The sequence below is a fragment of the Betaproteobacteria bacterium genome (assembly GCA_016713305.1).
Classification (GTDB): domain Bacteria; phylum Pseudomonadota; class Gammaproteobacteria; order Burkholderiales.
The window spans coordinates 287,481-402,823 of sequence record JADJPK010000008.1 but is presented as its reverse complement, the minus strand read 5'-3'; the positions used below and the strand labels follow the sequence as shown (position 1 = coordinate 402,823).

At 67.4% G+C, this 115,343-nt stretch carries 75 protein-coding genes and 14 pseudogenes (2 of these 89 cut by a window edge); 52 read left to right on the top strand and 37 right to left on the bottom strand.

Translation table 11 applies throughout. The annotated features are described in order from the left end of the window. Positions 1-2,015 carry the 5' portion of a PAS domain S-box protein gene (locus tag IPK20_11830; GenBank protein ID MBK8017327.1) on the bottom strand. Its footprint begins 982 nt before the window's first position, so the window shows 2,015 of its 2,997 coding nt (coding positions 1-2,015); it begins with the start codon at positions 2,013-2,015; its stop codon lies beyond the left edge, outside the window. Between the two features lie 139 nt (positions 2,016-2,154). Here IPK20_11830 and IPK20_11825 point away from each other — a divergent pair, with 139 nt between their 5' ends. Both IPK20_11825 and IPK20_11820 read left to right on the top strand, forming a co-directional pair. Continuing rightward, entirely contained in the window at positions 2,155-2,571 is a 417-nt protein-coding gene (locus IPK20_11825; protein MBK8017326.1) for a hypothetical protein, read from the top strand. Further along, entirely contained in the window at positions 2,568-3,029 is a 462-nt protein-coding gene (locus tag IPK20_11820) for a cupin domain-containing protein (protein MBK8017325.1), read from the top strand. The genes IPK20_11825 and IPK20_11820 overlap by 4 nt, the downstream gene beginning before the upstream one ends. 69 nt (positions 3,030-3,098) lie before the next feature. On the opposite strand, the gene IPK20_11815 is transcribed toward IPK20_11820, so the two are convergent. The 3 genes and pseudogenes from IPK20_11815 to IPK20_11805 all read right to left on the bottom strand — a co-directional run bounded on the left by IPK20_11815 (position 3,099) and on the right by IPK20_11805 (position 4,756). Continuing rightward, complete coding sequence (locus tag IPK20_11815; GenBank protein MBK8017324.1) at positions 3,099-3,677, bottom strand: NnrU family protein; 579 nt, start codon at positions 3,675-3,677, stop codon at positions 3,099-3,101. Positions 3,678-3,684: 7 nt separating this feature from the next. Beyond that, entirely contained in the window at positions 3,685-4,152 is a 468-nt protein-coding gene (locus IPK20_11810; GenBank protein MBK8017323.1) for a nuclear transport factor 2 family protein, read from the bottom strand. 484 nt (positions 4,153-4,636) lie between these two features. Beyond that, a pseudogene (locus tag IPK20_11805) lies at positions 4,637-4,756 on the bottom strand (DUF2934 domain-containing protein). A 389-nt stretch (positions 4,757-5,145) separates the two neighbouring features. Between IPK20_11805 and IPK20_11800 the strand changes: the two are divergent. The 12 genes and pseudogenes from IPK20_11800 (at position 5,146) to IPK20_11745 (ending at position 17,373) form a co-directional block, all read left to right on the top strand. After that, positions 5,146-6,969, top strand: a complete 1,824-nt coding sequence (locus tag IPK20_11800) for a DUF2341 domain-containing protein (GenBank protein MBK8017322.1) — start codon at positions 5,146-5,148, stop codon at positions 6,967-6,969. A 9-nt stretch (positions 6,970-6,978) separates the two neighbouring features. Beyond that, positions 6,979-7,383: a biopolymer transporter ExbD gene (locus IPK20_11795; protein MBK8017321.1), complete on the top strand. Its 405-nt coding sequence runs from the start codon at positions 6,979-6,981 to the stop codon at positions 7,381-7,383. A 27-nt stretch (positions 7,384-7,410) separates the two neighbouring features. Beyond that, positions 7,411-8,112, top strand: coding sequence for a TonB C-terminal domain-containing protein (locus tag IPK20_11790; GenBank protein ID MBK8017320.1), 702 nt, complete (start codon positions 7,411-7,413; stop codon positions 8,110-8,112). An 88-nt stretch (positions 8,113-8,200) separates the two neighbouring features. After that, positions 8,201-9,640 (top strand): annotated as a pseudogene (locus IPK20_11785) (V-type ATP synthase subunit B). Positions 9,641-10,654: 1,014 nt separating this feature from the next. After that, positions 10,655-11,791: a hypothetical protein gene (locus IPK20_11780; GenBank protein ID MBK8017319.1), complete on the top strand. Its 1,137-nt coding sequence runs from the start codon at positions 10,655-10,657 to the stop codon at positions 11,789-11,791. Next, a complete protein-coding gene (locus tag IPK20_11775; protein ID MBK8017318.1) occupies positions 11,776-12,228 on the top strand; it encodes an ATP synthase subunit C in 453 nt (150 codons plus the stop codon). The genes IPK20_11780 and IPK20_11775 overlap by 16 nt, the downstream gene beginning before the upstream one ends. Next, entirely contained in the window at positions 12,221-12,877 is a 657-nt protein-coding gene (locus tag IPK20_11770; protein MBK8017317.1) for a hypothetical protein, read from the top strand. The genes IPK20_11775 and IPK20_11770 overlap by 8 nt, the downstream gene beginning before the upstream one ends. Beyond that, on the top strand, positions 12,874-13,326 hold the full coding sequence (locus IPK20_11765) for a hypothetical protein (protein MBK8017316.1): 453 nt from the start codon (positions 12,874-12,876) through the stop codon (positions 13,324-13,326). Before IPK20_11770 ends, IPK20_11765 begins: the two co-directional genes overlap by 4 nt. Beyond that, positions 13,259-15,331: pseudogene (locus IPK20_11760) on the top strand (V-type ATP synthase subunit A). The gene IPK20_11765 and the pseudogene IPK20_11760 overlap by 68 nt, the downstream one beginning before the upstream one ends. 196 nt (positions 15,332-15,527) lie before the next feature. After that, positions 15,528-16,511, top strand: coding sequence for an NAD(P)H-quinone oxidoreductase (locus tag IPK20_11755; protein MBK8017315.1), 984 nt, complete (start codon positions 15,528-15,530; stop codon positions 16,509-16,511). A gap of 6 nt (positions 16,512-16,517) precedes the next feature. After that, the gene (locus tag IPK20_11750) at positions 16,518-16,892 is read left to right on the top strand and encodes a ribonuclease (GenBank protein MBK8017314.1); all 375 of its coding nucleotides are present in this window, start codon (positions 16,518-16,520) and stop codon (positions 16,890-16,892) included. Positions 16,893-16,947: 55 nt separating this feature from the next. Beyond that, on the top strand, positions 16,948-17,373 hold the full coding sequence (locus IPK20_11745; protein MBK8017313.1) for a barstar family protein: 426 nt from the start codon (positions 16,948-16,950) through the stop codon (positions 17,371-17,373). A gap of 92 nt (positions 17,374-17,465) precedes the next feature. On the opposite strand, the gene IPK20_11740 is transcribed toward IPK20_11745, so the two are convergent. Next, complete coding sequence (locus IPK20_11740) at positions 17,466-17,993, bottom strand: RNA pyrophosphohydrolase (protein MBK8017312.1); 528 nt, start codon at positions 17,991-17,993, stop codon at positions 17,466-17,468. 113 nt (positions 17,994-18,106) lie between these two features. After that, positions 18,107-18,895 carry a polyamine aminopropyltransferase gene (locus tag IPK20_11735; protein ID MBK8017311.1) on the bottom strand — a complete coding sequence of 263 codons (789 nt, stop codon included), beginning with the start codon at positions 18,893-18,895 and terminating at the stop codon, positions 18,107-18,109. Positions 18,896-19,088: 193 nt separating this feature from the next. On the opposite strand from IPK20_11735, the gene IPK20_11730 reads away from it, so the two are divergent. The 5 genes from IPK20_11730 to eutC all read left to right on the top strand — a co-directional run bounded on the left by IPK20_11730 (position 19,089) and on the right by eutC (position 25,551). Further along, positions 19,089-20,798: a proline--tRNA ligase gene (locus IPK20_11730; GenBank protein MBK8017310.1), complete on the top strand. Its 1,710-nt coding sequence runs from the start codon at positions 19,089-19,091 to the stop codon at positions 20,796-20,798. Then, positions 20,774-21,499, top strand: coding sequence for a transglycosylase SLT domain-containing protein (locus tag IPK20_11725; protein ID MBK8017309.1), 726 nt, complete (start codon positions 20,774-20,776; stop codon positions 21,497-21,499). Before IPK20_11730 ends, IPK20_11725 begins: the two co-directional genes overlap by 25 nt. 252 nt (positions 21,500-21,751) lie before the next feature. After that, complete coding sequence (locus IPK20_11720) at positions 21,752-23,194, top strand: glycerol kinase (protein MBK8017308.1); 1,443 nt, start codon at positions 21,752-21,754, stop codon at positions 23,192-23,194. Positions 23,195-23,318: 124 nt separating this feature from the next. Continuing rightward, positions 23,319-24,704, top strand: coding sequence for an ethanolamine ammonia-lyase subunit EutB (locus IPK20_11715; protein ID MBK8017307.1), 1,386 nt, complete (start codon positions 23,319-23,321; stop codon positions 24,702-24,704). Between the two features lie 22 nt (positions 24,705-24,726). After that, complete coding sequence (gene eutC, locus IPK20_11710; GenBank protein ID MBK8017306.1) at positions 24,727-25,551, top strand: ethanolamine ammonia-lyase subunit EutC; 825 nt, start codon at positions 24,727-24,729, stop codon at positions 25,549-25,551. An 82-nt stretch (positions 25,552-25,633) separates the two neighbouring features. Here the strand turns inward: eutC and IPK20_11705 are convergent, their stop codons facing one another. The 4 genes from IPK20_11705 to IPK20_11690 form a co-directional block, all read right to left on the bottom strand. Then, on the bottom strand, positions 25,634-26,509 hold the full coding sequence (locus IPK20_11705) for a TauD/TfdA family dioxygenase (GenBank protein ID MBK8017305.1): 876 nt from the start codon (positions 26,507-26,509) through the stop codon (positions 25,634-25,636). A gap of 276 nt (positions 26,510-26,785) precedes the next feature. Further along, positions 26,786-28,270, bottom strand: a complete 1,485-nt coding sequence (locus IPK20_11700) for a SpoVR family protein (protein MBK8017304.1) — start codon at positions 28,268-28,270, stop codon at positions 26,786-26,788. Positions 28,271-28,328: 58 nt separating this feature from the next. Further along, positions 28,329-29,603, bottom strand: a complete 1,275-nt coding sequence (locus IPK20_11695; protein MBK8017303.1) for a YeaH/YhbH family protein — start codon at positions 29,601-29,603, stop codon at positions 28,329-28,331. Between the two features lie 52 nt (positions 29,604-29,655). Then, the gene (locus IPK20_11690) at positions 29,656-31,578 is read right to left on the bottom strand and encodes a PrkA family serine protein kinase (protein MBK8017302.1); all 1,923 of its coding nucleotides are present in this window, start codon (positions 31,576-31,578) and stop codon (positions 29,656-29,658) included. 712 nt (positions 31,579-32,290) lie between these two features. Here IPK20_11690 and IPK20_11685 point away from each other — a divergent pair. Further along, complete coding sequence (locus IPK20_11685) at positions 32,291-32,587, top strand: YciI family protein (protein ID MBK8017301.1); 297 nt, start codon at positions 32,291-32,293, stop codon at positions 32,585-32,587. A gap of 45 nt (positions 32,588-32,632) precedes the next feature. Here IPK20_11685 and IPK20_11680 read toward each other — a convergent pair whose 3' ends face one another. The 3 genes and pseudogenes from IPK20_11680 to IPK20_11670 form a co-directional block, all read right to left on the bottom strand. Then, complete coding sequence (locus tag IPK20_11680) at positions 32,633-33,403, bottom strand: class I SAM-dependent methyltransferase (protein MBK8017300.1); 771 nt, start codon at positions 33,401-33,403, stop codon at positions 32,633-32,635. Between the two features lie 97 nt (positions 33,404-33,500). Further along, positions 33,501-34,403, bottom strand: a pseudogene (locus IPK20_11675) (threonine/serine dehydratase). A 43-nt stretch (positions 34,404-34,446) separates the two neighbouring features. Beyond that, positions 34,447-35,106 (bottom strand): DsbA family oxidoreductase, encoded by a 660-nt coding sequence (locus IPK20_11670; protein ID MBK8017299.1) that lies wholly within the window; start codon positions 35,104-35,106, stop codon positions 34,447-34,449. Between the two features lie 183 nt (positions 35,107-35,289). On the opposite strand from IPK20_11670, the gene IPK20_11665 reads away from it, so the two are divergent. The 11 genes and pseudogenes from IPK20_11665 to IPK20_11615 all read left to right on the top strand — a co-directional run bounded on the left by IPK20_11665 (position 35,290) and on the right by IPK20_11615 (position 49,351). Continuing rightward, a complete protein-coding gene (locus tag IPK20_11665; protein ID MBK8017298.1) occupies positions 35,290-35,940 on the top strand; it encodes a hypothetical protein in 651 nt (216 codons plus the stop codon). A gap of 370 nt (positions 35,941-36,310) precedes the next feature. Next, the gene (locus tag IPK20_11660) at positions 36,311-37,153 is read left to right on the top strand and encodes a xanthine dehydrogenase family protein subunit M (protein MBK8017297.1); all 843 of its coding nucleotides are present in this window, start codon (positions 36,311-36,313) and stop codon (positions 37,151-37,153) included. 62 nt (positions 37,154-37,215) lie between these two features. Further along, positions 37,216-39,903 (top strand): annotated as a pseudogene (locus tag IPK20_11655) (molybdopterin-dependent oxidoreductase). Positions 39,904-39,925: 22 nt separating this feature from the next. Then, positions 39,926-41,434, top strand: coding sequence for a 6-hydroxynicotinate reductase (locus IPK20_11650; protein ID MBK8017296.1), 1,509 nt, complete (start codon positions 39,926-39,928; stop codon positions 41,432-41,434). Further along, on the top strand, positions 41,431-42,291 hold the full coding sequence (locus IPK20_11645) for a UPF0280 family protein (GenBank protein ID MBK8017295.1): 861 nt from the start codon (positions 41,431-41,433) through the stop codon (positions 42,289-42,291). The genes IPK20_11650 and IPK20_11645 overlap by 4 nt, the downstream gene beginning before the upstream one ends. Positions 42,292-43,202: 911 nt before the next feature. Beyond that, complete coding sequence (locus tag IPK20_11640; GenBank protein MBK8017294.1) at positions 43,203-43,799, top strand: amino acid synthesis family protein; 597 nt, start codon at positions 43,203-43,205, stop codon at positions 43,797-43,799. Further along, the gene (locus IPK20_11635; GenBank protein ID MBK8017293.1) at positions 43,796-44,983 is read left to right on the top strand and encodes an ABC transporter substrate-binding protein; all 1,188 of its coding nucleotides are present in this window, start codon (positions 43,796-43,798) and stop codon (positions 44,981-44,983) included. The genes IPK20_11640 and IPK20_11635 overlap by 4 nt, the downstream gene beginning before the upstream one ends. Positions 44,984-45,058: 75 nt before the next feature. Then, positions 45,059-46,924 carry an ABC transporter permease gene (locus IPK20_11630; GenBank protein ID MBK8017292.1) on the top strand — a complete coding sequence of 622 codons (1,866 nt, stop codon included), beginning with the start codon at positions 45,059-45,061 and terminating at the stop codon, positions 46,922-46,924. After that, positions 46,921-47,667: an ABC transporter ATP-binding protein gene (locus IPK20_11625; GenBank protein MBK8017291.1), complete on the top strand. Its 747-nt coding sequence runs from the start codon at positions 46,921-46,923 to the stop codon at positions 47,665-47,667. The genes IPK20_11630 and IPK20_11625 overlap by 4 nt, the downstream gene beginning before the upstream one ends. 41 nt (positions 47,668-47,708) lie before the next feature. Then, a complete protein-coding gene (locus IPK20_11620) occupies positions 47,709-48,410 on the top strand; it encodes an ABC transporter ATP-binding protein (protein ID MBK8017290.1) in 702 nt (233 codons plus the stop codon). A gap of 332 nt (positions 48,411-48,742) precedes the next feature. Then, complete coding sequence (locus tag IPK20_11615; GenBank protein ID MBK8017289.1) at positions 48,743-49,351, top strand: protocatechuate 3,4-dioxygenase; 609 nt, start codon at positions 48,743-48,745, stop codon at positions 49,349-49,351. A 167-nt stretch (positions 49,352-49,518) separates the two neighbouring features. Here the strand turns inward: IPK20_11615 and IPK20_11610 are convergent, their stop codons facing one another. Together IPK20_11610 and IPK20_11605 are read right to left on the bottom strand one after the other, a co-directional pair. Further along, complete coding sequence (locus IPK20_11610; protein ID MBK8017288.1) at positions 49,519-50,496, bottom strand: aldo/keto reductase; 978 nt, start codon at positions 50,494-50,496, stop codon at positions 49,519-49,521. 290 nt (positions 50,497-50,786) lie between these two features. Continuing rightward, positions 50,787-52,166 (bottom strand): acetamidase/formamidase family protein, encoded by a 1,380-nt coding sequence (locus IPK20_11605; protein MBK8017287.1) that lies wholly within the window; start codon positions 52,164-52,166, stop codon positions 50,787-50,789. A 1,110-nt stretch (positions 52,167-53,276) separates the two neighbouring features. Here IPK20_11605 and IPK20_11600 point away from each other — a divergent pair. Beyond that, on the top strand, positions 53,277-56,063 hold the full coding sequence (locus tag IPK20_11600) for a PAS domain S-box protein (GenBank protein ID MBK8017286.1): 2,787 nt from the start codon (positions 53,277-53,279) through the stop codon (positions 56,061-56,063). 51 nt (positions 56,064-56,114) lie between these two features. Here the strand turns inward: IPK20_11600 and IPK20_11595 are convergent, their stop codons facing one another. From IPK20_11595 to IPK20_11585, 3 genes are all read right to left on the bottom strand, one after another. Beyond that, positions 56,115-56,366 (bottom strand): hypothetical protein, encoded by a 252-nt coding sequence (locus IPK20_11595; protein MBK8017285.1) that lies wholly within the window; start codon positions 56,364-56,366, stop codon positions 56,115-56,117. Positions 56,367-56,532: 166 nt separating this feature from the next. Further along, positions 56,533-57,168: a protein-L-isoaspartate(D-aspartate) O-methyltransferase gene (locus IPK20_11590; GenBank protein MBK8017284.1), complete on the bottom strand. Its 636-nt coding sequence runs from the start codon at positions 57,166-57,168 to the stop codon at positions 56,533-56,535. A gap of 62 nt (positions 57,169-57,230) precedes the next feature. Further along, complete coding sequence (locus IPK20_11585) at positions 57,231-58,091, bottom strand: helix-turn-helix domain-containing protein (protein ID MBK8017283.1); 861 nt, start codon at positions 58,089-58,091, stop codon at positions 57,231-57,233. A 409-nt stretch (positions 58,092-58,500) separates the two neighbouring features. Here IPK20_11585 and IPK20_11580 point away from each other — a divergent pair, with 409 nt between their 5' ends. Then, entirely contained in the window at positions 58,501-59,985 is a 1,485-nt protein-coding gene (locus IPK20_11580) for a PAS domain S-box protein (protein MBK8017282.1), read from the top strand. Continuing rightward, on the top strand, positions 59,982-60,584 hold the full coding sequence (locus tag IPK20_11575) for a response regulator transcription factor (GenBank protein MBK8017281.1): 603 nt from the start codon (positions 59,982-59,984) through the stop codon (positions 60,582-60,584). The genes IPK20_11580 and IPK20_11575 overlap by 4 nt, the downstream gene beginning before the upstream one ends. A gap of 2,067 nt (positions 60,585-62,651) precedes the next feature. On the opposite strand, the gene IPK20_11570 is transcribed toward IPK20_11575, so the two are convergent. Then, on the bottom strand, positions 62,652-70,205 hold the full coding sequence (locus IPK20_11570; GenBank protein ID MBK8017280.1) for a tandem-95 repeat protein: 7,554 nt from the start codon (positions 70,203-70,205) through the stop codon (positions 62,652-62,654). Between IPK20_11570 and IPK20_11565 the strand changes: the two are divergent. Beyond that, positions 70,192-70,731: pseudogene (locus IPK20_11565) on the top strand (hypothetical protein). The gene IPK20_11570 and the pseudogene IPK20_11565 sit on opposite strands and share 14 nt — an antisense overlap. Before the next feature lie 422 nt (positions 70,732-71,153). On the opposite strand, the gene IPK20_11560 reads toward IPK20_11565, so the two are convergent. From IPK20_11560 to IPK20_11520, 9 genes and pseudogenes are all read right to left on the bottom strand, one after another. Further along, positions 71,154-76,238: a hypothetical protein gene (locus IPK20_11560; GenBank protein ID MBK8017279.1), complete on the bottom strand. Its 5,085-nt coding sequence runs from the start codon at positions 76,236-76,238 to the stop codon at positions 71,154-71,156. Between the two features lie 1,754 nt (positions 76,239-77,992). Beyond that, positions 77,993-78,478, bottom strand: a pseudogene (locus IPK20_11555) (hypothetical protein). Positions 78,479-78,595: 117 nt separating this feature from the next. Beyond that, positions 78,596-78,883, bottom strand: a pseudogene (locus IPK20_11550) (hypothetical protein). A gap of 99 nt (positions 78,884-78,982) precedes the next feature. Next, a pseudogene (locus IPK20_11545) lies at positions 78,983-79,267 on the bottom strand (hypothetical protein). Positions 79,268-79,363: 96 nt separating this feature from the next. Then, positions 79,364-79,807 (bottom strand): annotated as a pseudogene (locus IPK20_11540) (hypothetical protein). Between the two features lie 135 nt (positions 79,808-79,942). After that, positions 79,943-80,266 (bottom strand): annotated as a pseudogene (locus IPK20_11535) (hypothetical protein). Between the two features lie 69 nt (positions 80,267-80,335). After that, positions 80,336-80,620, bottom strand: a pseudogene (locus IPK20_11530) (hypothetical protein). Then, on the bottom strand, positions 80,620-85,218 hold the full coding sequence (locus IPK20_11525; GenBank protein ID MBK8017278.1) for an LEPR-XLL domain-containing protein: 4,599 nt from the start codon (positions 85,216-85,218) through the stop codon (positions 80,620-80,622). Before IPK20_11525 ends, IPK20_11530 begins: the two are co-directional and overlap by 1 nt. 493 nt (positions 85,219-85,711) lie before the next feature. Beyond that, positions 85,712-86,350 (bottom strand): PEP-CTERM sorting domain-containing protein, encoded by a 639-nt coding sequence (locus IPK20_11520; GenBank protein MBK8017277.1) that lies wholly within the window; start codon positions 86,348-86,350, stop codon positions 85,712-85,714. A 159-nt stretch (positions 86,351-86,509) separates the two neighbouring features. Here IPK20_11520 and IPK20_11515 point away from each other — a divergent pair. Together IPK20_11515 and IPK20_11510 are read left to right on the top strand one after the other, a co-directional pair. Beyond that, positions 86,510-88,569: pseudogene (locus IPK20_11515) on the top strand (hydantoinase/oxoprolinase family protein). An 83-nt stretch (positions 88,570-88,652) separates the two neighbouring features. After that, positions 88,653-89,318 (top strand): ceramidase domain-containing protein, encoded by a 666-nt coding sequence (locus IPK20_11510; protein ID MBK8017276.1) that lies wholly within the window; start codon positions 88,653-88,655, stop codon positions 89,316-89,318. Here the strand turns inward: IPK20_11510 and IPK20_11505 are convergent. Together IPK20_11505 and IPK20_11500 are read right to left on the bottom strand one after the other, a co-directional pair. Further along, the gene (locus IPK20_11505) at positions 89,273-90,004 is read right to left on the bottom strand and encodes a class I SAM-dependent methyltransferase (GenBank protein MBK8017275.1); all 732 of its coding nucleotides are present in this window, start codon (positions 90,002-90,004) and stop codon (positions 89,273-89,275) included. The two genes, IPK20_11510 and IPK20_11505, sit on opposite strands and share 46 nt — an antisense overlap. Positions 90,005-90,023: 19 nt before the next feature. Beyond that, positions 90,024-91,298, bottom strand: coding sequence for a BtaA family protein (locus IPK20_11500; protein MBK8017274.1), 1,275 nt, complete (start codon positions 91,296-91,298; stop codon positions 90,024-90,026). 207 nt (positions 91,299-91,505) lie between these two features. Between IPK20_11500 and IPK20_11495 the strand changes: the two genes are divergently transcribed. Together IPK20_11495 and pncA are read left to right on the top strand one after the other, a co-directional pair. Next, positions 91,506-93,296, top strand: coding sequence for a hydantoinase B/oxoprolinase family protein (locus tag IPK20_11495; protein MBK8017273.1), 1,791 nt, complete (start codon positions 91,506-91,508; stop codon positions 93,294-93,296). Between the two features lie 43 nt (positions 93,297-93,339). Continuing rightward, positions 93,340-94,071: a bifunctional nicotinamidase/pyrazinamidase gene (gene pncA / locus IPK20_11490; protein ID MBK8017272.1), complete on the top strand. Its 732-nt coding sequence runs from the start codon at positions 93,340-93,342 to the stop codon at positions 94,069-94,071. Between the two features lie 91 nt (positions 94,072-94,162). Here the strand turns inward: pncA and IPK20_11485 are convergent, their stop codons facing one another. The 4 genes from IPK20_11485 to IPK20_11470 all read right to left on the bottom strand — a co-directional run bounded on the left by IPK20_11485 (position 94,163) and on the right by IPK20_11470 (position 99,211). Next, entirely contained in the window at positions 94,163-95,365 is a 1,203-nt protein-coding gene (locus IPK20_11485; GenBank protein MBK8017271.1) for a glycosyltransferase family 4 protein, read from the bottom strand. A gap of 64 nt (positions 95,366-95,429) precedes the next feature. Beyond that, entirely contained in the window at positions 95,430-97,604 is a 2,175-nt protein-coding gene (locus tag IPK20_11480; protein MBK8017270.1) for a PEP-CTERM sorting domain-containing protein, read from the bottom strand. A gap of 156 nt (positions 97,605-97,760) precedes the next feature. After that, complete coding sequence (locus tag IPK20_11475; protein ID MBK8017269.1) at positions 97,761-98,027, bottom strand: YkgJ family cysteine cluster protein; 267 nt, start codon at positions 98,025-98,027, stop codon at positions 97,761-97,763. Continuing rightward, positions 98,027-99,211: an amidase gene (locus IPK20_11470; GenBank protein ID MBK8017268.1), complete on the bottom strand. Its 1,185-nt coding sequence runs from the start codon at positions 99,209-99,211 to the stop codon at positions 98,027-98,029. Before IPK20_11470 ends, IPK20_11475 begins: the two co-directional genes overlap by 1 nt. A gap of 134 nt (positions 99,212-99,345) precedes the next feature. Between IPK20_11470 and IPK20_11465 the strand changes: the two genes are divergently transcribed. Continuing rightward, positions 99,346-99,837 (top strand): hypothetical protein, encoded by a 492-nt coding sequence (locus IPK20_11465; GenBank protein ID MBK8017267.1) that lies wholly within the window; start codon positions 99,346-99,348, stop codon positions 99,835-99,837. Between the two features lie 153 nt (positions 99,838-99,990). Here the strand turns inward: IPK20_11465 and IPK20_11460 are convergent, their stop codons facing one another. After that, entirely contained in the window at positions 99,991-100,275 is a 285-nt protein-coding gene (locus tag IPK20_11460; GenBank protein MBK8017266.1) for a hypothetical protein, read from the bottom strand. A 240-nt stretch (positions 100,276-100,515) separates the two neighbouring features. On the opposite strand from IPK20_11460, the gene IPK20_11455 reads away from it, so the two are divergent. Continuing rightward, positions 100,516-100,980: a hypothetical protein gene (locus IPK20_11455; GenBank protein MBK8017265.1), complete on the top strand. Its 465-nt coding sequence runs from the start codon at positions 100,516-100,518 to the stop codon at positions 100,978-100,980. A 329-nt stretch (positions 100,981-101,309) separates the two neighbouring features. Here IPK20_11455 and glpK read toward each other — a convergent pair whose 3' ends face one another. Next, the gene (gene glpK, locus IPK20_11450) at positions 101,310-102,788 is read right to left on the bottom strand and encodes a glycerol kinase GlpK (protein ID MBK8017264.1); all 1,479 of its coding nucleotides are present in this window, start codon (positions 102,786-102,788) and stop codon (positions 101,310-101,312) included. A gap of 70 nt (positions 102,789-102,858) precedes the next feature. Here glpK and IPK20_11445 point away from each other — a divergent pair, with 70 nt between their 5' ends. The 4 genes from IPK20_11445 (at position 102,859) to IPK20_11430 (ending at position 106,951) form a co-directional block, all read left to right on the top strand. Then, positions 102,859-103,884: a phosphotransferase gene (locus IPK20_11445; GenBank protein ID MBK8017263.1), complete on the top strand. Its 1,026-nt coding sequence runs from the start codon at positions 102,859-102,861 to the stop codon at positions 103,882-103,884. 67 nt (positions 103,885-103,951) lie between these two features. Continuing rightward, positions 103,952-105,253: a phosphopyruvate hydratase gene (gene eno / locus IPK20_11440; GenBank protein ID MBK8017262.1), complete on the top strand. Its 1,302-nt coding sequence runs from the start codon at positions 103,952-103,954 to the stop codon at positions 105,251-105,253. Positions 105,254-105,282: 29 nt separating this feature from the next. After that, positions 105,283-106,155 carry a DMT family transporter gene (locus IPK20_11435; GenBank protein MBK8017261.1) on the top strand — a complete coding sequence of 291 codons (873 nt, stop codon included), beginning with the start codon at positions 105,283-105,285 and terminating at the stop codon, positions 106,153-106,155. A 361-nt stretch (positions 106,156-106,516) separates the two neighbouring features. Beyond that, positions 106,517-106,951, top strand: a complete 435-nt coding sequence (locus IPK20_11430) for an acyl-CoA thioesterase (GenBank protein ID MBK8017260.1) — start codon at positions 106,517-106,519, stop codon at positions 106,949-106,951. Positions 106,952-106,968: 17 nt separating this feature from the next. Here the strand turns inward: IPK20_11430 and IPK20_11425 are convergent, their stop codons facing one another. Continuing rightward, the gene (locus IPK20_11425) at positions 106,969-107,340 is read right to left on the bottom strand and encodes a CbiX/SirB N-terminal domain-containing protein (GenBank protein ID MBK8017259.1); all 372 of its coding nucleotides are present in this window, start codon (positions 107,338-107,340) and stop codon (positions 106,969-106,971) included. Positions 107,341-107,602: 262 nt separating this feature from the next. Here IPK20_11425 and gorA point away from each other — a divergent pair, with 262 nt between their 5' ends. The 7 genes and pseudogenes from gorA to IPK20_11390 form a co-directional block, all read left to right on the top strand. Next, positions 107,603-108,973: a glutathione-disulfide reductase gene (gorA, locus tag IPK20_11420; GenBank protein ID MBK8017258.1), complete on the top strand. Its 1,371-nt coding sequence runs from the start codon at positions 107,603-107,605 to the stop codon at positions 108,971-108,973. A gap of 31 nt (positions 108,974-109,004) precedes the next feature. Next, on the top strand, positions 109,005-110,393 hold the full coding sequence (locus IPK20_11415) for an Nramp family divalent metal transporter (protein ID MBK8017257.1): 1,389 nt from the start codon (positions 109,005-109,007) through the stop codon (positions 110,391-110,393). 166 nt (positions 110,394-110,559) lie between these two features. Next, entirely contained in the window at positions 110,560-110,943 is a 384-nt protein-coding gene (locus tag IPK20_11410) for a RidA family protein (protein ID MBK8017256.1), read from the top strand. A gap of 149 nt (positions 110,944-111,092) precedes the next feature. After that, on the top strand, positions 111,093-112,907 hold the full coding sequence (locus IPK20_11405; protein MBK8017255.1) for a cation:proton antiporter: 1,815 nt from the start codon (positions 111,093-111,095) through the stop codon (positions 112,905-112,907). Between the two features lie 51 nt (positions 112,908-112,958). Further along, the gene (locus IPK20_11400) at positions 112,959-113,447 is read left to right on the top strand and encodes a hypothetical protein (GenBank protein ID MBK8017254.1); all 489 of its coding nucleotides are present in this window, start codon (positions 112,959-112,961) and stop codon (positions 113,445-113,447) included. A 310-nt stretch (positions 113,448-113,757) separates the two neighbouring features. Beyond that, positions 113,758-114,564 (top strand): annotated as a pseudogene (locus IPK20_11395) (PQQ-binding-like beta-propeller repeat protein). Then, positions 114,500-115,343, top strand: partial view of a PQQ-binding-like beta-propeller repeat protein gene (locus tag IPK20_11390; protein ID MBK8017253.1) — the 5' portion only. 227 nt of this gene lie beyond the right edge of the window; only the first 844 of its 1,071 coding nucleotides appear in the window; the start codon lies at positions 114,500-114,502; its stop codon lies off the right edge, out of view. The pseudogene IPK20_11395 and the gene IPK20_11390 overlap by 65 nt, the downstream one beginning before the upstream one ends.

Genomic DNA, 115,343 nt, shown 5'->3' with positions numbered 1-115,343 from the left:
CGCTTGTTCACGCGCAGGATGCACTCGTCGATCGACGACTCCGACACGCCGACGGCGGACTGTTCGAAGGTGGCGGCGAGCCGGGCGCGCTCCTCGAGAAGCGCCGCCTCGGCCGCCTTGCGCTCCGTGATGTCCACCAGCACGCGCAATTCGAACTTGTCCCGGCCGGCGCCCGGTTGGACCATGGTGCTGCTGATCTTCGCCCATGCCACGCTGCCGTCGGGCCGCAGCATGCGTTTCTCGTACGCGATGGAAGGCACGCGGCCTGCGTGGAGATCGGCGCAGAGCGCCTTCTCGAGTCCGGCATCGTCAGGGTGCGTCACGTCCCACACCGGCGAGCCGACCAGTTGCTCCGCAGGACGCCCTGCCAGCTCGCACATGCGAGGATTGACGCGCGAGCGCAGCCCGTTGCCGTCCACGATCACGAAGCCCACGGTCGCCTGATCGAACGCCGCGGCCCAGCGTTCCTGCTCCATCTCGATGTGGGCGACGTTGCGCTTCAGCTCGGAGATGTCCTCGAGGAAGATGGCGATCCCGCCGTCCGCGGTGGGATGAATATGGTTGCGATACCAGGTCTGGGTGACGGCGAAATACTGGTCGATGCGCTCCTCCCGGCCGGAATCCCGCACCCGATGACAGGCCGCGTGAAAGGGCAGGCTGCGGGCTTGAGGGAACACATCCCAGAGAACACGGCCCTGCAGTTCGTTGCGGCTGCGCTGGAGGAGCTCGCAGGCGCGGTCGTTGACATACGCATAACGCCACTGCGCGTCGAGCACGATGAAGCCATCGCGGATGCCGGCGAGGACGTCCTGCAGGCGACGTTCCGTGCGCAACCGCTCCGTCTGCTCGCTGCGTTCGGAGGTGAAGTCGCGCACGAGGCCGAAGAGGGACGGTCGATCGACCTGACCCGCCAGGACACGCGCTCGCGCCGCGAACCACCGGTAACTGCCGTCGCGGTGAAGGATGCGGTATTCCACGTCGGCGCGCTCGCCGTCCGGAAGTGCCAGGAGACGCGCCTCGGTCTGCAGGATCCCGGCGCGATCCTCCGGATGGACGCGCTCCAACCATTGGTCGAAGTGGTCGAGCGGCTCATCCGGATCCCCCAGCAGTCTGCGGTATTCCGGGGAGAGCTGGCCGTGCCTCGTCTCCACGTTGAACGACCAGTAACCGAACTCGCCAACCTCGAGGGCGAGCTGGAGCCTCGTATCCAGTTCCTGCATGGCGGTGGTGGCGCTGTCTTTCTCGGCCTCGATCCGCTTGCGTTCGGTCACGTCGCGAAAATAGACGTGAAGGCTGTCCGCAGACGGCAGGATCCGGTTCTCGAACCACACGCCCATGCCCGGATAGAAATTCTCGACGGTGGCCGGCTGGCCGGTCTCCATGGCTTCCCGGCAGGCCCGGCCGAAGGGAAGATCGTACGCATCGGGATACAGATCCCACATGCAGCGGCCGACCAGTTCGTCGACGGGACGGCGCAGAATCTGCGCACAGCGCGGATTCACGTAGCGGTAGCGCCATTGCCGGTCGAGGATCATGAAACCATCGGACATGGCGTCCAGGGTTCGCAGCAGGAGATCCTGCATGGCCTCGCACGCCTCGTCGCCTCGATGGCGGACGGTGATCTCGCGCACGACCCGCGCTTCCGCGGCTCCAGGTTCGAATGCAGAGGCGTGTCCGGCCGCCCGGTCGGAAACCTGGTCGAAGGTGCCGTCCGGCCTGCGCACACGATAGTCGACAGCCGGGGCATCCGGCCCTGATCCGAGGAGATCGAAGTGCAACTTGACCCGCAACCGGTCGGCCTCGTGGACGAGGTCCAGCCAGCCGCTCACGGCAGACGGCAGGGTCTCCGCCGGATGTCCGCACAGATCATCCGGTCCGCAGGCCCACCGCAGTTCGCCAGTCAGCGGACGATGGCTGTAGCTGCAGGCGCCCAGCGTCCGCAGCACGGCGAGCGCATCCGCGGGAGCCGATCCCGGGACGCCGTCGCGCCCCGCATTCTCGTTCTTGTGTGTCACGTCACCGCCACTCCGTGCTGCCCGTTTCCCCACCCCGGGGAAACACCGCTGGACGATTCCTGGGCCAATTATCTCCCCATCTCTGTCAAGACTGCCGGAAGGTCTCATGCGTTATGCTGATCGGGTCAAGGAGGAAGGCATGACCGATCGACGCTCGACCCACCGGGACGGCTGGCCACCGGGGCACGATGCAATTGCCCGTCCGGCAAGACTCTCCTTCGCAGCGCGATGTCCCGAGCAGCCGGCAGGGGGCTCACGCCGGATGCGATACGCCGCCTTCGCATCGGCCCTCGTGGCCTTCCAGGCCTGCGCGGCCGACTATGCGTCCCTCGTTCCTTCGCGCTGCATCCACGAGATGGGCGAATGGGGCGAGCAGGCCGTGCACGAATGCATCCGCCGCGATCTTCCTGCCGCGCAGGCGTTGGAGAAGTATCCCCGCCGCGCCGAACCGCTGATCGACCGCTGCATCCAAGAAATCGGGCGCAACGGCTGGAGCGCCGTGAAGGAATGCGTGGACAAGGCGCTGCCTTCCTCGAACCCGCCCGCGGCGCAGTGAACGAATCCGGCCCGGCACCGTCGAGCGTTCACGTGCGCGATGTCCTGCCGGAACGTGCGCCGGACGGTTCACGCGTGCATCCGCTCGGACGCACGCCACACGGATCGATGGCGAGATTCGAGCTCCCGGCAGGCGCCCTCTCCCGCGCGGTCGTGCACGCGTCGGCGGACGAGATCTGGGTCGTGGTGAGCGGCCGCGGACGAATGTGGCGCGACGATGGCCGGATCGAACTCTGGACGGACCTGGAGCCGGAACTGTGCGTGACCATTCCCCGCGGCACCCGATTCCAGTTTCGCTGTGAGGGCGACGAACCGCTCGTCGCCTACGGCATCACGATGCCGCCCTGGTCGGGCGACGGCGATGCCGAGGTGGTGATGGGTCCGTGGGACCCGCAATTCCAGGGGAACGATCGGCAAGAGGCGCAGTCAGGCCCCGCGACCCCTGGCCCGAGCCCCTGACGAAACCAGTCCCCGGACTTTCCCACCGCCGTGCCGCGCGTCCGCGCGGCGGGCCTCACGCCCGGACGGTCAACCGAACGGACGCACGCCGATGAGCGGTCCGTGCAGCAGGAACGCGAAGACCGCCCACACGGCGACGCCAGCGACGACGGCCGCGACATCCTTGCCCGCGCGGCCCTCCGGATAGCGCCTGCCGGCCGCACGATCGCGTCGCCGCGCGGAGGCGAAGTCCACGATCGCCCAGACGAGAATGGCCCCGAACAGCACCACATCGCCCAACCGCCCGTTCGACAGCAGATGCGCGAACGCCCAGAGCTTCACTCCCGCGACCATGGGATGACCGAGCACCTGCTTGAAGTGGTTGCCGGGAACATTCGCCGCGGCGATCAGGACGAACGCCAGGAGGGTGAGCAGCGCCGTCGCGTGCGCCGTCCAGCGAGGCGGCTGCCACAGTTCCACGGGATCGATGCGCGTCTGGCCGTAGCCCCAGACGATGAGCACGAAACCCGCCAGGGAAACCACCGAGAACAGCCCCTTCCAGGGCCCTTCTCCCATCGCCGCGATGCGCCGTGAACGCCAGCCGTCCGCGACGATCCGGACGGAATGCGCGCCCAGAAAGACGACCAGCCCCGCGATCAGCCAGGCCATGGCGGTCTCACGCCCTGGCGGGAAGACGGGTCGCCTGCCAGGACACGAACTGCAGGCCGGCGGGACGCTGGGCCCAGATGCTGTGAAACATGAGAGAGAGCGACAGTTCCTGCCCGTTGGCCGTCACATCGAAGTTCGCGGCACCCGAGACGATCGCCACACCGCCATAGATTCGCACCGTGACGTCGCCCAGTGTCATGCGGCGATAGCGAACAGCGCCCGAGCGCATGGATTCGATGAAGCTCGCCTTGGTGTCCACGTTCGTGCTCGAGTGGACATACACGAGGTCGTCTCCGAACAGGCGCTCCATGGCGGCGAAATCGTTGGCGGTCTGGGCGTCGTATCGCGCGGCTTCCGCCGCGAGCGCCTCCTCCACCGTGACCGTGCCGAAGCACACCTGCACACCGGTGCCTGGCTGCACGGCCGGGAGAATCGGTGGGCGGAAGACATCTTTCAGAGTGGTCAGCAGCGTCATGGAACATCTCCGCGAGGACGAGTGGCCGGCCCGTACTCCAGGGCCGGTCCGGGGAATGTACACGGATCGCGTGGCAGCCGGAATGGCGCGATGACAAGACGGACCACAAGGGTGGGATGCAAATTTCGCCGAGCCGGCCCACGCCGGCGGCGCCCCGTTCTCGGAGCGGCGGCGCTGCGGTGAGGACCGGTGAAGCCCTGTCGGCGGGACGCCCGAGCGAGTATTCACAGGGGCCGACGTCCGGCACCGGACCTCCTGGACGAAAGGCAGCGGCAGACCTCCCGCATGCGGACACGCAGGGGGAGATCCGCGCCTCTGCGAGGTCAGTTCGTCGCGGGGACGAACCGGATGCGCGCTTACGCGCAGTGGTCTTCGGACCGGGGCGCGCCAACGCCACCCTCGTCCGCTCCTCCGCCGCTTCTTCCGCGCCAATGAGGACTTCCGTCACCGACGTCGACGTCGCGTAGGGCGATTCGGAGCCGATGCTGTCCACGGCGTACTGGGCGCGCAGCCAATGGTCCATGTCGCGTCCGTGAGGGCAGCCCTCGTCCATCCAGATCCGATAGGCCATCTCGCGAATGCGATGAAATTTTTCGTCAGTCATTTGTCGCCTCCAGGTTGCATTTGATCGGTGCGCAGGATCGAGCGCGGGCGCAAGTTTCACGGCTCGCAACGATCCTGGAATTGACCAAAGTCAACGGATTTCCGTTCCCTGACGCACTCATCGTTGCGGTCCTCAGGCGCTTGCGACCCTTCATCTCCGACCGGTCCGCACACGTGTGACAGTCCCGTGCGCCCCACTTGATCCGTACAGACCATTCTCATGGGAGCGCGGTGTCACCCTATCGACATTTCCCATACGCCGCTTGGCCAAGCGTGCAGTTGTCTTGACGCAGCGCAAATCCGGATGTCATTCCATCCACAGAATTGATCTGCAATCGACGCACCGGACCCATCCCTGAACGAACGTTCGCCCCGCCCGAGGACGACTCCATGAGTCTCGCACGAACCCCGACGAATTCACGCTGGACGTCTGTACTGGTGGCAATTCTCGCGTTGGTCGCCACGGTCTCGATGCTGGCGCCGGTCTCCGCCTTCGCATGGTGGAATGCGGACTGGTCGTATCGCAAGAAGATCACGCTTCACACCGCGCGTGACGGCGCGGCGCTCTCCGGGCCCGTGGACGAGGCGCCTGTGCTCGTGCGTCTGCACACAGGCAACTTTCCGTTCGTCGACGCCAAGGAGAACGGCGAGGATCTCCGTTTTGTCGCCGGCGACGACAAGACACCTCTCAAGTTCCATGTGGAGCGCTTCGACGGACTGAACGGCATTGCGCTCGTCTGGGTGCGTGTGCCCAGGCTGCACCAGAAGACGGACAACGACGTCGTGTGGCTCTACTACGGAAATCCGAACGCGCCCGCCGGGGCGGACGCGGCGGGCACTTTCGACGACGCGCAGACTGCCGCGTACCACTTCGCGCAGAACGAGTCCGCACCGGTCGATTCCACCGCCTACCAGAACGGCGCGCAGAACTCTTCCGCAGCCTCGATCGCGGAGGGCGCCATCGATCATGCGCTGCGCTTTGCCGCCACCTCCTCGTTCACGGTCCCGGCAAAGCCTGCCTTGAAGGTTGCGGCAGGCGGCGCGCTTTCCATCACCGCGTGGATCAAGACTTCCACGCTGGATGGCGGCGGGCGTCTTCTCACTCTCGCGGGAAACGACGGCGAATTCGTGATCGACGTCAAGGGCGCGTCCCTTCAGGCCCGCATCCGTGCTCCGGGTTCGCAGATCGAAACGCCGTCGATCGACCGCCTCTCGCCGGGAACCTGGCACCACGTGGCGGTGACCGCATCGGACCGGCTCACGGTTTACGTCGATGGAGAGGAAGTGGCAGCCGTGGCGGCAAAGCTCCCCGAGCTGGCGGGACCCGTTACCGTGGGCGCCATTGCGGAGATACCGGGCTTCTCCGGCGATCTCGACGAACTGCAATTTTCCAGGACTGCCCGCAGCAAGGATTGGATCCGGCTCGCGGCGCTCGGCCACGGGCCGGACGCGCGGATCGTGGAATACGGTCAGGACGAGGCACAGGCAGACGGAGGGCAGTATCTGGCGTTGCTGCGCGTCCTGGCCGGCGCGGTGAGCCGTGACGCTTGGGTGATCATCGGCCTCATCGTGATTCTGGGCTTCCTCAGCACGGAGGCGATCATCGTCAAGGCTCGACTGCTGCGGCGCATGGAGAACGCCAATGCCGGATTTCTCGGCAGGTTTCGCGATCTGCAGGGCGATCTGGCCGCGCTGGCGGGCAGCGATCCCTCCTCCGCGGATTCGACGCCGAAAGCAGGCGGCGTTCTCCGGGACTCGAGCCTGTTCCGCATGTATGCCGCAGCCATCGGTGAAGTCCGCAAGTCGCTGGCGGCCGAGTCACCTGCTCACGCCGGCATGGACGCTTCCGACATGGATGTGGTGAAGGCGGCCATCGACTCCGCCATGGTCGAGGAGGCGAACCGGATGAACAAGAACATGGTGATGCTCACGCTCTCCGTCAGCGGCGCTCCGTTCCTGGGGCTGCTCGGAACCGTGGTGGGCATCATGGTCACCTTCGCGACCATCGCCATGCAGGGCGACGTGAACGTCAACACCATCGCACCCGGAGTCGCTGCGGCGATCACGACGACGGTGGCGGGTCTCGTCGTGGCGATCCCCGTGATGTTCGCGTACAACTTTCTGGCACTGCGGATCCGCGCCCTCACGACGGCGATGGAACTGTTCAGCAACGAGCTGCTCAGCCGCATTGCGCGCAGCTACCGGAAGGCATAAGGAGGCGCCATGCGTTTCGGCCACGACAACAAGATCTACGACGAGCTGAATCTGACCCCGCTCATGGATCTCGCCTGGAACCTGCTCATCATCTTCATCGTGATGGCTACGGCGACCGTTCAGGGCATATCCGTGACGCTGCCCAAGGCCAGTGCGGCGCCCTCCATCGCAAAGCCCCGCACCAAGGCCGTGACCATCACGGCCGACGGACGGATATACCTCGACACGGCCGTGGTCACGGTGGCCGAACTGGAGGACAAGCTTCGCCAGTTTCGTGCCGCCGATCCGACGCTGCCCGTCGTGGTGAAGGGCGATGCGCAGATCCAGTATCAGCGCGTGATCGAAGTCCTGGACGTGATGAAACGGTTGCAGATCACCCAGCTCGGCCTGGTCACGCAGGCGCTCGTGAAATGAAGCGGCCCGCCGCGACGGAGCGGTCCCGTGGATGAGGCTCATCCGCTCGGGCGGCCCTGGCGGCTCGCGCTTCGCGCCGGGGTCGTCGCGGCGGTAGCCCTGGCGGCGGTCTACGGACGGGACCTCCTGCTGGGCGATCAGACGCAGAAGCGGTCCTCCGCGCAGCGCGTGGCCTTGCTGAACCCGGAGCGGACTCCGCCCAAGCCGAAGGAGCCGGAGCCGGAAAAGCCGGCCGAGGTGGAAGAGGAGGACGTCGAGAAGATCGTCCAGAGTCCCAGCGACGCACCCCAGGAAGCGCCCGCGCCCGGCGACCAGCTCGGCGTGAACGAGGAAGGCGGCGCGGTCGGTGATTCGTTCGGCCTGGCGGCCCGGCGCGGTGGGAGAGACATCACCACCATCGGCGAGAACCTGGACGACAAGAGCCGATCGGGTCGCCTCAATCCCCTGCTGGAATATGCCTCGTACACGTCGCAGCTCGAGCGCTTCCTGACGGATGAGCTGATGTCGCTGCCCGATCTACGGAAGGAGGAGTTCCGTGCGGTGGTCAGCGTCTGGATCGCGAAGGACGGCCGGCTTTCGCGGCTTCGTTTCCGCCAGAACACCGGCGACGCCGATCTGGACCGACGAATCGAGCGCGCGCTCGAATCGCTGCCGCCGATGCAGGACGTCCCTCCCGAAAGCATGCCTCAGCCGGTCGTTCTGCGGCTGCAGTCACGCAGGACCGGGTGAATCGCATGTCGGCGTCCAGCCCCCTCGTCTTCCGCGGCCTGCGCGACATCGTGGGAGACATCGTGCGCGTGCGGGCGCCCGGCGGGCCATCGACGAACTGGCGATCATCGAGAATCCCGACGGGGCGAGCTCGCTCGCCCGTGCGATCGAACTGGACGGCGACATCGTCACGCTGCAGGTGTTCGAGGGCACCCGCGGTCTATCCACCGCGGCGGGCGTGCGATTCACCGGCTCGCCGCTGAAGGCACGCTTCTCGGAGCACATCCTCGGACGCGTGTTCGGAGGAACGGGCGTCCCCAGGGACGGCGGCCCCGGTCTGGGCGACCAGCCGGAGATCGCCATCGACGGCCCGTCGGTGAACCCGGTCATGCGGCGCGTGCCTCAGAGGATGATCCGCACCGACATTCCGATGATCGACGTGTTCAACAGCCTCGTCGAGAGCCAGAAGATCTCCATCTTCCGTGCCGGGCGAGCCGTACAACGCGCTGCTGGCCCGTGTCGGCTTCCAGGCGGACGCCGACGTCGTCGTCTTCGGGGGGATGGGGCTTTCCTTCGACGATTTCCACGTGTTCCGAATGGCGTTCGATGACCGCGGTGTGCTCTCGCGCACCGTGATGTTCGTCAATCTCGCGTCCGACCCCATCGTCGAACGCCTGCTGGTCCCCGACATGGCGCTGGCCGTGGCCGAGAACTTCGCCATCCGGGGCCGCCGGGTCCTGGTGCTGCTCACCGACATGACGGCCTACGCGGACGCGATGAAGGAGATTGCCATCACCATGGAGCGCGTGCCGTCCAACCGAGGCTACCTCGGCGATCTGTATTCGCGTCTGGCGCGGCGATACGAGAAAGCCTGCCAGTTCCGCGATGCGGGTTCGGTGACGATCCTTTCCGTGACCACCATGCCGGGCCACGATGTCACCCACCCGGTGCCGGATAACACCGGCTACATCACCGAGGGCAGTACTACCTGCATGGCGGCGTCCTCGATCCGTTCGGCTCGCTGTCGCGGCCTGAAGCACGTCGTGACAAGGTGACGCGCGACGATCATGGTCAGGTGGCAAACGCGATGATCCGTCTCTACGCCGCGGCCGAGGACGCGGAGCGCAAGCGCGCCATGGCATTCGAGCTGTCGGCGTTCGACCGGCAGCTGCTGGCGTTCGGGCGCATGTTCCGCGACCGCTTCATGCGCATCGATGCCGCGATGGGGCTGGAAGCGGCACTCGATCGCTGCTGGCAGACGCTGGCAGAGTGCTTCGAACCGCAGCAGATCGGCATCCGGCAGTCGCTCATCGACAAGTCCTCGGCCCGATCTGCCGCCGCGAGGGAGCGCCGGGGGATGCGTGATCTGGCGCTCAAGAAGGGCTCGCTCCGGCGCCGGCGCGACTTGCTCTACCGCCCGCGTTGCCTTCCCTGGATCTCAAGCGGCGGCAGCTCGCCACGGAGCTGGCCTCGGAGCGCAGGGCGCTCGGGGCGCTCCTGGATCGGCGCCGAGCCCTCGCAGCAGTGGCGGCCTCCGCGGTGCCGATGATGGCCAACGAAGAGATCACGCTGGACAACCTGGTCCGGGTCAGCGCGTGGGGCACGGAGTGGACCTGCTCGGCACGCTGCTGCCCCGGCTGCCGCCGACCGGTGCACACGCGGGTCTGGACTATGGCATGCTGGCCCGGCCGCACTGGGTGGATAACACATCGGACAGAGCTCAGCGATTGATGGACCGGAGGTCGCGGCCGTCCGGACGGAGCGCGTCGCGACTCACCGCAGCCCTCGGCCGCGCATCCAGAGGGCGAACCTGCTCAAGGGGGTGCTGATCCTCGCAGGCGCGCGGACATCCGGCGGATCAAGATTGCGCTTGGCGACGCGGAGCGCGTCGCGATGGTGCGGGCCAAGATCGCCAAGGCGCGGAGTCGTCCCGGCGAGAAGGCCAGCTGGCCATGAGCATCGTTCCGCTGAAGGTCGCAGTACGACGCAGGCTGTTGCGCGACAAGCCCGATCCCCTGACGGAGCTGCAGGACGTCTGGGCTGCCTTCATCTGAGTCAGCTCGGCGCGGCCGAGGTCGTGCAGCGGGTGGACAACAGAGGGCGCGTCCGAGGCCCTGCGTTCCTCCGCGCGAGCCTGGTCACCGCCGGCCAGAGATTTCGCCGCCGACGTCAGTGGCCCGGGCGCTGGAGATCAGGCGCGGCTGCAGAGGCTCGCTGACGAGCGTCAAGGCCTGCGCTGCCGGATCCGGGACCTGGCGCCTGGGGAGACTTCAGCGCCCGACCGCGCAGCGCATCCGGCGACTTGCGCCTGTGGTTCTACATCGTCCCCGCACATGCTCGACGGCCTGGAATCCGCAGCGAGCCGTGGCGGTGGTCTATCGAGACCATTGACTTCGTGAGCGTCGTCGTTCGGCCGAGGAGCCGCGGGGCATTCCCGGCGAGCGTACGCACGCTGGCGCCAGGTCCCTGCCCGGCTCGAAGAGGAACTGGAGCGCCGGAGGATGAGATCGAGGATCTCGATCGAGCGCGCCGCGCTGCGCGGTGGCTGGAGGAACTCAACCGGTTGAACGTAATACGCCTGGAGGACCGCGCGGCCTTGAACGATGCCGGCAGGGTGACCCCGGCCGTGTTCGCCCTGCGCGGATGGGCGCCGCGGACCGCTGCTGGGGCTCTGCATGATTGCGCGCAGCGCCATGGATTCGCCCTCACGACCGCTCCGGCAACTGCGGAAGACGATCCGCCGACACTGCTCGATTCCCGGGGTGTTCTGGCGGCAGGCCGCGATCTCACCGGTTTCTATCTGGTTCCCGGCTATGGCGGCTGGGACCCGAGCGCATTCGTAGCCGGCGCCTTCGCGCTGTTCTTCGCCATGATCCTGTCGGATGCAGGCTATGGGCTGTTACTCGCCGGACTGCTGGCGGTGCTGTGGCGCCGGATCGGACGCACGGAATCGGGACGGCGGCTGCGCTCACTGGCAGCGCTCGCGACAGGGGTTTCGTTCGTCTGGGGTGTGGCCGTAGGCAGCTGGTTCGGAAGCTCGCCGGCGCCCGGAACCTGGACGGCGAGGCTCGTCGCCGTGGACGCGGGCGACGCCGGCACGTTGCTGGTCATCTCGCTTTGCCTGGGCATCGTGCACCTCGTGACCGCCAACGTCATGGTGGCCTGGCACCGCCGGGGCCAACCCGCAGGTCGAACCGCCATCGGCTGGGTGCTCGTCTTTCTGGGTGCGGCCGTCATGTGGGCCGGCCGTGGCATGTCCGTCGATGCATTGAAGCCAGCCGGGACGCTGACCATCGTCTTCGGACTCGCCACCGTGCTTCTCACGGCCGGCGACTCGGCCGACTGGCGCCATCGGCTCGTGGACGGTCTGCTGGGCGTCACGCGTGTGGTGGGTGCGCTCGGAGACACGTTGAGCTACCTCCGCCTCTTCGCGCTCGGGTTCGCCGGTGCATCGCTGGGCGCAGCCTTCAACGATCTCGCAGCGGGCGTGTCCGGCACCGCAGGAGCGGCAGGGCCGATTCTCGCCGGGATCATCGCGATCGTCGGGCACGGACTCAACCTGGTTCTCGGCGTCGCGGGCGGCATCGTCCACGGCCTGAGACTCAACTTCATCGAATTCTTCAACTGGGCCGTCTGGAGCGAAGGTCGACCGTTCCGGGCATTCGCGAGAACGGAGAGTGAGCCATGGCGGACATCCTGACACTGACGATGGGCTGGACCGGAATCTACGGCGCGATGGTGCTGGCTGCCATCGGCAGCATCCTCGGTTGTGCGCGAGCCGGGCAGGCAGCCTGTGGGGCGCTCCTCGAGACGGAATCCGGCCATGGCCGGTTCATCGGCATCGCTGCGATGCCCGCGTCGCAGGCGATCTACGGCATCGTGGTGATGCTCGCGCTACAGCGGCCGGTCACCGCCGGGAACGGGACGGCGTTGTTCGTCATCGGCGTGCTGTCGGGCCTGGCCCAGATGGTCAGCGCCGTCCAGCAGGGCAACTGCTGTGCGTCGGCCATCCAGGTGTCGAAGAGCAAACCCGAAGTCTTCGGTCTGTCAGTGGCCCCTGCCGCCTTCGTCGAGGGATTCGCCGTGTTCGCCCTGGCCTTCGCGCTGGTGCTCATCCAGGGCATCGGCCGTGGCTGACGCGCGCGCACGGCAAAGTGGCGTCGAGGAACTGATCCGGCGCCTGCACGAGGAAGGCGTCGAGCGCGGCGAGAAGGAGCAGGCCCGCATCGTTTCGCGGGCCCAGAGCGAGGCCGCGATGCTGCTGGACTCGGCTCGTGCGCAAGCCGCGGAGATCGTCGCGGCAGCACGCGTCCAGGCGGATGCTGACCGCCGCTCGGCCCGCGAAGCCGTTCGCCTTGCGCATCGGGATGCGCTGCTGCAACTCCGCCAGGATCTGGAGGCGCTGTTCGGGCAATTGGTCCGCAGACTCGTGAAGGAACGCCTCGAGCAGCGGGATGCCCTCGCAGGCATCGTCGACGAAGTCGCGCGGAGCGCGATCGCCTGCGGCCTTCGGGGCGCGGTGGGCATCGAGCTCGCCGGACCGCACAGCGATCCCGAGCCGTCGGCACCGGACGTTCTCGACGCCCACGTAAGCGCGCTGGTCGTGGAACTCCTGACCTGCGGCATCGAGATGCAGGTGGCGCGCAGCAACTCCGCCGGAGTGCGCGTGCGCCTCGAGGCGGGAACTGTGGAGGTGGACATCTCGCCCGACTCGGTCGCGGCGATGCTCCTCGACCGGCTGCTGCCCCGATACCGTTCGCTCCTGCAGGAGGACGCCCGCCCATGACCACCGCGCAGCGCCAGTACTACTTGCTGGTGGCCAGCCTGCCTCACCTCGCCCGGTTCGACACGCTGGTTCGCCTGCCGATTTCCGCAGATCGACTGCGCGACCGGCTGACGCTGCTGCATCCCGACGATCGGGCCGTGACCGAGTCCGCACTGGATTTTCTGGCATGGCAGCGGCAGCCCGCGGACAACACGGACGAAGCAGTGCTGTCGCATTTCCGTGAGTTGCGTGCACGGCATCCCTCGGGCCTGCTCTGTTCGTTCGCCGAATTCCGGCTCGCCATCCGCACGGTGATGGCCGCGCTCAGGCGGCAGTGCTCTGGACAGGCAATGCCGGGCCCGGAGTGGGGCGTGCCTGCATGGACGGCCTACGCGGCAAGGCATGCGACCGAACGCAACCACAGGCTCGAAGCGTGGTTTCCCTGGGTTCCACACGCGCGCCCTGCTTGAAGCGAACGACACCGCGGCGCTGGAAAGGGCTGCTGATGGGGCTGGTCTGGGACCACCTGGGTTCCCTGCCCATGGATCATGCCTTCGCATTCGACGCAGTTCTCGTCTACCTGTTCAAGTGGGACATCGCCGACCGGTGGCTTCGCCAGGACGAAGGACGAGCGGCTGCACGTCTGGAGCGGGAGATCGCACGCACGATCGCCGGACACCTGGGGCCGTACGCGTGATCGGGGCACAGGCAGTGGTGACGGGCGTGAAGGAGGCGCTCGTCCGGATCCGGGCCGGCGAGGGGCGCGTGATCAAGAACGAAGTGGCCTACATTCACGTGGGCGGCCGCCGGCTGCAGGCCGAAGTGCTGCGAGTGCGCGGCGCGACGGCCGATCTGCAGGTCTTCGAGGACACACGCGGTATTCGCGTCGGCATGGCGGTCGACCTGACCGGTGAACTGCTGTCGGCCACGCTCGGTCCAGGCCTGCTGGGCCAGGTCTACGACGGCCTGCAGAATCCGCTCGACGTCCTGAGCGCGCACCACGGCAACTTCCTGGAGCGCGGTGCCCGGGCCGACGCACTGGACGCGGACCGCCTGTGGCATTTCGAGCCGGCCGTAGCGGCGGGCGCGACCATCCGGGCAGGAGAGACGATCGGCCACGTGCAGGAAGGTCATGTGCGCCACCACATCTTTGCACCGACCGATCTCGCCAGACCGATGCGTGTCGCAACGCTTGGCGGCGGACGCGTGCGCGTCGCGGACATCGTCGCGGTGCTGGAAGCGGATGGAGAACAGCGCCGGGAAATCTCCTGGCCAAGCGCTGGCCGATCCGCCGTCCTTCGGGCGCCCATGCTTCCGGCCGGAACCGCCGAAAGAATCTCCCGGAGCGGCCCCTGGTCACGACGATGCGTCTCATCGACAGTTCTTTCCCATCGCGCCGGGGCACCGCCTGCATTCCGGGGCCGTTCGGCGCGGGCAAGACCGTGCTGCAGAATCTGATCGCGCTACGCGGCGGCCGACGTGGTCGTGATCGTCGCCTGCGGCGAGCGCGCCGGGGAAGTCGTGGAGACGATCACGGAGCTTCCGCGGTTGCCGGATCCCAGGACCGGCGGCACGCTCATGGAAAGGACGGTGCTCATCTGCAATACCTCCTCCATGCCTGTCGCGGCGCGCGAATCGTCGCTGTATCTCGGTGTCACGATCGCCGAGTACTACCGGCACATGGGCCTGAACGCACTGGTGATCGCTGATTCCACCTCCCGCTGGGCGCAGGCGCTGCGGGAGATCTCCGGACTGCTGGAAGAGATCCCGGGGGATGAAGCGTTTCCTGCCTACCTCGATTCGGCCGTTCGCGCGCTGTACGAGCGTGCAGGCATCGTTCGCCGGCAGGATGGAACCGAGGGGAGCGTGACGATGATCGGAACGGTCTCGCCGGCCGGTGGAAATTTCGACGAACCGGTGACGCAAGCCACGCTCGCCACGGTGAAGACGTTCCTGGGTCTTTCCGCCGAGCGCGCCTACCGCCGCTTCTACCCTGCGGTGGATCCGCTGCTGTCGTGGTCCCGGACAACCGAACAGCTCGAGCGGTGGCGGCGCGAGCAGATGGGGCCCGACTGGATCGCCGCCGTCGCGGTGATGCTCGATCTGCTGCGCCAGGGACACGACATCGAACAGATGATGCACGTCACCGGTGAGGAAGGCGTGAGCCTCGACGATTTCGTGGCGCACCTCAAGGCTCGTCTGGTGGATGCCGTATTCCTGCAGCAGAACGCCTACGACCCCGTGGATGTCTCCACGGCGCTCGAACGGCAGAAGGACGCGCTGCTGCTGCTGCGGGATGTCGTCGCACCACGCTACGCGGTGTCCGGCAAGGCCGAGGCGCAGACATTGTTCGACCGCTTCACCCATCTTCTTCTCAATCTCAACTACAGCCACGCCGGATCCGAGGAGCACCAGCGACGACGCAGCGAGCTCATGGCGCTGGTCGAAGAGGCGCAGGGGAGGCTGCCGGCCTGAGCGCCGGCACCTCCCTCCTCCGCAAGGAACCGGCAGTCCGCGCGCGCGCAAACCGCCGGTCACGAGAGGCACCGGACGGGCGGGTCGCGCCGATACAATGGGCCCTCGACCGTCCGGTCCGGAACGTGTGCAGGCGCACGCGTCGGCTCCGCGCGGATCACGAAGGAGTCGATTCATGGCGGCACTACCCAGTGACATGGGGGCGGTGGAGATCGCCCAGCCCGGCGGTCCCGAGGTGCTTCGATACGTGCGGCGGCCGCTCCCCGTCCCGCGTCCAGGCGAGGTGCTCATCGACGTCGCGGCCGCGGGCGTGAACCGGCCCGATGTCCTGCAGCGGATGGGACTCTACCCCCTGCCCCCCGGGGTGTCGGATCTGCCCGGGCTCGAGGTCGCCGGAACGGTGGTCGGTCTGGGCGAAGGCGTCACGCAATGGCAAGTGGGGGATGCCGTGTGCGCGCTCACGCCCGGCGGAGGCTATGCCCGGTACTGCACGACTCCCGCCGGCCAGTGTCTGCCGGTGCCTGCCGGACTTACCATGATCGAGGCAGCCTCGCTGCCGGAGACGTTCTTCACGGTGTGGATCAACGTGTTCGACCGAGGCCGGCTGGCACCGGGCGAGACCCTGCTCGTGCAGGGCGGTTCCAGCGGCATCGGAGTCACGGCCATCCAGATGGCGCGCGCCTTCGGCCACCGTGTGTTCGTGACCGCCGGCAGCGCGCAGAAGTGCCGGGCCTGCGAAGCGCTCGGCGCGGAACGCGGCATCAACTACCGCGAGGAGGACTTCGTGGCGGTGGTCAAGGAACTGACCGCAGGCAAGGGTGTCGACGTGATTCTGGACATGGTCGCGGGCGATTACGTGGGGCGCGAGCTGAAATGCCTGGCCGCCGACGGCCGCCTGTCCATCATCGCGTTCCTGGGCGGGAGCAAGGCAGCCTTCGACATGGGCGACATCCTCTACCGGCGCCTCACCATCACCGGTTCCACGCTGCGGCCGCGCTCGGTGGAGTACAAGACCGAGGTCGGCCGTGCCCTGCGCGAGAAGGTGTGGCCACTCATCGAGGCGAAAACCATCAAGCCGGTCATTCACCAGGTGTTTCCCCTGGCCGATGCGGTGCGCGCGCACGCGCTCATGGAGTCGAGCACGCACATCGGCAAGATCGTGCTGGACACCGCCCGGTAATCCGCCGTGCTGCGACTCTTCCGTCTGGGGTGGATCGTCCTCGCCGCGATCCTGACGTTCGCGGGGGCCGAGCCCGCGCTGGCCCGCCCGTTGCCGCTGCTGCAGATCTCGGAGGCAGAGCTGCCGCCGGAAGGCCGCGCGACGCTCGCCCTCATCCGCCGAGGCGGACCGTATCCCTACGCCAAGGACGGCAGCGTATTCTCGAACCGCGAACGGCTGTTGCCGCCCCGGCCGCGCGGCCACTACCGGGAATACACCGTGCCGACGCCGGGGAGCCGGGACAGGGGCGCGCGGCGCATCGTGACCGGCGGCGGAGTCGACGCCTACTGGACACCCGACCACTACTCGACGTTCTTCCGCATCGTGGAGCGGCAGCCGTGACGGTCGCGGCAGGCGCGGTTCCGGCCCGGAAGTCCCGCAGCGCAAGGAGGTCAGCATGAGAACTCTCGGTGACATCATCGCGACGCGTTCCGGCGGCGTCTACCGGCATGTGGGGCATGACGTGACGATCCCCCCCACCTCTTCAGAACCACCCCGGCTGATCCAGCTGTCCGGCCCGGCCGACAAGTCCGAGCTTCTGCAGGCGTTCGCCCGCATCTTCGAATTCCCCAACTGGTTCGGCCACAACTGGGACGCGCTGGAGGAATGCCTGCTGGAGAACCCGCCCGGTCCCGGCGGCGTGATCCTCCGGCTCTCGTCCGTGCACCCCCTGGCGGATCGGGACCCTGATGCGCTTCACACGGTGGTCGAGATCCTCCGGGACGTCGCCGCGGCCTGGAAGCTTCGCGGCGAGCTGTTCATCGTGCTGCTGGAGGACGGCGGCAAACTGACGGCGGATCTGGAGGAAGTGAAAGCCGCCTGATGGGCGCGGTGGTCGGCCGCCTGCACGGGTGAAGGCGGCTGCCCTCACGCGGCACGGGTTTCACCAGGCCCCGGCGGCGCGCACTGCGTCGGTCAGCTCTGCAGGGCTGCGGGGGCTGTGGCGCTCTCGAGCCAGTGAGGATCCGGGTGAAGGGACAGGTAGGTGGACAGTTCGGACAGCGCCCGCGTGTAGACGTCGCGCTTGAAGTCGATCACCGCATCCAGCGGGATCCAGTAGCCGGTCCAGCGCCAGGCATCGAACTCCGGCTTCTCGGTACGGCGCAGGCAGACGTCGGTGTCGCGCCCGGTCAGGCGCAGCAGGAACCAGATCTGTTTCTGGCCGCGGTAGTGCGGACGGGGCTCGCGGCGGATCCAGTGCCGCGGAACGTCGTAGCGCAGCCAGTCCCGCGTACGTCCCAGCATCTCCACGTGCCCAGGCTCGAGTCCCACTTCCTCGTGCAGTTCGCGGTACATGGCGACTTCGGGCGTTTCACCATGCTTGATGCCGCCCTGCGGGAACTGCCAAGCGTGTTCCTTGAGCCGCTTGGCCCAGAACACCTCGTTCCTCGCATTCACCAGAACGATGCCGACGTTGGGCCGGTAGCCGTCGCGATCGATCATGACCCGGTTGTATTGTTTGAACCCACTGTCGGATTCTTTCACAAAAGACCGCGGCGGGAAACGCTCGCACCATGTTGCACTGCGTCGCGATCGTCCGCACGAAAGCGCTGCCATCACAGAAGCAGCCGGTGCTCGCTGTGCGGATTGAGATCGCCCAGGCGGCCCACGAACTTGAGCATTTCGAGTCCCGTGGCGGCTTCGAGCGTCCGCGCCCTTTCCTTCAATTGGTCCCAGCGGGTGACGGGAACCCTGCGGTCGAATGCGAACACCGCGACGTTGCCTTTCCTCTCCGCGGGCAGGCACACCACCTGGGCGTCGAACACCCGTTCGATGCGCTGGAGGAAGGTGTCGAAGCGCGGATCGGTACTCCACAGGTTGACCACCAGCACGCCGCCGGGTTCGAGCGCCTTGCGGCACTCGGAGTAGAAGTCCTCCGTGGCCAGCGCCTCGACCTGGGCCTTCGCGTCGTAGGCGTCCACCATCAGCACGTCGCAGAAGGCCGGATGGGCGCGGATGAACTCGGCACCGTCGCCGTGCTCGACGTGCAGGCGCTCGTCGTTGCCGGGCAGCGCGAACTGGCTGCGGGCGGCTGCCATGATGCGCTCGTTGTTCTCGATCACCGTCGTCCGCGCCTCCGGCAGACGGTGCCACACGTACTTGGCGAGCGAGCCGCCGCCCAGGCCGATCATCAGGAACTGTCGCGGCTCGGGATGGAACAGGAGGAATCCCATCATCGCCCGTGTGTACGAGAGCACCAGCTCGAACGGCGCGGCGATGCGCATGGAGCTCTGGACGGTGTCGCTGCCCAGGTGCAGGGAACGGATGCCGCCCTTCTCGCTCACGTGCACTTCGTCGGCGGACTTGCGCGATCTGCCCGCGCGCAGCGAGGAAAACAAGCTCATGGGATTGAATGGCCGCTAGAATTGGGAATTCACCGGTGCCGTGCACGTGGACGACCCGCCCGTCGGACGGGAACCACGACACAGAGGACGCGCGGTAACCGGGCAGGCAACCGGCGCCTCGCACGAGTCGATCCGATCCGGTCCGCGGCACGCCAGGCACCGGGATCCCCATTTTCCAAGCAAACGAAGCCCAATGCGAGTCTCCCAGTTCTTTCTGTCCACCCTCAAGGAAGCCCCCGCCGAAGCCGAACTCGTCAGCCACCGGCTGATGCTCCGGGCCGGCCTCATCCGCAAGCTCGGCAGCGGCCTGTACACCTGGATGCCGCTCGGGCTGCGCGTGCTGCGCAAGGTGGAAGCGATCGTGCGGGAGGAGATGAATCGCGCCGGCGCCGTGGAGCTGTTCATGCCCGCGGTGCAGCCGGCGGAACTGTGGCAGGAGACGGGCCGCTGGCAGGTGTTCGGACCCCAGATGCTCAAGATCCGCGACCGCCACGAGCGCGACTTCTGCTTCGGCCCGACGCACGAGGAAGTGATCACCGACATCGCGCGCCGCGAGATCCGCAGCTACCGCCAGTTGCCCGTCAACTTCTACCAGATCCAGACCAAGTTCCGCGACGAGATCCGCCCCCGTTTCGGCGTGATGCGCGCGCGGGAGTTCGTGATGAAGGACGCCTACTCCTTCCACACGTCGTTCGAGGACCTGCAGCGCGAATACCGCAACATGTACGACGCCTATTCGCGCATCTTCACGCGGCTCGGCCTGAAGTTCCGGGCCGTGGCCGCGGACACCGGCGCGATCGGCGGGACCGGCTCGCACGAATTCCACGTGCTGGCCGACTCGGGCGAGGACGCCATCGCGTTCTGCCCCTCCTCGGACTACGCGGCAAACGTGGAACTGGCCGAAGCGGTGGCCCCCGCGAATGACCGCGCAGCACCGGCGCACCCCATGACGAAGGTGGAAACGCCCGGGAAGAAGACGATCGAGGACGTCGGCGCCTTCCTCGGGATGGGGCCGCAGCGCATTCTCAAGGCCATCGCGGTGATGCACGACGACCGCCTCGTGGTCGCGCTGCTGCGCGGCGATCATCAGTTGAACGAGGTCAAGCTGGGCAAGGTGCCCGGACTGGGCGAGTTCCGCTTCGCCACCGAGGAAGAGATCGCCCGTCACACCGGTTCGCGCGCGGGCTATCTGGGTCCCATCGGCCTGCCGGAAACGGTGCGGATCGTCGCCGACCGGTCGGTGCCGGCGATGAGCAATTTCGCCTGCGGCGCCAACGAGGCGGGTTATCACCTGACCGGCGTGAACTTCGGACGCGATCTGCCCGCTCCGGCGGACGTCTTCGACATCCGCAACGTCGTGGACGGCGATGCGAGCCCCGACGGCCAGGGCACGCTGGAGCTGTGCCGCGGCATCGAAGTGGGCCACGTGTTCCAGCTCCGCACCAAGTATTCGCAGGCGATGTCCTGCACCTTCCTGGACGAAGCCGGGCAGACACACCCCATGGAGATGGGCTGCTACGGCATCGGCGTCTCACGCATCGTGGCCGCGGCCATCGAGCAGAACCACGACGAGCGCGGCATCCTCTTCCCGTCCGCCATGGCGCCGTTCCACGTGGCGATCGTCGCCATCGGCTACCGCAAGAGCGAGGCCGTGAAGGCCGCGGCGGACCAGCTCCACGGCGACCTGGAATCGCGGGGGATCGAGGTGCTGCTGGACGACCGCGACGAGCGGCCGGGCGTGATGTTCGCCGACATGGAACTCACCGGCATTCCGTTGCGGATCACCGTGGGAGACCGGGGGCTCAAGAACGGCGAAGTGGAAGTCCAGCATCGCGGGGAACCGAAGGCTGGTCCCTGCCCCCTGGCCGAAGCGGCCGCATGGGTCGAACGCTCGCTCGCCTGACCGCGCTCGCGGCGGCGCTGCTGTTCGCTGCCGCGGATCCGCCCCGCGCGCTCGCCGGTGCCCAGCGGTACGAGCCGCTGTCGGCAGCGGTCCAGGCGCGTCTGCAGCGCAGTGTCTCGGACGAAGCGACCGCCAACGTCGCCTTTGCCGATCCCATCGAGGGCGAGGTGTGGCTCAAGACCCTGTCGCCCCGCCTGGCGAAGCGCATCCCCGATCCGCAGGCCCGCCACGAGTTCCTGCTCACCGTGCACTACGAGGCGAGCCGGGCGGGGCTCGATCCTCATCTCGTCCTGGGCCTCATCCAGGTGGAGAGCAATTTCCGCAAGTACGCGGTCTCCAGTGCCGGCGCCCGCGGCTACATGCAGGTCATGCCGTTCTGCGTGACCAGCATCGGCCATCCGGATCACAACCTGGTCCATCTGCGCACCCGTCTGCGCTACGGCTGCACCATCCTGCGGCACTACCTGGACGTCGAAAAGGGCGATCTCGGCCGCGCGCTCGCGCGCTACAACGGCAGCCTGGGCCGCGGCACCGGCTACGCGGACAAGGTGCTGCAGGCCTGGCGTAGCCGCTGGATGCTGGAACCGGAAAGCCCGCCGGGCCGCGCCGGTCCCGTGGCCGCGTCGGCCGTGCCGGCACGCCTCGCGGACCGCCCTGCCTCCAAGCCAAGACCCATGGTCTTCATGGGGTCTCCCCACTGACAGGGGGACGCGTCGACTGGCGCCAGCGCAGGACGGTTTCGCGGATGCCACCTCTCTTTCCATGCCGATCCCGCGCATCGCAATTGCGCCGGATCAAATCGGGGGCCTCCTGCGTGACGTAGTCTCCCCTCCAGCCGGTGACACGACGGGAACTGGCGGCGAGGCATCGCGGCCGCCCCCATAGCCACCGGAAGGCGCGGGCGGACAGACCGTCCCGCACGTCCAGTGCTTGAGCGTCGTCAGGTCCGTCCCATGGCAAGTACGTCCGCCTTCGTCGTCGCCGTCGACCAGGGCATCGCGTCCACCAAAGCGTTCCGCTTGACCCGCCAGGGCGAATTCACTGCCCTGTGCTCCCTCGAGCACCGCCAGTTCTACCCGCAGGCCGGGTGGTTCGAGCACGATCCCCTGGAATTGCTGCGAGCGGTGGAGCACTGCCTCGAACACGCCACCGGCGCCGAGGGCGTGGGTCTCGACAACCAGGGCGAAACGGTCGTCGCATGGAGCGCGGAGACCGGCGAACCGCTCTACAACGCGATCGTGTGGCAGGACTCGCGCACGACGCCCATGGTCAACGCGCTGCGGGCCGACGGCGCCGAGTCCGTCACGCTCGCCAAGGCGGGGCTCCCGCTCGATCCGTACTTCGCGGCGACGAAATTGCGCTGGATCCTCGAACACGTGCCCGAGGCACGGGCGCTCGCCCGGCGCGGAAAACTGCGCATGGGCACGAGCGACAGCTTCTTTCTCGACCGCCTGTGCGGCGTCTACGCCACGGATGCGACGGCGGCTTCGCGCACGAGTCTCATGAACCTGGACACGGGCCAGTGGGACCCGGAACTGTGCCGGCTGTTCGGTGTGCCGATCGCCGCGCTGCCTCCGATCCGTGCGACCGTCGGCGAATACGGCGTGCTGCGGAAATGCGGCGTGCCGCTCGTCGCCAGCGCGGTCGATCAGCAGGCGGCCCTGTTCGGACACGGCTGCAGACGGCCAGGCGAACTGAAGATCACCTTCGGGTCCGGCGCGTTCGCCCTGGCCGTCACGGATTCTCCGGGCGATGCGATGCGCCGCGGCGGAATGGTCCCCACCATCGCCTGGCGCATCGACGGGCGCGACACCTATGCGCTGGATGCCGGGGTCTACAACGCGGTGTCCGCCATGAACTGGGTGCGAAGCCTGGGGCTCTTCTCGCAGCAGCGCGAGCTCGACGCATTCGATGGACCGTCCGCCCTTGAACGCGGCCTCGCGTTCGTCCCGGCGCTGTCGGGATTGGCCAGCCCCTACTGGGACCGCAGCGCGGCCGGCATGTGGCTGGGCCTTGACCTCGAAACCGACCGCAGGCTCATGGTCCGCTCGGCCCTGGAGGGCGTCGTGCTGCGCACGGCGCAAGCCGTGAGCGCCATGAACGAGCGGGTGCCCCTGGCCTCCAGCGTGAGCGTCGACGGGGTGCTGACGAACAGCCGCTACTTCTGTGATTTTCTGGCCCGCGCCCTGAACCGCACCGTGGTGGTGCCGTCCAACGTGGATCTGACCGGCTTGGGGTGCGCCCTGCTCGCGTACATGGGCGCCGGCCTGGGCACGATGGAACAACTGCCGCCCCAGGCGCCGCCCATGCGCGTCATCCATCCGGATCAGCCGCTCGATCCGTCGCTGCACGCGCGTTACGCCGACGCGACGAGCCGCGTCCGCCGCTGGCGATAGCGCCGCGCCGGTTCATCCGGCCCTTCCCGGGCCCGGACGATTCGTGTGAGCATGCGGGGCGGACCGTCCGTGTCCGGCGAACGATCTTCGCGTCCGCCGGCCTCGCGCGCTCCGGGAGATGCTCATGCCCACCTACAGCCACGTCGTCGGTGCCAGGACGTACCGGTTCGCCAACCTCGGAACACTGCTCGCGAAAGCCACGCCGGGGCGCGCGGGCGATCGTCTCGCGGGTATCGCCGCGGTGTCTGCCGAGGAGCGCGTGGCGGCGCAGATGACCCTGGCCGATCTGCCGCTCCAGACGTTCCTCAACGAGACCGTCGTCGACTACGAGTCCGACGAGATCACGCGGCTCATCATCGACGAGCACGACCCGGCTGCTTTTTCCACCGTGGGCCACCTCACGGTCGGCGGCTTCCGCGACTGGCTGCTTTCGTATGGCGCGGGCCCCCAGGAACTGGAAGCGCTCGCGCCGGGGCTGACACCCGAGATGGTGGCGGCGGTATCCAAGATCATGCGTCTCCAGGATCTCGTCCTGGCCGCTTCCAAGATTCGTGTGGTGACCCGCTTCCGCAACACGCTCGGACTGCCCGGCAGGCTCTCCAATCGCCTGCAGCCCAACCACCCCACGGACGACCCGAAGGGCATCGCGGCCAGCATCGTCGATGGCCTGCTGTACGCCTGTGGCGATGCGGTGATCGGCATCAACCCCGCGACCGACAATCTCGCGCAGGTATCGATGCTCAACCGCATGCTCGCGCAGATCATCGAGGCCCATGGCATCCCGACCCAGTCCTGCATCCTCACGCACGTCACCACCACCATGGACGCCATGCGCCAGGGCGTTCCGGTGGATCTCGTCTTCCAGTCGATCGGCGGAACGGAGGCGACGAACCGCAGCTTCGGTATCAGCGCCTCGCTGCTGGACGAAGCGAACGACATGGCCCGCTCGCTCGGCCGCGGAACCGTGGGCAGCAACGTGATGTATTTCGAGACCGGCCAGGGCAGCGCGCTTTCCGCCAACGCCCACCACGGTGTCGATCAGCAGACGTTGGAAGCGCGGGCCTACGGACTGGCGCGGCGCTACCGTCCTCTGCTCGTGAACAGCGTGGTCGGGTTCATCGGCCCCGAGTACCTGAACGGCCGGGAGATCGTCCGCGCGGGGCTGGAGGATCACTTCTGCGGCAAGCTGCTGGGCCTGCCCATGGGCATGGACGTCTGTTACACGAATCACGCCGATGCCGACCAGGACGACATGGACGCACTGCTCACTCTGCTGGGCACCGCCGGCGTGAACTACATCATGGGCGTGCCCGGAGCCGACGACATCATGCTCAATTACCAGAGCACGTCGTTCCACGACGCCCTTTACCTGCGCCAGACGCTGGGGCTGCGTCCCGCGCCGGAGTTCGAAACGTGGCTGGAAGACATGGGCATCCTGGAAGGCGGGACGAGGTTGAGACCCGCCGAGGTCCGGCACCGGCTGCTGGAGCTGGTGAAGGAGGACGCATGAAGGTACCCGGAGCGGGCGTTCCATGAAGAAGTCGACCGGCGTCGGCCGTCCCGATCCCTGGAACGAATTGAGCCGCCTCACGAGCGCGCGCGTCGGACTGGGGCGGGCCGGCGGCAGCCTTCCCACCGCGGCCCTGTTGCGTTTTCAGCTTGCGCACGCGCAGGCGCGCGACGCGGTGCAGCTGGGACTCGATGCAGAGGCCCTGGCCAAGCGGCTCGGAGCCTCGGGGCACGAAGTGCTCCGGCTGCACAGTGCAGCGGCCGACCGTGCCGCGTACATCGCCCGGCCGGATCTGGGCCGCATTCTGTCGGAGCCGTCGCGGACCGCGCTCGAAGACCGGCCGCGCCCGGACACTCCCTTCGACTGCGTGTTCGTGATCGCGGACGGCCTTTCGGCACGGGCCGCGGAAGCGCACGCCGCCGCTCTGCTGGACAGTGTCGCCCCCCGTCTGCGGGAGGACGGATGGTCGCTGGCCCCTGTTTGCATCGTGGAACAGGGCCGGGTGGCGGTGGCCGACGAAGTGGGCGCCCTGCTGGGCGCCCGCATGAGCGTCATCCTGATCGGGGAACGCCCGGGACTGTCCTCGCCGGACAGCCTGGGAATCTATCTCACCTACGATCCCATCCCCGGACGCAGCAACGCCGAGCGCAACTGCATCTCCAACGTCCGGCCGCCCGAGGGACTGTCGTACGCGCTGGCCGCGCACAAGCTCTCGTTCCTTATGAACGAGGCGAGGACGCGCAAGCTGTCGGGCGTGGAATTGAAGGAATCGGCTCCCGCGATCGGGGACGCCGCCGCGGCAAGTCTTGCCTCGTCCGGCGAAGCGGCGAGCAGGGAAGCTCCCTGACTCGACCTTTCCACGCCACGGGGTGCCTTGCCATCAGGAGGTCGGGACTCGCCGCGCCGGACGAGAGTGCGCGCGCTCTGCGCTATGCCGCCGCGTTCCCGGGCAGATCCAGCGTCGTCACGCGTCGCATCTCCCGCCGGTGCGCTCCATCGGCGAATCGCGTGGCGCGGTGCAACGTGGCGAGGTTGTCCCACATCACCAGATCGCCCGGCCGCCAGGCGTGGCGGTAGACGAAGGGTGCGCGGGTCGCATGTTCGATCAGTTCGCCGAGCAGCAGGCGCCCCTCCGGCACCGGCCGGTCCAGCACGCGCGAGGCATGGGACGCGAGGTACAGCGCACGACGCCCCGTGCGGGGATTGATGCGCACGAGCGGATGAGCCGCCCCCTGCAGCAGGCCGAGCTCCGCCTCGTTGAATTCGAAACCCAGCGTCTGGCGCGAATGCGCGATGGAATGGTGGGCGCGCAGCGGCTCGATCTCCGCCTTGAGATCGGGGTCGAGTGCATCGTAGGCCGCCCGCATGTCGGCGAATTCGGTGTCGCCGCCGCGGGGCGGCACGACACGCGCGGACAGCATCGACAGCCGGCCGGGCGGATCCTGGAACGACGCGTCGGTGTGCCACAGGCGGTTGCCCAGGGCGTACATCCGCCGGCGATCGTCGGAATCGAGGAGGTCGCCTTTCTCGTCGACGTTCGAGATGTCGGCAATGGCTTCGGTCCCGAGACGGCTCCTGCCGATGGCCGCGGCGCCGGTCTTCGCGTGCAGTTCCCCGTCGAGCCTGCGTGCGAACGCCATCTGCTCCTCGTCCGTGAACGGCTGGTCGCGGAACACCAGAACCGCGTATTCGTCCATGGCGGCCCGTATGGCGTCGAGCGTGGGTCGGTCGTGAATGCGCCGCAGCTCGACCGGGCCCACTTCCGCCGCGAAGAGCGGATGCAGCCTGCGGAACGTGAGCGTCATCGTTGTTCTCCCCTCCGGCAAGGAGCACAAGGATAGAACGGACGGACATCCGGGCGATAGACGAGGCTCTCAACCAGGCCCGAGTCCCGCCGGGACCCTCGACCCCAGGGTGGTTCGGCCGCCTGCGGCGGCGATGCACGAGGGACCCGCGGCCGATTTCCTCGGGCCCGGGGCCCGGTCCAGGGTCCGGGGCCAGGGTCCAGGGTCCAGGGTCTAGGGTCTAGGGTCCAGGGCCTGGGGTCTAGGGCTAGGGTCCAGGGTCTGGGGTCTGGGAATCTAGGGCCTCCATTCCCTGAACCGCTCGATCCGCCCGTCTGCGTCCACGGATTCCAGACGAACCGTGAAACCCCAGAGACGGCCCAGGTGGCGGAGGACCTGGTTCGTTTCGTCGTCCGCGAGCGGTCTGCCGCGCAAGATCTGGTTGCGGAGCGTGAGCGAGCGATCGCCGTCGCGGTCGAACCGGGTCACCTGCACGTCGGGCAGGCGGTTGTCGCGGCGGTGCTGATCGGCCAGCATGCGGCGCACGCGCCGGTAGCCCTGCTCGTCGTGGATGCTGTCCACGAGCAGATCGGTTTCCTCTGCATGGTCCGCGATCACGAACAGCCGGAAATCGCGGATCAGCTTGGGCGACAGGTACTGCGCGATGAAGGATTCGTCCTTGAAATTGCGCATGGCAAAGTCCAGCGACTTCACCCAGTCGGTGCCGGCCAGATCGGGGAACCACTCGCGATCCTCGGCCGTGGGGTGCTCGCACATCCGGCGGATGTCGGACATCATGGCAAAGCCCAGCGCGTAGGGATTCATGCCGTGATAGCCGCGCTCGTCGAACCCGCGCTGCGCGACGACGTTCGTGTGGTCGTGCAGGAATTCGATCATGAACGCATCGTCCACCACGCGCTTCTCGTAGAGGCGGTTGAGCAGCGTGTAATGCCAGAACGTCGCCCAGCCCTCGTTCATCACCTTGGTCTGGGTCTGCGGATAGAAGTACTGGCCCAGCTTGCGGACGATGCGCACCAGTTCGCGCTGCCAGGGCGCGAGCCGTGGCGAATACTTCTCCACGAAATAGAGGATGTTCTCTTCCGGCTCCGGCGGGAACGACTGCGCGGCGGATCGCAGGGGCGCGGCTTCCGTGGCAGGCAGGGTTCGCCAGAGATCGTTGAACTGCTGCCGCTCGTACTCCTGCTGCTCGGAGCGGCGCGCCTCGCGTTCGCGTGCGGAGATCGGCTGGGGCCTGCGATAGCGGTCCACCCCGTAGTCCATCAGCGCGTGGCAGGAATCGATGACCTCCTCCACCTCCGCCGCCCCGTGGCGCTCCTCGCACTCCATGACATAGCGGCGCGCGAACACCAGGTAGTCGAGGATCGCGTCGGCCTGGGTGAACTGCCGGAACAGGTAGTTGCCCTTGAAGAACGAGTTGTGCCCGTAGCACGCGTGCGCGATCACCAGCGCCTGCATCGTGAGGGAATTCTCCTCCATCAGATACGAGATGCAGGGGTTGGAGTTGATCACGATCTCGTAGGCGAGACCCTGGTAGCCCTTGCGGTAGGCCTGCTCGTGCCGGATGAAGGCCTTGCCGAACGACCAGTGCGGATAGCCGAGCGGCAGGCCGCTGGAGGCGTAGGCATTGAGTATCTGCTCAAAATTGATAATCTCGATCTGATTCAAATACGTGTCCAAACCGTACTCCACGGCCGTGCGCGCAATGACCCGGTCGTACTGTTCCAACGCCTCGAAGTCCCATTCGGGACCGTGCGGCAACATGAGATCGGCGATGGCGTTCACGGGCGCCCCTCCCCGCGATGTGTTCGGTCACGTGCTGTCATGTCACACGCTCCTTGCGGAAGAGATCCCGGAACACGGGGTAGATCTCCGAGGGATGGTAGACCCGCCGCATGGCGAAGTTGAGATCCGGCCTCTGCAGCTCCTGGTACTCCACCCACAGGCTGCTCTGCCCGGTCTGATGCTCCGCCGGACATTCGATATAAGCGAAATACCGCGTCAGGGGCAGCAGCGTCTCGCGCAGGAACCGGGCGCTCTTGGCCGGATCCGCGCCGAAGGCATCGCCGTCGGAGGCCTGCGCCGCATAGATGTTCCAGTCGTCCGGCGGATAGCGTGCGGTGACGATCTGTGCCATCAGCTCCAGCGCCGAGAACACCACAGTGCCGCCGCTGCGCGTATCGTGGAAGAACGTGTCCTCGTCCACCTCCTGCGCCTCGTCCGTGTGACGGATGAAGACCAGATCGACCCGCTCGTAACGCCGCATCAGGAAGAGATACAGCAGCGTATAGAAGCGCTTGGCGAGATCCTTCTTGCGCTCGTCCATGGACGCGGACACGTCCATGAGGCAGAACATCACGGCCCGCGCCGCCGGCCGCGGAACGGCCACCCTGTGCCGGTAGCGCAGATCGACATCGTCGAGAAAGGGCAGGCGCGCGAGCTGGGCCTCCAGTTCCGCGATCTTCGTGTCGAGCGCCTCGATGTCCGCTTGCGGACGGCTGTCGCGAAGCGCCGTCTCGCGTTCTTCGGCAAGGCATCGCAGTTCCTTCCTGATCGGTCCGCCCAGCGCAATCCGCCGCGCGAGTGCCGTCTTCATGGTGCGGACCACGCTGAGATTCGACGGAGTGCCGTCCTTCACGTAGCCCGCCCGGACGAGCTTGGTGTCCTCGCTCTCGGCCACAGCCGTGCGCATGAGGTTGGGAAGCTCGAGATCCTCGAAGAAGATGTTCAGGAATTCGTCGCGGGAAAGCGTGAACACGAACTCGTCCACCACCTCCCCCGAACCGGAATCGCCCTCGCCCCGACCTCCGCCGGCGCCTCCGTCGGGACGCTTGATGCGATCCCCGGCCGTGAACTCGCGGTTGCCCGGATGGACGTGCTCCCAGTCCCCGCCCTGACCATAGCCGAACCCCGGTTCCGAGAGGTCCTTGACCGGGACCTTCACCTCGCCGCCCTTGGCCATGTCGCCGATGGAACGCTCGGCGATCATGCCCTTCACCGAGCGGCGGATGTGATCCTTGTAACGGCGGAGAAAACGCTCCCGGTTGACCGCGCTCCGGTTGCGTCCGTTCAACCGGCGATCGACCAGTCGGTTCATGGTCGTCCGGTTCCCGCCCGCGTTCGAGACACAAGATTCATGGAAGGCCGCCTCACGAGGACTTCTGGACCCGGAGGTACCACTCCGAGAGCAGACGGACCTGCTTCTCGGTGTACCCCTTGGCCACCATGCGGTCCACGAAGTTCTGGTGCTTCTTCTGATCCTCCGTGGACGCCTTGGCGTTGAAGGAGATCACCGGCAGCAGATCTTCGGTGCTGGAGAACATCTTCTTCTCGATGACCTCGCGCAGTTTCTCGTAGCTGCTCCACACGGGATTCTTGCCGCCGTTGTTCGCACGCGCCCGCAGCACGAAGTTCACGATCTCGTTGCGGAAGTCCTTCGGATTGGCGATGCCGGCCGGCTTCTCGATCTTCTCGAGCTCGGTATTGAGCGCCGAACGGTCGAAGAACTCGCCGGTGTCGGGGTCGCGGAACTCCTCGTCCTGGATCCAGCAATCGGCGTACGTGACGTAACGGTCGAAGATGTTCTGGCCGTACTCGGAATAGGACTCGAGGTACGCGGTCTGGATCTCCTTGCCGATGAACTCCGCGTAACGCGGCGCGAGGTAGCCCTTGATGAACTCCAGGTACCTGCGCTTGGTTTCGTCCGGGAAGTCCTCGCGGCCGATCCGCTGCTCCAGCACGTACATGAGGTGAACCTGGTTGGCGGCCACCTCCACCTGGTCATGGTTGAACACCGTCGACAGGATCTTGTAGGCGAAGCGTGTGGAGATCCCCGTCATGCCCTCGTCCGGTCCGGCGTACTCGCGGTATTCCTGATAGGACTTGGCGCGCGGATCGGTGTCCTTCAGGCTCTCGCCGTCGTACACCCGCATCTTGGAGTACAGGCTGGAGTTCTCCGGGTCCTTCAGGCGAGACAGGACGGAGAACTGCGCCATCATCTCCAGGGTGTGGGGAGCGCACGGCGCATGGGCGAGCGCGCTGTTCCTCACGAGCTTTTCGTAGATCCGCATCTCGTCCGACACCTGCAGGCAGTAGGGCACCTTGACGATGTAGATACGGTCGAGGAAAGCCTCGTTGTGCCGGTTGTTGCGGAAAGATTGCCATTCCGATTCGTTGCTGTGCGCCAGGATCACGCCGCTGAACGGAATGGCCGAGAAGCCCTCGGTGCCCTTGAAGTTGCCCTCCTGGGTGGCCGTCAGCAGGGGGTGCAGCATCTTGATCGGCGCCTTGAACATCTCCACGAACTCGAGCAGCCCCTGGTTCGCCAGGCACAGCCCGCCGGAGTAGCTGTAGGCGTCGGGGTCGTCCTGGGCGTAGCGGTCGAGCTTGCGGATATCCACTTTGCCGACCAGAGAGGAGATGTCCTGATTGTTTTCGTCGCCGGGTTCGGTCTTGGCGATGGCGACCTGCCGCAGCACCGAAGGCTGGATGCGCACGACGCGGAACTGCGAGATGTCGCCGTCGAATTCCTGCAGGCGCTTGATGGCCCAGGGCGACATGATGCCGCTGAGGTACCGGCGGGGAATGCCGTAATCGGCAAGAAGCGTGTCGCCGAACTCCTCGGGCGCGAAGAGCCCCAGGGGGGATTCGTTGACGGGAGAGCCCTTGAGCGCATAGATGGGACGCTTTTCCATCAGCTGCTTGAGGCGCTCGGCGATGGAGGACTTCCCGCCGCCCACCGGACCCAGAAGATAGAGGATCTGCTTCTTCTCCTCGAGACCCTGGGCGGCGTGCTTGAAGAAGGCGACGATCTGCGCCACCACGTCCTCCATGCCGTAGAACTCGGCAAAGGCGGGATAGCGCTTGATGACCCGGTTGGAGAAGAGCCGCGACAGCCTTGGGTCGAGCCGGGTGTCGACGACTTCAGGTTCGCCGATTGCCGCGAGCATCCGTTCCGCGGCACTTGCATACACCGCCGGGTCCTTCCTGCAAAGCTCCAGATATTCCTCCACCGACATCTCATCGGCCTGGCTGGACGAATATCTGGCCTTGTACCCTTCAGCGATCTTCATCATCGATCCTTCTCCATTCACCTGCGTTTTACGGCATGTCGACTCGTCTCTCCGCCTCTTCGCTTGTTGTTGTTCCCTGAAACGACCAATACCCGATCTTTCTGAAGCCGTTGCGACCGTTTCCCGGCTGCGCGACACCTTCAACGCGCACGAATGACTGCCGGAGGACCCGGCGTGCCGCCATTCCGCCTCTCGGGCACGCGCTGCCCGGATCGGGCAGACCGGACCGTCACCGCCAGGCACATCGGTGCGCGAAACGCCTTCCTGAGGGAAGACAGAGCGAATTGGGTGCCAGCACCCTGCGAAGGGGCAGGTCTCCGGGAATGAACTGCGGGACCGTCGGGGTCCTCGATTTGATGGGTGGCATCTCATCGTGCGATGCCCCTTGGATCGGGGACGTCGCGCTTAAGTTTCATCGTCGAGCGCATCGCGGGCGGAAAGACGTGCGAACGAGACGCGCGTGCAGCACCATCGCGGCGTTAAGATGCTTCCCCGGGGTCAGTCATCGACGTTCAAGCGCAACCCGGGCGCATCAATGGAGCACGCGTGCGTCGATGGCGCTCCACCGTTGTGCGGCCGTGCGGCGATCAGCGTTGCCGTCCGTGCAGCGATGCGGCCGGCGGTGCAGGCCCGCTGGCAGTCGGCAATGCGGACTGCTGACGGCAAACACGTCGGCAACTTCGACCTGAATTCCTTGCGGAGAAGATCTTTCATGCCCTACGCCATCCAGACCGTCGACAAGCCCGGGAGCGCCGAAGTGCGGGCCGCTGCCCGCCCCGCGCACCTCGAGTACCTCACCGCCAATCAGCACCTGCTCCTCGCGGCCGGTGCGCTCATCGATGACGACGGAACGGGCGGCCACGGCGGCGTGCTTCTCGTGGACACGGAGGATCGCGCGGCCGCGGAACGCTTCATTGCCGAGGATCCGTTCACGAAGGCCGGGCTGTTCGAGAAGGTGACGGTCACGCGCTGGCGCAAGGCGTTCTTCGACAAGAAGAAGCTCGTCTGAGCGCGAGGTTCCCGCCGATTGCGCGGCAGCGCGCCACCGGCGGACTCAGCTTGCGGATGCCGGCTTGAAGAGGTGGACGGCGTAACCGTCGCGCAACGTCGGAAGAAGCCAGCGCACGGCCCAGGTCGCGACCGGAATCGACTTCCACTCGGCGGCGCGCAGCACGATGGACGAACCGCCCACGCGTTCGTAGCCGATGCGGCGGAAAGCCTTGACCGGATCGTCCGGCGTCCAGGTGAGTTCGGCCCCCAGTTGCGACAGCGCATTGCGCAGCGGCCCCGCGTAACGGCGGGCGAACCGGCGCGAGAGGAGGTCACAGATCAGGGTGTGGTTCGGAAACAGTTTCGACAGGGCCCTTGCCATGTTCGCGGCGACGGATTCGTCGAGGTACATGAAGACCCCCTCCACGATCACGCTCACCTTCTTGGAGGTGGCGTAGGGCGACAGCGTGTCCTCGAGCGAACCGCGCGAGAGGTCCAGACCGATCCGCGTGAGCGGCACGGGACAGCTCGCCGCCGGCAGCAGCCGTTCCTTGTAGTCGAGCGTGCCCGGCATGTCGATCTCGACCCACCGGCCGGTACGGAAGCGGAACGCACGGGTGTCCAGCCCGGCACCCAGGACCACCGCCAGGCGTTCCGGACGGCCCTTGAACCGTTCGCGCAACGCGTCATCGATGATCTTGTGCCGCGCGACCACCGAGCCGTTGGGATGCCGCAACCCGCGGAACGCTTCGAAGATCTGCATGCCCTGCTCTCCCATCAACCGTTCGGCCAGACGGTCGTCCACGAGGGGTGAGGCGGCGCGCGCGTCGAGCATGCGGGCACCTGCGCAGTAGAAGGCGGTCTTGGCGATGGCGTCGGTCATGGTGTGCCGGTGATCGTGGCGGGATCGCAGTTCGCGCCGCACACGACCACCCCACCCGTTCGCCCCGCCGGGGCACGTAGAGGCGCGAGCGCAATGCCGCGAACGCCGTGGCCCCACCCGGTTCCGCGACGATCCGGAAATCCCGCCAAAGCGCTTGCTGCGCTGCACGAATCTGCGCATCGTCCACAAGCACGACGCGATCCACGTGCTGTCGCGCCACGGGAAACATGTGCTCTCCGACCCGCCTCGCACCGAGGGAATCCGCGGCAATGCCGCTCACGTCGACATCCACCGGAGCACCGGCTGCCAGCGCCGCATGCAGGGCGCAGGACGTCTGTGGTTCGACCGCCACCACCCGCGCCCGCCCGCCGAACCAGCCGGCGATTCCGCCCACGAGCCCTCCGCCTCCCACGGCCACCATCACCGTGTCGATATCCGGGAACTGCTCCTCGAACTCCGCGGCCACCGTGCCCTGCCCCGCCAGCACTTCGGGCTGGTCGTACGCATGGACCAGCAGCGCCTTCGACACCGCCTGCCGCGCCGCACAGGCATTCCATGCTTCGGCGTAGTGGCGTCCGACCACGTGGACCGTGGCGGAAAGTTCCCTCAGCCGGGCGATCTTCACGGGCGCTGCGATCTCCGGAACGAAGATCTCGGCCGGAACGCCCAGCACGCCTGCGGCGTACGCGACGGCCAGCCCGTGATTGCCGCCGGAGGCCGCGATGACGCCCGCCGGCGGAATCTCGGCCGACAGCATCCGGTTGAAAGCACCCCTCGGCTTGAACGAGCCGACGTGCTGCAAGTACTCCAGCTTCAGGAAGACCGTGAAATCGCCGCCGCTTTCTCCGGCAGTGAGCGGCAGCACGGGCGTGCGCCGGACATGGGGCCGGATGCGGCGGGCCGCCGCCTCGATCTCGGAACGCAGGTCCATCACGTGCGGCGCGCCGGCCATGCCGGAACCCGCGGACTCCCGGGGAACATGGCTCGAGGATGCCTCATGTGGCAGCGGCCGGCGCTCGAGATGCTTCTTCCATGGCCTGGATCAGCACCTCGGGCGGCTGCGCACCGGACACCGCCAGCCGCCGGTTGAAGATGAAGAACGGAACGCCCTGCACGCCGATGCTTCGCGCCATGCGTTCGTCGGCGGCGACCTCCCCGCGCAGTTCGTCGCCCGCCAGAAACCCCGTGGCCTCATCCTTGTCCAGACCTGCCTGTTCGGCGAGCAGCGCGAGCTGGCCGTCGTCGGTCAGGTTGGAAGCGGTCAGAAAGTAGCCCCGGAACAGGGTCTCCACCATGGCGTCCTGCCGGCCCTTCGCCCCGGCCCACGCGATGAGGCGGTGCGCCTGGGAGGTGTTGGGCTGGATCTGCATGCGGCCGAAGTCGAACTCGATGCCCGCCGTGCGGCCCGCCGCGGCGACCCGGGCGTAGATGTCGCGCGCTCGGTCGGGACCGCCGAATTTCGCCGCGACGTAGTCCTGCCGGTCCATGCCTTCGACAGGCATGTCCGGGTTCAGCTGGAAGGCGTGCCAGCGCACGTCCGGCCGCTCGCCGGGATGGAGAGACTGCCACCGGGCCAGCGCCGCATCCAGGTGGCGTTTGCCGATGAAACACCAGGGACATACGACATCCGAAATCACATCCACGCCATCGAGCATTGCGTCCACGTTCTCCTCCCTTCGACCCGGCCGATGATATCGCAGGGACACTCCCGGACCTTCGCATCGGAAGCCGGTCACGGGGCAATCGGCGCGCTCGGATCCGGTCCTCCGCACGGCAACCCTCAAACCGCGCCTGCGCACGCCGAAAACACCGGAACTGCCCATTTTCCTGGAACCCCCATGCGACTGCTTGCATGCACTTTCGCCCTGTTGACGGCCGTGTTTTCGGGCGGCGCACACGCCGCCAAGGTATACCGCTGTCCGGACGGCACCTACGCCGACAAGCCCTGTGGCGAAGGCGCTCGCGTGGTCACGACCACCCGGCGGTCTTCCGGAGGCACGGACACCCAGCGAGCCTGTGCAGCCGTGGGCGAGGACGCCGAGCGCATCTCGCGCAAGAAGACGGGCGGGGTCAGTGCGACGCAGGCACTGGCCGCCGTCGACAACGAATACCTGGGTGTGCAGGAGAAATCCGCACGCCGCCGGTTCGTGACCTCCGTCTATCAGACGCCGGGGTCGCCGGGCGAAGTGCGGGCGATCGTCGAGGCCGACTGCCTGGCGAAAGCCGACGCCGCCGAAAAGGAAAGGGAAAAGGAGCGCGCGGCCAAGGCAGCAGCGGAAGCGGCGGCGGCCAAGGCGGCCGCGCAACCGGCGCCGGCAGCGGCAGAACCCGCGAAGACCGCCGGGTTGTCCAAGGAGCAGTGCGACAAGCTCAAGAAGGACCTCGCCGCGGTCCGGAAGCAGCAAGCCGCCCTCGCCGAACTGGACGATGCCGCGCCCGCAAGCGGTGCCGGCTCCATGGACGCCTCCCTCGGCGGTCTTTGCAACTGAAGACGTTCCGATCGGTGGAAGGATCCGCGACGCAGGCCCTCCCCCAGTCCAACGAAGTTCTGCTCGCGGCACACGCTCGTGAGACGCGTCGCTCCGACCTTTCCGGGCATCCCGCTTCGCCGTCGCCCGTTCCGGAAGGCCGCGCGATTCCTCCGCGGGTGATCCGGGCCTTCCTCGACACCTGTTCCATATAGAAGGGCAGGACCGGCTGCCGCAGTTCCTCTCTCCTTTGCTGCCACCTCCGGCCGGTCTTCCTGCAACGGCCGCTCGAGCGCGGCACTCCTCGTGGTGCCGCGCCCATTGCCTATCGCCGTGATGGCAAAACGGCTATCCTCGAACGACCTCCGACCGTCCCGGCCACTGTGCTCGCATGAACACCTATGTGCGTCCCCAGACGCTCGACCACGCGCTCGAGGCGCTGGCGAAGCGCCCGCACGTGATCCTGGCCGGCGGTACCGATTTCTACCCTGCTCGTGCGGGCCGGACGCTCGAATCGGATGTTCTCGACATCACCGGCATCCCCGAACTCGCGGGAATCCGCGAGGATGAACACGGCTGGCGCATCGGCGCAGCCGTCACCTGGCGCGAACTGCAGGACACCCCGCTCCCCGCTGCGTTCGACGCGCTGAAGCTCGCGGCACGGGAGATCGGCGGACCGCAGATCCAGAATGCGGGCACCATCGCCGGCAACGTCTGCAATGCCTCTCCGGCCGCCGACGGCATTCCGGCCCTGGCCGCATTGGACGCAAGCGTGGAGATTGCCGGCCCGTCCGGGCGCAGACGCGTGGCCCTTGCCGATTTTCTTCGTGGCCCCCGCCGGGTGGACCGATCCATCGACGAGCTGGTGACAGCTCTGCATGTTCCGTGTCCCGCGGCGCGCAGCGCCGGCCACTTCCTCAAGCTGGGCGCCCGGCGCTATCTCGTCATCTCCATCGTGATGGCGGCGGCCGTGCTGGAAGCGGACGAGACAGGCGTCATCACCCGTGCCCGCATCGCCGTCGGCGCGTGTTCGCCCGTGGCCTGCCGGTTGACTGCCCTCGAGGACGTGCTCACGGGCAAACCGGTCGCGAGCGCGCTGGGCCACCTGGTCCAGCCGGAGCATCTGGCGGCGCTCGCGCCCATCGACGACGTCCGCGCTTCGCGCGTCTATCGCGTTGATGCCGCGCAGACACTCGTGTCGCGCCTGCTTCAGCACGCGGGAGAGAAACTTTGAACGACCGTGCGCGGACCCACGCGGTCGAGTTCTCGGTGAACGGCCGCGAAGTCACCTGTGCGTCGCCCGGTCTGACCCGCCTTGCCGACATGCTGCGCGACGAACTCGGGCTCACGGGCACCAAGATCGGCTGCAACGCGGGGGACTGCGGCGCCTGCACCGTGCTGCTGGATGGGCGCCAGACCTGCGCCTGTCTCGTCCCCGTCGGGCGGCTGCAGGGGCGCTCCATCACGACGGTGGAGGGTCTGTCCGCAGACGCGCGTTTCGCGCGGCTGCAGACGGCGTTCCACAGGCATCTCGCGGCGCAGTGCGGCATCTGCACCCCCGGCATGCTGATGGCGGCGGCGGATCTGCTCGGGCGGACGCAACGGCCCACGCAGCGCGACGTGGAAGACGCGCTGGGTGGCGTGCTGTGCCGGTGCACGGGATACCAGAAGATCGTCGAGGCCGTGCTGGCCTGCATCGGCGAAGTGGTGCTGCCCGCGGTGCCGGAGCCGGGACACGCGCTCGGCGCCCGGCTGGCCAAGGTCGATGGCGAGGCGAAGGTCAAGGGAACCGATCGCTTCGGTGCCGACGGCATTCCGGTAGACGCGCTGTGGGTGAAGGCGATCCGTTCTCCGCATCCCCGCGCGCGATTCACGCTGGGAGACATGGACGCCTTTGCTCGGCGGCACCCGGGATTGGCACTCGTCCTCACGGCACAGGACGTTCCGTCGAACGGCTATGGCATCTATCCGGACGTGAAGGACCAGCCGGTGCTGGCGAACGGCCTCGCCCGCTACCGCGGCGAGCCGATCGTGGCGCTGGTGGGTCCTCGCGCCGTGGTGGAGGCGATTGCGGACGATGCCGTCCCCATTCGCTATCGCATCGAGCCGCCGGTGATCGGCCTGGACGCCGCCATGGCGCAGGACGCGGCGCAGGTGCACGAGTCCCGCGCGGACAATCTGCTGCTGGAAGGGCGCGTCGTCTCGGGCGACGCGGCGGCCGCTCTGGAGCAGTGCGCGGTCGTGGCCATCGGCCGATTCGAGACGAGCTTCGTCGAACATGCCTACATCGAGCCGGAAGCCGGGTGGGCGCAACGCGTGGGCGAGCGCATCGAACTCCACGTGACGACGCAGACGCCCTACATGGATCGCGACGAGGTCGCCCTGGTCATGCGGCTGCGGCCCGAGCAGATCCGCATCGTGCCGACCGCGTGCGGAGGCGGCTTCGGCGGCAAGCTGGATCTTTCGGTGCAGCCGCTCATCGCGCTCGCCGCGTGGCTGACGGGACGGCCGGTGGCGATGGTGTATACCCGGCAGGAAAGCATGATGGCGACGACCAAGCGGCACCCCGCGCGAATCGACGCGCGGTTCGGTGCCGACGGCGAAGGACGTCTCGTCGCTGCCGAGGTCGACGCCGTCTTCAACACGGGGGCCTATGCGAGCTGGGGACCGACGGTCGCCAATCGTGTTCCGGTGCACGCCAGCGGCCCGTACCGCGTTCCCCATGTGCGTGCGCGCGGACGGGCCTATCACACGAACGAACCGGTGGCAGGCGCGTTCCGCGGGTTCGGCATCCCGCAGGCGGCGATCGCACACGAGACGCTGCTCGACGACATCGCGGAGCGGCTGGGCCTGGACCGCCTGGAGATCCGCCGGCGCAACGCATTGCGCGCCGGGGACTGCACGCCGACGGGTCAGGTGCTGCAGGCGAGCTGCGGACTTCCCGCCTGTCTGGACGCCCTGCGGCCGCGCTGGCAGTCGTCGCTGGAGACCGCGGCCGGATTCAATGCGTCGAACGCGGTGCTGAAGCGCGGTGTGGGCATCGGCTGCATGTGGTATGGCATCGGCAATACCGCGCTTTCCAATCCCTCTTCCATGCGCATCGGACTCGCGCGAAACGGCACCGTGACGTTCTACAACGGCTGCGCGGACATCGGCCAGGGCACGAACACCACGATGCTGCAGGTGGTCGCCGACGCCGTGGGCCTGCCTGTGGACCGAATCCGGTACGTGGCGGGCGACACCGATCTCACGCTCGACGCAGGCAAGTCGTCGGCGTCGCGTCAGGCCTTCGTGTCCGGCAAGGCGTCGGAGCTGGCCGGCATGGATCTGCGCGCCCGGCTGCTGTCGCTGGTGAGCGCGAAGGAACCGGCCCGCATCTACATCGAGGGCTGGCGATTGCACGTCGAGGATGCCTCGGGACACCAGAGCGTCGACCTCACGACGCTTCCGCCGAACGAGCGGGGCAACGTGGTGGAAGGGGTCGGTTATTTCGATCCGCCCACGACGAAGCTCGATGCGAATGGCCAGGGAATGCCCTACGCCACCTACGCGTTCGCGGCGCAGATGGCCGAGGTGGAAGTGGATCTGGAGCTGGGCACGACGCGCGTGCGGCGCGTCGTCGCCGCCCACGACGTGGGCCGTGCGCTGAATCCGCAGCAGGTGGAAGGCCAGATCCACGGCGGCATCGCGCAGGGATTGGGGCTCGCGCTCATGGAGGAGTACATCGCCGGGCGCACCGAGAACCTGCACGACTACCTCATCCCCACCGTGGGCGACGTGCCGGTGATCGAGACGATTCTCGTGGAAGAGCGCGAGCCGGTCGGCCCCGGCGGGGCCAAGGGCGTGGGCGAGCCCGCGCTGATTCCCACGCCGCCGGCCATTCTCGGCGCCATCCGCCATGCCACCGGCGTGCGCTGCACGTTCGTTCCCGTGCTTCCCCACCGGCTGCGCGCCGCGCTGCTGGAGCGCGCTTCCCGCCCCTGACCCTACCGTCCATCTCCGTTCCATGCGAAGCGACACCAGCTCAGAATCCGCCGACGTCCTCGACCAGCCGGTCGCCTCGGGCAACGTGCGCTGCGATGCCTGTCCGGTGCTGTGCATCATCCGGCCCGGCAAGACCGGCGCGTGCGACCGGTACGCCAACGTGGAAGGCGCGCTCTCGCGACTCGATCCGCTGGTCATCACGGAGCGGGTACACCGTGAAGGTGGCGAAGTCGTGCCATTCCTGGAGCGATCGCGGGAGTGGCAGGGCGAACTGCTGTCGGATGCGCCCGTGTTCGTCACCGGCGTCGGATCCGGCACCACCTATCCGGACTACAGGCCGGCCCCGTTCATCGTGTCGAGCAGGCACGCGGACGTCGACATGGTCACGGTGGTGACGGAAGGCATCTTCAGCTACTGCGGCGTGAAGGTGAAGATCGACACCGACCGGTTCCTGGGACCCGAGCAGGCGGCGATCCGCATGGACGACGAGCAGGTCGGCCACGTCACCACGGCCGAGTACGGTTCGCAGATGTTGGCCTTGGGCGGCGTGCGCCATCTGACCGGCGGCACCAAGCGCGAGGGCCGCGTCGCCTGCAGCGTCCTGGAACGGCTGTGCAACCGCGAGGCGGTGGAACTCGCCATCGACGGCGGGTCGCGTGTCGTCGTCCAGGCCGGCATGCCGCCTGTCGTGGATGGCGAACAGGAGGTCCGCATGCGGGTCGGCTGCGGTTCCGCCACCATCGGCATGTTCGCCAAGCAGTGGCTGGGGCACGCGGACGAGGTGATCGTCGTGGACGACCACATCACCGGCGTGCTGTCGGAACACCAGGCCGGGCGGTTCCTGTCCATGCAGCCCGCGGGCATCCAGGTGCGCGGGCGCAAGTCCACCCCGGGCCGCTATTTCCGTGTGGCGGAGCCCGGTTCCGGATGGGGCGGCACGAACATCCAGGACCCGCTGGACATCGTCGAATCCGTCGACCCGGAACGCGCCTGGCCGGGTCTGCGCATGCTGATGGTGTCGACGACCGGCGAGCAGTCCGCATGGTATGTGCTGGACGATCGACTCGTGCCCCAGCCCGCGCCGATGCCCGACGTCATCGCCAAGGCGGTGGCGCGCATCAAGGAAAACTGCGAACCGGCGCTGTGCACCGTGCTGTTCATGGGCGGGGCGGGAGGCAGCCTGCGCGCCGGCGTGACGGAGAATCCGGTACGGCTCACGCGCTCGGTGAAGGCGTCGCTCACTCGCGTGACGTGCGGCGGCGCTCCGGTTTACGTGTGGCCCGGTGGCGGCATCACGCTGATGGCGGACGTCTCGAAGATGCCGGCGCGGTCCTTCGGCTCGGTGCCCACACCCGCGCTCGTCGTGCCCATCGAGTTCACGCTGCCTCTGGATCACTATCGCGAACTGGGCGGACACATGGACAGCGTGATCCCGCTGGAGACCGTGCTTGCGCAGGCACGCCGCACCGCCGCGGAGTGGCTGCCCGAGAATCCCTGGCCGTTTCGCATCGACCCGGCGTTTCCCGCGTGAACGCCGCCCTCGCGCACCGGACGGAAACTCCAGCGTGGCGGCCGGATCGCGTACGGCTTGCCGACGGGCGCCTGCACCTGCACCAGGGGCCCATCGATCTCGTCATCGAGGCGGAGGGATCTGCGGGCGAGGTGGCGCGTGCCTACGAGCAGGCGGCAGAGCGATTCGAGAACGTGCTCCCGACTCTGGTTTCGGAACTGCCCGAACTGCGGCTTCCCGTGCCCGCGACATCCCGCGGATTCGCCGGGCCCGTCGCTCGCAGGATGGAGGCCGCCTGCTGGCCGCATCGGAAGACGTTCATCACCCCCATGGCGGCTGTGGCGGGCGCGGTCGCCGATGAGATCCTGGAAGCGATGACGCGGTCGCGCCGGCTGCGCCGCGCCTACGTGAACAACGGCGGCGACATCGCGGTGCATCTGGAGGACGACGCGTCGTTCCGCATCGGGGTCGCCGGAATCGAGGATGCACATCTGCACGGTCACGCCTTGATCCGTGCCATCGATCCCTGGCGCGGCATCGCCACATCGGGCTGGCGTGGCCGGTCGCATTCGCTGGGCATCGCGGACTCCGTGACCGTCATTGCGCGCACGGCCGCAGCCGCCGACGCCGCCGCGACGCTGGTGGCGAACGCCGTCGATGTCGATCACCCGTCCGTTCATCGGCGCCCCGCCAACGAAGTCCGCGACGACACGGACCTCGGGACGCGTCTCGTGACCGTCGGGGTGGACCGTCTGCCCGCCGATGCCGCGAGTCTCGCGCTGGACAACGGAACGGCCTGCGCACGGCGGATGCTGGACGCGGGGCTCATCGGCGCCGCGTACCTGCGGCTGCAGGGAATGGCGCGGGTGTGCGAATGAAAGGGAGTCGCGGGTTTCTCGTCTTGCGGTCGGAGGCGCGCTTGAAACGTGGTTGGGGGGTGATGGCAAACCCATCCTCACCCCCTCTCCTGGCCTGCCGCGCGCCTCGCGCCTCCTCACCCCCGCCCCTCTGTTCCACCCCAGAAAGTCTTGCGACTTTCCGGGGGCCCCAAGGAGGCCCGCCCGCCGCCCCCCCCGGACTGCCCTCCCCCCCCCCCCCTGTCCGACCCCAGAAAGTCTGCGACTTTCCGGAGGCCCCGGATCTCCACCCCGGAAAGCATTGCGACGTTCCGGAGGCCCCGGATCTCCACCCCGGAAAGCATTGCGACGTTCCGGAGGCCCCGGATCTCCACCCCGGAAAGCATTGCGACGTTCCGGGGGCCCCGGATCTCCACCCCGGATAGCATTGCGACTTTCCGGAGGCCCCGGATCTCCACCCCGGATAGCATTGCGACTTTCCGGAGCCCCGGATCTCCACCCCGGAAAGCATTGCGACGTTCCGGAGGCCCCGGATCTCCACCGCGGAAAGTGTTGCGACTTTCCGGGGGTCCCGGACGGACGAAAACGGGCGTGAGCAGCGCCTCGAATCCCTCGGGTCCTGCCACGCGGATCCGCGCAGCGACAAACGCAGCAGGTCCCTTCCCCTTCAGGGGGAAGGACAGGATGGGGGTGGGTCTTTTCGGCATACGGAATCAGACATCCGCGTCCCGGCGGTCGATGAGCCGGCGCCGCGCAGACAGGTCTCCGCCCCTATCCGCAGCAGGTCCCCTCTCCTTCAAGGAGAGGGACAGGGTGAGGATGGGTTGCACGGGGCCATCGCCCCGCACCCCGGCCCTTGTGCCCGCACCATCGCCCATCGTCTGATTGCCTGACTCGACATGACCTCCACCCACTCCCTCGACCCGCTCGACATGCCGACCCATCTTCCCCCCATCGAACTGCGCAAGGTATGCACGATCATCGAAGAAACGCATCACGACGGCGGACCGCCTGCCGCGGTGCCGCACGTCAAGGCCGCGGTGATCGCGCTCATCCGCAATCCCTACGCTGGCCGCTACTTCGATGTGATCGAACCCTTCATGGACGCGTTGAAGCCCTTGGGCCTGGAAATGGCGAAGAAGCTGGTGGCGACCTTGGGCGGTGACGTCAGGCGCATCGATGCCTACGGCAAGGGCACCATCGTCGGCAGCGGCGGCGAGATCGAGCACGGCGCGTTCTGGCACGTGCCCGGCGGATACGCAATGCGTGAGGTTCTGGGCGGCGCCAGGGCGATCGTGCCTTCCACCACGAAAGTTGGCACACTCGGCACTCGCCTCGACATCCCGATCCACCACAAGGACGCGGCCTACGTCCGGTCCCACTTCGATGCGATGGAGGTGGGCGTGCCCGACGGGCCCCGGGCCGACGAACTGGCCCTGGTGCTGGTGATGGCGAGCGGCGGGAGGGTGCATGCCCGCATGGGTGGATTGCAGGTCAAGGACATCAGCGTGGGAGACGGTCAGCGATGAAGCGCTTGTGGTGGGGATGGATCGCACTGGTCTGGCTCGGATCGGCATCGGCCCAGCCGCCGATCCGCATCGGCGAACTGAATTCGTACAAGGCATTCCCGGCTTTTCTCGAACCGTACAGGAAAGGCTGGCAGCTCGCGCTCGAAGAGATCAACGCGGCGGGCGGCGTCGGCGGCCGGGCGGTGGAGGTTGTCTCCCGGGACGACAACGGCAATCCCGGCGATGCAGTGCGCGTGGCCGAAGAGCTGGCGAGCCGCGAGCAGGTGGTGGCGCTCATGGGCGGCTTCGCTTCGCATGTGGGCCTCGCGGTGAGCGATCTCGCGCGGCAGAAGAAGCTGCCCTTCCTCGCGGCCGAACCCCTGTCCGACAAGCTCGTGTGGGAGAACGGCAACCGCTACACGTTCCGCCTGCGCGCCTCCACGTACATGCAGACGGCCATGCTGATCCCCGAAGCGGCACGTCTCAAGAAGAAGCGCTGGGCGCTCGTGTATCCCAACTACGAATACGGGCAGGCGGCGGCCAATGCGTTCAAGAAGCTGCTGAAGGCGCGCCAGCCGGAGGTGGAGTTCGTCGCGGAGCAGGCGCCCCCGCTGGGCAAGATCGACGCCGGCGCGACGGTGCAGGCGCTCGCGAGCGCCAAGCCCGACGCGATCTTCAGCGCGCTGTTCGGCGCGGATCTCGCGAAGTTCGTCCGCGAGGGCAACACGCGGGGGCTGTTCCGCGGGCGCGACGTGTTCGATCTGCTGGGCGGTGAACCCGAGTACCTGGACCCGCTGAAGGATGAGACCCCCGAAGGCTGGTTCGTGACCGGCTATCCGTGGAACGACATCGCCACGCCGGAGCACCGGAAGTTCCTCGAGGCCTATCGCAAGCGGTGGAACGACTATCCGCGGCTGGGTTCTGTGGTCGGTTACGTGGCCATGCACTCCATGGCGGCGGCGCTCGTCAAGGCCGGGGGGACGGACCCCGAGAAGATCGTCACCGCCTTCAAGGGTCTGGCGGTGCCGACCCCGTTCGGCAGGATCACCTATCGCGCTCTCGATCACCAGTCCACCATGGGCGCGTACGTGGGCCGGCTGACTCAGCGCGAGGGCAAGGGCGTGATGGTGGACTGGGTCTATCGCGACGGGCTTTCCTACCTGCCGCCGGACGAGGAAGTGAAGAAGCTGCGCCCCGCAGAATGAGGGGCGCGTGATCGCACGCGGGAAAGCATGCCGGCCGCCTGCCGGTGTTGAACGATCGGACACGCGCCGCTGACGATGCTGGCCGATCTGCTCGTTCAACTCGTCAACGGACTGGCTAGCGCCTCGACGCTGTTCCTGCTGGCTTCCGGGCTCTCGCTCATCTTCGGCGTGACGCGGGTGGTGAATTTCGCCCACGGCTCGTTCTACATGGTGGGCACGTACGCGGGCATCGCGGTGGCGGAGCGCATCGGCGGCCCCGGCGGTTTCTGGATCGCGCTGCCGGCGGCGGCGGCGGCCGTGGCGATTCTCGGGGTGATCGTCGAGACCTCCGTTCTCAAGCGCATCTACGCAGCGCCGGAGCTCTTCCAGCTGCTCGCGACCTTTGCCGTGGTATTGGTGATCAAGGATCTCGCGCTCATGCAGTGGGGCGCCGAGGACATCCTCGGTCCCCGGGCGCCCGGTCTCAAGGGGGCGGTGGAGATCGGCGGCGGCTTCGTCCCCGAGTACGACCTGCTGCTGATCGCATTGGGGCCGGTCGTCCTCGTCCTTCTGGAACAACTCTTCAAGCGCACGCGGTGGGGGGTGCTCGTGCGCGCCGCCACGCAGGACCGCGAGATGGTGGGCGCGCTGGGCGTGAATCAGGCGTGGCTCTTCACCGGCGTCTTCGCGCTGGGCAGCGCGCTCGCGGGACTGGCCGGGGCGCTGCAGATTCCGCGGGAACCCGCGAGTCTCAATCTGGATCTCGTGGCCATCACCGACGCGTTCGTGGTGGTCGTCATCGGCGGCCTGGGAAGTTTGCGCGGCGCGTTTCTGGCGGCCCTCCTGATCGGCATCGTGAAGGCACTGTGCGTGGCCGCCGGCACGGTGGAACTGGCGGGCATCCCGTTCAACTTCAGCAAGCTCACGATCGTGGTCGAGTTCGCGCTCATGGCGATCACCCTGGCGTTGCGGCCATGGGGACTGCTCGGGCGTCCGCAACGCGAATCGCACGCGGCACGCTCCCAGCACCTCGTCGTCACGCCGGGCCGCCGGTTCTGGACCAGCACCGGCGCATTGCTTCTCGCGGCGGCGGCCGCGCCGCTGGTCGTGGACGAATACATGCTGGTCCTCGCGACGGACGTGCTGATCTTCGCGCTCTTCGCCGTGAGCCTGCACTTCCTCATGGGGCCGGGAGGCATGGCGTCCTTCGGTCACGCCGCCTACTTCGGCGTGGGCGCCTACGCGGCGGCACTGCTGGTGAAGTCCGCGGGATGGCCGATGCTGCCGTCCATTGCCGCGGCGCCATTGCTGGCAGGTGCAGCAGGCGTCTTCGTCGGCTGGTTCTGCGTGCGGCTGTCCGGCGTGTATCTCGCCATGCTCACGCTCGCGGTCGCACAGATCGCGTGGTCCATCGCCTTCCAGTGGGACGACGTCACCGGCGGCAGCAACGGGCTGGTGGGGGTCTGGCCAGCCGAGTGGGCCGCCACGAAGAGCCGCTACTACTGGTTCACGCTCGCCTGCGCCGCGGGCGGCATCGGGGTGATCTGGCTCGTGATCCATGCACCCTTCGGGTTCGCGCTGCGCGCCGCGAGAGATGCGCCGGCGCGCGCGGAAGCCATCGGCATCGACGTGCATCGTGTGCAGTGGCTGGCCTTTCCGGTCGCGGGTGCGGTGGCAGGGCTCGCGGGTGCGCTGTTCGTGTTCTCCAAGGGCAGCCTGTCACCGGAGACGATGGCGATCTCGCGCTCGGTCGACGGTCTCGTCATGGTCCTGATGGGTGGCGTGCAAACGCTCGCCGGCCCCGTCGTCGGTGCAGCCGTGTTCACCTGGATGCAGGACGAGATTCTTCGCCACACCGAGTACTGGCGCCTCGTGCTGGGCGGCGCCGTGCTGCTGGTGGTCCTCGCGTTTCCGCGCGGGATCGTGGGCAGCGTCGGACATCTGTGGCGCCAGCGGGCATGAGCGTACTGGCGGTGACCGGTCTGGAGAAGCGCTATGGCGGCGTCTGCGCCGTCGACGGCGTGTCCTTCTCCGTCGATGCCGGCGAACGCGTGGCACTCATCGGTCCCAACGGCGCGGGCAAGAGCACGTGCTTCAACATGATAGGCGGGCAGGTCCGCCCGGATCGCGGCCAGGTGCTGCTGGACGGAGCCGACGTCACCGGCGCGGGACCACGCCGGCTCTTCCGCGCGAGCGTGGGAAGGACATTCCAGATCACCACCGTGTTCGGATCCATGTCGGTGATCGAGAATGTGCAGACGGCCTTCGCGTCGCACGCCAGACGGACTCGACGGCTGCTGGGTCTCGCACGAAACGAATGCGTGAAGGCTGCGGGCGAGATGCTGGAACGTACGGGCCTGGGCGCGATGGCCCATGAGCCCTGTGCCCAGCTGGCCTACGGCGATCTCAAGCGCCTGGAACTCGCACTGGCGCTGGCGAACGAGCCGCGGCTGCTGCTCATGGACGAACCCACGGCGGGAATGGCCCCTGGCGAACGCCACGATCTGATGGCGTTGGTGACGGCGCTTGCGCGCGAACGCAACGTCGCGGTGCTGTTCACGGAGCACGACATGGACATCGTCTTTGGTCACGCTGACCGTCTTCTCGTGCTGGACCGCGGACGCCTCGTGGCGCAGGGCGAGCCCGAGGCGGTGCGCAACGATCCGGAGGTGCGGCGGATCTATCTCGGGGAGGATCCGCATTGAGTGGCGCGGGCCCAGTGCCGGAGACGGCTGGCGCCGCGCTCATTCTGGAAGCACGCGGCGTCGATACGTTCTACGGCCGTGCGCAGATCCTCTTCGGGGTGGATCTGGACCTGCGGCGCGGCGAGGTCGTCGCACTGCTTGGACGCAACGGCGCAGGAAAGTCCACGACACTCAAGACGCTCATGGGACTCGTCAGGCCGCGGACCGGCGCGGTGCAGTTCACCGGCCGGCGCATCGACGGCCAGGCCCCGTATCAGGTGTGCCGGTCAGGCCTGGGCTACGTGCCCGAGGAACGCCGCATCTTCACCGAGCTCACCGTGGAAGAGAACCTGGAAGTGGGCCGCCGGCCGCGCAGGGACGGCGCGCCGTACTGGACGCCCGGCAAGCTCTTCGAGGTGTTCCCCAACCTGGGCCGCATGCGCGAGCGGCGCGGAGGGGAAATGTCTGGTGGCGAGCAGCAGATGCTCACCATCGCCCGCACTCTCATGGGCAATCCGCTGGCGGTGCTCCTGGACGAGCCTTCGGAAGGTCTGGCGCCGGTCATCGTCGAGCAGATGGCCGCCGTGATCCGCGAACTCAAGCGCGAAGGTCTCACGCTGCTCATCTCCGAACAGAACCTGCGCTTTGCTGCCGCCATCACCGACCGCGCGTACGTGCTGGAGAAGGGCACGGTCCGATTCCAGGGCAGCATGCATGCGCTCATGCACGACGACGCCGTCCGCTCGAAGTATCTCGCCGTATAGCAGGCAAAAGGCAAGACCTGACCCCGATTTGGGGTCAGGTCTTGCCTTTTGCCTTTTGCCTTTTGCCTTTTGCCTCTTGTCTCTTGCCTTTCGTCTACGGAATCATTCCCTGCCGCTCATCGCGTATTCTCCGGATGGATCCTGCCGCCGGTCGCCGGGGCACGGTCACACTACTACACAAGGGAGGAAACACGCCATGGATCGTACTGGTTCACGCATTCTCGTTCCCACCTCTGCCGCAGGTGCCCTGCCCACGGCTCCCGAGCACTTCATGGACCGGCGTCGCCTCCTGGGCGCGACGCTCGCGCTGGGCCGCGGCGATCGCAAGTCCCATGGCGGCACTGGCAGCGGAGGAAGCGCCTGGCTTCGACCCCGCAGGGCCCATGCCCACGCCGGACCAGATCCTCGGGCCGTTCTATCCCGTCCGCAAACCCACCGATGGACACGCGGATCTCACCCGCCTTGCCGGACGTCCGGGCATGGCGCTGGGGCCGGTGATTCACGTGATGGGTCGCGTGCTCAGCGTGCGCGGAGAGCCTGCACCCGGCGTGCGTCTGGAGATCTGGCAAGCCAACGCTGCCGGCAAGTACACCCATCCCCACGACCGGAACACCGCGCCGATCGATCCGAACTTCGACGGCTATGCGACCGTAGTAACAGACAACGAGGGTCGCTTCCGATTCAAGACCGTGAAACCCGGCGCGTACCCGGTGGTCCCCGGATATTCCCGCCCCCCGCACATCCACTTCGACGTGACCGGCCGTTACAACCGTCTCGTCACCCAGATGTATTTCCCCGGAGAACCGCTGAACGAACGCGATCCGCTCCTGCAGCAGTCGTGGGCCAAGGAGAGCCTCATCGCCAGAGTGCTTCCGCCGACGAAGGAAGATGAGCCCGATTCGCAGCTGGTGGTCTGGAACATCGTGCTCATCCAGGGTTGAAGTCGACGGGGAGTGCCCGACCACTCGGCGCGTCCGGACGTGTCGTCGATTCCCTCACCCGCAGTTCGTCGGGCGGCGGACCGGACCGACAGGTGCGCCGCCACTCGACCCCTTTGATCCGCGTCTGGCGCGCCGGGCTACCCCACACCGGCGCGCCAGACGCCGACTCACTTGCCCGCCGGCTTGATCTCCTCCGACCTGTCGGTGGCCGGAGGCGGGGTGCGTGAGAGCGCGGCGATCTCTGCGTGAAGCTCCGGCGTCATGGCGATCTTCACCGAATCCAGGGACGCCTGAAGCTGGCCCACATTGCGCGCGCCGATGATCGGCGCGGTCACGGCGGGATGCGCGCCGACCCAGGCCACCGCTAGACTCACCGGATCGTATCCGCGCTCCTTGCAGAACGCGGCGAATTGCGCCGCCACATCGTGCATCCAGGGTTCCGCGTACCGTTGCGTGTACATCTTGTTCGTCGCAATGCGGCCCTGCGCGTTCCCCGCCGCGTACTTGCCCGACAGCAGTCCGCCTCCTACGGGGCTGTAGGGGATGACGGCCAGCCCGTTCGCCTGCGCCATGGGCAGGATCTCGACCTCCGCCTGGCGCTTGACCAGGTTGTACATCGGCTCGATCACCTGCAGGCGGGACCAGCCCCACCGCTCCTGCACGTCCAGCGCGCGCTGCGTCATCCACGCCGAATGGTTGCTGAGCGCGGGATAGAGCACCTTGCCCGCGCGCACCAGATCCTCCATCGCACGCAGGGACTCCTCGATGGGCGTGTCCGGATCCGTCAGGTGAAGGAACAGGATCTCGACGCGGTCCGTGCCCAGGCGCTTCAAGCTTGCCTCCACGGCCCTGCTGATGTGGCGGCGGGATCCTCCGCGCGCGTTCCGGTCCTCGCCGGTCGGGTTGAAGCACTTGGTCGCGACAACGAGATCGTCGCGATGCCCCTTCATCAGCGCGCCGAGAATTTCCTCGGAGCGTCCCTTGCTGTACTGGTCGGCCGTGTCGTAGAAGTTGATGCCTGCGTCCCGGCACGCACGGTACATTTCCGCCGACGCCGCCTCGTCGGCATCGCCCCCGAACGACATGGTGCCGAAGCACAATTGCGACACGCGCACGCCCGTGCGGCCCAGCAGCCTGTAATCCATCTTTCACTCCTCCGTAGATGTCGAATGCGCACGACCCCTCGCGTGCGTTCTGCGGGGCATTCTAGGGAAGATCCGGCGAGCGTGCGCACGCCGGGCCGCAGGATTCGGATGCAAGCGACGCGCTTTCTCATCCCGCCGGCTCCCGGCTTGGGGTGACTCGATCGCTGCCCGACACCATCCGCACTGGCAAATCCGGCAAGCGCCCGGGCGCGCCAGCGGCGCAGTGCGACTTGGGACACGGCAGCGGTGCCTTGCCGGAACGGCCGCCCCGCGGGCGGCCGTTCCTCCGGTCACTCGCCCGCGCTGAACAGGCTCTTCTTCACGATGGCATGCATGCCCCAGTTCCCATCCACGACCTGGGTCACGCCGAAGTCCACCGCGATCGACATCAGCGACACGGCCTCGTCCTCGGACAACCCCTGCGTCGTCATCAGGAAGTGACGCATCTTGCGGAACGCGTCGCGCAGCGCGAGGTCCGTGGACGATTTCGAGTAGATCTCCGACTGCGCCTTCTCTCCCAGATCGGCCAGATAGTTGGGATAGCTGAAGCCGTGCACGACGAACTCTTCCTGCGTCTCCAGCAGCGGGTAGTTCAGATTCTCCAGGGGCGTGCCTGCCAGGGAATCCTTCTTGTGCAGAATCACCTGGAACGTGCCCGTCAGCGAGCACTCGATCGCGGTGCCGCACAGTTCGGAATCGCCCTGCGACGCGTGCGGATCGCCCACCGAGAGCAGTGCACCGGCCACGGCCACGGGGTAGTACAGCGTGGCGCCCTTGCCCACCCGCCAGTCGTCCATGTTGCCGCCGGTGTAGCTGGGCGGAATGGAATCGACGATGTCGGCTTCGGCCGGGGCGAGTCCCATCACGCCGAAGTGCGGACGTACCGGCACCCGCACGTTCTTGAGGATCCCCCAGTTCTCCTTGACGGTCGCGTGATCCACCGGAACCCCGGGGTAGTCGATGATCTTGTGGACGACACCGAAGGGATCCGTCTGCGGCGTCCACTGGAAGTTGTAGAGCGCCTTGGCCCAGTTGCGCTCGCCCGTGGCATCCACCTCGTAGATGGTGATGACCTCCCTGCCCTTGGGTTCCTCGATCTGGTCCTTGTAGTGAAAGCCCCACCAGGCAGCGGCGTTGCTGCCGAACGTCTTGCCCCGGTAGAGCGGATTCGCGCTGGGCCGCGGCGACACGTCGAGGATCCTGACCTCGAGGATGTCGCCCGGTTCCGCCCCCTTCACGGCCACGGGACCGGTGCAGATGTGCACGCCCAGACCTTCGCCCGCCCCCCGGCCGAACAGGGAAGCGTCCTCCGGCCCGGCCCCACGGCGATTCACCCCTTTGCGCTGCTTGTCCCAGTAGTAGACGCTTTCTGCGCCGGAATCTCCCTTGATCATCCGCTCGAAATCGTCGTTGGCGTGGTGGGTCAGGGTCTCGATGGTCACGAAGTCCCCCGATTCCACTTCCACCAGGGGCTTCAGGTGCTTGCTGAAATAGCCCCAGTGCACCGTCTCGGCCGACGCGGGCACGTGGTAATGATTGATGGTGCTGCGCTTCATGCCGGTATCGGCACGGGCGAGTGACGGCGCGCCCAGACCGCCCAGCGCCGCAGTCGCGCCAGCCAGCAGTCCTCCGCGCAGGAACCCGCGCCTTGCCGGTTCCGGGCGCGGCATCTCCGCCGCCAGCGTCTTCGCGGCTTCCGGCGGGAGCGCCGCATCCTGCGGATGGCAACCGCAACCCGGGCCGTGCGGGTGCGAAGCACCTTGGGCTTCGTTCTCGTTCATCGTCTGCTCTCCTTTCGTCGTTTTCTTGCGGGATCGCGCCCGGATGGGCACTAGCGCCGGCAGACCGCAATGGCGGTGCCAGAATCCCCGAGAGCGGCGTGAATCTCTTTTGGCTTTCATTTCCTCGATTTCCGCGCGCAGGTGCGACAAATCGCGCTGAACCCCTGCACAGGACGGTGGCATGAAGTGCAGAATCCGCTCTGTAACGGTGCTTTCCGCAAGGTCCACAAGGATGTCCGCGCACTCAAGCGGACATTCCGGATGCCGATATCCACGAGATCCGGCAGGACGCCTGCCACACCGGCAACGGCGGCCGCGACAACTGACACGAGGGCCCATGAGCTCGCGGTACCAGGGAATACGCAGTGTCCTGCGCATGGCGTGGCTGCCCGCGTTCGTGCTTGCGACGACCGTATCCGTCGGCATGGCCTTCTGGCTGAAGCTCCAGTCGGACCACGACGCCACCGCGCTCGCAGCCCTCGAACACCGGGCGGATGCCTTCGTGCTGAAAGTGTCGGAGCGCCTCCGGGCACACGAGCATCTGCTGCGGGGCGGCATCGGCCTGTTCACGGTGAGCGGCAAGGTCGACCGGCAGCAGTGGCACCGGTACGTGGAGAAGCTCGACCTTCCCCACCAGCATCCCGGCCTTCTGGCGCTCGGGTTCGCGCTGAGCGTTCCCCTGAGCGAATTGCCGCAGCACGAGGCACAGATCCGCCGCGAGGGCTTTCCGCACTACCATGTTCGCAGCTTCACCCGGCAGACGGCGCATCCCGAGGCGACCCCCATCGTCTTCGTCGAGCCCTACCAAGGGCTCAATGTCCGGGTACTGGGGTTCGACATGGCCTCCGAAGCCGCGCGCAAGGAAGCGCTGTACCGGGCCCGGGACACGGGCGTCACGACGCTCACGGGCCGCGTGACGCTTCTTCAGGACGAAGCCGGCGAGCAGCCCGGATTCATCCTCACGGCGCCGATCTATCGGGGCGAGGCGCCCCGGCCACGGTGGAGGAACGGCGCTCCCGGATCTTCGGTTACGTCTACACGGCCTACTTCGCGTCCGAGCTCTTCTCGCAACTGGCGGACCCGAACCTCGACCGGTTCGATGTGGCGGTCTTCGACGGCAAGGACCGGTTGTCCGCGAACTTCCTGTTTTCGACCGCCGCGAACGGAGCCGGCGCACATGGATCGAAGCCGGACGCTCGCACGATCACGCGGAGGGTGGTGGTAGGCGGCCGCCAGCTCCTGTTCGACTTCATCGCCCGCCCCGACGCCTCGAGCCTGACCAGCGCGCCCTGGCTGGTGCCGGCCCTCGGGACAGGAGCGAGCCTCCTGCTTGCGGGGCTGGTGCTGATGGCCACCCGCACGCGTCAGCACGCAGAAGCGCTGGCGCAGGAAATGACTGCCGAGCTGGAAAAGCGGAGTGCGGAACTGGAAGCGAGCCGTAAACTCCTCGACACGGTGATCCAGGCCGTGCCGGTTCTCGTGACGCTGAAGGACTCCGACGGCCGCATCGTCCTGGTCAATGCGGAAGTCGAGCACCTGCACGGCAAGCCGCCCTCGTACTTCCTGGGCAAGACCGACGCCGAGATCTTCTCCGGGGAGCAGGTCGCGCTGTGGCAGCAGCAGGACGAGGACTCGGCGGCAGCGTCCGGCGTCACGTCGTACGAAGAACCCTTCGTCACGGCCGCGGGACGCCAGCGATGGGTCATCAAGCGCAAGGTTTCGGTGCCGCTGCCGGACGGACGTCGCGGCATTCTCGTGTGCACTCACGACATCACGGATCGCCGGGCAGCGGAGATGGAGGCCACCCGTGCCAAGACATTCCTGTCCTCGATCGTCGAGGCCGTCTACCACGGCGTGTTCGTCAAGGACGAGCATCACCGCTGGATCCTGGTGAACGGCGCCTTCAGCCGGCAGATGGGCTCATCGCCCGGCGAACTGGTCGGCCGGTCCGACCCCGACTTCATGGGCACGGCCGAGGCCCGCACGGCATGGAAGGAGGACGACTCCATTCTCGCCACGGGGGATCCGGTGGTCGCAGAGCAGTTCATCACCCTGCGCGACGGACGGTCGGGCTGGTTCGAGAAGACCAAGAGCCTCCTCGTGGCGCCGGACGGTTCGCGCTACGTCGTGGGCGTGGTGCGCGACATCACCGAGGTGAAGGCCGCGGACGCACGGCTGAAGGAGAGCGAGGCCCGGTGGTCCGCCGTCGTGTCGTCGGCGAGCGAAGGCATCGTGGTCGTGAACGAGGCGGGACGCATTCAATCCGCCAATGCCGCCCTGCACAACATGTTCGGCCACGATCCCGGCACGCTCGTCGGCCAGAACCTGAGCGTTCTCCTGCCCGCCGCGCTTCGGGAAACCCACGAGAAGCACATTCTCCACGGCACGCCGGCGGAGATCGACCGCGTCCTGGGCGTGAGCCGGAATGTCGAAGGCGTGCGGCGCGACGGCGGACCGCTCTCCATCGAGATCTCCGTCAGCCGCTTCTCCCTCGGCCAGAGCACCATGTACGCGGCCATCCTCCACGATCAGACGGAAACCGTGCGTCAGCGCGACATCTCCCGCCAGACCGAATCCATGGCACATGTGGGCGGCTGGGAGGTGGAACTTCCCAGCAAACGAGTGTATTGGACCGCAGAGGTCTACCGCATTCACGAGGTCGACCCCTCGACCTGCGCACCTGACCTGGTCGCAGCCATCGATTTCTTCGCGCCAGAGTACCGCGAGCTTGTCCGCCAGAACGTGGAACGGGGCATCGAATCCGGGGCGCCCTATGACTTCGTCGCGCAGCTCATCACTGCCCACGGAAAACGCGTCTGGGTGCGTGTGGTCGGTCAGGCGGACGTGCGAAACGGTCGGCCTGTGAGAATCTACGGTGCCGTACAGGACATCTCGGCGCAGAAGGCCGTGGAGGGCGAACTGCGGCGCCATCACGAGCAGCTCCAGGAACTCGTTGCCGAACGGACCCAGGAACTGCTGCGTTCCAAGGAGGCTGCCGAACGGGCCAACCAGGCAAAGTCGGAATTCCTTGCCAACATGTCGCACGAGCTTCGCACGCCGATGCACGCGATGCTGTCCTTCTCCAACCTGGGTCTTTCGCGCGCGAAGGACCCGCGGACGCCCGTGGACAAGCTCGCCACCTACTTCTCCAAGATCGAACAGAGCGGAAGACGCCTGCTGCATCTCGTCAATGACCTGCTCGATCTCTCGAAGATGGAAGCCGGGCGCATGCACTACGAGATGAGCCGGTTCGACCTTGCGTCGGCCGTGCGGGCGGGGGTGAGCGAGCTGGACGCCATGGCGGTGCAACGCGGTATCCGGTTCGATGTGCAGGTGCCGCCGGAGACTGCCGCCGTCTGCATGGACCGGTTACGCATCGAACAGGTAATCCGCAATCTGCTGTCCAATGCACTCAAGTTCTCGCCGGACAACGAGCCGATTGCCGTGCGGCTGAGCCGCATCCGCATGCCGCATCGAAGCTGCTGCCCCGACGGCAGTGCCACGGACGGCCTGCAGCTTCAGGTGGTGGATCGCGGCGTGGGAATACCGGACAGCGAGCTCGAACTGATCTTCGACAAGTTCGTCCAGAGCAGCAAGACACGCAGCGGCGCCGGGGGCACCGGCCTGGGACTCGCCATCTCGCGGGAGATCGTGCAGGCGCATGGTGGACACATCGAGGCGAACCACGCGCCCCAGCGGGGAGCGATGTTCACCGTGACGCTGCCCCTGGAACCGTGCGACATTCATGCGCCACAGGAAATGCTTCCGGCGCGGCGCCTCGCCTGAATCGCGACAGCCCCTTTCCGTAACGCGGTATCCGGGTTCAGCGGTCCGACGTCACCGCCAACCGTCTTCGGGCATCTCGCCGGAGTTCACCGGTTCCCACCAGCTCGAGCAGCCATAGTCGTCCTCGCAGGCCAGCGGCGGAAACTCAGGGGCATCGTCCAGACGATAGGCTCCCAGCAACGACGCGCAGTTGCCGCAGGCACCGCCCGAAGTGAGGATGCGCACACCGACGATGTCCTGATCTTTCTTCCAGTCTCCGATATCGGCGGCGAAATGGGATCGGACGGCGTCGCGGCGGGACATGAGGCACTTTCAGCAGCGTGAGAAAACTGCCGGATGCTACGCGATCGGCTGCCGGCCGCCAAGGGCCGCAGGCGGCTGTACAACGGGACGGCAACGCCACAGGAGAGCGTGGACGGATCGGTCCCCGGGCTCGCCGAACGATTCGGGGATCAGTGCAGCCGCGAAGTCACTCGCGTTCCACCAGCGGCACGAACCGCACCGGCAAGACCGTCTGGAACGTCGCGGTTCCGTCGGCGCGCTTGATGACGACGACCAGTTCCTGGGCACCGTCGGGCTCGCCCCGGGGAAAGACGAGTCTCCCGCCGGGGCGGAGCTGATCCAGCAGCGCCGGCGGCAGTTCCTCCGCCGCGGCCGTCACCAGGATCGCATCGTACGGCCCGTGTTCCGGCCAGCCTTCGCGCCCATCGCCTTCACGCACGGAGACATTGCCGAACCCCTGGCGCATCAGCGCCGTCCGGGCCTTGCTCGCCAGTTCAGGTACCACTTCGACCGAGTACACGTGCCGGACGAGCCGGGAAAGGACCGCTGCCTGGTATCCCGAACCCGTGCCGATCTCGAGGACCGTATCACCAGGTTCGCACTCGCACAGGTCGGTCATGAGCGCCACGATGAACGGCTGGGAGATCGTCTGCCCGTGGCCGATGGGAAGGGGTGCGTTGACATGGGCGACGTCCCGGTCGTTCTCCAGCACGAACGACTCCCTCGGCACGGTGGCCATGGCCTCCATCACCTTTTCCCGCAACCACGGACGTCCCGTGGAACGTCCGCATGCCCGCGCATCCGCGGCAATCTCTTCCAGCATCTGACCACATGAAGCGTAAGGCATTCACTCTCCTGCGCGAGGGCCACCGGAACGGCTGCGCATCAGCGGACCGCGAGATTTCTCGGCCGGACATCGCTTTCCGGCTGGAGCGCCGGCACACGGGACTCCCAATTGCGGCCGGTCCTGCCACAACGCTCGCGAAGCGAATGCAGAACGGACGGGTCGGCGACCATGCGGCGCAGGGTCGTCTCGTCGACGATCTCCACTTCCCGATGCCGCACCGCGATGAGGCCCATCTGGGAGAGGTGCGACATCACCCGGCTCACGGTCTCGATGTTGAGTCCAAGATAGTGTCCCAGGTCCTGCCGGGTCATCCTCAGATTGAACACGCGCCCCGAATAGCCCAGCTTGGTGAACCGCTCGGACAGATCCACGAGAAAGGCCGCCACCCGCGCTTCCGCCGCGAGCGAGCCCAGCATGAACATCAGTGCCTGATCCCGCACGATTTCCCGGCCCATGAGGCGGTGCAGAAGATTGGCGAACGCAGGATGCGCCAGCGCGAGCGAAGTCAGCTTGCGCGCCGGCAGCACGACCACGTCGCTTCTCTCCAGCGCCGTGGTCACGCAGTTGTGCCGGCCGTTCGCCAGCCCGTCCACACCGATGGTGTCGCCGCGCATGGGAAAGGCAGTCCCCTGGGTGGTCCCGGTCGCATCGGCGACGCACGTCTTGAAGGAACCGAACCGCACCACGTAGAGATTGCGGCACTCGTCCCCCGACCGGATGAGAACTTCACCCTCCTGCAGGGCCCGGGTGGAAAACGTGATGGCCGCCAGATCGCCTTCGAACGGCAGGGGCAGTTCCAGAAGGGAGCCCAGGGTTTCCATGTCCACGGTCCCATGGACAGGCTGCCCGAGGGCGGCAGGTTCGTGGTCCGGACCGCCGGATCGTGCTTCGGATTTCATTGCGGCTCCTCGTCGCGCACTCATGTGCGGTGCATGATTGAGTTGTATAGGCGGACAGGAGCGCTCTCAACTCGTGCGTCCACGGGTTGTGCCCCGGTGGCGCTGGTGTTTCCACGGATGGCGTCTGCAGGCCGGTGGGCCTAGGATGGTCACGGGTTCCGGGTTGGGAAGTCGCGGGTTCCGGGTCGGGAACCGACAACCCGGCACGATGCAAAGGTGCAGAACGTGGCGGGAGGCGATGAACTCGTGCAGCCGCTTGCGCCGGACGCCGGCGCCTGCAATGCTCCCCGGCGTTGAAGATTCGGCGCATCCATTGCCGGGAGGGGACTCGACGTCCCGTCCGGGGTGGCGCTGCCCCGCTGGCGGAAGGACGCCTGCAAACGGTTCCCCGCCGGGCACAGGGACCCTTGTGAACCAGGACACTCACGACATCGATTACCGGCTGCTGTTCCGGCTCGCGGTCGATCCGCTTCTTCTGGTGGACGATCGGGGGAAGATCGTCAGCTTCAACGCAGCGGCGGCGGAGCATTTCGGGTACTCGGAAGAAGAATTCTCCCGGCTGGACGTGGAAGCCCTCGTTCCCGAGGCGGCGCGGGAATCCCACCGCCAGCGGCGCGAGCTGTACGGACGTGCGCCGGTGCCTCGTCCCATGGGGACCTTGCCGAACCTGCGTGGACATCGCCGGGATGGCAGCCTGTTCTGGGCCGACGTGAGCCTCACCCCCGTGCCGGGCGGCCGTATCCTCGTCGGCGTGCACGACGTGACGCGGCGCTACGTTGCAGAACAGGCATTGCGCGACAGCGAGGAGCAGTTCCGGAGCACGTTCGAGCAGGCGCCGATCGGAATCGCTCGCATCGGGCGGGACGGAACGTGGCTCCGGGTGAACGAGACGCTGCGCCGGATCCTGGGCCGCCCTGCCCATGAGCTGGTACAGAGCAGCCTGCCAGACCTGGCCCACCCGGACGATCGTGCCGAGACGCGGCAACTGATGGAGTTCGTCGCAAGCGGCGCGATCGACAACGCGCACCGCGAACTGCGCGTCGCGCGTCCGGATGGGACCCATGTGTGGGTGGGCGTCACGCTGTCCCTCCAACGCGAGCGCGACGGCACTTCGACTGGCTTCCAGATCGTCGTCGAGGACATCCACGGGCGGAAGGAAGCCGAAGCGGCACTGGGGCAGCTGCGAGCCGAAATGGCCGAGATGGTCAAGTTGAGCGTGGCGAAGCACACTGCCATGGCCATCGCCCATGAACTCAATCAGCCTCTCATCGCCGTCACCTCGTACGCGGAAGCGGCCGTACGCATGCTGAGGATGGACGTGCCCGATCCGGCCAAGCTGAAACGCGCGCTGGAAGGCAGCGCAGAGCAGGCTCAGCGCGCGTCGAAAGTCGTGCGGGAACTGCTCGAGTTTCTGCAGAAGGGCGAGGCCGCCACCGAACCGGTGGACCTCAACACGGTCGTGAAGAACGCGCTGGCGCTGGTGGAATCCAACGGATGGAACGGCTTCCGCACGTTGCTGGATCTGGGGCCGGATCTGCGGCCGGTACAGGCGAACCGGCTGCAGGTCGAGAAGGTGCTGGTCAACCTGATTGCCAACGGCGTGGAAGCCATGCGCGACCTGGGCCTCGAGCAGCAGACGATCCGCGTCACCATCCGGACCATGGCGGAAACCAACATGGCCAAGGTATCGGTTTCGGATACGGGTCCGGGATTGGACCCCCAACTCGTCCAGCGCGCCTTCCACCCGTTCTTCACCACCAAACCCAACGGCCTGGGGCTGGGGCTCGCCATCAGCCGTGCGCTCATCGAGGCTCAGGGCGGCCAGCTGTGGCTGGACACCGCGCGGGACACGCCCGGCGCGACGTTCCATTTCACGTTGCCCTTCGCGCCATGACCGCGCCCACGGTGTTCCTGGTGGACGACGATGCGGCCGTGCGGGACAGTGTTTCGATGCTTCTCGACACGGCGGGGTATCGCGTCGAAACCTTCGAGAGCGGCGAGGCTTTCCTCGGCTCGGGCCGCCTGGACGACCCCGGCTGCGTGATTCTGGATCTGCGCATGGACGGGATGAGCGGCCTGGACGTGCAGGCCGCACTGGGTGCGGAAGGCTCGAAGTTGCCCGTGATCTTTCTGACCGGTCACGGCGATATTCCGACGACCGTGCGGGCCATCCAGGCTGGCGCCCTGGACTTCCTCACCAAACCCGTGCAGGCCGACCGCCTCATCGAGCGGATCGAGAATGCCTTCGAAGACAACCGGGACGCGTTGGCGAGGCGGCACGCCGAGGACGAGGAACGCACCCGCCTGTCGGGGCTGTCGGCGCGCGAACTGGAGGTTCTCAGACTTGCGTTGGCGGGCCAGGCCAACAAGGAGATCGCACGGACTCTGGGTATCAGCCACCGCACGGTGGAATTTCACCGTTCGCGCATTCTTGCCAAGACGGGCGCCACGAATCTCTTGCAGCTCGCTCACCTCACCACCGCGGCAAGCTGACGGGCCCCCAACCCCAGACCCTGGTCCCCAGACCCTGGACCCTAGGGGTGCCGGCGCGGCCTTGTGGCCGCGGCAAGGTGTCTACGGCCGCCAGAGGCGGCCTGATTTCACCTCGGGACCAGGGACCAGGGACCAGGGTCCAGGGTCTAGGGTCCAGGGTCTAGGGTCCAGGGTCTGGGGTCTAGGGTCTAGGGCCCAGGGACCGAAGTAGGGGCCCATGCTTACCGCCCCTTCCGCTTCGCCAGGTACTTCAGTGCGGCCAGTGTGTCCTGCGTCAATCCGGCAGGCAGCGCCGCCTCGCTCAGCACCACCCCGCTCGTGAGCCTGGGCAGCGTCACCTTCCAGCTCGTGTCCGGCACCGGAACGTTGAGGTTCTCCCACGTCCGCTCGCCGCTCAGGAATCTCATCTCCACATCCTCCACTGGCAGGCTCGGCGCCCTCATGGCATTCAATGTCCGCATCGCCTGATCGAGCCAGTTCGTGGCCGGGCTCGCCGGGGCCGCTGGCACCACCGTCTTGATGGCAGTCCGGCTCGCCGTGGCAGCCACCGGAGCGCTCACCCCCACGCTGTCCGTTCCCAGCGTCGCGCTCTGCTGCGTCGCCGGAATCGGGGCGATCTGCTTCTGATCGAGATTGACGTTGCCGCTCAGCAGGTACTGCGATTCACGGCTGACGATGAGGGTATCGGCGGCATCGAGCACACCGTTCCGGTCCACGTCGCCGACGAGCACCGGATCGAGCGTCTTGTATGCACCGAAGCCTCCGTCCAGTCCGCCGACGTAGCGGTTGATCCGCTGGCCGTCCAGGCTGGTATAGCGGGCATCTCCCGTGGTGTCGCCCAGATAGGCGGCGATGTGCACGCCGTCGTCGGCCCTGGCACTCTGTCCATTGACGCGGACGCTGTGCAGGTCCAGCACCTGGGCGGCACGATAGGGCGCCGTGGCAGGTACGGAACCCAGCAGCCGCAGCACTTCATGCGTTCCGGCTGCCAGCGGTCCGGACAGTGTGACGGTGATGCCATAGCTGCCGCCCGCTCCGGTGATGCGGATCTGGCTTCCCGCAGGCAAGTCCGCTCCGCCTTCGATGCCGATGATCTCCAGCAGCGCCGGGTCGAGCTTGAGACCGAAGCTGAGCTCGCTCACCGCCACTTCGCTGGTCAGCGTCAGCGGGATGCCGCGACTGGTCGCGGGTACGTCGGCGACCTGTTTGGGCCCGATGACGAAGTCGGCGATGCTCAGGGTGGGCTTGGCGATGGGGGCGATCGTGAAACTGGCCCGGAAGTCGTCGCCACCGATGGTGTCCTTGTTGCCGTCCAGGCCGATCCCGTCGCTGTCGACGAAGGCATTGGTCCGCGCCGACAGGGTCAATTCGTAGCGGCCCGCCGCCAGCCCCCCGCCGGTGGCGACAAAGCTGAAGCCTTGCCGGTCGGCATCCAGAATGAGGTTGCCCCGCACCGGCTTTCCGTCCGGTCCGACCAGGACCAGATCCGTTCCGCCTTGCGGGTCCAGCGCGCTTTCGTACAGGTTCAGCACGCTGGCGTCGACGCTGCGGCTGAAGCGCACGTTCACCCCGCTTTCGGTGGCGTTCCACTGGGTGACGTACAGCCTCGGGTTGATCACCTGCACGTCCAGCGGCGCCGCACTCCACGCGCCATCCTCGTCGATCGCACCGGCCTGGATGCGGTGGGTCTTGCCAGGCTCGCGGAACACGTGAGTCAAGCTCGGGGTATTGCCCGCCACCGTCTCCAGCGCACTGCCGTCGCCCCAGTCGACCACCCAGGTCTGCAGGGTGTCCTCACCGGGGTCGAACGATCCCAGACTCAGCACGTACGGCTGATTCGACAGCGCCGTCGCCGCGCCGGTGGCCGTCAGCACCGGCGCCACGTTGTGCACCAGCACCGCCGCTTCCGTCCTCACTTCCGAAGTGCCGTCGCTCACCACGATCTCGAACGGGTAGGTCGCCTCTCCGTCCGAAGCCGTCCAGCGGACTTCGCCGCGTGTCGCGCTCAACGCCAGCACCGTCGCGCCGGACGGCGCGCCGGAAAGGCTCAACTGGAGCAGCTCGCCGTCAGGATCGAACATGTCGAACTGCATGATGACCAGTTCGCCCTCGTCCGCCACTGCACGCAACGAGGCCGTTTCCGTCGTGACGATGGGGCGATCTGGCTGGGGTGTCACGACGATGGTCACCGTCGCGGGCGTCGAGGTGTTCGTCCCATCCGTCACCGTGAAGGTGAAGGTGTCGGTGCCGTTGAAGTCCGGCTTCGGCGTGTACGTGAACGTCCCGTCCGGGTTCTGCGTCAGCGTGCCGTTGACCGGCGGCGTGCCGATCACCGGCGTGAGCGGATCGCCGTCCGGATCCGTCGCTCCGGTCACCAGATCGATCCTGGTGAAATGGTCTTCCGGCACCGTGATCTGCTGGTTCGGCACGGTCGGCAGATCCGGCTGCGGCGTCACAAGGATCGTCACCGTCGCCGGCGTCGAAGTGTTCGTTCCGTCCGTCACCACGAAGGTGAAGGTGTCGGTGCCGTTGAAGTCCGGCTTCGGTGTGTACGTGAACGTCCCGTCCGGATTCTGCGTCAGCGTCCCGTTGACCGGTGGCGTGCCAATCATCGGGTGCCCGCGTGAGCGGATCGCCGTCCGGATCCGTCGCTCCGGTCACCAGATCGATCCTGGTGAAATGGTCTTCCGGCACCGTGATCTGCTGGTTCGGCACGGTCGGCAGATCCGGCTGCGGCGTCACGAGGATCGTCACCGTCGCCGGCGTCGAAGTGTTCGTTCCGTCCGTCACCGTGAAGGTGAAGGTGTCGGTGCCGTTGAAGTTCGGCTTCGGTGTGTACGTGAACGTCCCGTCCGGATTCTGCGTCAGCGTCCCGTTGACCGGTGGCGTGCCAATTATCGGAGTGAGCGGATCGCCGTCCGGATCCGTCGCTCCGGTCACCAGATCGATCCTGGTGAAATGGTCTTCCGGCACCGTGATCTGCTGGTTCGGCACCGTGGGAACGTCAGGTTGCGGCGTCACGATGACAGTGACCGTGGCCACGTCCGAGGTGTCGCGGCCATCACTCACGATGTACGTGAACGAGTCCGTGCCGTTGAAGTCCTGATCGGGCGTGTAGGTCACGGAGCCGTCGGCATTCAGGCTCACGATGCCGTGCGACGCGGGCGTCATCCCGGCGATGGTCAGCGGATCCAGATCCGTGTCCGTATCGTTCGCCCTTGGATCGAACGTCAGGGGCGTGTCTTCCGCAGTCGTCACGACGTCACCGACCGCCACGGGGGCAACATTCGTGTCCAGAACGGAGACGGTCACGGTCGCGACGTTGGAACCTGCCTTGCCGTCGCTCACGCGGTAGGTGAAGGAGTCCGTTCCCGTGAATCCCGACGCGGACGTGTATCGATACACGCCCGAGCCAAGATGGCGAAGCACCCCGTGGGTGGACACGGTCGTCAACAGGGTCGACAACGGATCTGCGTCGGGATCGCTGTCGTTCGTGAGGAGGTCGATGTCGATGAACGAACCCCTCACGACGGAGGCGGCGTCGTCGCGCGCGATCGGCGCCCGGTTGGCCTGGTATCCGATGGTGTCGATGTAGCTCGATGTACCTCCGGTGTCGTCGTCGGTGGCGCTGACGAGGATGCGGTACCCCGGCACCACGTCGATGCGGTATTCGTGCTGGGCGGTGAAGGTGCGCGCGATGGCGTCCACGGTGGCCTGGCTGGAGGTTCCATCGCCCCACTCCACGGTCACCACGTGCGTATCCGAGATGCCCACATCGGAAAGGCGCCCGCTGAGCGTCGCCGACGATGTCAGGGCCGTACGGATCTCGTCCACCTGCAACCCGGTGAGACCGGGAGCACGGTTCTCGACGGTCACCTGAGTGGATGCTGTGCCGCTGCCGAGATCGTCGTCGGCGATCGTGGCCGTGATCGCATAGAGGTCCGACGGTGTCGCCGTGGGATCGTCGTCGACATAGCGGTGCTCGGCCGCGAAGGTACGAGTCACGGCATCCACCGACGCGGACACGACCGACCCGTCGCCCCAGTCGATCTGTACCGTGTGCTCGTCCAGGACGCCCGGGTCGTCGATGCGGCCGGAGATCGTCACCGAATCGCCTTCCGCGACCGAGCCGGCGGACGTCGCCAGACCAGTGATCGCGGGGGCCACGTTGTCGACGACCACGGCCGCCGTGGTCGCGGCGGAGCCGCCATCGTCATCGAGCAGGGAGATGGCGATCGGATAGGCGTCGAATGCAGTCCCGCCGGGCCGGTCGTCCTGATAGCGATGCACCACTTCGAACACCGTGGCCCCCGCGCTCAACGCGATCACTTCCGGGGCTCCCTCGCCCCAATCCACGGTCAGCGTGAAGCTGTCGAGCCGGCCCGGATCGGCGATGGTGCCGGACAACCGTGCAACATCGCCTTCGTCCACCCGGCTCTGCATCACGGCCTGAAGCTGCGGTGCCACGTTGTGGACGAGCACCGACTTCGCGCCGTGATACTCACCGTCCTCGTCCACGGCGGTCACGAGAATGTTGCGCAGACCGTCGTCCGCGAACGCGTGCGACACCGACTGTACCGGACCGTCGAACGTCTCGACCACCCCGTCGGTCCAGTCGACGATCCACCGGACGATCGTGTCGGTGCCCGGATCGCTGGCAGAAAGATCGAGCTGGTACTGCGCGCCCTCGTTCACGGAATCCGCACCCGAGATGTTCAGCACGGGCCCCACTTCGTTCACGACGAACGACGTCAGGTATTCGGTCGCTCCGCCGTCCTTGTCCGCGATCCGCCCACGGAAGATATACGTGACGTTGTCGGCGCGAAGCGCAGCGTGAATGACGAACGATGCCTCCGTCTGATCGCGCACATCGGTGGCGTCATCGTAGTCGCCGTCATTGTTGAAGTCGACGCTGTAGCGGAAGCCCGCTGCCACGTCTGCCGACGAGGGATCGGCGGCGCCCGAGAACTGGACACTGGCTGTTCCGCCTTCCGAGATGGGGCCACCTGCAGCGAAGGTGGCTGTCGGCGCGGAGTTGAGCACCGTCAACGTCGTGGCAGGCGCAACGACGACGGCGCCGCTGCTGTAGAGCACCAGGGTGGTGACCGGGAAGACCCCGTTGTCGCGGATGTTGTAGCCGGACAGCGTCGACCATGGCACGGCGACAGTGGCGCTGCCGGACCCGCCGCCTGCCTGCAAGTCGGCCGCGCCATCGCCGTTCAAGTCCCATCCGAACGCATTGACGGCCCCCGGCGCGCTGGCAGTGAGCACGAGCGTCTCGCCTTCACGAATGACGTAGGGCAAGCCCGTGGAGATCAGGGCCGGTTCGCCCGTGACGGTCACCGGCTTGGGTGCGGAGTTCACCGCGTTCGGAACCGTGTCTTCGTCGACGCCCCCGACCACGATGTTGTAGGTGCCCGGCGTGACATACACGTGTTGCGCGGTCACGACATCCGCACCGTAGCTCTGCACCGGCGTCCCGTCCCCCCAGTTGACGCGCCACTCCTGGATGCGGTCGTCGCCCGGATCGGTCGCACTGTACGAAATGGAGAGCGGCGTGCCGGCCGGCACGATGCTCGCACCACCCACTGTCACGACCGGCAGCGTGTTGGTCATCGTGAAGCTGCCGAAGGCTTCCGCGGAGTAGCCATCACCATTGGTGGCGCGTGCGGCGATCTGATAGACGCCGTTGTCGTCGATGCCGAGGTCCGCGAGCTGGGACCACGAAAGCGTCACGTCGGTGCCGTATGCATCGCCGAAGGCGCCGTCGCCGTTCACATCCCACGACAACGGTTCGGCCAGCGAATTGGTCGTCCCGAGCGGATTGACGGAAGCCTGCAGCCGCAGGGAACCGCCTTCCGCGAACGCCGCCGGCGGAGTGATCGTGATCACGGGCGCGGTGATGATCTGGACGCCTTCGAAGGTGTCGTACTGCACCAGCCCGCCGGTCGGGGTGAACGTGGTGCCTGACCGGATGCCGGACCGGATCGTGCCCGCCACCGGACTCGGATTCAGCGGATCGAAGTTGTTCGCCGCCGGATCGGCACTGCCCGGATCGAAGACGAGCTGATCGTAAGGCAGCGGATCCGTGTCGGTACCGTGAAGGATCGTGGTGGCATCCAGCGGCAGGCCGGCCCCAGCGACCCGGACCGTGTCCCGATCCGCTCCCCCGAAGACCTCGATGCGGGCACCCGCGCCGCTGCGATCCAGTTCGATGAGATCCGAACCTGCTTCACCCTGGACGACAAGTTGCGTACTTGCGCGTGTGGAGCGCAGTTGCGCCTCGTCGGTTCCCGCGCCCAGCAGCACGCCGGTGACCGGCGCGAGATCCTGCACGACCACGAGATCGTTCCCGCCGGTCGTCAGGATGTTCATCGTCCCGGCGCCAGGCGCCTGCTCGAGCACGATCGTGTCGTCGCCGTCGGCCGTCTGCACGCCGAGGGTCTCGATCCCGTCGAACGTCGTCACGTTGATCACCGGTTCCGGCACCGGCAGCCCCAGCACGACGTCGTCGAAGGAGGCGATTCCTCCTGGCAAGCCGGTGGCTCCGAGCGTGGACGTGTAGATCTTCGCGCCGGTCGGGCTGGTGGCCAGACCCGTCGGGGCGACGAGACCGGCCGTGCCGCCGACACCGTTGCGGACGACCTGCACGAAGCTCATCAGTCCGATGGACGCATCGCGCTCGAACACGGCGATCGCGTTGCTTTCACGGCCCGTCACGAGAACGTAGCGGGCGTCGGGGGTGATCATCACGTCGGATGCGCCGACGGTGCCGCGCACGCCGTCCTCGCCGTTCACGAGCGTCTGCAACCAGGTGAGTGTGGATCCCAGGCGCGAGAACACCGACACCGAATTGCCTGCCCGGCCGGTCACGTAGACGAAGCGGTCGTCCGCGCTCGTCGCGATGGCGCTGACGCCGTCGAGCCCGACGCCGGCTCCCGTGAACGTCTGCAGCGTGACCAGAGAAGACGCGCTGACGACGCGCAGGGTGTCGGTGCCTTCCGTGGCCACGTAGAGCAGTGAACCATCAGGGCTCGTGGCGAGTGCCGAGGCACCTCCGGGCACCGTGAGTCCGGGCAGTTCGGCGGGCGCACGCGTGTGCGTCGCGGTGAGCGTGTAGGTGCCGCTGTTCGCCTGGAACCCGTCGGCCACGATGTAGACCGCGCCGGCCCGCGTGAAGCCGCTGAAGACGAGGGCGGAATCGTTGCCCGGACCCGAATCGTCGTCGGCCGCCAGGAACGTGCCCTGGTCGTCGAACAACCGCAGATATCCGTCGGCCAGAACCCCGCCGCCGCCCCCCGTGCCGCTCAGCGCGAGGGTAAGCGAGTCGCCGGGCGCCGCCGTGATCATGAAGACGTCACGGTCGGTCGCCGCCACCACGACGCCAGTCGCAGAGGCGGTCGCCGTGTTGCCGGCGCCGACAGGGGCGAAACTGTAGCGCCAGTCGGTCGCAAGGGCCCGGTCGACGGCCGACAGGGTTTCGACGTCGCCCGAGGCCGCTGGAACGGTCTCGATCTCGGCCGTTCTCGACCGCGCCCCGTCTGTCCGCACCAGGCTGGCGCGGAGGGTGTACGTGCCGGTCGGCTGGAAGAACGGGCTCGGTGCGATCCCGTCCGCAACGAGGTAATAGCTGCCCGAGTAGGCGAAGTTCGAGTAGGAGAGCGAGGCATCGCTGGCCGGACCGCTGTCGTTGTCCAGGACGAGGAGAGTGCCGTTGCGGTCGAACAGACGAAGCACGCCGTCCTGAAGACTGCCCCCGCCGCCGCCGGCGCCCCGCAGATCGACCGTGAGCGCATCGCCGGATGCCGCCTCGAACCGGTAGACGTCCCGGTCCGTTGCCGTGGAGATCGTGCCGCCCACGTTGGCAACGAAGACGTTGCTCCCGGGGTTGGCCACGAAGCTGCCCATCAGGTCGTTGGCCCGTGCGAAGTCCGCGCTGTTCGCGGCATTGCTGTCGCCCGCGCCATTCTGGTTGGGCTCCGACTCCTGGGCGCTGGCCGGCACGCCGACCCCGCGCGAGAAGACGGTGATCCCCTCCGGCCCCGCCGCGTAGAGACGCTGTCCGGTGGGATCGAACGTGAGGGCCGTGACACCGCCCCCGCTCTGCGTGGCATCCAGCGTCGTCACGAACGTGAGCGCGCCCGTGGACGCGCTGCGCGAGAAGACCGCGATCTGGCTGTCCACCGGGCTGGCGACGTAGACGTTCCCGCCGTCCGGGCTCACCGCAACGTCGCGCGCCCCGTCGAGCCCGCGAACGCCGTCGAACCCTTCCTTCAGAAGCTGCCGCTGCTCCAGCGTGGCCGCGTCGATGACGACCGGCGCATCGTCCGTGGCATCGACCGCGTAGATCTGCGCGCCATCGGGGCTGGTGGCCAGTGCGGCGAATCCATCCAGCGACGCGTTGGCCGCGGCCGGCGAGACGAACTTTCCGTACACGACGGAATTCTTGGCTAGCGCTGCATTCGACAACGTGACGGCCGCCTCGCCCATCTGGGCCGATGCGTTGACGGTGATGCCCGTGGTATCGGGAATCAGCGTGGCCCAGACCTTCCCCGCGCCGAGCGCGCTCAGCGTCTGGAAGGCGCCCAGGCCGTCGATCGCCAGGCCGGTCGTGAACGTCGAAGTGCCGGGGAGCGACACCCCCAGGGTGGGGGTGCCGAGGGATTCCGTGTCCAGAAGGTTGACGAACAGCAGCATGTCGTAGCCGCGGGTCACGCCCGCCGCCGTGTCGAAGGTGGCGTAGTTGTCGGCATAGCCCGTGGGGCCCACATCCAGACGCACGATCGCGAAGGCGGCGTCGCCCTGCGTGGCGGCCAGCGCGTCGATGCCGGCCGTCGTGGGGACGAAATCGACCCGCGCGCGCCCGACGCCGTTCAACAGGCCGAACAGTTCCGCACCGCCGGACATGCCCGCGATGTAGGGGGTGTCGTCGAGCGCCGTGTTCGATGCGAGGTCCGCCACGTAGCGGTTGTCCGCGCGCGGCCCGTCGGTCTGAGTGACGGGCAGCTGCGCGCCCACCACCGTGCCGGGCTGGCCGCCGACCGTCGTGGAGGTGCGACCGGTGTTGCCGCCGATGATCTCCCGCCCGTCGCCGCCGTCCTGCGCGACGGACAGCAGACGGCGCGAGTCAGTGCCCGTGCTGTATTCGAGCGCGATGCCGGCATTGCCGGTGGAGCCGAAGTACTCGACACGGATGGAGTGCGTGCCCGCCGTGAGTTCACGATCGCCTGTCCGCGTGGCATAGCCGTGCAGAGGACTGGGATCGTTGATCACGAGCTGGTCGTCGATGTACAGGCGGCCTCCGTCGTCGCTCGACAGGTAGAACGTGACCTTCTGGGTCGTCCCGCCGGATTCGGGGCGCACCTCGATGTTGCCGGTCCACTGCACCGCGAAGTTGTCGGCGTTGGCCGTGCCGCCCTGGAAGTTGAGCGGCCCCCAGCCCTGGCTGATGACGCGGTCGGTACGGGTGGCATTGGGCGTTCCGCCGTAGCTGGGGAACGTCGAGAGCGTCGACCCGAAGTTGAAGATCTTCGTGGTGAGGCCGCTTCCGGCGATGCGGACATCGGGATTTCCACCCGCGAGTCCGCCGTCGACGTTCACCGTCGCGCTGCCCAGTTCCACGACCGAACCCACGATCTTGATCGTGCCCCCTGCGCCACCAGCCCCCAGACCGCCGGGCGCACCAGCACCACCGAAGCCGCCTTCGCCACCCGAACCGCCGTCCCCGCCGTCCCCGCCGTCCCCGCCGTCGATGAGCCCGCCGTCTTCGCCATTGTCGCCTCCGCCGCCGCTGCCCTGGCCGGAATTGCGATTGTCGTTGCGGTCGGTCGTCGGATCGGTCGCTCCCGCGGCGCCGCCGATCGTGCCGTTGCCGCCCCTGGCCTCGAACGATGGCTGCTCGGCACTGGTGGCGGCGGTCGTACGGATGCGGCCCAAGGCAATCACCTCGAACGCGCCGCCTCCCGCGCCACCTGCGCCCCCTGCGCCACCGACCCCGCCGTCGCCCCCGTCACCGCCGCGGCCTCCGGCTCCGCCGTTTCCGCCATCGCCGCCTTCAAGACCCACCGGGTAGCCCAAGACAGAGAACACGGCGTTGCCTCCTCCGCCTCCCCCGCCGCCGGCTCCTGCGCCGCCCCCACCGCCACCGCCCGAACCGCCGCCGCCCGAACCGCCACCACCACCGCCCGAACCGCCGGAGATCGTGGTGCCCGACCCGGTGTTCGCGCCCGAGTATCCGGCCGTTCCGGCAGTGCCGTAGGTGCCGGCCGTGCCGTTGCTGCCCGGATCCCCGTCGTCGCCATTGCCGCCGTCGTCGCCGCTCCTGAAATCGCCAGGGCCGGCCGAGGAATCGTCGCCCTTGCTGCCACCGTCTCCCCCCAGGCCCCTCGTACCCCCGTGACGCTGCCGCCGCCGGCTCCACCTGACCCGCCACTGCCTGCACCCGAGGCGTTGTTGACACCGAGTCCGCCGCCTGTTCCCGCCCCGCCCGCCCCCCCGGCGACACCCGGGGAACCGCTCGTACCGTCACCCCCGTCCTCGCCCGCCACGCCATCGCGCAGCGTGTACGAGTCAGTCCCGGCGCCGCCGCTTCCGCCGTTCGAGAGCGTGCCCGACGTGCTGCCGCCGCCCCCTCCCGCTCCGCCGCCGCCCGCGCTGCTCTGCGAACCGGAAACAGTGGCGCCTCCGCCCGCGGTGCCGCCCCCCGGGCCGGCGGTGGTAGCCACGGCGGAGAAGTCGAAATCGACGTTCGCGCCGATCACCAGATCGTTGCCGACGACGAGGCTGACGCCGCGGCTGCCGATGCCTTTGACGGTCGTCGCTGTGGCGGTCGTGCCCGACGGCAGCACCAGGTCGCCGGCGAGCCGGAACTGGGTGATGCGATCGGCCGCCTGGGACGTGCCGTCGGCGCGGACCGTGCCGTCCGTGCCCACGGTGGAGATCGTCAGCGGAACGCCGAAGAAGGACGAACCGGAGGCATAGGTGGTCTCGCCTGCATTGAAGGCGCCATTGCGGTTGGCGTCGACGACGATCCGCAGGTTGTCCGTGTCGAACAGCAGCGCGATCGGACCGGCCATGGACGTCGTTGCCGGCACGGCGCCGGGTGTGACGACCGCGGACGCCGATCCGTCGAAGGGTGTGGCCACGACGTCGTCGATCAGCAGGTCTCCGCTCCCGGTCACTGTCCACTCCAGCTTCGCCAGTGCACCGAACAGCGGATTGGTGAAATCGGCGCGCCGGAACACCGGCAGGCCCGACGCGGCCTCGGCACCGACGACCGGAACGTCGACCTGAACGGTGGCGCCATTGAAGGTCGTTCCGGTGAACCTCACCGACGTGCCCGCTGCCGCGGTCGACCCCAGGCGCATCGACGAGAGCGAGAAGAGCGCTCCCGCGACCGTCAGACGGCCGGACTGGCCCGCCGTGAACCGGGCGGCCGCGCTCACCGCATCGCTGCGTGCGAGCGAACCGGAAGGCAGCGGCGCGAGGGTGAACCCATCCTCGGAGTAGCTCGCGCTGCCCGTGGCGAGCGCATCGAAGCTCAGCGCCCTGTCGTAGTCGCGGAACTGCGCGTTGTCGGCGTACTCCAGCACCACGGCACCCGCGGACAATTCGACCCGGTGGTCGGTCACCCGGCCCTCGATGTCCGCGGGCAGCGTGCTCACCACGTTCAACGTGTCCGACTGCGTGCCGCCCAGCACGCGGATTTCCTTGGCGCCTTCGGCGAAGATCACAGGAACGCGGCCCGCGCCCACATCGGCGTCGATCTGCACCCCGTCTTCGACGGTCCAGGTCACCGCCTGTACCGCGTTGCCGCTGTTGTCGACCACCAGACGGTCCGCGTCCAGCCGCAGATTCGTGAACGCATTCGCGACCGGTACGCCGGGGAATCACGACCTTCACCGTGTCGAACGCGTCCCCTCCCGTGAGTGTCGTGAGACCCCCACCGATCGACGTCACGGTCATCGTGTCGTCGCCGGATGCGCCTTCGACCATCACGTCGGTCGCCGACAGCGCGTGTGCGATCGCCACGGTGTCGTTGCCGCTTCCGAGGCGCACGCGGAGATCCTCGATCGTGTCGAAGGCGATCGCAGCAGTGGTGAACCCGTTGAGGCTTCCGGCCGTGCCGGAACCGGACACCGTTCCGTCGACGGCTGCCGTGAGGCCGGTCAGATCCAGTTCGAGAGAATCCCGGTCCGAGCTTCCGCCTTCGCCGGAGACGGACAGTGCGGCTGCCGCGGCCCGCACCACGACCGAGTCGGCGCCATCGCCCAGGTGCAGCGAGGTCGCATGCGACAGGTTGTCCACGGACACGCTGTCGCTGCCCGACCCCGCCGTGACGTCCACCGGCGCGACCGTATCGACGATCGAGAGCGCGTTGTCCGCATCCCCCAGGCGCACCGAGACAAGAGTGACGCCGTCGAAATCGACCCGTCCGGCAGCGCCTGCCTCGGTGATCCGTCCGAGCGTCGACGACGTGCGTGTCAGCGTGACGTCGGCCTTCGCGGCACTGGCCACGTTGAGGGTGGCGCCGTCCGAACCGCCGTGCACGGTCAATGCGGCGGCGATGGAAGCAAGCCCGCCGCCGGCAGCGAGACTGCCCAGCGAAATCACGTCGACTCCGGCGCCCGCGTTCAGGGTCGTGGACGTGTCGATGCCCAGCACGGTCAGCGTGTCGATGCCCGAACCGAGCGTCACGCCGATCTGTTCCACCGCTCCCCACCGCAGACCGAGGTCGGGATCGATCGTCGTCTGGCTGGCGGAGCCCATGCCGAAGCCCAGGAGCCGGCCGGTCTCCAGCCGCCCGGCATTGGCCGTCGCTGGCAAGGTGCCGGCATCGGAGATCGACAGGGTGTCGCTGTCTCCCTGGCCATCGACGGTGAGCACGCCAAAGATCGCGTTCAGTCCGGCCGTCGCATCGCCCACGTTGACGGTATCCGCGCCCGAACCGAGCAGGATCGTCGTCGCGGAGCCCGAGGCGGTTCCCGTCACCGTCACGATGTCCGCGCCGCTTCCCAGCGATAGCCGGAGATCATCGATGCCGGCGTAACCGACTGAAGCCGTCATGCCGAATCCGGTCACGGCGGTCGCCGACACCGTTCCGGTGTTGTCGCGCGTGTCGCCGGTGTCGTCGAGATCTAGCGTGTCGATCCCGCTGCCACCCTCGACGGTGATCGCGCCGGCCACGTAGTCGAGCACGCCGCCTGTATTCGACGCGGTCTGCGCCAGGCTGCCGATCCGGATGCGGTCGTTGTTCGCACGGGTGTCGATGCTCGTCGCCGAGTAGGTGCCCGTCAGACTCACCACATCCGGGTCCGTCCCCGTGGTGATCACCACGGCGCTTCCCGCAACGCTGCCGCGCAGTTCCACGGCCGCGCCGCGGCCGGAGTCGCGGTCGATTCCGTTGCCTGCCACGCCATCGTAGGCGTCCTCGTCGTCCGCCCGCAGCGTGACGACGTTGCGCGCGACGATGCCGCTGCCCACGGCGGCCAGGATGTCGTCAGCGGAGAGCAGCGTGACCGCCCCCGCGAGCGACCGCACGATGGACGAGACGCCGAGCACGATGTCTTCGCCTCCGGCGTCCGTATCGACGGTTCGCAGGTCGATGTTGCCGCTGGTGGATTCCACCAGACCCACACCGAGCGCTCCCGCGACATCGGCGATGGTGATGCTGCCCGCTGCAGCGGCATCGAGACTGTTGCCCGCCGCGTCGATCTCCAGGGCGTTCGCCGACGTTCCGAGGCTGCCGGTGGCCGCCACCAGGGCGATGTCGTGCGCCTGGATATCGGGGAACGCCGTGTCGTTCGCATCCAGGATCGACCGGGCCGAGCGCAGGCTGACGACTCCGGTCGCGAGGTCCGCGGAGGCCTCGACCACGTACATGTCGCCCGCGGTCTGCTCGACGTACACGGCGCTGCTGCCCCGCGCGGTGAGTCGCGATGCGGAAATCCTGATCGCCGCCGAGGACGATCCGACCGCGCCCGCGGGCGCCAGGAGCTCGAGCAGATCCGTGTCGATGCGTGCCGCCGTGTCGACCGCGAGGATGCTGCCGCCCGCGGTGAAGATGCGGGTCGTTCCGTAGGGATTGTTGATCGTCCCGGACAGCAGCACGTCGGGGGCAGAGGTGTTCAGGATCTCGACGAGCGTCGCCCCGTTGGAGGTCTGCTGCGTCGGGGCGAACAGCGAGACGTCCTCGGCCGAGATGGTGATCGCGGCATCGAACTGTCCCGTGTGGTTGATGACGTCGATGTCGCCGATGCGCAAGTCCATGCCTGACGCGTTGATGAGCGTCACGGACTCGAAGGCCATGAGGAAATCCCAGACGGGATTGCCCTTGATCTGCGACACGGTGGTCGCGGAGCTGTCGCTGTCCAGCGTGGAAGTCGTCACGCGGATCACGATGGTTCCGTTCAGCGAGCCGTCGTTGAGGATGTCCGCCACCTGGATCCTGTTGCCGACCACCTGGTACTCCACGTCGACGCGGCGGACCTCGTTGCCGTTCTCGTCGATCTCCAGCAGAGGGCTGTCCGCGCCCAGCATGACGACCGTGGAATTGAAGTCGATGCTGCGGTCGTAGGTGACGTCGGGAGTTTCCGTCTCCGTGCCGGTGTCGAAGGCAGCGCCGTTCAACGTGGCATCGGCACTGTAGATGGGCGTGGTGTCGGCGTCCGCCTCGACCAGGAGACTGCGGGTGGTGATGATCGATCCGCGCTCCGTGAGGATGGACTCGGTAATGTCGAGGGTGTTGGACGCCGTCGAGTCGCTGTCGCCGCCCAACGCCTTGGCCGTCGCGATCGAGTTGGAGTCCGCATCGATCCGGTCGTGGTAGGTGCCGATCGTCACCTGGCGCTCGGCGGTGAGTGCCGCGCCGCTGCCGACGGTGACCTCTGCCTCGCTCGTGGTCGAGAGAGTGGCGGTCGCGTCGGTATCCGCGCCAATGGCCCCCGATTCCGCCTCGGCGACGATGTCGATGTCGATATCCTCGACGACCGACTTCAAGGTGATCCTCGCGCCTTCGAATGCGGCCGCGCCGACGTCCACCGTGGTGGCGGTCGTGACCGTCACCGTGGTGTGCGTGTCGGCGTTGGACCCCACACCACCCGAATCCACGGACGCGTCGATGTCAACGTCCACGTCGTGCAGCGCCCGCACCACCACATCGCCCACTGCCGAGACCGACGTCGTGTCGCCGATCGACACGCTGCTCGTGTCCTCCAGCGTCGAGTCGCCGTCGGCCGCCGCGATGTCGATCAACGATCCGCTGCCCCCGTCCGCCGTGCCGCTCGTGCTCACGGTGGAATCGGCTTCGATCGTCACGTTTCCATGAGAGGCAATGGTGATGCCGCTACCCACCGTGACGGCATTCGTGCTGTCCAATTCCGCCGTGATCTGGATGCCGCCATAGGCGATGGCGCCGCCGGAGACGCTGTCCGCGTCGGCATCGGCAAGACGGTCCGCGGCCGCGCTCACGAGCACGTCGCCCGACGTTTCGATGTGCACGTTGTCGGCGATGTCGACGGAAGACGTGCCCTCCACGGTGGACGTGGACTCGCCCGTGGCGCCCGCCCCCAGGCCGATGCCCAGGGTGTACAGGTCGGTGAACGCGGATTCGTCCACGTCCGTGCGCAGCGAGAAGCTGCCCGCCGAGATTCGCACCCCTCGTCGACGCGGGCCTCCGTCGCCGTGTCGACGATGGCCGTCGACTCGAAGATGGAGATGGCAATGCCGCCACCGGACCCGCCTTCCGAATTGCTCTGCGCCGTCGTGTCCTGCGACTGGGCCAGGACGCTCACGGCCCCGCTCGCCTCGATGACGGCATCCGACCCGACATAGGCCTCGATCGTCCCGCTCGAAAGCGCGTCGGTCGTTCCGCCCGCTCCGGCCAGCACGCCTCCCGAGCCGACCACCATCTCCGCCTCGGTATCCCGGTCCGCTGCCGTCGCCGTCATCGACAGGCTGCCCACGGACAGCCCGGCGTCGTCACCGACGTAGGCTCGAGTCTCCACCTCGTTCGTCGCTGCAGCGTACATGACGCTCACCGACACGGCGCCGCCGGCCCCGCCCTCGGTGTTGGCATACGCCGTGTCGTCCGACGTGGCAGTCACGTTGACCGCTCCGCTCACGTCGATGGCGGCGCTGAGGTCGGGGGTCGCACCCGGGTCCAGGAAGGCCTCCACTTCGCCCTGCACCAGCAGTTCGACGTCCGCGCCCGCTCCGGACAGGACACCGATGCCCACGACCAGCACGTCCACCGTGACGTCGGTGGTCGATGAAGCGGTGACGTCGAGGGAAGAAGCCTCGATGCGCGCGCCCTGGCCGACATAGGCGCGGGTCGAACCGTTGCCCAGGTCGTCTCCGAGGTAACCCTCGGCAGTGAAGGCGCCGATCGCCACGCCGCCTCCCGCTCCGCCTTCCGGGGTGACGTCGATCGTGTGCGAAGACGTTGCCGAGACGTCGATCGCCCCCGACGTGATCGTCGTCTCCGCCTGGACAGGAATATCCGTCTGCGCGCCGATCCACGCTTCGGTGTTGTGCGTGATCGTCGCGGCGGCGTCGCCCCCTGCGCCGCCACCGAAAGCGATCGCCACGCTCAGCTCGTCGGCCGTGGCGGTGTTGTCCGAAGTCGCGAGCACCGACAACGACGACGAATCGAGCGTCGTGCCGTCCCCCACCCAGGCCTTCGTGCCGCCGCTGATCTCGGCCGCCACATACATCACGGAGACGGCAATGCCGCCCCCGGATCCGCCCTCGCCCACCGAGTCGGCATTGGCGGAAGAGCGGGCCTCGACGAGCGCGCCACCGGAAAGCGTGATCTCGGCGTCACCGTCGATGTAGGCCTCGACGTCACCCGAGATGGTGGAACTCGTGTCCGCGCCGTTGGCGCCCACGACGGTGACGTTGCCGACGACGACGTCCGACGTCGCCGTGCGCGAGCTCTCCGTCGGGTCGCTCGCGTCGAGGCCGTACGTGACCACCGAGAGGCCGGTCGCGTCGATCCGGGCACCGCCCTGGACGTAGGCACGGGTGTCCTGCGACACCGTGGCTTCGGCCACCAGTGCGTCGAAGGACAGCGCGCCCGCCCCTCCGCCTTCGCCTTCGGCCGTGGCGTCCGCCGTGGAGACGGACGAGACGCGCACGCTGCCTGCCGATGTGATGTCCGCGTTGTCGCCGAGCCAGGCTTCGACCGAACCGGCTATCGTCGACAGCGCCTCCGCACCCGCGCCTGCGATGCCGATGCCGATGGAGATGGCGATGGGAGTCGTCGTTGCCTCGATGCTGTCGTCGGACTTCGTCACGACGTCGACGCCCGCGCCGGCATCGATCGTCGCATCGTCGATGTACGCATCGACGTCGGACTCGATGGTGTTCTCGCTCATCGACACGCCGATGGCGGCGGACAGCACGCCAAGAGACGCAGCGATGGCGGGCACATCCGCCGACATGGTGGCGGTCTCGGACGCCGCCACCCGAACTCCACCGGTGGTGGTGATGTCGGCGAACCCGTCGATGAAGGCCGTGACCGTGTTGTCGATCGTGTTGTCCGACTCGGCGCCGGCGCCGGAAAGCGCGACGCTGAAGCCTTGCTGGGGATTGGTGATCGCCGCCGCCACCGCCACGCCCACGGCCAGCGCATCGATCATCGGTTCGCTGCTGTCCTCGGGTTCCGTGGCAACGTCGATGTCCACCGACCCGGCATCGATCGTGGTGCCGGAGATATAGCCCCGCACGGTGTTGGTGATGTCGTTGTAGGCGAGACCGATGCCGATGGCCGCGGCGAACGAGCCGCCCTCCAGGGAGAACGACACGGCGAGGCTGCCTGCCCCGGCGTCGGCGGTGATGCGGTTCTCGTCCACCACCGTGATGCCCAGGAGCGCGCCCGTTCCGGTCGTCACCATGTCCGTGCTCGCGCCGCTCAGGTACGCCTCGGTCGTGTTGTCGATGGTGTTGTAGGAACTCGCGCCCGCCGCAGCGCCTGCAATGGCCACCGCGCCGCTCTGGCCGCTGGCGGACACGCTGACCGCGGCACCGACGGACAGCGAATCGATGATGGCCGTGGAGCGGGCGTCGAGGGTCACCGCACCGTCGGAAGCGACGTCGGAATCCTCGACGTATGCGCGTGTGGTGTCGCCGATGTCGTTCACGCTGATGGCGGCACCAATGGAGACGGAGGCACCGGCCGATCCACCGTACTGCACGGACAGGCTGCCCGCCACGGCGTCGGCCGTGATGGTGGACGCGTTCGTCGCCGTGAGACTGACGGAACCGGCGTTGTCCGTGGATACGGAACTGCCGTTGCGGATGTACGCGAGCGTGGAGTTGGCGAGGTCGTTGCCGGACCCCGTCCCTGCGCCGGCGATGGCAACACCCACGCCGGACTGGCCGCCCGACAACGTGCCGGTTCCCGCGCCGGCCAGCGTGAGGGCGTCGATCGTGGCCGTGGTCTCGGCCGTGGCCTGGAACGCGCCGTCCGCATCGACCGTCGATGCGTCCACGCCGGCCTCGACCGTGTTGGTGATCTCGTTCACCGCGGCTGTCGCCCCAACGGAGACGTTGACCGCGCTGCCCTGCGAATAGCTCAACGCCAGGGCGATGGCACCGGCATCGGCCGTGATCTCGGAATCGTCGTGCGCGAGCAGCGTGACGCCGCCGCCGTTGTTCGTGGTCACCTGTGAACCGTTCTCGATCGTCGCCGAGACGGTGTTGGTGATGGTGTTGCCCGACCCTGCGCCGGCACCAGAGATGTTGATCGGCAGGCCACCCTGCTGCGACGAATAGCTGCCGCTCAGCGAACCGGCGATGGTCAGCGCATCGATCTCGATGTCCGACTGCGCCTCCAGACTCACGGCGGCGCCTGCCACGATCGTGCTGTCGTCCACCAGGGATTCGACCGTGTTCTCGACGTCGTTCACCGCGACCGAGATGCCGAAGGTCACGTTGACGTTGGTGGAGCCCTGGCTCTGCAGGGTCAACGCGATGGCCACCCCGCCTGCGTCGGCCTTGATCAGGCTCTTGTCGTCTTCCGAGATCGCATCGGTGGCCGACACGCTGACACCGCCGCCCGCGGTGACGGACGCGCCGTTGCGCACCCGGGACCGCCCGGTGTTCTTCACCGTGTTGCCCGATCCGGCGCCCGCCCCCGATCCGCCGAAACCGGTGCCGCTGGTCTGCACGCCCACCAGGGTTCCGGCGATGGTCAGCGCCTCGATGGAAGCGAGGGACTTCATATCGACCGAAACTGCGCCGTCGGCATTCACCGTCGACCCGTCGATGGTGGCCTCCGTCGTGTTGGTGACGATGTTCACGCCCACCGAAATGCCCACCGACAGCGTCTGGCTGGAGCCCTGGCTTGCCGAGGAAAGCGAGAGGGCGAACCCGCCGGCGTCGGAATCGACCACCGAGCGGTCGGTCGCGGAAACCGAGACGTCACCGCCACTGCCGGTGGTCGTGGTCACGCTGCCGCCTTCGACGTAGGCCGCGACGGTGTTCGTCACTTCGTTGCCCGCACCAGCGCCCGCGCCGTCCCAGACGAGCCCCGAGCCGGAACTGCTGCGTCCCGTGGAGACCGACAGCGCGCCACCGTAGGAATAGCCTTCGATGTCGATGGTCGACAGGGCATCGATGCTGACATCGCCGCCCGCAGTGAGCGTGGATCCCTTCGAGTAGGCATTGACCGTGGATGTCACCCGGTTCACGCCCACGGACAGTCCGATGGCGCCGCTGGACCCGGGAGACTGGGACCCGAGAGGGAGCGTGAAGGCCGCCGCGCCGGCGATGGCGGTGACGGTCGTGCTGTTGGTCGACTGGACGCGCAGCGCCCCGCTTGCCGTAATGGATGCACTGTCGATGAAGGCGTCGGTGGTGTCCTCCAACTCGTTCCACGACACCGAACCGGCCACGTTCACGCCCGTCGAGCGGGCGGAGCCGGAACCTCCTGCCGTGACGGTGAGGTACGTGCCGGTCCGCGCCGCGTCCACGCTCACATCGCCGACCTGCGAAACGGTCGCGTCCGTGATGGAGGCCTCGGTCGTGCCGGTGATCACATTGACGCCCAGCGAACCGGCGATGCCGACGGACTTCGACTGCACGGTCGACGATCCGAGGAGAACGTGGCGGCGCCGGCCAGCGCCACGAAGTCCGTCGTGTTCGCGGCGACGACGTCGAGGTCGCGCGCGCTGCCGGTCTTCACCGTTCCGGGTGCGTTGACTACGGCACGCGCGGTGTCGTCGATGATGTTGACCGACACGTCGCCGGCAATGGCGTACCCCGTCTGGCTCTGAGTACTGCTGCCGGTGCTCCCCGTACCGCCTGTTCCACCGGTGCTCCCCGTGCCGCCCGTCCCACCGGTGCTCCCCGTGCCGCCCGTCCCACCGGAGCCACCGCTCCCGCCGCTTCCGCTCCCGCCGGAAACGTTGACCGGCTGCTGTCCGCCCGAGCCTGACGGCCCGAGACTCTGGTTGGTCGACCCGGTGGGAGATCCCTGGTTCGTGTTGGCGTCGGTCGCCGTCTTGAGCGAGGCCGCCACCGAATAGCTCTCCACCTGGCCCGTCGCCTCGGCTTCGATCTGCACATCGCCCGTCACGTCCACCGTGGTCGCCAGCGCCGTCGCCGTCGCATCGCTCTCGCCCAGCACGGCCTCGACCGTGCGGTCCACGTCCTCGACGCCGATGGAGAATCCCACGCCGACGTTCTTGCTCCAGACCGCCCCGCCGGTCACGTTGAGGTGGCTGGTGTCGTCGGTGGACAGGATCGCGAGTCCGCCGCCGGTGACGGTCGCACCATCGTGCACCTGAGCGCGCGTGACGCTCGTCTGGTCCACCATGCCGAAGGCGCCTTCCACGCCGGTCTTCTCGGCCTTGCCGCCGGCCACGCTCAGCATGAACGTCCAGTGATCGGACTTCGAGCGGACGGTCGTGCCCTGCCGCGCATACACCACGGCGCCTTCCTTGATCTCCGCGATCGTGCTGGTGCCGTAGTTGAGATAGGTGAGCGATCCGCCGAGCGCGGCCTTGCCGGAGTTGCCGAGCGGGTTGATCGAATCGATCAACGCCTGTGAGGTCTTGCCGTCGGAACCGATGGCGTTGGCGGGGTTGGGGAAGGAGAAGATGCCGACGACGTTCAGCGTCTTGATCTTCGAATCTGCCGTCACGCTGACGGTCTGCCCGTCGGCCCGGTATGCGGCGTCCTGATTGATCTGGGCCCCGGCGCCGATGTACGCATGGCTGGCATTGTCGTATTCGAGCCAGTTGAAGCTGCCCGCCAGAGACAGCTTGCTCTCGGGCGCCGTGGTGCCGCTGCCGCCGGACGTCGCCGTGCCGGATTCCGTGAATACGGCCCCGGAGCGGACATACGACGTGAACAGCGAGAACATCAGCGATTCAAAGTTGATGGTCGACTTGAGGACGCTGAAGATGGCGCCTGCACCGGTGTCCGCGTCGGGCGCGAAGACGCCCCAGGCGTTGTCCGGCAGCGGATTGGGGATCACCGTGCTCGAGTGGACCGTCAGCGCGCCGCGGGAATTCACGCGCGCGTCATCGGCGATATACGCGGTAGCGTGGTCGTCGGTCTCGGCGACAGCGACCGACACGCTGATGCCGGTCTGCGCATCCTCCGCCGTGCTCGTGGCGGAGATCCGGAGGTCGTCGTACACGGAAGCGTCGACGGTCACGTCACCTCCCGCCTTCACGTCCGCATTCGACCCGATGTACGCGGTGGAGTCGTTGTCCGACAAGGTGACGGCGATGCCCGCCGAGAATTCGAACTTCTCCGCGCCGCTCTGCGCGGGCGCGGATTTCGAACTGATCTTGTTCTTGATCGCGCCGAACCCGGCGCCGAGGATGCCGCCGGTGGCGCTGCTCGGCTCGGCTGCGGCGGTGTTCTCGTTCTCGACTTCCGTGGAGGCGACCACCGACACGTCGCCCGGCACGGTGACCGCGGCGTCGACGAACGCCGTGGTGTCGGAGTCGATCACCGCGATCGTCACGGCCATGCCGCTCGACTGCGCATCGACCAGTTCCAACGGCACGACGGTCGCGTTCACGTCGTTCTGCGTATCGGCGAGCACGTCGAGCGAGTGCACCGACAGCAGCGCGCCCGAGTCGACATGGGCGTCCACGATGCTGCGTGCGGCGGCATAGCCGCCGCTCAGCGTCGGGATGCTGCGGGCGGACGTCACGTTGACGGCCATGTCGGAGATGTTTTCGGCCAGCGACTGCACGCGCAGCGCGCCGCCGGACGTGATGTCCGCGCCTCCCGCCACGTACGCCGTGGCATCGACGGTTGCAAACGTGAGGCCCAGACCGAACAGCACACCGCCCGTGAGGAGGTCCGCCTTGGCGCCGGCCCACGCCTCGACGTTCACGTCGCCTTCCGCGCGAATGATCGTCGGCTGCCAGAGGTCGATCCGGACCGAGATGGTTCCGTTGGTGCTGAGCGCCTCGCCGTCGGCGTCTTCGCCGGGTTCCGAGAAGGTGACCGTGTCTCCGGCCTGATAGCCCGTTCCAGGATTGACCACGGTGATCGTGACGAGCCCGTCACCGTCGACCTCGATGTCGGCGAGCATGCCGGTGCCGCTGCCCGAAGTGGACGTCGCGGCGACGCGCGCGTGCGAAAGATCGCCTGTCCAGGTGCCGGCCTGCGTCAGTCCGCTCGTGACGACCGCGGCCGCGACGCCCGCCTGCGCCGTGGAGGTGGCCTTCACCATGCCGAAGAATGCGTTCAGGTCGTCCAGCCCGCCCAGGCCGAGATCGTCCACGGTCTGGCCGACGACCTCGTCCTCGCCCGGCTCGTTGATGGAGTTGGCCACCGCGCGGATCGTGATGTTCTCGCCGCGGAGCGTTGCCCCATCCACCGTGACGAGCGGCTCGGTGTCGATCGCGTCGTAGAACTGGAAGGCAGAGGCGGAGGTGAACTGATGCCGTCCTTCCACGAGGATGTTGCCCGCCCAGGCCGTGACGGTCACCTCCGCCGTGTTGTCCTGGCCGAAGGGGTCGAACGTCTCCAGCGGATCGTTGAAGGTGACGGTGTCGTTCACCGCATAGCGGGCGCCCGGGCTGTCCATCGAGACGGTCAGCGTGCCGCTCGCGTCGACATCGATGTCGACGGTCATGCCTTCGCCGTCGCCCGAGGTTTCCGCCGGACGCACACCCTTGTGCGAGGCGACCAGCGTGAAGGTGACCGACCCGTTCGTGGAGAGGTCGTCGCCTCCGTCGGGATTCCGATCCGGCTCGTCGAAGGTGACCGTGTCACCCACCACGTAGTCCTCGCCGATGTCCACCAGCGTGGCCGACACGTTCCCGGAGGCATCCACCGAGATGTCCACGACCATGCCGTCGCCCGATCCGGAAGTGGACGTCGCGCCGACGAGGCGGTGGGTGAGTCCACGGGTCCACGTGCCCGAAACGGTTTGCGTGCCGAGCTTGTTTGCCGTCCAGTCGCCCGCGACCGTTCCGAGCGAGATCGCGGCGGAGGCCTGTCCCGCCCGGGTGTCCTGCGAGAGCAGCCTGGCATCCGCGGCAACGACGACGTTCTGACCCAGCAACGCGATGTTGCCCGAGCCGCCGGTGGACGCCGCCGTTTCCTGGTCTGCACCCGCCGCCGTCGTGCGCACGGAGAGGCTGCCCGTGTAGGCGACGGTGACCGTCTCCGCGGACAGGGACACGTCCTTCCCCGGAAGTACGACGTCCCCCGACACCGTGATCAGATCGGTGTCGCCGTCGCCGCCATCCACCGTGAGCGATGCCGTGATGCCCGCGCCCAGATCGCCGATATCCAGCGAATCGTCGCCGCCCAGCAGATTGATGGTGATCGACGTCGACGCGCGGGCGAACGACACGCTCTCGATGGTGCCGTCGGTGCTGCGCACGCGCAGGTTCGCGCTGTTGGTGGGGTCGGCCTCGAGCACGAGCGTGTTGTCGTCGCTCGTGGCATCGACGACGATCTCACCTGCGGTGCTGGTGAGCGTGATCGGTTCCAGGCCGGCATAACGGAAGGTGTCGCCGTCGAGTTCCACCACCCCCGAATCCGGACCGTCGGCGAGGAACCGCGCCAGCGAGATGGGACCCGCATCGATCTCGAGGGAGTCGAATCCGCCGGATCCGCCATCCGCCGTGCCGCTCAACCCGCCGCCGGCGAAGAGCACGAACGTATCCCGGTTGTCCGCAGCGCCCAGCAGGTTCTCGATGCGGCTGAAGGTCACGCCTCCCACCGCACCCGCACCGTCCCCCGTGAGGGACCAGCGCACGTCCTGCCGCGGTCCGACCAGGGAATCCTGGCCCGCGCCACCATCCACGGTCGTGGTGACAGCCGCGCCGGAAGCGTCGATCCGGTCGTCGCCGGCGCCACCGTCGATGCGCAGCGACGTCACGCCATCGGCGGCGTCGCCGAAGTCCCAGAACGATCCGTCGATGTCGACGCGCAGGAGGGCGCCGCCGTTCTGCGCATCGCCGGTCCGCGTGACCACGACTTCGTGGCCGGCATCCCCCAGCTGGATCGCGAGCAATCCTGCCGAATCCACGAGTCCGGGGGCGTCCGCGGACAGCAGGATGCGCGGCTCGAGCCGTTCGAACAGGGCCTTGCGGGCGAAAGGAGGACGGGCGGCGGACGAAAAATGGACGGACTGCGGGCGTGGACGCTTCATGGGATCCCCTCGACTGCGTTGTTCTGCTTCTTGTGTCGTGACCTCAGGGGCCCGGCGTCTTCGTGCGCCCGAGACGGACCGGCGTAGATCCCTGAAGGCCGCGGACCGGTGCGGCAATGCTGCCTCGTGCGGGAGGGTGCAACGTCAGTTGTGGCACGTCAATGCAAAATTCACATCGCTGTTGAGCGAACACAATCAGGACGGGCTCCGGCATCGGCGAATGCGACCGGCCCGATGACGGGCGCGGGAGATGCGCCGTTCCCCGTGACCGCATGGGCTCGATCGCGGCAGATCGGCCAGACCTGCACTGCGGCACGGAGCAGGGGAAGGACCACCATGCCCGGGTTCTCGTTTCTGCCGCAAGAAGCGACCGCACGTACGCAAAAAAACGAAGGCCCGCAATCGCGGGCCTTCCGGAACTTCGCTGTCACGCCTGGCACGCCCCTTACCGGCATTTCATGCCGGCCGGGAAGCGCTCCCGCGCAGAGTCAACTCACGTGCGACGGGTCGGGCGGTGTCCCCGGCGCAGTGTCGCGGCACCGGCCGCGACGAGCGCGATGCCCAGCAACACCAACCCTTCAGGTTCCGGTACCGTGTTGCGCTGCACATCCACGGCGCCACGGGCCGCGAGCCGGTCGCTCGAAGAACCCGGATCGGGCATGTTGAAACCGAGAATTGCATTGGCACTGAAGAAGAACGGTCCGGTACCTTCGAGGGCCGGGTCGTTGCGCATGCGGAAATTGAACTTGAACAGTTCTCCACCCCCGCTGGGACCTGTTGCCAGCAAACCCAGTTCAGCCAGCAGCGAGACCTGATCGGGCTGACCGAGGGGGTCGCCGGGAAGCACGGCATCGGTCACCGCGAAATCGGTGGAGATGAAGCTGCCGAGGAAGTCCGAATTGCTCGCCGGGATCACCAGCTCGAGGGCGGTGTTGTCGAAGTTCAGGGCGATCTGCGCGCTCGCCAGCTGGTCGAGCGTATCGGTGGGCTCGGGCTGGAATCCGACGGACACCGCAAAGGTCTGGCCGAGGGAAACGCTGCCGGGATTCGAAAGGGACAGGGTAAAGGCATTCGCCGCACCTGCAACCAGCAACGTGGCTAGGGCGGCCGCGATGGAACGCGCGATTTTCATGACGAGGTCTCCGATTGTTCTGGTAGTGCCGGGGCCCTCGGGGAGGCTTCGGCCGATGCCCCGGAATCTACGCCATCGGCGGGTTTCGTCAACCCCGGGAACGGCATTTCGGGCGGGATAGCGCGATATTTTTGCGGTCGGCCCCGCTAAACTGCGCCCATGAGAACCGCAGGGATTGATGTCGGTGGCACGTTCACCGATCTGATCGTATTCGACAGCGCTACCGGTGAAGTTCGGGTCGCAAAAGTTCCCACCACACCCGACAACCAGGCCCTGGGCGTGCTCGCCGCGCTGGAACAGGCCCGCCTGCCGCTCGACAGTCTCGACGCCATCGTTCACGGCACGACCGCCACGACCAATGCGCTCCTCGAACGCCGTCTTCCGCTCGTGGGGCTCATCACGACCGAAGGCTTTCGGGATGTCCTGGAGGTCGGGCGCCGAACCCGACCCACGCCGTATGGACTGACGGGCACGTTCGTACCGCTGGTGCCGCGGGAACGGCGCCTCGAGGTTCGGGAACGCATGGACGCCGACGGCGAAATCCTGAAACCGCTCGACGAGGAGGCCGTCCGGCAGGCCGTGAACCAGTTGCTTGCGGCGGGCTGCGAGTCGCTCGCGATCCACTTCCTGCACAGTTATCGCAACCCGGCACACGAGTTGCGGGCCGGCGAGATCGCGCGTTCGCTGTGGCCCAACGGCTACGTGACCCTCGGTCACCAGGTGCTGTCCGAATACCGCGAGTACGAACGAGGTGTGGCGGCCGCCGTCAACGCGTCCGTGCAGCCGGTGCTCCACCGCTATCTCGCCCGGCTGCGCGACGGACTTGCGGCCGGGGGGTTCCGCAGCGAACTGCTGGTCATGCAGGGCAACGGGGGAACGACCGCAGCAGGTGTGGCTCACGAGTTCGCCGTGAGCTCCGTCATGTCCGGCCCCGCTTCGGGCGTGATCGCCGCGGCGGCGACCGGCCGTGCCGCAGGGCTGCCCCGGCTGATCACCTACGACATGGGGGGCACCTCCACCGACGTGGCCCTGATCGAGGACGGCATGCCGCGCTTGAGCACGGAGCTGGAGCTGGAATACGCCATGCCCATCCACGTGCCGATGGTCGACGTGCACACCATCGGCGCCGGGGGCGGCTCGATCGCGCGGATCGACGAGGCCGGGCTGCTGCAGGTGGGCCCGCGGAGCGCAGGTGCGCGGCCCGGCCCCATCTGTTACGGGCGCGGCGGCGAGGAACCGACGATCACCGACGCCAATCTCGTGCTGGGCCGCCTGGATCCCGCCCGGCTCCTGGCCGTCGACGCCCCCGTCACGCTGGCCCGCGTGCGGGAGCGCCTGGAACAGAGGATCGGCCAGCCCATCGGCGTCGAGGCCGACGCGGCGGCCGCGGCCATCCTCAGGGTCGCCAACGACCGCATGGCGGGCGCCATCCGGATGGTGAGCCTGGCGCGCGGCTACGATCCGCGCGATTTCGCGCTCTTCGCGTTCGGCGGCGCGGGCCCGCTGCATGCGTGTGCGCTCGCGCGCCAACTGGGCATACCCCAGGTGCTCGTTCCGGCCCGGCCGGGACTGACCAACGCCCTCGGCTGCGCCGTCGCGGACCTGCGGCACGACTTCGTGCGCACGGTGAACGTGCCCCTGTCCGACCTGCCCGACGGACTGGTTCGTGCGGTGCTCGACGAGCAGACCGCCGAGGGCCGGACGATGCTGGCCCGGCAGGAAGCTGCCATCGAATCGGTGGAATCCCTGTACGAGGCCGATCTGCAGTTCCAGGGCCAGAGCCACCTGCTCACGATCCCCTGGCCGGGCGGGACGTCTCCCGGGACGACATCCGCCGGGCCTTCGAGCAGGCCTATTGGCACCGGTTCCAGGTGACGCTGCCGGAGATCCGGCCCGTGCTCGTCAACCTGCACACGGCCGTGCTGGGACGCCGCAAGGCCTTGCCGCTGGCGGATCTGGGCCGCGGCGCCCCCGCGCCGACGCTGCGGGAGGCCCTGCGCGAACGGCGGCCGGTGTGGTTCGAAGGCGGGTGGCGCGACACGCCGGTCTATCGCCGCGAGGCGCTGCCCGAAACTGCGGAGTTCGAGGGGCCCGCCATCGTGGAGCAGTTGGACACCACCGTCGTCGTGGAACCCGGCTTCCTGGCGCGGCGCGACGCGATGGGCAATCTGCTGCTCGAATCCCTCGGGCGGCGGCACACGGGCGAAGAACGGCCATGACGCCGCGTGCTCCCACGGCCCCTGTCTGCCCGCGCAAGCGGTGCAGCGCGGCGCGCTGACGCGGCACCCGCACGAGCGCCGCCATGGGCGATCCGATCGATCTCTACTGCGAACGCACGGTACACGGACTCTTCGGCGAGCCCGTCAACACCCTGACGAACCTGCTGTTCCTCGTGGCCGCCGCCGTGCTCGCGGCGCGGTTGCGCCGCGCACCCGCCGCGACGCGCGACGATTGGGGACTGGCGCTGCTCGTCGCCCTGGTCGGCACCGGCAGCCTGATCTTCCACGCGGCGGCCACAAAGCAGACGGCGGTGCTGGACAAGCTCTTCATCGCGCTCTTCATCTGGACGTTCTTCCACCGCTACCTCGTGCGGGTCGCGGGGCTTGGCGGAAGGCAGGCCGCCGCCGGTGTCGTCCTGTTCATCGTGGCGTCCGCCGCGGTGGGCCGGCTGGTCCCGCCGGAGACGCTGAACGGGTCCGTGCTGTACCTGCCGGCGGTCGCCGGACTGACCGGCATCGCGGCCTGGACGCTTCGCCTGCGCAGGCCCGGGGCGGGTGTCTTCGTCGCGGCACTGGCCACGTTCCTCGTGGCGATCCTCTTCCGCACGATCGATCTGGCGGTCTGCGATGCCTGGCCGCTGGGCACGCATTTCCTGTGGCACTCGCTGAACGCGCTGGTGCTGTACCTGTGCTGCCGTGGACTTCAGACCGCGTCGGATCGGAGCGGCTTGCGGCCGACGAACGCGTAGTAGGGCACCCGCACGAAGGGCAGACCCGGCACCGGTCCCGCGTCCTCGACGAGCGTGTCCACGTCGAATCGCGAGAGCAGATAGGGAACGTGGTCGGGGTTGGGCCGCACGCCGTCGTGGCCGAACCAGAGGGGCCAGAAGTGGCGGGAGAAGACCCCGTGACGGACGAGCCCCGGTGGCGGATCCCGGCGGCCGACGTGGAAATCGGTGACGGCGATGCGTCCGCCGGGGCGCAGCATGGAGAACGCGTTGTCGATCGCCAGGAACCAGTCCGGGATCATCGTGAGCGAGTAGGAGAACACCACGAGATCCGCGGGGCGCCCGGGCTGGTAGCGCGTGGCGTCGGCTTCCGCGATGCGGACGTTGTCGAGCCCTGCGGCCTTGCGCCGGGCCACCTCCAGCAGGGGCGCGCAAAGATCGACCAGGTGGATCTCGCCACACGCGCTCGCGGCGGGACCCAGCAGGTCCAGGCTGGCACCGGTGCCTGCGCCAAGTTCGACGACGACGGCGCCGCGATCGGCCCGCACCAGTTCCTTCAGCAGACGCCTTCCGTGCAGGAGCGCGGCACGGGTCTCGTCGTAGTGCAGTGCCTGCGGCGCATAGAACGTCTGCAGGCGCTGCGCCAGGGTTCCCGCACGCGGTTGGCCGCGCAGGATCCGCCAGAGGACACGGGGGCGGGCAAGCAGGGAGGACAGGGGGAATCCCTCAGGCAGGCAGGTGGGCGATGTGGAAGCCGGCGTAGGTGTGCACCCTGTCCTGCAAGTCCAGCCGCTGTGCGAGATCCGGGTCGAATCGCAACCATTCCGACAGGGGTCGGGATGCCGTGCCGTACGTCACGGGGATCGCCTCGAGATATCTCGGCCGGGCATGCGCGCTGCGGAAGATCGCGCGGGCGCCGTGCCGTGCACGGTCCAGGATCAGGGCCCACTCTTCCGCCAGGGCCTCGGGGTGGTAGCAGCTCATCCAGTCCATGTGATCCAGCAGCACGAACTTCGAGATCGGATCGGGATTGCGGCGCAGGAACTCGGTCAGCGTGCAGGTGTGCGGAACGAGCCGGTAGACGAGGCCGGCCTTCAGCCGTTCGAAGCCGTCGCGCTGCAGGTAGCGCGGGCAGGCCTGCGCGGAGTAGCAGCCGCGCAGGTAGACGTACCAGAAGTAGTTGCTGCGCAGGGGAAAGGTCCTGAAGACGTAGTCGAGCGAATGCCGCACGTAGCCTGCGACGCCTTCCTCGTGCTGGGACTGCACCTCCCGCCGTTGAGGATGCGGCACGCCCAGCATTGACATGGTGATCTGGCGCGACAGCGCCCAGCGGGTCGGACCGTTCCACAACCTGGGGGCGACGCGCTCGTCGTAGATGCCTGCCTGGACCTCCAGCGAAGGCGCGTGAATCATGTCGTCCACCGCCTGCGCCAGCTCCGGCCGGAGCTTGAGGTACGTGCGGAAGACCCGCGCCACGATGCCCGACAGTCCGTGGAAGTAGAAGCTGCTCCTGCCCGGCGGATGAGTGAACCAGTGCAGGCGCCGGTCCCAGAACTGCCGCGCGAAGGGGGATAGTTCGCCCCGCAGCACGTCGTGATGGATCTCGCGAAAGCGATCGTGCCCCCCGTCGCCGAAGATGCGGAAGAAATCCTCGTAGGCGAGCTTGCGGATGCCGGCGACCTTGAGTTCCAGAAGCGCCGTCTGCCGCGGATTCGCGTCCACCGCGTGAATGCGGCGAGGCTCGGCGAGCAGGTAGTCGAGCACGTTGCAGCCCGCGCTGGTGATCGCCAGCATCGTGTCGGTTCCGCCGATGTCCAGCGCCTGATGGTCGACCGCCGGGTCTTCCCAGCACGTGTTGTAGACCAGAGCCCTGCGGTAGATGGCGGAAAACACCTTCTCGTCCACCCTGCCCAGCAGGGACAGTTCGTCTCTCTTCAAGGAAACTCCACCGATCCCCGGCACCGTGCCGAATCCGGCGAGACTAGGTGGCCGGCATGACATACCGGTGACGCATGCGTTTCCGGACGGTGACGGTCAAGGGTCAGGGAGAGGATCGATTGCCGTGGGCCGTCCGCACGGAGGTGCGACGAACCACGACGAGAAGGCATGTTCCGCCGGGCACCGCAGCGGGCGATCCGGCGGCCGGGGTGAATCGGCGTCTGCCGTCCCGGTGCTAAGCTCCCGCAGGTTCATCCTTGCCACCGAGCCATGAGCGCCCTCGACGCCATCACGCTTTCCGTCATCCAGAGCGGGTTGCAGCAGGTCTGCAACGAGATGGACCTCGCCTTCGTCCGCTCCGCATTCAGCCCCGTCATCTCGGAAGCGCTCGACCGCTCGGACGGCATCTACCACCGCGACACCGGGGCGCTCATCGCGCAGGGCGATCTGGGCCTGCCCGTCTTCGTGGGCACCATGCAGTTCTCCACCCAGGCCGTCATCGAACGCGCGAAGGATCTCACCCCGGGCGACATCTACATCGTCAACGATCCCTACCTGGGCGGCACGCACCTCATGGACGTCAAGTTCGTGAAGCCGTTCTTCTACCAGGAGCGCCTGTGGTGCTGGCTCGCCAACACGGGCCACTGGCCGGACACGGGCGGCATGGTGCCCGGCGGGTTCTCCGCCAATGCGACGGAGGTGGAGCAGGAAGGACTGCGGCTGCCGCCGGTCAAGCTCTTCAAGCAGGGCGAGCTCGACCAGGAGATCCTCTCCATCATCCTCTCGAACATCCGTCTCGCCGATCAGCGCATCGGCGACATCAAGGCCCAGGCCGCCGCCCTGGCCGTCGGCGAGAAACGCCTGACCGCACTGCTCGACCGCTACGGGGCGGACACCATCGAGAAGGCCATCGGCGAACTGGAACGCCGCGCATCGCGGCAGATGCGGGCACGGATCGCCACCCTCCCGGATGGGGTCTACCGCGGGGAGGCGTGGATCGATTCCGACGGCGTCGTGAACGAGCCGCTCAGGATCGCCATGACGGTGTCCAAGAACGGCGAGACCCTCACGTTCGACATGGCGGGTTCCTCGCCGCCCTGCAAGGGGCCCATGAACAGCGTCATCGCCACGACCAGGTCGTCGATCTATCTCGCGATGAAGCACGTGTTCCCCGAAGTGCCGATCAACGCCGGCACGTTCGAACCCCTGCGCGTGATCGACCCGGAAGGCACCTTCTTGTACGCGAAGTATCCGCGTCCGGTCTCAGGCTGCGCGGCCGAGGTGAGCCAGCGCATCGCCGAGGCGGTCTTCGACGCGCTGGTGAAGGCGATGCCCGACCGGATGTTCGCATCGCCTGCCGGCACGTCGGGCAATTTCGCCCTGGGCGGCTACGACCCGCTGCGCAAACGGCCCTATGTGATGTACGTCATCTCGGGCGGCGGTTACGGGGGCTCGCCGGCGGGCGACGGCATCTCCAACGGCTGTTCCACCATCGGCATCTCCAAGACCACCCCCATCGAGATCATGGAGCAGCGCTACCCCGTGCTGTTCGACCGCTATGCCCTGCACGAAGGCTCGGGCGGCGCGGGCGAGCATCGCGGCGGATTCGGCGTCTCCTATGCCGTGAGGCTGCGTCGCGGCGAAGCCCGGGCCTCCATGGTCATGGACCATGGACGGACCGGGCCCAGGGGTGCGCTGGGTGGCGAAGATGGCGGCACCAACACGGTGCGAATCGAAGCCGGGGGCACGGCCCATGTGCCTCCGCATCTGTCCAAGGACCAGGACATCCATCTGCGTCCCGGCGATGTCGTGCACGTCGCCACGCCGGGCGGAGGCGGGTACGGGGACGCGTGGCGGCGCGATGCGGGACAGGTGGCCTGCGACGTGCAACGTGGCTACTTCACCACCGCACAGGCACGAACCCGGTTCGGCGTCGTCATCGGCCCGGACGGCTTGCCGGACGAATCCGCCACCACGCAACTTCGCGCGCAGCGCGGCGCCCCGGGTTGCGAAGGCGGTCATCCAGGCACAGAATCAGCGAGCGAGCGCACCGGCCCGTGACCGGAATGCGCCGGCCCATCAACCGACCAAGGAGAATGGAGAGATGAGCGGTTTCGATCGTCGCAGTTTTCTGAAGCTCGCCGCAGGATCGGCGGTGGCTGCCGGCGGCACCGGATGGCTCGCCCAGGCCCTCGCGGACGGCAAGCTGAAGCCCGGGCCCAACGACGTGTTCATCGTGGTCGATGTGCAGAAGTGCTTCATCCCCGGCGGATCGCTCGCCGTGAACCAGGGCGACGAGATCGTGGCGCTCATCAACGAGATCGCGAAGAAGTTTGAGAACGTGGTGCTCACGCAGGACTGGCACACCGCCGATCACGTGTCGTTCGCGTCGCAGCACGAAGGCAAGAAGCCGTTCGAGACCATCCAGCTTTCCTATGGCACGCAGGTGCTGTGGCCGGATCACTGCGTGCAGGGCACGGACGGTGCCGATTTCGCACCGGGCCTGTCGATTCCGCACGCCATGCTGGTCATCCGCAAGGGCTTCCACCGCGACGTCGACAGCTATTCGACCTTCCTCGAGGCCGACAAGAAGACACCGACCGGCCTCACCGGCTATCTCAGGCAGAAGGGCATCAAGAACTGCTACCTCGCCGGATTGGCCACCGACTTCTGCGTGGGCTGGAGCGCCATCGACGCGCGCGCCGCAGGCTTCAAGGCGTGCGTGATCGAGGATGCCTCCCGCGGCATCAATCTCGGGGGAACGGGGCTCGAGGCCGCCTGGAAGGAGATGATTTCCAAGGGCGTGAAGCGCATCCAGTCGTCCGACATCGCCTGACATTCCGGTCGCTGCCGTGTTTCGGGGCCCGCCGCGCGCGGGCCTTTTCGTTGGCGCCCGTCCCGGCATGAGTCCTGGTATCGACTGCCGTTCAGCGAACCATCACGGATTCGAACCAGGCGCCGTAGGCCGGTGCCACCTGATCCTGGAGGTAGCGCGTGGCATGGCGCCTTGCACGCTCCGATGCGCGTGCATAGCGTTCCTCGTCATCCACGAACGACGTGATCGCGTCGAACCAAGGCCGCGCGACCTCCTGACTCACCGGTCCCGCAGAAGCAAGCGAGAGACTGCCTGGTAGCGGCAGCACCACGCCCGCGTCGCCCACGGTTTCCGGCAGAGCGCCACGGTCCGACACCAGCGGCACGGCGCCATTGGCCATGGCCTCCAGCACTGCGCGGCCTGCCGCCTCCTCCACGATCGAGGGCGCAAGCACCATCCGGCAGGTCGCCCACAGCGCCGCAACGTCCGCCACGGCGGGGCTGAACATCAGGTTCGGAAAACGCGAGAGATCCGCGTCCATCGCGTGCCCTGCCGCAATCAGGTTCGAGGCGGACATGCGCCCTTCCACGACCAGGAGGGGAATGTCGGGCCGCTGCTCGCCCAGCATCTGTGCGAGCCGCGCCACGATCCACAATCCCTTGGCGGGTTCCGGATTGACGAACGTCGTGAACACGGCGTCCCGGCGATCGGCCACGATTCCCTGGGGCACGATCGGCGTGGGCAGGACCTGCACGTCCGCATGCCACGCCTCGCGATAGCGCCCGGCGACGAATTCCGTGGGCGCGAGAAACGCATCCACCTGCGCCGGTCTGCTTTTCAGGTAGGCGAGGTTGTGCAGGGCGAACACCACGCGAGCCCCCGCTGCGCGGAGCACGGTGCGGCGGCGTTCGTCGCCCGGATCGCCGCCGAAGGCGAGCACGACCTGCGGAGCAAATTCGCGGACGATCCGGTCCAGCCGGGCGTGGTACTCCGGACCGGCGTCGCGTTCCCAATACCGCTTTCGAGCAGGATCGACGCAGACGATCTCGTGCAGGACGCCTGCGCGGGAGGCCGCCAGTACCCGCGCGCCGGACGGCGTCAGCGAAGCCTGCTCCACCGCGACGACCCCTCGCTCGCGGAGCATGGCGGCAGGGTCTCCCTCCACGTCCCCCTCGCAACCGCTGGTGCAAAGGGCGCGGACATTCCAGCCCGCGCCGGCGAGCACTTCTGCGGCCTGCCGCATGGATTGCGCAGCACCGCTCGTGGGATCGAAGGCGTTCTGACCGAGCAGAAGCAGGAGCCTTTGTGGTGTCATCTCCAAAGCATAAGGCCAGACGCGAACGTCTGGCCTCATGTGCCGATGGCGATGATGCGGCGAGTTACCGGCGGCGTTTGCTCCACAGGCCGAGCAGGCCCAGTCCGGCGAGGAACATCGCGTAGGTACCGGGTTCCGGCACCGGGGCGCCGAACTGGATCGACACGCTGTCCGTGCCGTAGATCGGCGCCACCTGCAGGCCGCCGGCGAAGATGTTGGCGAACTGGCCGTGCACGCCGCCCGTGGCCGTGAGAATGGTGAAGACCGTCCCCGGGACAGGTTCGTATCCCATGTACAGATAGAGATTTCCCGCGAGCGAGGCTTCCCCCGCGATGGCCAGGAGATCGTATTCGGTGCCCTGCTGCGCACCCTTGATGTCGATCAGCAGCCCGCTGGTGGCGTCCGGCGCGAAATCGCCCTCGATCGTGAGCTGGCCGGCGGCGTCCTCGCCACCCGGCATGATCGACACCCCTTCGTCGATCGTGAGCGAGGCCGTTGCCGTCAGGACGCCGGACCCCGCCAGGTAGCCCCCGTGCAGAGCGATCTGCGAGGCCGAGAGCGTGCCGTCGACCATCGTGTACCCGTACCACTGCTCATAGGTTCCGGACCCGCCGATCGTTCCCACTGCTCCGACGTAGACGTAGCCGGAATTCGCGATCGCGCCCTCGTTGTTGAACTCGCCATCGTTGATCAGCGAACCGCTGTAACCGATCTCGACCGTTCCGTTGTTGTTGAACACGCCGGTCGACGTGTTCTCCAGCATGCCGTCAGTGAAGAAGTAGCCGTCGTTGTTGACCGTATGGTTGCTGGAGTTGGTGAACTGGCCGTAGTTGAACAGCTGTCCGCCCAGCGCATTGTTGAGCGTCCCGATGTTGCCGAAGAGACCGGAGTACTGGTTGGTGAGCGTTCCTGCATTGCCGAACAGGCCACCCAGCGCATTGGTGAACGTGCCCGCATTGGAGAAGTCTGCACCGCTCTTGTTGAGGATCGTCCCGGCGTTGCCGAAGAGGCCGCCGAACATGTTCTGCATGGATCCTTCGTTCTCGATGGTCGCGCCGGCCAGGTTGTCGACCTTGCCGTAGTTGTCGAAGGAACCGCCGAGCAGCCCGCGCATCATTCCGGCGTTCTCGATCACGCCGTCGCTGTTGTTGGTGACCTGGCCTGCGCCTCCGAACAGGCCTCCGAGCATGTTCTTGATCGTGCCGGAATTCTCGACGGTGCCGCCCGCTTCGTTGTCGAAGGTTCCGGCGTTTCCGAACAGGCCGCCGAACAGGTTGCGGAACGTGCCTGCGTTCTGGACGAGGCCGCCCAGGAGGTTCTGGACGACACCGCCTTCGGTCGTCTCGGCTGTGCCTTCGATGCGCAGAGTCGCGCTCGACAGATTGCGGAAGGTTCCTGCCGTCCGGAGGATCGACCACGACGGCACGGTGTATCCGCCGTTGTTCTCGATCGTCTCGCCCGCAAAGGTCGTCTTTCCTTGCGCGATCGTCAGATCGATGGAGTCGCCTGGCACCGTGAAGGTGAGCGTATCGCCGTTGTGGCTGCCATGCGTGTCTTCGTACCCGCGCTGGGCGAGCGCATCGTTCCAGTCCACGGTGAGCACCGCATACCAGTGCGTGGCCTGGGACGCCCAATCGTCGATCGAGATGTTGAGGTTGCCCGAGAAGCCGAACTGCCCGGGCTGATCGACCGATCCGTATGTGTCGACATACGAGACGGAATTGCTGGTAGGCAACGTGCGGTAGAAGTCAGGGGTGTACGGGCTGTCGCCGTCGGCGCGCAGTCCCACCGTGAGATGCCAGTTCACGCCGAAGTAATCGTAGGCAGCGAACTGCGGCAGCGTGTGGGTGTAGTCGAGGATCAGGTCGAAGGGAGCCGAGAGCGTGTCACCCGGGCGCAGTGCACCGTCGATGGCGCCTCCCCACGCGAAGGCCATCCCGGTGACGTCGTACCGGCGCACGGTGGCCTGTACGTTGTCGTCCCAGCGCCAGAAGAGGCTGTCCGTGATGGTCTTGCTGCCGGTCAGCTTGAATCCGTTGCCCAGCGGCGTGGCGTCGGCCGCGGCATCGTCCAGCCAGGACATGAACCAGCCGGAGTTGGAGTATTCCCCCACGACCGAGTAGTCGGTCAACAAGGTGACGGCGTTGGCGGCAGGGGCGACGGCGGCAAGCGGCAGGGCGACGAAGGCGGTGGACCCGGCCAGGGCGCGGGCTCGTTCCAGCAAATTGTTGTCGGACATCTTGGGATCTCACGCAGGTTCAAACGCTCCGGCGGACTGTGCAAGGGCCGGACCAGCACGGATCAACTTCAATGGTGGCAGTATCAAATGGCGCGTCCGTGCCCTGTCCCGCAGTGCACTGTCAAACACCTCGACATCAGGCAATTCGATCGAGATTCACTCCTCGGCGGTGGGCCGCGTCGCAGTCTCGAGCGCATCCAGCCAGCTCAGGGCGTGCTCGCGCGAATCCCCGCACATCTCGATCTGCGGCCGAAGACCGGAGCAGCATGCGGGCCTTTCCGGACGGCCGAAGATGGCGCAGCGGAGATCGTCCGTGAGCTGCACGCAGCGAACGCCGGCCGGCTTGCCGCCGGACATGCCCGGGATGGGAGAAGCGATGGACGGAGCGATGCAACAGGCGCCGCAGCGTTCGCGGCACAGCATCACGCGCTCACTGCACGTGCGGCTTCGAGCAGCAACAGATCGTGGCCCCGCGCACCCAGCAGCGAGACGCCCAGGGGGCACCCCTCCATCGTCGCGAGCGGGAGATTGATTTGCGGCAGGCGCGCATGCCCGGCGACGGAGAGGAGGCCGATGCACTTGGCGCGATACACGTTCATCGGCTCGGCGGGAGAATTCACCGGCGGAGCGATGCCGGGCGCCGTCGGCATGATCAGCACCGCATTCCCCTGGAGGAGCGACGCCATCCGCTCGGATAGCCGTTCGCGCAACTGCCTTGCCGCCAGCACCTTGCCCGGCTCCACGGTGCGCGCGTACTCGAACCGCTCGCGCACCCCGGGACCGAAGGCGGGATGCCGGGCCTCCACCCACGCGCCGTGCTGTTCCCATGCCTCCGCGGCCTGCAGGTTTCGAAAGGCCTCGCTCCACTCGGCGAAGCCCTCGCCTCCCAGTGATACCCTGCGCGCTGGTCCCAGTGCCGCCTCGATTCGAGCCACCGCCGGCGCCAGCGCGTTTGCGATCTCGGCTCCTGCCCACTCGAAGGCATCCGTTGCGATCAGCACGTCTCCGACACCGGGCGCGGGACCCCCATCTCCCAGTAATACACGCCCGACTCGTTCCAGGACGGCGGCATCGCGCACGAACCAGCCCGCCGTGTCGTAGCTCGGCGCGAGCGGACGAACGCCATCGAGAGGGATGCGGCCGTGAGAAGGCCGCATGCCGAAGACTCCGCACAGGCTCGCGGGAAAGCGCACGGAGCCGCCGGTGTCCGAACCCAGGGCGAAATCCACCAGTCCCGCCGCAACCGCTGCGGCAGAGCCGCTGGAGGACCCGCCGGGTATCCGGCCGGGCGCATTGACGTTGACTGGAGTTCCGTAGTGCGCGTTCTCGCCGAAGAGGCTCCACGCCATCTCGTCCGTATGGGTCTTTCCCGTCACCTCTGCGCCCGCGTCGAGCAATCGCAGGACCGCCGTCGCTGAACGCTCCGCGGGTCCGTGACTCGCCAGCCAGTCGGGGTTGCCGAATCCCGTCCGATGACCTTCGATGTCGTAGATGTCCTTGATGCCGCACTTGAGCCCGGAGAGCGGACCGGCACGCCGTGCCGGACATTCGGCATGAGTGTGAAGAGTGAACGCGCGAACGGACTCGCGATCGTGGATAGTGGTCATGAGGTGGTGCTCCGGTGCAGGTGCTGCAGTGTAATGGCAGGGCTGCGGTGGCCGGCCACGCCCGTGCCTCGCGCCAAGTGCGCCGAGCCGCATTGACCGGCGTCACGAACCCGGGCCACGGAGCGAGTAGCATTGTGGGACGACTCGAACAGGTGGGGGGAGACATGCGAACGATGGCGTTGCTGCTCGTGACGGGAATGCTGCTGATCCGGTCCGCGGCGGCCCAGGAGGATCCGGACCCCCGTTTCCGCGGGCTCATCGCACCCGCCGTCGCGTCCTTCTCGCTGAGCGCCGATGGGAAGCCGGATCGCAAGGACTTCGACTTCGGCCGCAATGTCGGCAAGGCGTGGCTGGCCTCGAAGGGCGAGGTGAAGATCGACACGTGGGTTCAGCACCGCGGCCTGCGCTGCGCCCGCTACGAAGTGGGTATCCGGTTCGGCGAGGGCGACCACGGTTGCACGAATGTCCGGTGGCTCGCTCCCGTGCACTGGCTGACCAGCATCAACCAGTGCAACAACGCGCTCATGCAGCACGCGGCTGTCGACACGGACGAGCACATGGTGGATTTCTTCGACCAGGTCACCTGTGCCGAACGCATCGTCCGCTGTGAGGGAAACTGCAAGTGACCGGAGTTCCCGTGCCGGGCGGCCGCAGAACGGCGGGCAACCGGGTTCGAAGCCAACCGTCTCGTGATCCGGCACGCGGCGGCCCGGACTTCCCATCGGCCACCAGCCGGCGTTCGCCCGCCATCGCGTGTCAGCGACCGGCTTCAACCCACATCAATCGTCCGCAGGACGGCGCAGATCGCCGGCCGGGTGCATCCGCAAGTAGTGAAGCAGGCAATGCCGCAGCACGGCCGAGCGCTGGTGGTCGCCGCAGCGCCGCGCATCTTCGATGTCGTCCCGGATCATGGCGGCGATGCGGTTTTCACCCCCTGGCGAAAGCACCAGATAGCTGCCCAGCTCCGCGGCTGCGATTTCGGGAATGTGCTCGTGTTCCGCAATGGCGAGGATCTCTTCCTCGGTAAGTTCGGACAAGGCGATGCAGTCTTCGATGGTCAGCATGGTCTTCCCTTCCCGATGTGGATTTCAGGACCAGTTGAGCGCGATTCCGGCGGGCTCGCATTGACCTTCGACAAGACACGAGCATGCCGGACAACGCATGTCACCGGAAGCGGCGCCGGAGCCGGCTGTCCGGGCCAGTGTACTCCCGCACCGGGAGGAGAATCGAACTGGCAGAATCTGCGATCACCGCCCGAATGAGCGTGCAACGGAGAACGCCGATCACGACAGGAGCACACAGGCATGAATGACCTGCGGGCCGTGGTCGCCGTGACCGACGTCACGGGAATCGACCTGGAACGTCATCCGGAGGCCATCCGCGTGATCAAGCACCCGGAGCCAATCGAAGTCGAGTTCGCGCCTCGGGATGGCGTCCTCCAGACGCTGGAAGGGTTCGTCCGCTACAAGGCAGGAGACGCACTCGTCACCGGCCCCTCCGGCGAACGCTGGCCGATCCAGGCAGGAAGATTCGCGCGAACATACCGGCCGGCGGAGGTCTTCCAGGCCAACGCTGCCCAGCGCTTCGTGAAGCACCCCCGGAAGGTTCTCGCTCTACGAATGTCAGGACCGTTCCGGATACGAACCCCTGGCGCGTCCGATCCGCTCTCGGGAAAGGCCGGCGACTGGCTCGTTCAGTATTCGCCGGGGGAGCACGGCGTCGTCGACGCGGAGATCTTCGCCCGGACGTACGAAGCCACAAGCGACTAGGGCACCGGAGTACCCGGACAGACGGACGGGCCGACCCGGCGCGTCCCGGCGGACCGACCGGGTCGCACACGAACGCCGAAAGAACAAGCGCCGGGCCGTCCCAAGCTTTTTCTCTGACTGCGAGGTTGGCGGGGTCATCAGGGGTTGAAGTTGATTCGCGCGAACGCGCGAATCAATGTCCGGCCGAGGTGCACGTGCGATGCGGAGCATCGCGTACACCGAGGACGTTGAAGCACTCCCCGGCCGAGGTGCACGTGCGATGCGGAGCATCGCGTACACCGAGGACGATTGCCGAAGCATCGCGTACACCGAGGACGTTGAACGACGCGTCAGGCCCGCGCCTGTCCGATCGCCTTGCGCCACTGCGCCTTGAGCGACTGCACGCGGTCGGCGCTCATGGAAGGCTCGAATACGCGTTCGACCTGCCACAGCGCGTCGAGCGATGCGTCGTCCGGCCAGAATCCCACGGCGCGGCCCGCAAGGAACGCGGCACCCAGTGCCGTGGACTCCGTGCCGGTGGAGCGCACGACCGGCACGCCCAGCACGTCGGCCTGGAACTGCATCAGCAGGTCGTTCCGGGTGGCTCCACCGTCCACGCGCAACTCGCGCAGCGGCACGCCGGCGTCCGCCTGCATGCAATCGAGGATGTCGGCCGTCTGGAGCGCAATGCCTTCCAGGGCCGCTCTCGCGATGTGGCCGCGCGTGGTGCCCCGCGTGAGACCGCAAAGCGTGCCCCGTGCGAAGGGATCCCAGTGCGGGGCACCCAGGCCCGTGAACGCCGGCACGAAACTCACCCCGCCATTGTCGGGCACTGTTCTGGCCAGGCCCTCCACTTCGGCGGCGGTGGAGATGATGCCCAGACCATCGCGCAGCCACTGCACCGCCGCGCCGGCGACGAAGACGCTGCCCTCCAGCGCGTACTCCGTCCGGCCCTCCCGCTGCCACGCCACCGTGGACAGCAACGAATGCTTCGATTCCGGTATGCGCGTGCCCGTGTGCATGAGCATGAAGCACCCGGTGCCGTAGGTGTTCTTGACGCGCCCGGGCGCCGTGCATCGCTGGCCGAACAAGGCGGCCTGCTGATCTCCTGCGATGCCGGCCACGGGAATCGCGGCACCCATCACGTCCACGTCCGTCATCGCAACCCGATCGCCCGAAGCGACGACCCGCGGCAGCATGGCACGCGGCACCCGCAGCACGTCCAGCAGTGCATCGTTCCAGTCGCCGCTGGCGATGTCGAACAAGAGCGTGCGCGAAGCATTGCTGGCGTCGGTAATGTGGATGCGCCCCCCTGTCAGTTTCCACACAAGCCAGGAATCGACGGTGCCGAAGAGCAGTTCGCCCGCTTCCGCGCGCGCCCGTGCGCCCGGGACGTGATCGAGGATCCAGCTCACCTTGGTGCCGGAGAAGTAGGGGTCCAGCATCAGTCCCGTGCGTGCACGGAAGAGCGGTTCGTGTCCTGCCTGCTTGAGCGCCTCGCAGACTTCCGCGGTCCGGCGGTCCTGCCAGACGATGGCGTTCGCCACGGGTCGTCCGGTGCTGCGGTCCCACACGACCGTCGTTTCGCGCTGATTGGTGATGCCGATCGCCGCCACGTCGCCGGGCACCGCATCTGCCTTCGCGAGCGCTTCGCGTGCCGTGGCGAGCTGGGTGGCCCAGATCACCTCGGGGTCATGCTCCTCCCAGTCGGGCTGAGGATAGATCTGCGGCAGTTCGCGTTGCGCCATGCCGCGCACGCGTCCCTCCGCATCGAAGGCGAGCGCGCGGGAGCTGGTGGTTCCCTGATCCAGGGCGAGAATGATCGACATGGTGTGTTAGAGTCGGCAATCCGGAGTGACGCGGGGTGAAAGGGCGCTTTCCGGATTCTATTCCGCAATCATGGTGGACGATCAGCAACGCCTGTTCAGGCTGGCCCTCGAACGCATGGGTCTCGTGCGGCCCGGTGAATCGCTCACCCTCGAATCGCTCGCGGGCGGCGTGTCCTCCGACATCTTCCGTGCCGTGTGGCCGCAGGGGTCCGCGTGCGTCAAGCGCGCGCTTCCCAAGCTCAAGGTCAAGGCCGACTGGCAGGCGCCGGTCGAGCGCAACCGATGGGAAGTCGAGTGGATGCGCGTTGCGGGAGCCGTCGAACCCTCCGCAGTGCCCGCGATCCTGGGCGAGGACTCCGAGGCCGGCATGTTTGCCATGGCCTATCTGGACCCCGATCTGCACCCCGTGTGGAAGCTGCAGCTGCGCGACGGCATCGTCGATCCGCGGGTGGCGCGCGCCGTGGGACGGCGGCTCGCGCACATTCATGCGGCGACGGCCGCGGACCCCTCCATTCCCGAGCGTTTCGCCACCGACCACATCTTCCATCCCATCCGACTGGAACCCTATCTCGTGGCGACGGCGCACGAGCATCCCGAGGTCTCGCCGCAACTCCTGCAACTCGTGGAAGTCACCGCGAGCACGAAGCGGGCGCTCGTCCATGGCGACGTGAGCCCCAAGAACATCCTGGTGGGCCCGGACGGCCCCGTGTTTCTCGATGCCGAGTGCGCGTGGTTCGGCGACCCGGCCTTCGATGTGGCGTTCTGCCTGAATCACCTGCTGCTGAAGTGCCTGTGGCGGCCGCAATGGTGGGCCCGGTATCTGGACTGCTTCTCTGCCCTTTACGGCACCTATCTGGGCCGCGTCACGTGGGAATCGCGCGACGGACTGGAAGCCCGCATCGCCAGGCTTCTGCCGGGTTTGTTTCTCGCGCGGGTCGACGGCAAGTCGCCGGCGGAATACATCACCGAAGAAGCGGACCGCGATCGCGTGCGCCGGGTGGCCTGCCAGCTCCTGCTGCGCCCGGTGGACCGCCTGTCTCACGTGAGCGAGGCCTGGCGGACCGAGGTCGGACTGGACCCGCGGTCGCTGCATTAGGACACCCTCCCCCTCATCCTTTCCGGCACGCGGCGCGTGCCCCTTCCCCGAACCCTCGATCCCATTCATGAAAAACACGGTCATCTCGAAGATCCTTGCCCGCCGCGTGTGGGACTCCCGCGGCCGTCCCACGGTCGAAGCGGATGTGCAGTTGCATGGCGGCGCCTTCGGACGTGCCATCGCCCCGGCTGGTGCCTCCCGGGGAGAGAACGAAGCCATCGATCTGCGTGACGGCGGCACCGGCCTCGGCGGCATGGATGTCGTCCGGGCGGTTTCCCACGTCAACGGCGAGATCGCGCAGAGGGTGTGCGGAATGGACGCCGCCGATCAGGCGGCAGTGGATGCGGCGCTCATCGCCCTGGACGGCACGCCGAACAAGGCTCGTCTGGGGGGCAACGCGACGATCGCCGTGTCCATGGCGGTGCTCCACGCCGCCGCGGCCGCGGCGGGCCAGCCGCTGTATGCCCACCTTGCCCAGGGCCGTCCGGTGCGCCTGCCCTTGCCGGAAATCCAGATCTTCGGCGGGGGAGCGCATGCCGGCAGGCGTGTCGATATCCAGGACTTCATGGTGATGCCGCTCGGGGCCCGGACCTTCGCCCAGGCACTGGACATGACCGCGGAGGTCTATCGGGCCGCGGGTCTGTTGATGCAGGAGGCCGGCAAGCTGCAGGGCGTGGCCGACGAAGGAGGTTTCTGGCCCGCGTTCGATTCCAACGAAGAGGCGCTGGGCATGCTCGTGCGCGCGATCGAGCGCGCCGGCTACGTTCCCGGTGAAGACGTTGCCATCTCGCTGGACATCGCCGCATCGGAGTTCGGCAGGAACGGCCGCTACACCCTGGGCCTGGAGCGCCGCGAACTGGACCGCGATTCGATGATCGCGATGCTGCTGGACTGGTGCCGTCGCTATCCCATCGCCTCGGTCGAGGATCCGCTGGCGGAGGACGATCCGGAGGGAATGAAGGCCTTCACCGCCGTGGTGGGCCATCGTATCCAGGTGATCGGAGACGACTTCCTCGTCACGCACGCGGACCGCGTTCGCGCCGCCGCGTCCCACCGTTCCTGCAATGCGGTTCTCATCAAGCCCAATCAGGCCGGCACGGTCACCGAGACTCACGCGGCCTTCGACGCCGGCATGGCCGCGGGTTTTGGCACGATCGTGTCGGCCCGCTCCGGCGAAACGGAAGACGTGACGATCGTGCATCTGTCGACCGGCTGGAACGCCGGCCAGTTGAAGGTCGGTTCGTTCACGCGGTCCGAGCGCATGTGCAAATGGAACGAGGCACTGCGGCTGGAGGAAGCCCTGGGCGATCGTGCAAGGTTCGCCGGCCGCGAGGTGCTGCCACCCGATGCGGGCAAGCCGCTCGCCTGATGTCGCCGCGTCATTCCCACCGGCACTTCATGCGAGGTGTCGGCCTCATCATGGTCGCCGTGTTCATGTTCTCGTCCATGGACACGCTCGCCAAGCACATGCTGCGCAGCTACCCGATTCCGCCGCTGCTCTGGGCACGCTACTTCGTGCAGTTCGCGTTCATGATCGCGATCTTCGGACCGCGTATGGGTCTGGGACTCGTGCGGACGAAGCATCCCTTCATCCAGACGGCGCGCGGGCTGCTGCTGGTATGTTCGTCGGTGTTCTTCTATCTGTCGCTGCGCTATCTGCCGCTCGCCGAAGCCGCTGCGATCACCTTCGTGGGACCGGTCCTCGTCACCGCACTGTCGGGTCCGCTGCTGCGCGAGAAGGTGAGGCCGCGGCAGTGGATCGCCGTGGGCATGGGCTTCGCGGGCGTGCTCATCATCATCCGCCCCGGCGGCGCGGTGTTCAGCGCGACGGTGGTGTTCCCGCTGATCTCGGCCGTCTTCTTCAGCCTGTATCAGATCCTCACGCGCAAGGTGGCAGGGCGGGAAGACCCCATGACCACGCTCTTCTTCAGCGCGCTGGTGGGCGCCATCGCGACCACGATTCCGCTGCCTTTCACCTGGCAGTCCCCCACACCGGTCCAGGCGGCATTCATCGTTGCCATCGGCTTGCTCGGGGGCTTCGGCCATTTCCTGCTGATCCGAGCGGTGGAGCATGCCTCGCCCATGATGCTGGCGCCTTTCGTCTACGTGCAGCTCGTCTGGTCCACCGGGCTCGCCTGGATCGCCTTCGGCGATTTTCCCGACGGGGGCACGCTGATGGGAATGGCTGTGATCGTGCTGGCCGGCATGCTGGCGGTGAACTGGAAACAGATGCGACGCGCAAGCGATGCTGCCGGTCGGAGGCAGGGGTGAGGGCGAGAGAAGCCATCTGTGCGACACATCGCGCGAAGAACCCACCCTCACCCCCGCCCCTCTCCCTGAGGGCGAGGGGAGTTACCTGCGCTTCGCGCCTCTCGGACTGCCCATCCTCACCCCAGCCCCTCTGTCCCACCCCAAAAAGTCTGCGACTTTCCGGGGGCCCCGGCTTGAAGGAGAGGGGAGTTTCCTGCGCTGCGCGCCTCTCGGATCCGGTACCTGTCGCGCTCCCGTCCGGCTGCAGAAGGTCCCTTCCCCTTCAGGGGGAAGGACAGGATGGGGGTGGGTTGCCGCATCCAGTCCAGCAAGTCGGGGCCAGGAACCACCCTATCGCCCATCGTCCGTGCTTCCCCGAACCATGAAACCAGAACCCTCTCTCCGCTCCGCCTACCGCCACTTCCAGGCGATCCCGACCCGCTGGCTGGACAACGACGTGTACGGGCACGTGAACAACGTCAACTACTACTCCTTCTTCGACACGGCGGTGAACCAGTACCTGATCGAGCAAGGCGTCCTGGACATCGAGACCAGCACCGTGATCGGCCTGGTCATCGAGACCCAGTGCAACTACTTCAAGCCGGTCACGTTCCCCGACGTCGTGCACGCGGGAGTACGCGTGGCCAGGCTGGGAACCAGCAGCGTGCGCTACGAGATCGGCCTGTTCCGCAACGATGACGACGATGCGGCGGCCCAGGGACATTTCGTGCACGTGTACGTGGACCGCACGGCGCGCCGGCCCACGCCTTTGCCCGATGCGATGCGTGCCGCGCTCGAGCGCATCGCCCAGACATGAGGCAGTGACGCGACCTGTCAGGGTCCGGCGAGAATCCAGTTCACGATCGCGTCGACGATGGCGGCATCCTCGCCCAGGGCCGGCCGCACGGAGATGTCGATCGAAGGATGACGCGTGCGGCAGCGTTCCAGCACCACGGGCAGGTCTTTCTTGAGATGCCCGCCCCGGCCGACGAACAGCGGTACCACCGCCACCTGCCGGATCCCGTCTGCTGCCAGCGCATCCATCGCTTCGTCCATGCCAGGCGCCATGTGCTCCAGGAACGCCACCTCCACTCTCCTGCCACCGCCCAGTTCCCGCAATCGGGCGGCGATCGTCTTCACCGGCGTGGCCCAGTCGGGATCCCGTGCGCCGTGGGCGTAGAGAAGAAAGGCGGTCGATTCGGTCATGATGGGACGCTCTTCGGGTAAGGCCGGGCGCATCCGGCAGGTTGATCCGCACGGGAGGCCATGACTTCGGCGCTGCGGCGTCGCCGTGACCTCGAAGTATGCCCCGACGCCGCCGTGTGAGCCGCCGGGCCGGGCCGAGGGACGGCGTGCCTCCCCTCCTTCCACCCGGCGCGAATTGCCGGTACCTTGCGGACATCTACAACGCAGCAGAGGCTCGCCGGCTCTCGCCAAGCGGGAACGGTGCGGCCCTTTCGCATCGAACATGACCAGACACTTCGACCTGTTGTGCATTGGCGGGGGCAGCGGCGGCGTCGCCACCGCGAACCGGGCGGGCAGCTACGGCGCGTCCGTGTGCCTCGTGGAAGCCGGACGCATCGGTGGCACGTGCGTCAACGTGGGTTGCGTGCCAAAGAAGATCATGTGGACGGCCGCCCAGATGGCGCACGGTCTGGAAGACGCCGCCGGCCATGGATTCACGGTCCCGGAATGGCAGTTCGACTGGGGGCGGCTCAAGGACTCGCGCGATGCCTACGTGCGCAATCTGAATGCGGCCTACGAGCGCCATCTCAAGTCCAACAAGGTCGAGATCGTTCGCGGCCGTGCGCGTTTCGTGGCGCCACGGACCGTCGAGGTCGCGGGCGAGCGGATCAGCGCCGATCACGTCGTGATCGCAGTCGGGGGCCATGCGCTCGTCCCGGACATTCCCGGTGCGGAACTGGGCATCACCTCCGACGGCTATTTCGATCTTCCGCGGCAGCCGCGCACCATGGCCGTGGTGGGGGCAGGCTACATCGCCGTCGAAGTGGGCGGTCTCATGCAGGCCCTGGGCACGCAGGTGACGCTGTGTCTCAGGCGCGATCACTTCCTGCACGGCTTCGACCGCATGCTGCGCGATCAGCTCAAGGAACACATGGCGGCCGACGGCGTCCGGATCGTGGAGCACTTCCACAGCCGCGCGGTCGAGCGGCGCTCCGACGGTCTGTGGCTCGCCGGCGAAGCGGGTCCGCAGGGCCCCTTCGACTCGATTCTGTGGGCGATCGGACGCAGACCCAGCACGGCCCCGCTCGACCTCGCCGCTGCCGGCGTCACCGTCGACGAGCGGGGCGTGATCCCGGTGGATGCGCTGCAGCAAACCGACGTGCCGGGCGTGTACGCGCTGGGCGACGTGATCGGGCACCACGAACTCACGCCTGTGGCGATCGCGGCGGGCCGCCGCCTCGCCGACCGCCTCTTCGGCGGGCAGGCCGGGCGCCACCTGGACTACGACAACGTGGCGACGGTGATCTTCAGCCACCCACCCATCGGCACGGTGGGGCTCTCCGAGAACGAGGCACTGGACAGGCACGCAGCGCACGTTCGGGTGTACGAGACGCGCTTCACGCCCATGAGCCACGCCTTTGCCGAGCGGAAGGTGAAGACCTCCATGAAACTCGTGGTCGCCGGCGAGGACGAGAAGGTGGTGGGCTGCCACGTCATCGGCCCGGGCGCCGACGAGATGTTGCAAGGATTCGCCGTTGCCGTCAGGATGGGCGCCACGAAGCGCCAGTTCGACGACACGGTGGCGATCCATCCCACCGCGTCGGAGGAGATGGTGACGATGAAGACATCTCGGCCGGCCAGAGCCGCGGACTGAAACGATCCAACCCATCTCGCGGAGGAGATGAATGAGCGCAGCCCCGCATGCGTCGCGAACGCATTTCGACCCCTACCGGCTCGACCCGCGCGACATCCTGGAACCGCCGGTCGGTCTCGCCAACATCCTGCGCAAGATCGGCCCGGGCATCGTGCTGGCCGCCTCCATCGTGGGCTCGGGCGAACTCATCGCCACCACCGCGCTGGGCGCCAAGGTGGGCTACACGATGCTGTGGCTGGTGATCGTGAGCTGTCTCATCAAGTCGGTCGTGCAGGCGTTTCTCGGCCGCTACGTCATCGCGCGGGCCGAGACGGGCCTGGATGCCGTGAACCACATTCCCGGGCCGCGCACGAAGCACTTCAACTGGGTGATCGTCGCGTGGGCGATCATGGTGTTCCTGACGCTCTTCCAGATCGCCGCCATGTTCATCGGCGTCTCCCAGGTGATGTTCAGGCTCACGGACATCGCCGTGGGGGCGTGGGTGATCATCTTCTGGGTCCTGACGCTGGTACTGCTGCTGGGCGGTGGCTATGCCCGCATGGAACGGCTCGCCATGGTGAAGGTGGGCCTCTTCACGCTCATCACGCTTCTGGCGGCGGTGCTGCTGATGACCTCGCCCAGCTTCAGCGTGGCGGAGATGGCCTCGGGTTTCCGCTTCGAGCTGCCCAGTCAGGGCATGGCGATCGCCATCGCCGTTTTCGGCATCACGGGCGTGGGCGCCACGGAGCTGTACATCTACACGTACTGGTGCGTCGAGAAAGGCTATGCGCGATACACCGGCCCGTACGAGGACGGCGAGGCGTGGCGGCGGCGTGCACGCGGCTGGGCGCACGTGATGAACGTGGACGTCGTGTTCTCCATGATCATCTACACGGTCGCCACGGTCGCCTTCTATCTCCTGGGCGCCGGAATCCTGCACGCCATGGGGCAGGTGCCCAACGGCGCCGAGATGATCGACGTGCTGTCCAACATCTACACGCAGACCCTCGGCGGCTGGGCCAGGTACCTGTTCTACGTCGGCGCGATCATCATCCTGTTCGGCACGATCGTCGCAGCGACGGCCGGGCATTCGCGCATGTGCTCCGACCTCATGCGCATCCTGGGGCAGTACGACAAGGACGACCTGCGGGCGCGCAACCGCTGGCGCGACGTCTTCGTCGTGGTACTGACCGTCATCCCGGTCGTCATGTTCTGGATCTTCGGCCAGGCCCCGGTGCAGATGGTGACCTGGGGCGGCATGGCACAGGCCGCCATGCTGCCCATCATCTCCTGCGCGACCCTGTACCTCTACTATCGCCACATGCGCCGCACCCTGGTGGCGCCGGGCTGGATGGTGGCGCTGCTCTGGATCGCGGCCATCTTCATCATCGGTTTCGTCATCCCTTCCCTCGCGGGAGAGCTCAAGAAGATGTTCGGTTAGGGAAGGAGCGGCGAACGCACGCATTCTTGGCGGGACCATGCCGCGAACGCCCGGGCCGCTGCGCGAAATGCCCGATCCCGCCTTCCCGGCCCGCCGCGCGAGTGCTCGTTTCCAGCTGCCACGGGATCCGCGTACATTGACCAGACCTTCTCCAGGAGATTCCTGAATGCAGATCGAAAGAAGACATGTCGGCAAGAGGCTTTCACAGGTGGTCGTCCACAACGAGACCGTCTATCTGGCGGGAATCGTCGCCGACGAGCCCGTGCCGGGCGATGCGGGAGCGCAGACGGAGAACATCCTCATGAAGATCGACCGGTTCCTGCAGGAGGCGGGCAGCGATCGCACGCGGATGCTCTCGGCAACGATCTGGCTCGCGGACATCAGTGACTACAACGCCATGAACGCGGTCTGGGACGCCTGGGTGCCGGAAGGCTGTTCGCCCGCCCGTGCCTGCGTGGAATCGAAGCTCGCGCAACCCAAGTACAAGGTGGAGATCCGCATCGTCGCCGCCACCGGTCACTCCGCGCACGACGCCATCGGCATGGCATGACGCTTCCCCGGTATCGCGGTCCCGCGGACGCGATGCCGGGCCCGCCCCGAGGCACGTGCGGATGTCCGCTTCGCCGCGGTCCGCGCGAACCCCTCGGGCGCCGGATCGCCCGGGTTCACCCGGGACGGTCCTTGCATTGACGAATCTCGATGCAATTGCTCGCTGAGACTGCCATCTTCCTCGGCGCCGCCGTCGTCGCGGTGCCCGTGTTCCGCAAGTTGCGGCTCGGCGCCGTGCTGGGCTTCCTGGTGGCGGGGCTGGCCATCGGTCCGTGGGGGCTCAAGCTCGTCACCAACGTCGAGAGCATCCTCCACTTCGCCGAACTGGGCGTCGTGCTGCTGCTGTTCATCATCGGCCTGGAGCTCCAGCCGTCGCGGCTGAAGGCGCTGCGGCGTCCCGTGTTCGGGCTGGGCTCGGCGCAGGTGGGCGTCACCACGGCCGCGGTGGCCCTCACGGCGATGCTGCTGGGCGCCGACTGGCGCGTGGGCGTGATCGCCGGCGTGGCGCTTTCCATGAATTCCACGGCCTTCGTGCTCCAGCTCCTCGGCGAGCGCAAGCAGTTGCCGACGCGCCACGGCCGGTCCGCCTTCGCCATCGCCCTGTTCCAGGACATGGCCGTCATTCCCATGCTCGCGCTGATCCCGCTGCTCGTGGCGCACGAAGCGGCCTCCGGCAGCGATCCATGGCTCGGCGCTGCCAAGGCCGTGGCCGTCATCACCGCCGTGATCGCCGGCGGACGGTACCTGCTGCGGCCCGTGCTGCGCGCCGTGGCGGAAAGCGGCATCCAGGAGATCTTCACGGCGGCAGCGCTTCTGGTCGTCATCGGCACGGCGCTCGTGATGCAGTCCGCCGGGCTGTCGATGACGCTCGGCGCCTTTCTGGCCGGCGTGCTGCTCGCGGACTCCGAATACCGGCACGAGATCGAAGCGGCCATCGAACCGTTCAAGGGGCTTCTGCTGGGCCTCTTCTTCATCGCCGTGGGCATGGGGGTCAACGTGGGCCTGCTGCTGGCTCGGCCGTTCGCCGTCCTGGGGACGGCGCTCGCATTGATGGCCGGCAAGGCGCTCATCGTGTTCGCGATCGCCACCATCACGCGCCACGAGCGTGAAAGCGCGCGCACTCTGGCCGTGCTGCTGGCACATGCCGGCGAGTTCGCGTTCGTGCTGGTGGGTCTCGCCCTGGAGAACCGTCTCGTCGACTCCGCCACGCGCGATTTCCTGGTGGTGGTGGTCACCGTCTCCATGGCACTCACTCCGCCCTTGTTCCTGCTGAACGAACGCTGGTCGGCGAGATCGCGCCAGGCGAAGAGCAGGCCGTTCGATGCGGTCGACGAAACGGACGCCCCCGTCATCATCGCCGGCATCGGTCGTTTCGGCCAGATCGTGAGCCGCGTCCTGAGCGCCCGGCGCATCGCCTACACCGCGCTCGATGCCAGTCCGGACCAGGTCGAGACGGTCCGGCGCGTGGGTCGCAAGGCCTATTACGGCGACGCCTCGCGGCTGGAACTGCTTCGCGCCGCCGGCGCCGAACGCGCTCGTCTCCTTGTCCTGGCCATCGACGACGTCGAGGCCTCGATACGCACTGCGGAGACGGTGCGCCGGCATTTTCCGCAGCTGCAGATCCTGGCGCGCGCACGAAACCGGCATCACGCGCTGCAACTGATGGAGCTGGGCGTGAAGGTCATCCACCGGGAGACTCTCGGCTCCGCGCTCGAGATGGCGCGGGACGTGCTCGAAGCGCTGGGCCTCGACGCGGAGGTTGCCCGCGATACGGTCGCCCGCTTCCGGCGGCACGACGACGAGGTGCTCCACCGTCAGTTTGCGGTGCATCGCGATGAAGACCGGATGATCCAGACGTCGAAGGAAGCGGCGGAGGAACTGGCCGGCCTGTTCGATTCCGACCGCGACAACGGTTCGGCCGGCAGCGCGGAGAATCCGCTCGACCTCGCACGCAGCTGGAAGTAGCGCAACCGCCCCCCTGGCACTAAGATCGGGACATTGCAGGGGAGGTTCGTCATGGCCATCGCACCGCTGTCCATCGACCTGCCCGCCGCCCTGCGCGGCACGGGCTTCGTTCCGTTCTACACGCCAGCGTCGGTCGTCCAGTCGCCGGTCAACGCGTTCACGCGCATCCTCGAAACGTCGGCGGCGACCGGGGCGCCTCTCCCGGCCGCCCAGGCACTCGCGCGCGCGGTTCCGGCGGCGGACACGCAGACGTTGCTGGACCGCTCGTACTTCCGGGATCTCATCGCCGGGCTCGGCCAGCCGCAGTTCCCCGGCGCTGCCGTGCAAGGTCCGTCGGCCGTGACCCAGTCCTTCGGCATCGAAGCCCTCCTCGGCCGCAACGGCCTGCCGCAGGCGCTGCAGCAGATCCCGGCCGCGCAAGCGGTGAATCTCTACGCTTCGGCCCTGAACCTCTTCAACACGATCCAGGCACTCGGCGGCGCCGAAGGCGGGGAAGGCTCGGGACCGGAACTCGGATCCCTGCTGGACATCACCGCCTGAACACGGGGCCCCGGGACCCTGGTCCCTGGCTCCCGGGAATTCAGGCCGCCTTCGGCGGCCATGGATTTCCAAGGTCCAGGTTCCGGGCTCCAATCCTTCGGTCACGGCGGGATTCTCCGCACCAAGGCCGTACGCATCCGTCATTAAGTGCTCGCCGCCGGTGCGCCGCGCGGCAGCCCACCTCCGATTCGGTGCAGCGCACTTTCAAGGTGCACGGCGATCGTCGTGCGGAAACATTCCCGGCATCAACGTCTTCGACTTCCCTTCCCGATCGCATGGCGGATCTGCGCCCCGTCTCGGCGCACGGCGAATGCGCGGCAGATTTATTGCAGTCCGCCTCGAACCGCCCCGACGGGGCGGCCCTCGGGACATCCATCAGGAGAGAGTCATGACACGCAGAGGAAGGGACCAGATATCGCCGCAGCGGAAGCTGCGCATCGGGCTGTCGGGCGCGATCGCAGCGGCGCTGGCCGCGCCGTTCGCGCAGGCGGAACCGGTACACACTCCCGTCACCGACGAAATGCTTGTCGGCGCCCACAAGGAAGCGAACAACTGGCTGATGGCGGGCCGCGATTACAGCGGCACGCGCTACAGCCCGCTCGCGAAGATCAGCACGAAGAACGTGAAACGGCTGGTGCCCGTGTGGTCGTTCTCCTTCGGCGTTCTGGATGCGCAGAACACCACGCCTCTGGTGGTCGATGGAGTCATGTACGTGACTGCGTCTCACGGCAAGATCTTCGCGGTCGAAGCGGCGACGGGCAAGCAGCTCTGGGCCTTCTCGCATCCCCTGCCCGACAACATCGGCAAGATGATGTGTTGCGATGTCGGCAACCGCGGCGCGGCGGTGTACGGCGACAAGGTTTTCTATGTGACGCCAGACGCCCATGTGATCGCGCTCGATCGCAGCACCGGCAAACCGGTATGGGACGTGACGGTCGGCGACTACACCAAGGCCCAGACCATGACCGTCGCTCCCCTCGTCGTGAAGGGCAAGGTGGTGGTGGGCATGTCCGGCGCCGAGTATCCGACGCGCCTGTGGATCGACGCGCTCGATGCCGAGACCGGGCGCCCAGGTGTGGCGTCGTTACACCATCCCCGGCCCTGGCGAACCCGGCTTCGACACCTGGGGCACCACGGATGCGGACGCATGGAAGTACGGCGGCGGCTCCACCTGGATCACCGGTTCGTACGATCCGCAACTGGACGTCCTGTACTGGAGCACCGGCAACCCCAACCCCGACTGGGACGGCGAGGGGCGCAAGGGCGACAACCTGTACACCAACTCCACTCTCGCCCTCGATCCGGACACCGGCGGCATCAAGTTCCACTATCAGTACACGCCCTGGGATGTCTGGGACTTCGACGGCGTGAACGAGACGATCCTGGCGAACGTGGACGGAAAGAAGGTGTGGCTGCACGGCGACCGCAACGGCTACCTGTACAAGATCGACCGCACCAACGGCGCGTTCGTGTGGGCCAAGGAGATCTCCAAGGTGAACTGGGCAACCGGCTTCACGCCGGAGGGCCGGCCCATCATCGACGAGACGAAGGTGCCGACGTACACGAACAAGGCGATGAACGTCTGTCCCGCCTCCGAGGGAGGCAAGTGGTGGAATCCCATGAGCTACCACCCCATCGCCAGGACCGTGGTGGTCCCCAGCCGCGAGATCTGCGTCGACATCCTGGCCGGCAAGAGCGACCGGGTGGAAGGCAAGTACAACCTGGGCATTGCCGAGGCCGACTGGATCAAGGGCTACGGTCAGCTCGTCGGTTTCGACGCCGTGACCGGAGAGAAGACCTGGACGGTGAAGGCGCCTTCGCCCTTCACCTCCGGCGTGCTCACCACCGGCGGCAATCTCGTGTTCGCCGGTACGCCGGAAGGTGACTTCAAGGCCT

What these genes read in the sequence shown, in the direction of transcription:
- IPK20_11825 (MBK8017326.1), top strand. Translation starts at nt 2,155, where the DNA reads ATGACCGATCGACGCTCGACCCACCGGGACGGCTGGCCACCGGGGCAC.
- IPK20_11815 (MBK8017324.1), bottom strand. Translation starts at nt 3,677, where the DNA reads ATGGCCTGGCTGATCGCGGGGCTGGTCGTCTTTCTGGGCGCGCATTCC.
- IPK20_11810 (MBK8017323.1), bottom strand. Translation starts at nt 4,152, where the DNA reads ATGACGCTGCTGACCACTCTGAAAGATGTCTTCCGCCCACCGATTCTC.
- IPK20_11800 (MBK8017322.1), top strand. Translation starts at nt 5,146, where the DNA reads ATGAGTCTCGCACGAACCCCGACGAATTCACGCTGGACGTCTGTACTG.
- IPK20_11795 (MBK8017321.1), top strand. Translation starts at nt 6,979, where the DNA reads ATGCGTTTCGGCCACGACAACAAGATCTACGACGAGCTGAATCTGACC.
- IPK20_11775 (MBK8017318.1), top strand. Translation starts at nt 11,776, where the DNA reads ATGGCGGACATCCTGACACTGACGATGGGCTGGACCGGAATCTACGGC.
- IPK20_11765 (MBK8017316.1), top strand. Translation starts at nt 12,874, where the DNA reads ATGACCACCGCGCAGCGCCAGTACTACTTGCTGGTGGCCAGCCTGCCT.
- IPK20_11755 (MBK8017315.1), top strand. Translation starts at nt 15,528, where the DNA reads ATGGGGGCGGTGGAGATCGCCCAGCCCGGCGGTCCCGAGGTGCTTCGA.
- IPK20_11745 (MBK8017313.1), top strand. Translation starts at nt 16,948, where the DNA reads ATGAGAACTCTCGGTGACATCATCGCGACGCGTTCCGGCGGCGTCTAC.
- IPK20_11740 (MBK8017312.1), bottom strand. Translation starts at nt 17,993, where the DNA reads ATGATCGATCGCGACGGCTACCGGCCCAACGTCGGCATCGTTCTGGTG.
- IPK20_11735 (MBK8017311.1), bottom strand. Translation starts at nt 18,895, where the DNA reads ATGAGCTTGTTTTCCTCGCTGCGCGCGGGCAGATCGCGCAAGTCCGCC.
- IPK20_11730 (MBK8017310.1), top strand. Translation starts at nt 19,089, where the DNA reads ATGCGAGTCTCCCAGTTCTTTCTGTCCACCCTCAAGGAAGCCCCCGCC.
- IPK20_11725 (MBK8017309.1), top strand. Translation starts at nt 20,774, where the DNA reads ATGGGTCGAACGCTCGCTCGCCTGACCGCGCTCGCGGCGGCGCTGCTG.
- IPK20_11720 (MBK8017308.1), top strand. Translation starts at nt 21,752, where the DNA reads ATGGCAAGTACGTCCGCCTTCGTCGTCGCCGTCGACCAGGGCATCGCG.
- IPK20_11715 (MBK8017307.1), top strand. Translation starts at nt 23,319, where the DNA reads ATGCCCACCTACAGCCACGTCGTCGGTGCCAGGACGTACCGGTTCGCC.
- eutC (MBK8017306.1), top strand. Translation starts at nt 24,727, where the DNA reads ATGAAGAAGTCGACCGGCGTCGGCCGTCCCGATCCCTGGAACGAATTG.
- IPK20_11705 (MBK8017305.1), bottom strand. Translation starts at nt 26,509, where the DNA reads ATGACGCTCACGTTCCGCAGGCTGCATCCGCTCTTCGCGGCGGAAGTG.
- IPK20_11700 (MBK8017304.1), bottom strand. Translation starts at nt 28,270, where the DNA reads ATGTTGCCGCACGGTCCCGAATGGGACTTCGAGGCGTTGGAACAGTAC.
- IPK20_11695 (MBK8017303.1), bottom strand. Translation starts at nt 29,603, where the DNA reads ATGAACCGACTGGTCGATCGCCGGTTGAACGGACGCAACCGGAGCGCG.
- IPK20_11690 (MBK8017302.1), bottom strand. Translation starts at nt 31,578, where the DNA reads ATGAAGATCGCTGAAGGGTACAAGGCCAGATATTCGTCCAGCCAGGCC.
- IPK20_11685 (MBK8017301.1), top strand. Translation starts at nt 32,291, where the DNA reads ATGCCCTACGCCATCCAGACCGTCGACAAGCCCGGGAGCGCCGAAGTG.
- IPK20_11680 (MBK8017300.1), bottom strand. Translation starts at nt 33,403, where the DNA reads ATGCTCGACGCGCGCGCCGCCTCACCCCTCGTGGACGACCGTCTGGCC.
- IPK20_11670 (MBK8017299.1), bottom strand. Translation starts at nt 35,106, where the DNA reads ATGCTCGATGGCGTGGATGTGATTTCGGATGTCGTATGTCCCTGGTGT.
- IPK20_11665 (MBK8017298.1), top strand. Translation starts at nt 35,290, where the DNA reads ATGCGACTGCTTGCATGCACTTTCGCCCTGTTGACGGCCGTGTTTTCG.
- IPK20_11660 (MBK8017297.1), top strand. Translation starts at nt 36,311, where the DNA reads ATGAACACCTATGTGCGTCCCCAGACGCTCGACCACGCGCTCGAGGCG.
- IPK20_11650 (MBK8017296.1), top strand. Translation starts at nt 39,926, where the DNA reads ATGCGAAGCGACACCAGCTCAGAATCCGCCGACGTCCTCGACCAGCCG.
- IPK20_11640 (MBK8017294.1), top strand. Translation starts at nt 43,203, where the DNA reads ATGCCGACCCATCTTCCCCCCATCGAACTGCGCAAGGTATGCACGATC.
- IPK20_11635 (MBK8017293.1), top strand. Translation starts at nt 43,796, where the DNA reads ATGAAGCGCTTGTGGTGGGGATGGATCGCACTGGTCTGGCTCGGATCG.
- IPK20_11630 (MBK8017292.1), top strand. Translation starts at nt 45,059, where the DNA reads ATGCTGGCCGATCTGCTCGTTCAACTCGTCAACGGACTGGCTAGCGCC.
- IPK20_11625 (MBK8017291.1), top strand. Translation starts at nt 46,921, where the DNA reads ATGAGCGTACTGGCGGTGACCGGTCTGGAGAAGCGCTATGGCGGCGTC.
- IPK20_11615 (MBK8017289.1), top strand. Translation starts at nt 48,743, where the DNA reads ATGGCGGCACTGGCAGCGGAGGAAGCGCCTGGCTTCGACCCCGCAGGG.
- IPK20_11610 (MBK8017288.1), bottom strand. Translation starts at nt 50,496, where the DNA reads ATGGATTACAGGCTGCTGGGCCGCACGGGCGTGCGCGTGTCGCAATTG.
- IPK20_11605 (MBK8017287.1), bottom strand. Translation starts at nt 52,166, where the DNA reads ATGCCGCGCCCGGAACCGGCAAGGCGCGGGTTCCTGCGCGGAGGACTG.
- IPK20_11595 (MBK8017285.1), bottom strand. Translation starts at nt 56,366, where the DNA reads ATGTCCCGCCGCGACGCCGTCCGATCCCATTTCGCCGCCGATATCGGA.
- IPK20_11590 (MBK8017284.1), bottom strand. Translation starts at nt 57,168, where the DNA reads ATGCTGGAAGAGATTGCCGCGGATGCGCGGGCATGCGGACGTTCCACG.
- IPK20_11585 (MBK8017283.1), bottom strand. Translation starts at nt 58,091, where the DNA reads ATGAAATCCGAAGCACGATCCGGCGGTCCGGACCACGAACCTGCCGCC.
- IPK20_11575 (MBK8017281.1), top strand. Translation starts at nt 59,982, where the DNA reads ATGACCGCGCCCACGGTGTTCCTGGTGGACGACGATGCGGCCGTGCGG.
- IPK20_11525 (MBK8017278.1), bottom strand. Translation starts at nt 85,218, where the DNA reads ATGAAGCGTCCACGCCCGCAGTCCGTCCATTTTTCGTCCGCCGCCCGT.
- IPK20_11520 (MBK8017277.1), bottom strand. Translation starts at nt 86,350, where the DNA reads ATGAAAATCGCGCGTTCCATCGCGGCCGCCCTAGCCACGTTGCTGGTT.
- IPK20_11510 (MBK8017276.1), top strand. Translation starts at nt 88,653, where the DNA reads ATGGGCGATCCGATCGATCTCTACTGCGAACGCACGGTACACGGACTC.
- IPK20_11500 (MBK8017274.1), bottom strand. Translation starts at nt 91,298, where the DNA reads ATGTCATGCCGGCCACCTAGTCTCGCCGGATTCGGCACGGTGCCGGGG.
- IPK20_11495 (MBK8017273.1), top strand. Translation starts at nt 91,506, where the DNA reads ATGAGCGCCCTCGACGCCATCACGCTTTCCGTCATCCAGAGCGGGTTG.
- pncA (MBK8017272.1), top strand. Translation starts at nt 93,340, where the DNA reads ATGAGCGGTTTCGATCGTCGCAGTTTTCTGAAGCTCGCCGCAGGATCG.
- IPK20_11485 (MBK8017271.1), bottom strand. Translation starts at nt 95,365, where the DNA reads ATGACACCACAAAGGCTCCTGCTTCTGCTCGGTCAGAACGCCTTCGAT.
- IPK20_11480 (MBK8017270.1), bottom strand. Translation starts at nt 97,604, where the DNA reads ATGTCCGACAACAATTTGCTGGAACGAGCCCGCGCCCTGGCCGGGTCC.
- IPK20_11475 (MBK8017269.1), bottom strand. Translation starts at nt 98,027, where the DNA reads ATGCTGTGCCGCGAACGCTGCGGCGCCTGTTGCATCGCTCCGTCCATC.
- IPK20_11470 (MBK8017268.1), bottom strand. Translation starts at nt 99,211, where the DNA reads ATGACCACTATCCACGATCGCGAGTCCGTTCGCGCGTTCACTCTTCAC.
- IPK20_11460 (MBK8017266.1), bottom strand. Translation starts at nt 100,275, where the DNA reads ATGCTGACCATCGAAGACTGCATCGCCTTGTCCGAACTTACCGAGGAA.
- IPK20_11455 (MBK8017265.1), top strand. Translation starts at nt 100,516, where the DNA reads ATGAATGACCTGCGGGCCGTGGTCGCCGTGACCGACGTCACGGGAATC.
- glpK (MBK8017264.1), bottom strand. Translation starts at nt 102,788, where the DNA reads ATGTCGATCATTCTCGCCCTGGATCAGGGAACCACCAGCTCCCGCGCG.
- IPK20_11445 (MBK8017263.1), top strand. Translation starts at nt 102,859, where the DNA reads ATGGTGGACGATCAGCAACGCCTGTTCAGGCTGGCCCTCGAACGCATG.
- eno (MBK8017262.1), top strand. Translation starts at nt 103,952, where the DNA reads ATGAAAAACACGGTCATCTCGAAGATCCTTGCCCGCCGCGTGTGGGAC.
- IPK20_11435 (MBK8017261.1), top strand. Translation starts at nt 105,283, where the DNA reads ATGCGAGGTGTCGGCCTCATCATGGTCGCCGTGTTCATGTTCTCGTCC.
- IPK20_11430 (MBK8017260.1), top strand. Translation starts at nt 106,517, where the DNA reads ATGAAACCAGAACCCTCTCTCCGCTCCGCCTACCGCCACTTCCAGGCG.
- IPK20_11425 (MBK8017259.1), bottom strand. Translation starts at nt 107,340, where the DNA reads ATGACCGAATCGACCGCCTTTCTTCTCTACGCCCACGGCGCACGGGAT.
- gorA (MBK8017258.1), top strand. Translation starts at nt 107,603, where the DNA reads ATGACCAGACACTTCGACCTGTTGTGCATTGGCGGGGGCAGCGGCGGC.
- IPK20_11415 (MBK8017257.1), top strand. Translation starts at nt 109,005, where the DNA reads ATGAGCGCAGCCCCGCATGCGTCGCGAACGCATTTCGACCCCTACCGG.
- IPK20_11410 (MBK8017256.1), top strand. Translation starts at nt 110,560, where the DNA reads ATGCAGATCGAAAGAAGACATGTCGGCAAGAGGCTTTCACAGGTGGTC.
- IPK20_11405 (MBK8017255.1), top strand. Translation starts at nt 111,093, where the DNA reads ATGCAATTGCTCGCTGAGACTGCCATCTTCCTCGGCGCCGCCGTCGTC.
- IPK20_11400 (MBK8017254.1), top strand. Translation starts at nt 112,959, where the DNA reads ATGGCCATCGCACCGCTGTCCATCGACCTGCCCGCCGCCCTGCGCGGC.